Origin of the sequence: Pseudomonas sp. R1-7, assembly GCF_051132105.1 — a bacterium.
Lineage (GTDB): Bacteria > Pseudomonadota > Gammaproteobacteria > Pseudomonadales > Pseudomonadaceae > Aquipseudomonas.
Window position 1 is genome coordinate 5,744,978 of sequence record NZ_CP071661.1, and the last position, 113,159, is coordinate 5,858,136.

General features: G+C 61.9%; 106 protein-coding genes and 4 pseudogenes (2 of these 110 running past the window's edge). 50 read left to right on the forward strand and 60 right to left on the reverse strand.

All coding sequences use genetic code 11. The annotated features are described in order from the left end of the window. Nucleotides 1-688: the final stretch of an exopolyphosphatase gene (ppx, locus tag J3P79_RS26030; protein WP_434606811.1), read on the forward strand. The gene continues 815 nt to the left of window position 1, outside the view; 688 of the gene's 1,503 nt are visible here — the last part of the coding sequence; the start codon falls outside the window, past its left edge; its stop codon occupies nt 686-688. A gap of 90 nt (nt 689-778) precedes the next feature. Here the strand turns inward: ppx and ppk1 are convergent, their stop codons facing one another. Beyond that, on the reverse strand, nt 779-2,995 hold the full coding sequence (ppk1, locus tag J3P79_RS26035) for a polyphosphate kinase 1 (RefSeq protein WP_434606814.1): 2,217 nt from the start codon (nt 2,993-2,995) through the stop codon (nt 779-781). A gap of 17 nt (nt 2,996-3,012) precedes the next feature. Further along, nucleotides 3,013-4,026, reverse strand: coding sequence for a porphobilinogen synthase (hemB, locus tag J3P79_RS26040; RefSeq protein WP_434606817.1), 1,014 nt, complete (start codon nt 4,024-4,026; stop codon nt 3,013-3,015). 204 nt (nt 4,027-4,230) lie between these two features. On the opposite strand from hemB, the gene J3P79_RS26045 reads away from it, so the two are divergent. Continuing rightward, nucleotides 4,231-4,851 (forward strand): DedA family protein, encoded by a 621-nt coding sequence (locus tag J3P79_RS26045; protein WP_039590236.1) that lies wholly within the window; start codon nt 4,231-4,233, stop codon nt 4,849-4,851. Here the strand turns inward: J3P79_RS26045 and J3P79_RS26050 are convergent. Next, nucleotides 4,835-6,067, reverse strand: coding sequence for a sterol desaturase family protein (locus J3P79_RS26050; RefSeq protein WP_434606820.1), 1,233 nt, complete (start codon nt 6,065-6,067; stop codon nt 4,835-4,837). The genes J3P79_RS26045 and J3P79_RS26050 overlap by 17 nt on opposite strands. Nucleotides 6,068-6,191: 124 nt before the next feature. Between J3P79_RS26050 and elbB the strand changes: the two genes are divergently transcribed. Then, the gene (gene elbB, locus J3P79_RS26055) at nt 6,192-6,860 is read left to right on the forward strand and encodes an isoprenoid biosynthesis glyoxalase ElbB (RefSeq protein ID WP_434606822.1); all 669 of its coding nucleotides are present in this window, start codon (nt 6,192-6,194) and stop codon (nt 6,858-6,860) included. A gap of 55 nt (nt 6,861-6,915) precedes the next feature. Here the strand turns inward: elbB and J3P79_RS26060 are convergent, their stop codons facing one another. Together J3P79_RS26060 and J3P79_RS26065 are read right to left on the reverse strand one after the other, a co-directional pair. Continuing rightward, nucleotides 6,916-7,371, reverse strand: coding sequence for a YaiI/YqxD family protein (locus J3P79_RS26060; RefSeq protein ID WP_030138151.1), 456 nt, complete (start codon nt 7,369-7,371; stop codon nt 6,916-6,918). A gap of 114 nt (nt 7,372-7,485) precedes the next feature. Next, nucleotides 7,486-9,384: an FTR1 family protein gene (locus tag J3P79_RS26065; RefSeq protein WP_434606824.1), complete on the reverse strand. Its 1,899-nt coding sequence runs from the start codon at nt 9,382-9,384 to the stop codon at nt 7,486-7,488. 311 nt (nt 9,385-9,695) lie between these two features. On the opposite strand from J3P79_RS26065, the gene J3P79_RS26070 reads away from it, so the two are divergent. The 4 genes from J3P79_RS26070 to J3P79_RS26085 all read left to right on the forward strand — a co-directional run bounded on the left by J3P79_RS26070 (nt 9,696) and on the right by J3P79_RS26085 (nt 12,957). After that, entirely contained in the window at nt 9,696-11,090 is a 1,395-nt protein-coding gene (locus J3P79_RS26070) for a COG3014 family protein (protein WP_045157270.1), read from the forward strand. 18 nt (nt 11,091-11,108) lie between these two features. Continuing rightward, a complete protein-coding gene (locus J3P79_RS26075) occupies nt 11,109-11,480 on the forward strand; it encodes a DUF1425 domain-containing protein (RefSeq protein WP_434606828.1) in 372 nt (123 codons plus the stop codon). Nucleotides 11,481-11,622: 142 nt separating this feature from the next. Then, a complete protein-coding gene (gene lpoB / locus J3P79_RS26080; RefSeq protein WP_030138155.1) occupies nt 11,623-12,210 on the forward strand; it encodes a penicillin-binding protein activator LpoB in 588 nt (195 codons plus the stop codon). A gap of 3 nt (nt 12,211-12,213) precedes the next feature. Beyond that, complete coding sequence (locus J3P79_RS26085) at nt 12,214-12,957, forward strand: penicillin-binding protein activator LpoB (protein WP_434606831.1); 744 nt, start codon at nt 12,214-12,216, stop codon at nt 12,955-12,957. Between the two features lie 76 nt (nt 12,958-13,033). Here J3P79_RS26085 and rhtB read toward each other — a convergent pair whose 3' ends face one another. The 3 genes from rhtB to J3P79_RS26100 form a co-directional block, all read right to left on the reverse strand. Continuing rightward, on the reverse strand, nt 13,034-13,666 hold the full coding sequence (gene rhtB / locus J3P79_RS26090) for a homoserine/homoserine lactone efflux protein (protein WP_434606834.1): 633 nt from the start codon (nt 13,664-13,666) through the stop codon (nt 13,034-13,036). 91 nt (nt 13,667-13,757) lie between these two features. Beyond that, a complete protein-coding gene (locus J3P79_RS26095) occupies nt 13,758-14,339 on the reverse strand; it encodes a mechanosensitive ion channel family protein (protein ID WP_039590218.1) in 582 nt (193 codons plus the stop codon). Then, nucleotides 14,339-16,249: an ATP-binding cassette domain-containing protein gene (locus J3P79_RS26100; protein ID WP_434606837.1), complete on the reverse strand. Its 1,911-nt coding sequence runs from the start codon at nt 16,247-16,249 to the stop codon at nt 14,339-14,341. Before J3P79_RS26100 ends, J3P79_RS26095 begins: the two co-directional genes overlap by 1 nt. 50 nt (nt 16,250-16,299) lie before the next feature. Between J3P79_RS26100 and J3P79_RS26105 the strand changes: the two genes are divergently transcribed. Continuing rightward, on the forward strand, nt 16,300-16,755 hold the full coding sequence (locus J3P79_RS26105) for a TIGR02444 family protein (RefSeq protein ID WP_434606840.1): 456 nt from the start codon (nt 16,300-16,302) through the stop codon (nt 16,753-16,755). Here the strand turns inward: J3P79_RS26105 and J3P79_RS26110 are convergent. Then, nucleotides 16,752-17,876 carry an AlgP family protein gene (locus J3P79_RS26110; RefSeq protein WP_434606843.1) on the reverse strand — a complete coding sequence of 375 codons (1,125 nt, stop codon included), beginning with the start codon at nt 17,874-17,876 and terminating at the stop codon, nt 16,752-16,754. The two genes, J3P79_RS26105 and J3P79_RS26110, sit on opposite strands and share 4 nt — an antisense overlap. Before the next feature lie 193 nt (nt 17,877-18,069). Here J3P79_RS26110 and J3P79_RS26115 point away from each other — a divergent pair, with 193 nt between their 5' ends. Beyond that, nucleotides 18,070-18,735, forward strand: coding sequence for an FKBP-type peptidyl-prolyl cis-trans isomerase (locus tag J3P79_RS26115; RefSeq protein ID WP_434606846.1), 666 nt, complete (start codon nt 18,070-18,072; stop codon nt 18,733-18,735). Nucleotides 18,736-18,792: 57 nt separating this feature from the next. On the opposite strand, the gene J3P79_RS26120 is transcribed toward J3P79_RS26115, so the two are convergent. The 8 genes and pseudogenes from J3P79_RS26120 to J3P79_RS26155 all read right to left on the reverse strand — a co-directional run. After that, nucleotides 18,793-19,251, reverse strand: a complete 459-nt coding sequence (locus tag J3P79_RS26120) for an Rsd/AlgQ family anti-sigma factor (protein ID WP_039590209.1) — start codon at nt 19,249-19,251, stop codon at nt 18,793-18,795. Between the two features lie 178 nt (nt 19,252-19,429). After that, a complete protein-coding gene (locus J3P79_RS26125) occupies nt 19,430-19,972 on the reverse strand; it encodes a disulfide bond formation protein B (RefSeq protein ID WP_434606849.1) in 543 nt (180 codons plus the stop codon). A 263-nt stretch (nt 19,973-20,235) separates the two neighbouring features. After that, nucleotides 20,236-21,483, reverse strand: coding sequence for a heme biosynthesis protein HemY (locus J3P79_RS26130; RefSeq protein WP_434606851.1), 1,248 nt, complete (start codon nt 21,481-21,483; stop codon nt 20,236-20,238). Then, nucleotides 21,480-22,610, reverse strand: coding sequence for a uroporphyrinogen-III C-methyltransferase (locus J3P79_RS26135; RefSeq protein ID WP_434611619.1), 1,131 nt, complete (start codon nt 22,608-22,610; stop codon nt 21,480-21,482). Before J3P79_RS26135 ends, J3P79_RS26130 begins: the two co-directional genes overlap by 4 nt. A gap of 36 nt (nt 22,611-22,646) precedes the next feature. After that, nucleotides 22,647-23,393 (reverse strand): annotated as a pseudogene (locus J3P79_RS26140) (uroporphyrinogen-III synthase); the annotation flags it as partial. Continuing rightward, nucleotides 23,390-24,331 (reverse strand): hydroxymethylbilane synthase, encoded by a 942-nt coding sequence (hemC, locus tag J3P79_RS26145; RefSeq protein WP_434606853.1) that lies wholly within the window; start codon nt 24,329-24,331, stop codon nt 23,390-23,392. The gene hemC and the pseudogene J3P79_RS26140, both read right to left, overlap by 4 nt. Nucleotides 24,332-24,458: 127 nt before the next feature. Continuing rightward, entirely contained in the window at nt 24,459-25,205 is a 747-nt protein-coding gene (locus J3P79_RS26150) for a LytR/AlgR family response regulator transcription factor (protein WP_434606856.1), read from the reverse strand. Continuing rightward, nucleotides 25,202-25,351: pseudogene (locus J3P79_RS26155) on the reverse strand (sensor histidine kinase); the annotation flags it as partial. The pseudogene J3P79_RS26155 and the gene J3P79_RS26150, both read right to left, overlap by 4 nt. Before the next feature lie 315 nt (nt 25,352-25,666). On the opposite strand from J3P79_RS26155, the gene argH reads away from it, so the two are divergent. Continuing rightward, entirely contained in the window at nt 25,667-27,061 is a 1,395-nt protein-coding gene (gene argH / locus J3P79_RS26160; RefSeq protein WP_434606859.1) for an argininosuccinate lyase, read from the forward strand. A gap of 126 nt (nt 27,062-27,187) precedes the next feature. On the opposite strand, the gene J3P79_RS26165 is transcribed toward argH, so the two are convergent. Further along, a complete protein-coding gene (locus tag J3P79_RS26165; RefSeq protein WP_434606862.1) occupies nt 27,188-27,847 on the reverse strand; it encodes a glutathione S-transferase family protein in 660 nt (219 codons plus the stop codon). 124 nt (nt 27,848-27,971) lie between these two features. On the opposite strand from J3P79_RS26165, the gene J3P79_RS26170 reads away from it, so the two are divergent. From J3P79_RS26170 to J3P79_RS26180, 3 genes are all read left to right on the forward strand, one after another. Further along, a complete protein-coding gene (locus J3P79_RS26170; RefSeq protein ID WP_434606864.1) occupies nt 27,972-28,256 on the forward strand; it encodes a hypothetical protein in 285 nt (94 codons plus the stop codon). Between the two features lie 145 nt (nt 28,257-28,401). After that, nucleotides 28,402-28,647 carry a TIGR02647 family protein gene (locus J3P79_RS26175; protein WP_039590194.1) on the forward strand — a complete coding sequence of 82 codons (246 nt, stop codon included), beginning with the start codon at nt 28,402-28,404 and terminating at the stop codon, nt 28,645-28,647. A 176-nt stretch (nt 28,648-28,823) separates the two neighbouring features. Then, nucleotides 28,824-31,667, forward strand: coding sequence for a class I adenylate cyclase (locus J3P79_RS26180; RefSeq protein WP_434606867.1), 2,844 nt, complete (start codon nt 28,824-28,826; stop codon nt 31,665-31,667). A 6-nt stretch (nt 31,668-31,673) separates the two neighbouring features. Here the strand turns inward: J3P79_RS26180 and rnk are convergent, their stop codons facing one another. From rnk to cyaY, 3 genes are all read right to left on the reverse strand, one after another. Beyond that, the gene (gene rnk, locus J3P79_RS26185; RefSeq protein WP_434606869.1) at nt 31,674-32,084 is read right to left on the reverse strand and encodes a nucleoside diphosphate kinase regulator; all 411 of its coding nucleotides are present in this window, start codon (nt 32,082-32,084) and stop codon (nt 31,674-31,676) included. Between the two features lie 134 nt (nt 32,085-32,218). Beyond that, nucleotides 32,219-32,437: a DUF1289 domain-containing protein gene (locus J3P79_RS26190; RefSeq protein ID WP_434606872.1), complete on the reverse strand. Its 219-nt coding sequence runs from the start codon at nt 32,435-32,437 to the stop codon at nt 32,219-32,221. A 4-nt stretch (nt 32,438-32,441) separates the two neighbouring features. Then, nucleotides 32,442-32,774, reverse strand: coding sequence for an iron donor protein CyaY (gene cyaY / locus J3P79_RS26195; protein ID WP_434606874.1), 333 nt, complete (start codon nt 32,772-32,774; stop codon nt 32,442-32,444). A gap of 225 nt (nt 32,775-32,999) precedes the next feature. On the opposite strand from cyaY, the gene lptM reads away from it, so the two are divergent. The 6 genes from lptM to J3P79_RS26225 are packed head-to-tail and all read left to right on the forward strand — an operon-like array spanning nt 33,000 to nt 37,601. After that, a complete protein-coding gene (gene lptM / locus J3P79_RS26200; protein WP_039590185.1) occupies nt 33,000-33,170 on the forward strand; it encodes an LPS translocon maturation chaperone LptM in 171 nt (56 codons plus the stop codon). A 9-nt stretch (nt 33,171-33,179) separates the two neighbouring features. Next, nucleotides 33,180-34,427, forward strand: coding sequence for a diaminopimelate decarboxylase (gene lysA / locus J3P79_RS26205; RefSeq protein ID WP_039590183.1), 1,248 nt, complete (start codon nt 33,180-33,182; stop codon nt 34,425-34,427). A gap of 4 nt (nt 34,428-34,431) precedes the next feature. Continuing rightward, nucleotides 34,432-35,262 carry a diaminopimelate epimerase gene (gene dapF, locus J3P79_RS26210; RefSeq protein WP_434606877.1) on the forward strand — a complete coding sequence of 277 codons (831 nt, stop codon included), beginning with the start codon at nt 34,432-34,434 and terminating at the stop codon, nt 35,260-35,262. Between the two features lie 13 nt (nt 35,263-35,275). Continuing rightward, nucleotides 35,276-35,998 (forward strand): DUF484 family protein, encoded by a 723-nt coding sequence (locus J3P79_RS26215; protein ID WP_039590181.1) that lies wholly within the window; start codon nt 35,276-35,278, stop codon nt 35,996-35,998. Nucleotides 35,999-36,000: 2 nt separating this feature from the next. After that, on the forward strand, nt 36,001-36,900 hold the full coding sequence (xerC, locus tag J3P79_RS26220; RefSeq protein WP_434606880.1) for a tyrosine recombinase XerC: 900 nt from the start codon (nt 36,001-36,003) through the stop codon (nt 36,898-36,900). After that, the gene (locus tag J3P79_RS26225; protein ID WP_434606882.1) at nt 36,897-37,601 is read left to right on the forward strand and encodes an HAD family hydrolase; all 705 of its coding nucleotides are present in this window, start codon (nt 36,897-36,899) and stop codon (nt 37,599-37,601) included. Before xerC ends, J3P79_RS26225 begins: the two co-directional genes overlap by 4 nt. Nucleotides 37,602-37,732: 131 nt before the next feature. Here J3P79_RS26225 and sutA read toward each other — a convergent pair whose 3' ends face one another. The 4 genes from sutA to glnK form a co-directional block, all read right to left on the reverse strand. After that, complete coding sequence (gene sutA, locus J3P79_RS26230) at nt 37,733-38,056, reverse strand: transcriptional regulator SutA (RefSeq protein ID WP_003206813.1); 324 nt, start codon at nt 38,054-38,056, stop codon at nt 37,733-37,735. 101 nt (nt 38,057-38,157) lie between these two features. Then, entirely contained in the window at nt 38,158-38,583 is a 426-nt protein-coding gene (locus J3P79_RS26235) for a secondary thiamine-phosphate synthase enzyme YjbQ (protein ID WP_434606884.1), read from the reverse strand. Between the two features lie 213 nt (nt 38,584-38,796). After that, complete coding sequence (locus J3P79_RS26240; protein WP_039590177.1) at nt 38,797-40,131, reverse strand: ammonium transporter; 1,335 nt, start codon at nt 40,129-40,131, stop codon at nt 38,797-38,799. A 33-nt stretch (nt 40,132-40,164) separates the two neighbouring features. Continuing rightward, entirely contained in the window at nt 40,165-40,503 is a 339-nt protein-coding gene (glnK, locus tag J3P79_RS26245) for a P-II family nitrogen regulator (protein ID WP_002555808.1), read from the reverse strand. 413 nt (nt 40,504-40,916) lie between these two features. Between glnK and J3P79_RS26250 the strand changes: the two genes are divergently transcribed. The 3 genes from J3P79_RS26250 (at nt 40,917) to J3P79_RS26260 (ending at nt 43,074) form a co-directional block, all read left to right on the forward strand. Beyond that, entirely contained in the window at nt 40,917-41,177 is a 261-nt protein-coding gene (locus tag J3P79_RS26250) for an accessory factor UbiK family protein (RefSeq protein ID WP_434606886.1), read from the forward strand. 103 nt (nt 41,178-41,280) lie between these two features. Then, nucleotides 41,281-41,532, forward strand: coding sequence for a hypothetical protein (locus J3P79_RS26255; RefSeq protein WP_434606888.1), 252 nt, complete (start codon nt 41,281-41,283; stop codon nt 41,530-41,532). Nucleotides 41,533-41,580: 48 nt separating this feature from the next. Continuing rightward, nucleotides 41,581-43,074 (forward strand): YifB family Mg chelatase-like AAA ATPase, encoded by a 1,494-nt coding sequence (locus J3P79_RS26260; RefSeq protein ID WP_434606890.1) that lies wholly within the window; start codon nt 41,581-41,583, stop codon nt 43,072-43,074. 6 nt (nt 43,075-43,080) lie between these two features. On the opposite strand, the gene J3P79_RS26265 is transcribed toward J3P79_RS26260, so the two are convergent. From J3P79_RS26265 to J3P79_RS26275, 3 genes are all read right to left on the reverse strand, one after another. Then, a complete protein-coding gene (locus tag J3P79_RS26265; RefSeq protein ID WP_434606893.1) occupies nt 43,081-44,295 on the reverse strand; it encodes an aldose 1-epimerase family protein in 1,215 nt (404 codons plus the stop codon). A gap of 303 nt (nt 44,296-44,598) precedes the next feature. Continuing rightward, complete coding sequence (locus J3P79_RS26270; RefSeq protein ID WP_434606896.1) at nt 44,599-46,575, reverse strand: methyl-accepting chemotaxis protein; 1,977 nt, start codon at nt 46,573-46,575, stop codon at nt 44,599-44,601. A gap of 186 nt (nt 46,576-46,761) precedes the next feature. Beyond that, nucleotides 46,762-47,682, reverse strand: a complete 921-nt coding sequence (locus J3P79_RS26275) for a LysR substrate-binding domain-containing protein (protein ID WP_434606898.1) — start codon at nt 47,680-47,682, stop codon at nt 46,762-46,764. 158 nt (nt 47,683-47,840) lie between these two features. Here J3P79_RS26275 and J3P79_RS26280 point away from each other — a divergent pair, with 158 nt between their 5' ends. Then, nucleotides 47,841-49,235: a NorM family multidrug efflux MATE transporter gene (locus tag J3P79_RS26280; RefSeq protein WP_434606900.1), complete on the forward strand. Its 1,395-nt coding sequence runs from the start codon at nt 47,841-47,843 to the stop codon at nt 49,233-49,235. 22 nt (nt 49,236-49,257) lie between these two features. Here the strand turns inward: J3P79_RS26280 and J3P79_RS26285 are convergent, their stop codons facing one another. Next, nucleotides 49,258-50,928 (reverse strand): putative bifunctional diguanylate cyclase/phosphodiesterase, encoded by a 1,671-nt coding sequence (locus J3P79_RS26285; protein ID WP_434606903.1) that lies wholly within the window; start codon nt 50,926-50,928, stop codon nt 49,258-49,260. Nucleotides 50,929-51,201: 273 nt separating this feature from the next. Between J3P79_RS26285 and rep the strand changes: the two genes are divergently transcribed. Together rep and J3P79_RS26295 are read left to right on the forward strand one after the other, a co-directional pair. Beyond that, a complete protein-coding gene (gene rep, locus J3P79_RS26290) occupies nt 51,202-53,211 on the forward strand; it encodes a DNA helicase Rep (protein WP_434606904.1) in 2,010 nt (669 codons plus the stop codon). A 50-nt stretch (nt 53,212-53,261) separates the two neighbouring features. Further along, nucleotides 53,262-53,834, forward strand: coding sequence for a xanthine phosphoribosyltransferase (locus J3P79_RS26295; RefSeq protein WP_042728997.1), 573 nt, complete (start codon nt 53,262-53,264; stop codon nt 53,832-53,834). Nucleotides 53,835-53,894: 60 nt separating this feature from the next. On the opposite strand, the gene J3P79_RS26300 is transcribed toward J3P79_RS26295, so the two are convergent. The 6 genes from J3P79_RS26300 to dadA all read right to left on the reverse strand — a co-directional run bounded on the left by J3P79_RS26300 (nt 53,895) and on the right by dadA (nt 60,028). After that, nucleotides 53,895-55,817: an acetyl-CoA hydrolase/transferase C-terminal domain-containing protein gene (locus J3P79_RS26300; RefSeq protein WP_434606907.1), complete on the reverse strand. Its 1,923-nt coding sequence runs from the start codon at nt 55,815-55,817 to the stop codon at nt 53,895-53,897. A gap of 135 nt (nt 55,818-55,952) precedes the next feature. Next, nucleotides 55,953-56,366, reverse strand: a complete 414-nt coding sequence (locus tag J3P79_RS26305; RefSeq protein WP_039590161.1) for a c-type cytochrome — start codon at nt 56,364-56,366, stop codon at nt 55,953-55,955. 183 nt (nt 56,367-56,549) lie between these two features. Next, complete coding sequence (locus tag J3P79_RS26310) at nt 56,550-57,098, reverse strand: cupin domain-containing protein (RefSeq protein ID WP_047226150.1); 549 nt, start codon at nt 57,096-57,098, stop codon at nt 56,550-56,552. A gap of 129 nt (nt 57,099-57,227) precedes the next feature. After that, entirely contained in the window at nt 57,228-58,301 is a 1,074-nt protein-coding gene (alr, locus tag J3P79_RS26315; protein ID WP_434606910.1) for an alanine racemase, read from the reverse strand. Between the two features lie 97 nt (nt 58,302-58,398). After that, the gene (locus J3P79_RS26320) at nt 58,399-58,752 is read right to left on the reverse strand and encodes a RidA family protein (protein WP_434606912.1); all 354 of its coding nucleotides are present in this window, start codon (nt 58,750-58,752) and stop codon (nt 58,399-58,401) included. Continuing rightward, entirely contained in the window at nt 58,724-60,028 is a 1,305-nt protein-coding gene (dadA, locus tag J3P79_RS26325) for a D-amino acid dehydrogenase (RefSeq protein WP_039590153.1), read from the reverse strand. Before dadA ends, J3P79_RS26320 begins: the two co-directional genes overlap by 29 nt. A gap of 155 nt (nt 60,029-60,183) precedes the next feature. Between dadA and J3P79_RS26330 the strand changes: the two genes are divergently transcribed. Beyond that, entirely contained in the window at nt 60,184-60,672 is a 489-nt protein-coding gene (locus J3P79_RS26330; RefSeq protein WP_003206849.1) for an Lrp/AsnC ligand binding domain-containing protein, read from the forward strand. Nucleotides 60,673-60,688: 16 nt separating this feature from the next. Here the strand turns inward: J3P79_RS26330 and J3P79_RS26335 are convergent, their stop codons facing one another. After that, nucleotides 60,689-61,042, reverse strand: coding sequence for a YkgJ family cysteine cluster protein (locus tag J3P79_RS26335; RefSeq protein WP_434606915.1), 354 nt, complete (start codon nt 61,040-61,042; stop codon nt 60,689-60,691). A 147-nt stretch (nt 61,043-61,189) separates the two neighbouring features. Between J3P79_RS26335 and J3P79_RS26340 the strand changes: the two are divergent. After that, a pseudogene (locus J3P79_RS26340) lies at nt 61,190-62,503 on the forward strand (NAD(P)/FAD-dependent oxidoreductase). A gap of 44 nt (nt 62,504-62,547) precedes the next feature. Here the strand turns inward: J3P79_RS26340 and J3P79_RS26345 are convergent. After that, nucleotides 62,548-62,793, reverse strand: coding sequence for a DUF1127 domain-containing protein (locus J3P79_RS26345; protein ID WP_434606917.1), 246 nt, complete (start codon nt 62,791-62,793; stop codon nt 62,548-62,550). A gap of 180 nt (nt 62,794-62,973) precedes the next feature. Between J3P79_RS26345 and J3P79_RS26350 the strand changes: the two genes are divergently transcribed. Next, complete coding sequence (locus J3P79_RS26350; RefSeq protein WP_434606920.1) at nt 62,974-64,404, forward strand: PLP-dependent aminotransferase family protein; 1,431 nt, start codon at nt 62,974-62,976, stop codon at nt 64,402-64,404. 33 nt (nt 64,405-64,437) lie between these two features. Here J3P79_RS26350 and J3P79_RS26355 read toward each other — a convergent pair whose 3' ends face one another. After that, nucleotides 64,438-64,845, reverse strand: a complete 408-nt coding sequence (locus tag J3P79_RS26355; protein WP_434606922.1) for a FimD/PapC C-terminal domain-containing protein — start codon at nt 64,843-64,845, stop codon at nt 64,438-64,440. 334 nt (nt 64,846-65,179) lie between these two features. Between J3P79_RS26355 and J3P79_RS26360 the strand changes: the two genes are divergently transcribed. Then, complete coding sequence (locus J3P79_RS26360) at nt 65,180-66,745, forward strand: phospholipase D family protein (protein ID WP_434606923.1); 1,566 nt, start codon at nt 65,180-65,182, stop codon at nt 66,743-66,745. Here J3P79_RS26360 and J3P79_RS26365 read toward each other — a convergent pair. Beyond that, nucleotides 66,742-67,884: an MFS transporter gene (locus J3P79_RS26365; protein ID WP_434606925.1), complete on the reverse strand. Its 1,143-nt coding sequence runs from the start codon at nt 67,882-67,884 to the stop codon at nt 66,742-66,744. The genes J3P79_RS26360 and J3P79_RS26365 overlap by 4 nt on opposite strands. Before the next feature lie 173 nt (nt 67,885-68,057). Continuing rightward, nucleotides 68,058-69,551, reverse strand: a complete 1,494-nt coding sequence (locus tag J3P79_RS26370; protein WP_434606927.1) for an aldehyde dehydrogenase — start codon at nt 69,549-69,551, stop codon at nt 68,058-68,060. 231 nt (nt 69,552-69,782) lie between these two features. Between J3P79_RS26370 and J3P79_RS26375 the strand changes: the two genes are divergently transcribed. Then, nucleotides 69,783-70,145: a cupin domain-containing protein gene (locus tag J3P79_RS26375; protein WP_434606930.1), complete on the forward strand. Its 363-nt coding sequence runs from the start codon at nt 69,783-69,785 to the stop codon at nt 70,143-70,145. A gap of 170 nt (nt 70,146-70,315) precedes the next feature. Further along, nucleotides 70,316-70,561: a peptidase inhibitor gene (locus J3P79_RS26380; RefSeq protein ID WP_434606932.1), complete on the forward strand. Its 246-nt coding sequence runs from the start codon at nt 70,316-70,318 to the stop codon at nt 70,559-70,561. Nucleotides 70,562-70,630: 69 nt separating this feature from the next. Here J3P79_RS26380 and rpmG read toward each other — a convergent pair whose 3' ends face one another. Both rpmG and rpmB read right to left on the reverse strand, forming a co-directional pair. Further along, a complete protein-coding gene (gene rpmG / locus J3P79_RS26385; RefSeq protein ID WP_003177274.1) occupies nt 70,631-70,786 on the reverse strand; it encodes a 50S ribosomal protein L33 in 156 nt (51 codons plus the stop codon). Nucleotides 70,787-70,797: 11 nt separating this feature from the next. After that, a complete protein-coding gene (gene rpmB, locus J3P79_RS26390; RefSeq protein WP_003177273.1) occupies nt 70,798-71,031 on the reverse strand; it encodes a 50S ribosomal protein L28 in 234 nt (77 codons plus the stop codon). Nucleotides 71,032-71,478: 447 nt separating this feature from the next. Between rpmB and J3P79_RS26395 the strand changes: the two genes are divergently transcribed. Further along, nucleotides 71,479-73,065 carry an ABC transporter substrate-binding protein gene (locus J3P79_RS26395; RefSeq protein ID WP_434606935.1) on the forward strand — a complete coding sequence of 529 codons (1,587 nt, stop codon included), beginning with the start codon at nt 71,479-71,481 and terminating at the stop codon, nt 73,063-73,065. A gap of 47 nt (nt 73,066-73,112) precedes the next feature. Here the strand turns inward: J3P79_RS26395 and radC are convergent, their stop codons facing one another. After that, nucleotides 73,113-73,787: a RadC family protein gene (gene radC, locus J3P79_RS26400; protein ID WP_434606937.1), complete on the reverse strand. Its 675-nt coding sequence runs from the start codon at nt 73,785-73,787 to the stop codon at nt 73,113-73,115. Nucleotides 73,788-73,932: 145 nt separating this feature from the next. Here radC and coaBC point away from each other — a divergent pair, with 145 nt between their 5' ends. From coaBC to argB, 4 genes and pseudogenes are all read left to right on the forward strand, one after another. Further along, a complete protein-coding gene (gene coaBC, locus J3P79_RS26405) occupies nt 73,933-75,141 on the forward strand; it encodes a bifunctional phosphopantothenoylcysteine decarboxylase/phosphopantothenate--cysteine ligase CoaBC (protein WP_434606940.1) in 1,209 nt (402 codons plus the stop codon). 5 nt (nt 75,142-75,146) lie between these two features. Next, nucleotides 75,147-75,602, forward strand: a complete 456-nt coding sequence (gene dut, locus J3P79_RS26410; protein WP_039590112.1) for a dUTP diphosphatase — start codon at nt 75,147-75,149, stop codon at nt 75,600-75,602. A gap of 252 nt (nt 75,603-75,854) precedes the next feature. Then, nucleotides 75,855-77,258: pseudogene (locus J3P79_RS26415) on the forward strand (phosphomannomutase/phosphoglucomutase); the annotation flags it as partial. A gap of 26 nt (nt 77,259-77,284) precedes the next feature. Then, the gene (gene argB / locus J3P79_RS26420) at nt 77,285-78,190 is read left to right on the forward strand and encodes an acetylglutamate kinase (protein WP_025216133.1); all 906 of its coding nucleotides are present in this window, start codon (nt 77,285-77,287) and stop codon (nt 78,188-78,190) included. A gap of 129 nt (nt 78,191-78,319) precedes the next feature. On the opposite strand, the gene pyrE is transcribed toward argB, so the two are convergent. Further along, a complete protein-coding gene (gene pyrE / locus J3P79_RS26425) occupies nt 78,320-78,964 on the reverse strand; it encodes an orotate phosphoribosyltransferase (RefSeq protein WP_072406083.1) in 645 nt (214 codons plus the stop codon). An 82-nt stretch (nt 78,965-79,046) separates the two neighbouring features. Between pyrE and J3P79_RS26430 the strand changes: the two genes are divergently transcribed. After that, nucleotides 79,047-79,826 (forward strand): exodeoxyribonuclease III, encoded by a 780-nt coding sequence (locus J3P79_RS26430; protein ID WP_013694557.1) that lies wholly within the window; start codon nt 79,047-79,049, stop codon nt 79,824-79,826. 180 nt (nt 79,827-80,006) lie between these two features. Here the strand turns inward: J3P79_RS26430 and J3P79_RS26435 are convergent, their stop codons facing one another. Together J3P79_RS26435 and rph are read right to left on the reverse strand one after the other, a co-directional pair. Beyond that, nucleotides 80,007-80,375: a DUF4870 domain-containing protein gene (locus J3P79_RS26435; protein ID WP_434606945.1), complete on the reverse strand. Its 369-nt coding sequence runs from the start codon at nt 80,373-80,375 to the stop codon at nt 80,007-80,009. A 30-nt stretch (nt 80,376-80,405) separates the two neighbouring features. Continuing rightward, on the reverse strand, nt 80,406-81,128 hold the full coding sequence (gene rph, locus J3P79_RS26440) for a ribonuclease PH (protein WP_003177262.1): 723 nt from the start codon (nt 81,126-81,128) through the stop codon (nt 80,406-80,408). Nucleotides 81,129-81,394: 266 nt separating this feature from the next. On the opposite strand from rph, the gene J3P79_RS26445 reads away from it, so the two are divergent. The 6 genes from J3P79_RS26445 to J3P79_RS26470 all read left to right on the forward strand — a co-directional run bounded on the left by J3P79_RS26445 (nt 81,395) and on the right by J3P79_RS26470 (nt 86,698). After that, complete coding sequence (locus J3P79_RS26445) at nt 81,395-82,258, forward strand: YicC/YloC family endoribonuclease (RefSeq protein ID WP_434606948.1); 864 nt, start codon at nt 81,395-81,397, stop codon at nt 82,256-82,258. Between the two features lie 12 nt (nt 82,259-82,270). Further along, entirely contained in the window at nt 82,271-82,891 is a 621-nt protein-coding gene (gene gmk / locus J3P79_RS26450; RefSeq protein ID WP_030142175.1) for a guanylate kinase, read from the forward strand. Between the two features lie 167 nt (nt 82,892-83,058). Beyond that, on the forward strand, nt 83,059-83,322 hold the full coding sequence (gene rpoZ, locus J3P79_RS26455; RefSeq protein WP_003177259.1) for a DNA-directed RNA polymerase subunit omega: 264 nt from the start codon (nt 83,059-83,061) through the stop codon (nt 83,320-83,322). Nucleotides 83,323-83,382: 60 nt separating this feature from the next. Further along, nucleotides 83,383-85,488 (forward strand): bifunctional GTP diphosphokinase/guanosine-3',5'-bis pyrophosphate 3'-pyrophosphohydrolase, encoded by a 2,106-nt coding sequence (gene spoT, locus J3P79_RS26460; protein WP_039593634.1) that lies wholly within the window; start codon nt 83,383-83,385, stop codon nt 85,486-85,488. 33 nt (nt 85,489-85,521) lie between these two features. After that, nucleotides 85,522-85,902 (forward strand): RidA family protein, encoded by a 381-nt coding sequence (locus J3P79_RS26465; RefSeq protein ID WP_030142177.1) that lies wholly within the window; start codon nt 85,522-85,524, stop codon nt 85,900-85,902. 55 nt (nt 85,903-85,957) lie between these two features. Then, on the forward strand, nt 85,958-86,698 hold the full coding sequence (locus tag J3P79_RS26470; protein WP_434606951.1) for a hypothetical protein: 741 nt from the start codon (nt 85,958-85,960) through the stop codon (nt 86,696-86,698). Between the two features lie 133 nt (nt 86,699-86,831). Here the strand turns inward: J3P79_RS26470 and J3P79_RS26475 are convergent, their stop codons facing one another. Further along, nucleotides 86,832-87,689: an NAD-dependent epimerase/dehydratase family protein gene (locus J3P79_RS26475; RefSeq protein ID WP_434606953.1), complete on the reverse strand. Its 858-nt coding sequence runs from the start codon at nt 87,687-87,689 to the stop codon at nt 86,832-86,834. Nucleotides 87,690-87,877: 188 nt separating this feature from the next. Here J3P79_RS26475 and exbB point away from each other — a divergent pair, with 188 nt between their 5' ends. The 6 genes from exbB (at nt 87,878) to J3P79_RS26505 (ending at nt 94,695) form a co-directional block, all read left to right on the forward strand. Further along, nucleotides 87,878-88,849: a tonB-system energizer ExbB gene (exbB, locus tag J3P79_RS26480; RefSeq protein ID WP_434606956.1), complete on the forward strand. Its 972-nt coding sequence runs from the start codon at nt 87,878-87,880 to the stop codon at nt 88,847-88,849. A 6-nt stretch (nt 88,850-88,855) separates the two neighbouring features. After that, nucleotides 88,856-89,284 (forward strand): TonB system transport protein ExbD, encoded by a 429-nt coding sequence (exbD, locus tag J3P79_RS26485; protein ID WP_030142181.1) that lies wholly within the window; start codon nt 88,856-88,858, stop codon nt 89,282-89,284. Next, complete coding sequence (locus tag J3P79_RS26490) at nt 89,281-90,036, forward strand: energy transducer TonB family protein (RefSeq protein WP_434606958.1); 756 nt, start codon at nt 89,281-89,283, stop codon at nt 90,034-90,036. The genes exbD and J3P79_RS26490 overlap by 4 nt, the downstream gene beginning before the upstream one ends. 176 nt (nt 90,037-90,212) lie before the next feature. Continuing rightward, complete coding sequence (locus tag J3P79_RS26495) at nt 90,213-91,133, forward strand: hydrogen peroxide-inducible genes activator (RefSeq protein ID WP_039593629.1); 921 nt, start codon at nt 90,213-90,215, stop codon at nt 91,131-91,133. 9 nt (nt 91,134-91,142) lie between these two features. After that, on the forward strand, nt 91,143-93,218 hold the full coding sequence (gene recG / locus J3P79_RS26500; RefSeq protein ID WP_198724518.1) for an ATP-dependent DNA helicase RecG: 2,076 nt from the start codon (nt 91,143-91,145) through the stop codon (nt 93,216-93,218). A 79-nt stretch (nt 93,219-93,297) separates the two neighbouring features. Beyond that, entirely contained in the window at nt 93,298-94,695 is a 1,398-nt protein-coding gene (locus J3P79_RS26505; RefSeq protein WP_434606961.1) for an HDOD domain-containing protein, read from the forward strand. Nucleotides 94,696-94,760: 65 nt separating this feature from the next. Here J3P79_RS26505 and J3P79_RS26510 read toward each other — a convergent pair whose 3' ends face one another. Next, nucleotides 94,761-95,141 (reverse strand): helicase, encoded by a 381-nt coding sequence (locus J3P79_RS26510; RefSeq protein ID WP_186643380.1) that lies wholly within the window; start codon nt 95,139-95,141, stop codon nt 94,761-94,763. A gap of 454 nt (nt 95,142-95,595) precedes the next feature. On the opposite strand from J3P79_RS26510, the gene J3P79_RS26515 reads away from it, so the two are divergent. Then, a complete protein-coding gene (locus tag J3P79_RS26515; protein WP_434606963.1) occupies nt 95,596-95,979 on the forward strand; it encodes a DUF6124 family protein in 384 nt (127 codons plus the stop codon). 400 nt (nt 95,980-96,379) lie between these two features. On the opposite strand, the gene tagQ is transcribed toward J3P79_RS26515, so the two are convergent. The 12 genes from tagQ to tagH form a co-directional block, all read right to left on the reverse strand. Then, nucleotides 96,380-97,321 (reverse strand): type VI secretion system-associated lipoprotein TagQ, encoded by a 942-nt coding sequence (gene tagQ / locus J3P79_RS26520; protein WP_434606965.1) that lies wholly within the window; start codon nt 97,319-97,321, stop codon nt 96,380-96,382. A gap of 87 nt (nt 97,322-97,408) precedes the next feature. Further along, a complete protein-coding gene (locus tag J3P79_RS26525) occupies nt 97,409-99,136 on the reverse strand; it encodes a formylglycine-generating enzyme family protein (RefSeq protein WP_434606967.1) in 1,728 nt (575 codons plus the stop codon). Beyond that, nucleotides 99,129-100,325, reverse strand: coding sequence for an ABC transporter permease (locus J3P79_RS26530; protein ID WP_434606970.1), 1,197 nt, complete (start codon nt 100,323-100,325; stop codon nt 99,129-99,131). Before J3P79_RS26530 ends, J3P79_RS26525 begins: the two co-directional genes overlap by 8 nt. Continuing rightward, nucleotides 100,325-101,041, reverse strand: a complete 717-nt coding sequence (locus J3P79_RS26535; protein WP_434606972.1) for an ABC transporter ATP-binding protein — start codon at nt 101,039-101,041, stop codon at nt 100,325-100,327. Before J3P79_RS26535 ends, J3P79_RS26530 begins: the two co-directional genes overlap by 1 nt. After that, nucleotides 101,041-104,112: a serine/threonine-protein kinase gene (locus J3P79_RS26540; RefSeq protein ID WP_434606973.1), complete on the reverse strand. Its 3,072-nt coding sequence runs from the start codon at nt 104,110-104,112 to the stop codon at nt 101,041-101,043. Before J3P79_RS26540 ends, J3P79_RS26535 begins: the two co-directional genes overlap by 1 nt. Next, entirely contained in the window at nt 104,109-104,840 is a 732-nt protein-coding gene (locus J3P79_RS26545; protein ID WP_434606976.1) for a PP2C family protein-serine/threonine phosphatase, read from the reverse strand. The genes J3P79_RS26540 and J3P79_RS26545 overlap by 4 nt, the downstream gene beginning before the upstream one ends. Beyond that, the gene (gene tagF / locus J3P79_RS26550; RefSeq protein ID WP_434606978.1) at nt 104,841-105,494 is read right to left on the reverse strand and encodes a type VI secretion system-associated protein TagF; all 654 of its coding nucleotides are present in this window, start codon (nt 105,492-105,494) and stop codon (nt 104,841-104,843) included. Next, nucleotides 105,491-108,991 carry a type VI secretion system membrane subunit TssM gene (gene tssM, locus J3P79_RS26555; RefSeq protein ID WP_434606981.1) on the reverse strand — a complete coding sequence of 1,167 codons (3,501 nt, stop codon included), beginning with the start codon at nt 108,989-108,991 and terminating at the stop codon, nt 105,491-105,493. The genes tagF and tssM overlap by 4 nt, the downstream gene beginning before the upstream one ends. Then, nucleotides 108,988-110,298 (reverse strand): DotU family type VI secretion system protein, encoded by a 1,311-nt coding sequence (locus tag J3P79_RS26560; RefSeq protein WP_434606984.1) that lies wholly within the window; start codon nt 110,296-110,298, stop codon nt 108,988-108,990. Before J3P79_RS26560 ends, tssM begins: the two co-directional genes overlap by 4 nt. Nucleotides 110,299-110,304: 6 nt before the next feature. Next, a complete protein-coding gene (gene tssK / locus J3P79_RS26565) occupies nt 110,305-111,639 on the reverse strand; it encodes a type VI secretion system baseplate subunit TssK (protein ID WP_434606986.1) in 1,335 nt (444 codons plus the stop codon). Nucleotides 111,640-111,654: 15 nt separating this feature from the next. Beyond that, the gene (gene tssJ, locus J3P79_RS26570; RefSeq protein WP_434606989.1) at nt 111,655-112,161 is read right to left on the reverse strand and encodes a type VI secretion system lipoprotein TssJ; all 507 of its coding nucleotides are present in this window, start codon (nt 112,159-112,161) and stop codon (nt 111,655-111,657) included. Between the two features lie 69 nt (nt 112,162-112,230). Next, nucleotides 112,231-113,159, reverse strand: partial view of a type VI secretion system-associated FHA domain protein TagH gene (tagH, locus tag J3P79_RS26575; RefSeq protein WP_434606993.1) — the 3' portion only. Its footprint extends 532 nt past the window's final position; 929 of the gene's 1,461 nt are visible here — the last part of the coding sequence; its start codon lies off the right edge, out of view — the gene reads right to left on this strand; it ends in the stop codon at nt 112,231-112,233.

The following is a 113,159-nucleotide window of genomic DNA, read 5'->3' on the forward strand; positions in this document are numbered from 1 at the left end:
GGCGGGCCTGGCAATTCTCGAAGCCATCTTCGATGCCCTCGAACTGCAGCGCATGGACCATTGCGAAGGCGCCCTGCGCGAAGGCGTGCTCTATGACTTGCTCGGGCGTCATCATCACGAAGACGTGCGCGAGCGTACCCTGGGCTCGCTCATGGAGCGATACCATGTCGATCAGGAACAAGCGACGCGGGTCGAGCGCAAGGCGCTGCATGCCTTCGACCAGGTGGCCGACGATTGGGACCTGAACGACGGCGTCTGGCGCGAACTGCTCGGTTGGGCCGCCAAGGTGCACGAGGTGGGCCTGGACATCGCCCACTACCATTACCACAAGCACGGCGCCTACCTCATCGAGCATTCGGACCTGGCGGGTTTCTCCCGCGAAGACCAGCAAATGCTCGCGTTATTGGTACGCGGTCATCGCCGCAATATTCCGAAAGATAAATTCGCCGAGTTCGGCGACGACGGCATCAAGCTGATTCGCCTGTGCGTGCTGCTACGCTTCGCGATCCTGTTCCACCACATCCGCGGCACCCAGCAGATGCCCCAGGTGGCCCTGCATGCCGACGGCGATCAACTGGAAGTGATGTTTCCCGAAGGCTGGCTGGAAGAGAACCAACTGACCCAGGCTGACTTTGCCCAGGAAGCCGAATGGCTGACACGGGTGGGGATTTTGCTGAACATCCACTGATTGCTTGCTGAAGTCCCTTGTGGCCCAGCTGCAATCTCTTGTGGCGAGGGGATGTATCCCCTCGCCACAAGAGAAGCGATCACCCAGGCTTTAACTTACCGGGAACACCGGGCTGCCCAAGCGCTCCAGCAAGGTGGCCTGGGCGCTGCGCGGGTTCTGGTTGCCGGTCGGCGTGTTGCGGATGTAGCGACCATCCGACTGCAGGCTCCAGCTGTGGGTGTTGTCGGTGAGGTAGCTTTCCAGCTCCTTCTTGACCCGCAGGATCAGCTTCTTGCCCTCCACCGGGAAGCAAGTCTCGACACGCTTGTCGAGGTTGCGCTCCATCCAGTCGGCACTCGAAAGGAACATCTGCTCCTCGCCGCCATTGAGGAAATAGAACACCCGCGTGTGCTCCAGGAAACGCCCGATGATCGAGCGCACGTGGATGTTGTGGGACACACCCGGAATGCCCGGTCGCAAGCAGCACATGCCGCGCACCACCAGGTCGATGCGCACGCCCGACTGGCTGGCCTTGTACAACGCACGGATGATCTTCGGATCGGTCAACGAGTTGAACTTGGCGATGATGTGCGCGGGCTTGCCGTCCAAAGCGAACTGGGTTTCCCGGGCAATCATGTCGAGCATGCCTTTTTTCAGGGTGAACGGCGCATGCAGCAGTTTCTTCATGCGCAACGTCTTACCCATGCCGATCAACTGGCTGAACAATTTGCCGACGTCTTCACACAGGGCGTCATCGGACGTCAGCAAGCTGTAGTCGGTATACAGACGGGCGTTGGCCGCGTGGTAGTTACCGGTGCCCAAGTGGGCGTAGCGCACGATCTCGCCGGCCTCACGCCGCAGGATGAGCATCATCTTGGCGTGGGTCTTGAAGCCCACCACGCCGTAGATCACCACCGCACCGGCCGCTTGCAGACGGCTGGCCAGCTGCAAGTTGGATTCTTCATCGAAGCGTGCGCGCAATTCGATCACCGCCGTGACTTCCTTGCCGTTTCGCGCCGCGTCCACCAGTGCATCGACGATTTCCGAGTTGGCACCACTGCGGTACAGCGTCTGGCGCACCGCTAGCACGTGAGGGTCCTTGGCGGCCTGGCGCAGCAAATCGACCACCGGGGTGAACGACTCGAAGGGGTGCAGCAGCAAGATGTCCTGCTTGCTGACGACACTGAAAATGTTTTCGCTGTTTTGCAGCAGTTTCGGAATTTGCGGCGTAAACGGCGAGTATTGCAGCTCCGGATGGCTATCCAGGCCGGTGATGCTGAACAGACGCGTCAGGTTGACCGGGCCATTGACCTGGTACAACTCGGTCTCGTGCAGGTTGAACTGCTTGAGCAGATAGTCGGACAGGTGTTTCGGGCAGGTGTCGGCCACCTCCAGGCGCACCGCATCGCCGTAGCGACGGGAGAACAGCTCGCCGCGCAAGGCGCGGGCCAGGTCTTCGACGTCCTCGGTGTCCACCGACAGGTCGGCGTTACGCGTCAGGCGGAACTGATAGCAGCCCTTCACTTTCATGCCCTGGAAAAGGTCATCGGCGTGGGCGTGGATCATCGACGACAGGAACACATAGTTGTCGCCTGGGCCGCCGACGTCTTCCGGCACCCGGATGATCCGCGGCAGCAGGCGTGGCGCGGGAATGATCGCCAGGCCGGAATCACGACCGAACGCATCGATGCCTTCCAGCTCGACGATAAAGTTCAGGCTCTTGTTCACCAACAGCGGGAACGGGTGCGTCGGGTCAAGACCGATCGGGGTGATGATCGGGGCGATTTCGTCACGGAAGTAACGGCGGACCCAGGTCTTGAGCTTGGTGGTCCAGTAGCGGCGACGAATGAAGCGCACCTGGTGCTTTTCCAGCTCCGGCAACAGGATGTCGTTGAGGATCGCGTACTGACGGTCAACGTGACCGTGTACCAGTTCGCTGATGCGCGCCAGGGCCTGGTGCGGTTGCAGGCCATCGGCACCGGCCTGCTCGCGGGCGAAGGTGATCTGCTTCTTCAGGCCGGCGACGCGAATCTCGAAGAACTCATCCAGGTTGCTGGAAAAGATCAGCAGGAACTTCAGCCGCTCCAACAGTGGATAGGACTCGTCGAGCGCCTGCTCCAGTACGCGGATGTTGAACTGCAGTTGCGACAGCTCGCGATGGATGTACAGGCTGCTGTCATCCAGGTTGGGGATCGCAATCGCCGGTGCCGGCGCCGGCTCGGGCGCGGCCGCAGGGGCTGGCTCCAGCTCCGCTGGCGTTTCGGCGACTGGCTCGGCCACGGGCTGAGCGTCTTTTACGGCAACTTCTGTGAGTCCTTCGGTATTCATCGCAAGTTCCTGGGAGGCTATTTCTGCTCTCGTAACAATTGGGCGGCACGCACGGCAAAGTACGTCAGGATGCCATCAGCACCCGCGCGCTTGAAAGCGGTCAGGGACTCCAGAATCACCCCTTCGCTCAGCCAGCCGTTCTGGATCGCTGCCATGTGCATCGCATACTCGCCGCTGACCTGATACACAAAGGTCGGCACTTTGAATTCATCCTTTACCCGACAAAGAATGTCGAGGTAAGGCATCCCCGGCTTGACCATGACCATGTCTGCCCCTTCTGACAAGTCGGCAGCCACTTCGTGCAAGGCTTCATGGGTATTGGCCGGGTCCATCTGATAAGAGGCCTTGTTGGCCTTGCCCAGGTTCAGGGCCGAGCCGACCGCGTCGCGGAACGGACCGTAGTAGGCGCTGGCGTATTTGGCCGAGTAAGCCATGATGCGCACGTTGACGTGCCCGGCCACCTCCAAGGCTTCGCGGATCGCCTGGATCCGACCGTCCATCATGTCCGATGGCGCCACCACCTGCGCACCGGCCTCGGCGTGGGACAGCGCTTGCCTGACCAGCGCATCGACGGTGATGTCGTTCTGCACATAGCCTTCTTCGTCGAGAATGCCGTCCTGCCCGTGAGTGGTGAACGGGTCCAGCGCCACATCGGTGATCACCCCCAGCTCCGGGAAACGTGCACGAAGGGCACGGGTCGCGCGCTGGGCTATGCCTTCGGGGTTCCAGGCTTCGGCGGCGTCCAGGGACTTGAGGCCCGCAGGCGTGACCGGAAACAGCGCCAACGCCGGAATCCCCAGTTCGACCCACTCGGCCGCTGCTTCCAGCAGCAGGTCGATGGTCAGGCGCTCAACGCCCGGCATCGAGGCCACCGCTTCACGGCGATTCTCACCGTCCAAAACGAACACCGGCAGGATCAGGTCGTCGACGGTCAGCAGATTTTCGCGTACTAGCCGACGAGAGAACTCATCCCGGCGGTTGCGGCGCAGGCGGGTGGCGGGAAACAGACGATTGGCGGGGGTAAAGCTCACGGCAGACTCCTGAGCCCGCAGACGGGCGAGCGTGACAGTTATAAGCGGCCATTATGACGAACACATGACAGTTGTGCTAAAGCGCGACTGGTAGTCGCAGTCATTGTCTTCTGTAGGAAATGTTCACGTCGAGACACATTTCGATACTTTCCTGAATGTGCCTGAAGGGTTAGGCTGCGCGTTCATTTCGCCAGCACCCAGACAATGCTCCAACAATTTCTGCACGACTTCGGCTACCTGGCCCTGTTCATCGGCACGTTCTTCGAAGGCGAAACTATCCTCGTGCTCGCAGGGTTCCTGGCGTTCCGAGGCTACATGGACATCAACCTGGTGGTCGTCGTGGCATTTTGCGGCAGCTACGCCGGCGATCAGCTGTGGTATTTCCTCGGGCGCAAGCACGGTCGCAAACTCCTGGCACGCAAACCGCGCTGGCAGTTGATGGGTGACCGGGCACTGGAGCACATTCGCCGGCATCCGGACATCTGGGTCCTGAGCTTTCGTTTCGTCTACGGCCTGCGCACCGTAATGCCGGTGGCCATCGGCTTGTCAGGCTATCCGCCGGGCCGCTACCTGTTGCTCAACGGCATCGGCGCGGCGATCTGGGCCACGGCGCTGGCCGCCGCCGCGTATCACTTTGGCGCGGTGCTCGAAGGCATGCTGGGCAGTATCAAGAAATACGAATTGTGGGTCCTCGGCGCCCTGCTGGTGCTGGGTTTGGGCCTGTGGCTGCGCCGTCGCATCAAGAATGCGCGGCTGGCCAGGAAGACCCTCGAGGCCGAGCGACAGGAACAAGCCAGGGCCAGCGAATCTACGCCAGGCGAGTGAGCCGGGTGCGACAGCAGTAAAGCCCGATGCCACTGATCAGGCTGTAGCTCAGCAGCCCGACCCAAGCCATCGGGCTGGCCGGCCACAACCCGGCCAACGGTGCCAGCCATACCAACGGTACGTTAGCTGCCAGCCGCAACAACTCCATCTTCAGCGCCCACGGGCGATTCTCCAGGGCCACGCCCAAGCCAAACAACCCCAACGCAATAACCCCCCAGCCCAATACCAGGGCGGCGGCCGACAGGCTGTCTTCAAGGTTCATCAGGTAGCTGCCCAGGGCGATATAGACACAGAACTGCAGTGCGACATACCACTGCTGTCGTCCATCCAACGGCACTTCGAATTTGCGGAACTGACTCAGGTCTGGCTTGTTCAGCGGATAACTGGCTGCCACGTCAGCCGGGCGCCAACCGGTGGGCATGAACCAGATCCGCAGCTTGTCCCGCCAGCGCTCGGCCCGGCGGGCATCGGCCCAAAGCTGCCCATAGAACTGCAGATTCGCCCACAGCGGATTCCAACTGGCCAGCGGCGTAGTCACGCCAAAAACCACCGGCTCGTTCTCGTCCTCTTCCTGGAAAGTGCCAAACAGACGGTCCCAAATAATGAACACCCCGCCGTAGTTGCGATCCATGTAGAGAGGGTTCTGCGCATGGTGGGCACGATGATTGGACGGCGTGACGAAGCACCATTCCAGCCAGCCGAGCTTTGGAATGTGCTGGGTGTGCACCCAGAATTGGTACAGCAGGTTCAGCGCCGCGACGCTGACGAACACCAGCAGCGGCACACCCAGGACCGCCAGCGGCAGGTAGAAAATCCAGCTCAGCAAGAAGCCGGTGCTGGTCTGGCGCAACGCGGTGGAGAGGTTGTAGTCCTCGCTCTGGTGATGCGCCGAATGGGCGGCCCAGAGGATGTTGCGCTCATGGCCCATGCGGTGCAGCCAGTAATAACAGAAGTCATAGCACACAAAAGCAACCACCCATGCCCAGGCCTGGCCGGCCGGCAGCTGGAAGATCGCCAGGTGTTCCAAGGCAACGGCATAGGTGACCAGGCCGACGCCCTTGGTCAGCAGCCCGGTAGTGGTCGACAGCACGCCGGTACTCAGGCTGTTGATGGCGTCCGCCAGGCGATAGTGGCTCACGCCACGCCAGCGATCAGCCAGCAACTCGACGGCAATCAGCACGAAGAAAAACGGCACGGCATAAAGAATGAAATTCATGATGCGACCCGGGCAGCCAAGGCAGGGAAGATAGTCGGCAGGTTAGGTGTAGCTGCCCGATACCCCTATGGCAACGAGTGACAAATTAGTAGACATTTAACGCCATGAATCTGGAGAAAAGCCCATGAGCAAAAAAGTTGCAGTGATCCTTTCCGGCTGTGGCGTGTATGACGGCGCAGAGATCCACGAAAGCGTGATCACCTTGCTGCGTCTCGACCAGCGCGGTGCGCAGGTCCAATGTTTCGCCCCGAACATTGCCCAACTGCATGTCATCAACCATCTGACTGGCGAGGAAATGCCCGAAAGCCGCAACGTGCTGGTGGAATCGGCGCGCATTGCCCGAGGCGACGTGAAGGACCTGCGCGAAGCCAAGGCCGAGGACTTTGACGCGCTGATCGTGCCCGGCGGCTTCGGCTCGGCGAAAAACCTGTCCAACTTCGCGGTGGAGGGTGCCGGCTGCACTGTCCAGCCCGAAGTCCTGGCGTTGACCGAAGCCTTTGCCGAGGCTGGGAAACCGGTGGGGCTGATGTGCATCTCCCCCGCCCTGGCGGCGAAAATCTACGGCCCGGGCGTGAATTGCACCATCGGCACAGATGCCGACACCGCCGCGGCCGTGACCAAGATGGGCGGGAATCATGAAGAGTGCCTGGTCACCGATATCGTCGAGGACACGGCGCGTAAACTGGTTAGCACACCCGCCTACATGCTGGCCAAGAACATCAGCGAAGCGGCTTCGGGCATCAACAAGCTAGTGGACCGGGTGTTGGAACTGACGCACGAGAACGACGACTGACAGAATGTTCAAAACTGTGGGAGCGAGATTGCTCCCACACAAGGTCCGGACAAGATCAGGACAAGCGAGCCAACCGCGTCAATATCCGATCCAGCGCATTGGCAAACCCTTGCTTGTCCCGCTCGCTGTAAGCGGCCGGGCCGCCGCCCATATGGCCTTGCTCGCGCAAGTCGGTGAACAGGTTGCGCACCGCCAGGCGATCGCCCATGTTCTGCGCGTCGAATTCCTTGCCCCGGGGGTCCAGGGCGGCGACGCCCTTCTTGACGAGACGGTCCGCCAGCGGCACGTCGGAGCAAATGACCAACTCGCCCGGGACAGCGTGCTCCACCAGGTAGTCATCCGCCGCATCAGGACCGCTTGGGACCACGATCAGCTTGACCAAGGCAAGGCCCGGCTTGATTTGCGGTTGCCCCGCAACCAGCACCACTTCGAACTGGCGCTTCAAGGCGAACTTGACCACCAGTTCCTTCGCGGCCTTGGGGCAGGCGTCTGCATCGATCCATACGCGCATCGCGTGGTTTCCTCTATCTAAAAAGCATCGCGAACAAGCTCGCTTCCACAGGGGCAGCCTACATCCTGTGGGAGCGAGCTTGCTCGCGATTATGAGCGCAGCGAATGCCGCCGTTCAGGAAACCTGGACCCGACGTTTCTCTGCCACCCAACTGCGCCCGTACAGCACAACAATCGCGGTAATCGCCACCACTTGGGCCGCCAGCGAATAAGCATCGGCATGGATGCCCAGCCAGTCGAACTCGAAGAACGCCACCGGCCGCGTGCCAAAGATCCCGGCCTCTTGCAACGCTTTCACGCCGTGGCCGGCGAACACTACCGACAGCGCACAGAGCAACGCGGCATTGATGCTGAAGAACAACGCCAACGGCAGTTTGGCCGAACCACGCAAGATCACCCAGGCCAACCCGACGAGCAACACCAACGCCGTCGCGCCGCCGGCCAACACGGCGTCATGGCCGGCGGGACCCGCTTGCAGCCACAAGGTCTCGTAGAACAGGATCACTTCGAACAACTCGCGATAAACCGAGAAAAACGCCAGGATCGCGAATCCGAACCGGCCACCGCCGCCCACCAGGCTGCTCTTGATGTAGTCCTGCCAGGCCGCGGCGTGGCGCCGATCGTGCATCCAGACACCCAGCCACAACACCATCACGCTGGCGAACAGTGCCGTGGCGCCTTCAAGCAATTCACGCTGGGCGCCGCTGACATCGATCACATACGCCGCCAACCCCCACGTCGCGAGGCCGGCAAGCAATGCCAATCCCCAACCGATGTTGACGCTGCGAACCGCCGACTGTTGGCCGGTGTTGCGCAAGAACGCCAGGATCGCCGCCAGCACCAGGATCGCTTCCAGGCCTTCGCGCAGCAGAATCAGCAAGCCGGAAATGTAGCTCAACGACCAGCTCAAGCCATCGCCACCCAACAGGCCGGCGGACTCCTTCAACTTGGCCTTGGCCGTGTCCAGGCGCTGCTGGGCCTGGTCCACTGGCAAGCCGTCCTGCAAGGACTGACGGAAAGCCATCAAGGCCTTTTCGGTGTCTTTGCGCACCGTGGCGTCGACGTTATCGAGGGAGCTCTCCACCAGCTCGAAGCCTTCCAGATAAGCCGCGACGGACAGGTCGTAGGCCTGGTCATGATCGCCAGCACGATACGCCGCGATGCTTTTATCCAACGTCGTGGCGGTGTAGTCGAGCAACTGGGCCGGGCCGCGCTGTACTTGCGGCGGCTGGGCACGTTGGGCGCGGAACGTCGCCGCTGCCGCGGGCCCTTGGGCAGCGAGGACTTCGGCCGGGGTCTGGCGGGCAAGGTCGGCTAGGTTGTAGGTCAGCTCGCTTTTGGCCGCAGCCGGGTCGGCGCTGAAGCTGGCAATGTAGGTCGCCAGGTCCCAGCGTTGGCGATCGTCGAGCTGATCGGCGAAGGCCGGCATGTCCGTGCCTTCGACGCCCATGCCCAAGGTGTTGTAGATCGCATAGAGGCTCAGCCGATCCAGGCGCTGGCCGTCACGCAGGTTCGAGGGCGGCGGCTCCAGGCCGACGCCGGCCGGGCCATCGCCGGCACCGGTGTCTCCATGGCAAACCGAGCAATTCTGGGCATACAACGGCGCGCCGCGTGCCGGGTCCGGAGTAATGATCGGCGCTTGGGTGACTTCATACGCCACCGCCAGCCTCGCACCCAGTTGCCGTGCCAGCCGGGCGACGTCGTTGCCATCCCGGCGCTCGGTGATCGCACCGCGCAGAGTACCGATACCCTGGGTCAATTCAGCCTTCTCCGGCTTGGTCGGCAGCGCAGCGATAAGGCCTTCCAGTACCTGGGTGAACTCCAGTTGCTCGCGATATTCAGAGTCGTCGATGACCTTTCCCGCCTCGACAGTCGCCGGGTAATCCGCCCCGATGTAATCCAACAAATGCAGGGCCTGGGGGGCGCCTTCGGCAGTGTCAGCCAGCAGATCGGCGCTGCATAACGCCAGCAACGGCAGCGCTAGCCAGGCAAGGAAACGAAACGGGGCAGCCATGAATGACTCTCGATTGGAAATAAGAAGTAACACATTGTTCACTTCCAATGCGCTTGGCTCAAGCACCGATGTGTTTCCGCGGCACATTTTCATCGGATCTTCATCCTTTGCATGTGACATCACAAAAACATCATTTAGAGATTAAAAAGCCACTACCGCATCAAACCTCCTGTTTATAATGCGCCGCCCTCTTATTTGTTGAAGGCATAAGAGCTCCTCTGGTCATGAGGAACTGACGGCGCCAACGCCCCGTTCGTGGATCGCCCCAGCCCGACCCGCACAACAGGCTGATATTCAGGGAAGAAGTGTTCATGGCAACCCGTGCCTATTTCTCGGTCGCCCTCTGCGCGACCACTCTGCTGTCCGGCTGTTCGGCCTTTCGCAACTACGACAGCGAGCTGGCCCAGACCAATCAACAGTTGGCCTCTGGCAACGTCGACGCCGCATTGACCCTGCTCGAAAAGAACAACAGCAGCCAGGACAAAGACCTGCTCTATTTCTTCGAAAAGGGTGAGCTGCTGCGCGCCAAGGGCGACTTGTCCGGCAGCCAGACGGCTTGGACCAATGCCGATCAACAGGTCGGCCAGTGGGAAGACGCGGTCAAGCTCGACACCGCCAAGTACCTCGCGCAGTTCGGCAGCTTCCTGGTCAACGACAAGGTTCGGCGCTACGAGGGCTATGACTATGAAAAAGTCATGCTCACCACGCAGATGGCCCTGAACCTGCTGGCCGTGAATGACTTCGACGGCGCTCGGTTGCAGATCAAGAAGACCCACGAGCGCGAGGCGGTGATCGCCGACCTGCGGGACAAGGAATACCTCAAGCGCGAGGAAGATGCCGAGAAACAAGGGGTCAAGACCGAGTACAAGGACCTCAAGGGTTACCCGGTCGCCAGCCTGGACGCGCCGGAAGTGGTCAGCCTGAAGAACAGCTACCAGAGCGCGTTCAGCCATTACCTGGCGGGCTTCGTCTACGAGGCGCTGGGTGAAAAAGACCTGGCCGCGCCGGGTTACCGCAAAGCCGCCGAACTGCGGCCCAACACCCCGCTGCTGGAACAGGCACTGCTCAACCTCGACAAGCCTGCCGCCAAGGACGACGACAGCGACATCCTGATCGTGGTGCAGAGCGGTCTGGCGCCGTCCCGGGATTCGATCCGTATCCCGCTGCCCCTGCCCATCAGCGGCAACGTGGTCATCACACCGCTGTCGTTCCCGCTGATCAAGCCGGACACCTCCACCGCCACGTTCGCCCAGATCGGCGTCGACGGTCGGCAACTGGACCTGACCCAGCTCAACAGCACCACGGCCATGTCGCGCAGGGCGCTACGTGATGACATGCCGGGGATCATCCTGCGCACCACCGTGCGCGCGGTGACTCGTGGCGTGGCGCAAAAGCAGATCAACGAAACCAATCCCCTGGCCGGCCTGGCCGTGGGCATTACCTCGGCCGTGCTTGAAGGCGCGGACACCCGGACCTGGCGCACCCTGCCTGACTACACCCAGGTGGTGCGCCTGCGCCTGAAGAAAGGCGAGCACCAGGTCACCTTGCCAAGCGCGGTAGGCGGCTCGGTCGTCAAGGTCAAGGTCGATCAGCGATACCAGGTCATCAGCCTGCGGGCGGTGGGCAACCAGGTTTTCGCCGGCGGCCTGGCGGCCCAGGTCATCCCGAGCGCCAATCCCACCGCCATCGCACTCAAGCAACCTTAAGAACGGAGTCTTGTTCACATGCGTTTTAAACTGATCGCCGTTGGCGCGCTGGCCTTGCTGGCCGGTTGCGCCACCCCACCGCCACCGGAGCCGGGCAGCGCCGCCAGCAAGGTCGTGGCGATGGGCAAGACCAAGAACATCGTGGTCGGCGCCATGCGCGTCGCCCGGGAAAACGGCTACATGACCGTCAACGTGCAGCTGAGCAATACCAGTTTCAACAACAAGAACATGTACTACCGCTTCGCCTGGCTGGGGCCGGAAGGCTTCCCCATTGCGGAGGAGGAAAGCTGGAAAAGCCTGACGCTGTACGGCGAACAGACCCGCTTCCTGCCGGCCATCGCACCGACACCCAAGGCTGTGGATTTCCGCTTGGAAATCAATACCCCTTGAGATAGATGCACATTTCATGTGGCGAGGGGATTTATCCCCGCTGGGCTGCGCAGCAGCCCCAATTTTAAACGAGCGCTGCGCGCTCGAACGGGGATAAATCCCCTCGCCACAGACCTTTTATTCAGTTTTCGAGAGCCCACACATGTTCCTACGCATTTCCTCCCTAGCCCTCGCCGCCCTGCTCGTCAGCGGCTGCGCCAACAACTCGCCGGTGCTGGGCAACAAGAACATCAGCTATGGCGATACCAAGGCCGTGGAAACCGTCACCAACGAATTCGGCTCCACCGACCTGCAAATGATCGCCGAATCCATGACCCGCTCCCTCGCGCAGTCCGGCGTACTGCAGGGCCGTCCGGTGGTCCAGGTCTATGACGTAAAGAACAAGACCAGCGAGTACATCGATACGCGGGAAATCACCACCAGCATCAAGACCCAACTGATGAAGACCGGCGCGGCGCGCTTCGCCAGCGACAACAACGCCATGGACAGCCAGGTCGACCAACTGAAGTTGCAGAACCAGAGCGGCTTGTACAAAAAGAGCACCGTGGCCAAGACCGGCAACATGATCGCCGCCAAATATCGCATCGAGGGCTCCATCAGCTCGATCGTCAAGCGCAGCGAAGACTACAAGGACGTGTTCTACAAATTCAGCCTGCAACTGATCGACGTCGAAAGTGGCTTGGCCGAGTGGATGGACGAAAAAGAAATCCGCAAGACCACGGAGCGTTAAGCCATGCGCACATGGATCGGCATGATGGCCCTGGCTTGCGCATTCACTGCGCAAGCGGCCCCAAGAGTCGCGGTGACGGACCTGGCGTATCAAGAGCGCGTCGAGGAATACATCCACACCGTTTCGGCCCAGAGCAACTTCCAGGCGAGCCCGTACAGTGCCAGCGCTTCGTCGAGCTACGACGAAATGGAGGCCACCAGCAGTTACATCGAGCAGGGTGAGCTGCGCAAGTTCACCGGCGATATCAAGGGCGAAATCCTGCGCAGCGGAATGTTCCAGCTGGTGCAAGGCACACCTTATACGGCCTCGTCCAAGGGCGACGTGTACGACGTGATCAAGCGCATCAAGGCGGGGAATTTCAAGGGCGCCGACTACGTGCTGTTCGGCACCGTGTCGGACATCGACTTCACCCGCGACATCAATGAGCTGGGCACTGCCGATAGCTACTCGGCGGTGCTTGCCCTGACGTTGGTGGCGGATTTCAGCTTGATCAATACCAAGACCTTCGAAATCACCTCGGCCTTCACCGCCATGGGCGAAGGCCAGGACACCAAGCTGCTGAACCACCGGGACGTGCGCATCAGCCTCAATCGGCCACGGGTCGTACGTGAAGTGTCCAAGGCGCTGGGGGAAGATGTGGCGCGCCAGTTGAGCGAACAGCTCGGCGGGCCGGTCAATGAACAAGCCGGCGAACCTGTGCAGCGCAACAGCCTGCCGAGGGACACGGCGCCAGTGATCCTGCGCTGATCAACATCGGTGGGGGTGCTTTTTGTGGCGAGGGAGCCTGCTCCCTCGCCCCGAAAGCTCTTCTTCTCCCCTGGGCCTACACCGCAGCCTTGCGGATCGTCGCCAGCAACCCCGCCGCACCAATGAACAATCCGGCAAAGGTCCGGTTCATCCGCCGTTGCTGCTTAGGGGTACGCAACAAGCGCAGTACCTTGGACGCCAGTCCGGTATACCCGGCCATGACAATCAGATCGACACAAACCATGGTCACGCCGAGAATCAGGTATTGCTGGACCAGGGGCGCATGAGGATCGATGAACTGCGGCAGCACTGCGAGCATGAACACCAGGGCCTTGGGGTTGCTGATGTTCACCAGGAAACCGCGAAATACCAATGCCAGGGGCTTGCCGATTGGCCGAACGGCCGCGTCGTCGCTGAGGTCGCCGGGAATCGCCCGCCATTGCTTGACGCCCAGGTAGACCAGATAGGCCACGCCGAACCATTTGATGGCGTAGAACGCGGTGGACGATGCGGTAAGGATTGCGCCGACGCCTGCCGCGACGATCGCGATTTGCAGTGCCAGGCCCAATTGCAGGCCCAAGGCATTCCAGTAGCCACGCCAGAAGCCGTACTGAAGACCACTGGACATCGAGGCAATGGCACCGGCGCCCGGTGAGAGACTGATAACCCAACAAGCGGCAAAAAACGCCAGCCACGTTTCTAGCAACATTGCACACCTCGGCTCGGACCCGTCGAAACGAATAAGCTAATGCGCCGCCGGGCGGATAACCACTGTTTTCTTCATGCGCCGGCAAATAAGGCTATTCGACGAAACCGCCAACCGGGAACGCCTCGCTGCCGCGCCAGCGCCGCACCGACCGTTGGAAGAACAGGCTGTTGGGCACCTGCACCATGGAGCTGCCGGTGCCGAGTTCCTCGGGCTCGATCAATGTGGTGTAGAGCAGATTGATCGCCACCACCCGCCCCTTGATGCCAGGCTTGTCGGTCGCTTCCACCAGCTCGACCACGTCGCCGAGACGGAACGGTCCGACGGTGTAGATCAGAATGGCGCACAGCAGGTTCGACAACACGCTCCAGATGGCGAAGAACGCGACCGCCGCAACGGCAACGAAGCCCGACAGTGCGGTCCACAGCACCGTGGCCGAGACGCCCAGGCGCTCCAGCGCCACCAGCACGGCACTGCCCATGATCAACCAGCGCAGCACGCCACGCAGGATGATCACCAGTTGGGTCGGCAATGGATAGCGCTCGCCGAGCCCCGTGAGGAAACGCGCGACGAAACGCTGGGCAACATAACCCACCAACAGGATCAGCAGGATTTGCACACCGAGCCAGATCGGCTCGATCCACATGACAGGTATGGGCAAGGACAACGCTTCCATCAGGACAACGCCTCCAGCTCCGCTTGCAGGTTTTCCAGCAACTCCAGGGCTTGCATCCACGCCTCCTCAAGTTCCGCTTCCCGAACCTTCAGCTTGGCCTGTTCGGCCAGCAGATCACGCAGCTCATCCTTGCGTGCTGCCTCGTAGAGACCACTGTCACCGAGGCTGGTTTCGATTTTCTGCAGCTTTTCATGCAGCTTGCCCAGCTCGGCTTCTAGCTTGTCGGCCTCGCGCTTGTGCGGCGCCAGTTGCTGACGCAGCGCCGCAGCGGCCTGGCGCTGTGCTTTCTTGTCGGTCTTGTCCGGGTTTACCGGCGTGCTGCTCACCGGTGCGTTGCGTTGGCGATAATCCACCAGCCAGCGCGCATAGTCTTCCAGATCACCATCGAACTCTTCGACCTTGCCGTCCGCGACCAGATAGAAATTGTCCGTCGTGCTCTTGAGCAAGTGCCGGTCGTGGGAGACGACCAGCACCGCGCCACTGAACTCCTGCAAGGCCATGGTCAGGGCCAGGCGCATCTCCAGGTCCAGATGGTTGGTCGGTTCGTCGAGCAGCAGCAGGTTCGGCCGTCCCCAGGCAATCAACGCCAGCGCCAGACGCGCCTTCTCGCCACCGGAGAAATTCAACACCGGTTCGTCGATGCGCGCCCCACGAAAATCGAAACCGCCGAGGAAATCCCTGAGTGTCTGCTCGCGCTCGGTTGGCGCCAGGCGCTGCAAGTGCAGCAGTGGGCTGGCCTTGGCATCGAGGGAGTCCAACTGATGCTGGGCGAAGTAGCCAACGACAGTGTTTTCACCCCGCGTCAGGCGCCCGGCCAAAGGCTCGAGCTCACCGGACAGGTTTTTGATCAGGGTCGACTTACCAGCACCGTTAGGCCCCAACAGACCGATCCGCGCGCCTGGGGTCAGTTGCAGCTTGACCTTTTCCAACACGGCTTTATCGCCATAGCCCAGTCGCGCATCGGACAAGTCGATCAGTGGGCTGGAAATCTTCGACGACTCGCGGAAAACAAAATCGAATGGCGAATCGACGTGGGCCGCCGACAGCTCTTCCATCCGCTCCAGCGCCTTGATCCGGCTCTGCGCCTGGCGAGCCTTGGTGGCCTGGGCCTTGAAGCGGGCGATGTAGCTTTCCATGTGCGCCCGCTGGGCCTGCTGCTTCTCGTAGGCTTGCTGTTGCTGCGCCAGGCGTTCGGCCCGGGCACGCTCGAAGGCGCTGTAGCCGCCGCGGTACAAGGTGAGCTTGCGCTGGTCGACATGGGCGACGTGATCCACCACGGCATCGAGGAAATCCCGATCGTGGGAGATCAGCAGCAGCGTGCCGGGATAACTCTTGAGCCAGTCTTCGAGCCAGATGATCGCGTCGAGGTCCAAGTGGTTGGTCGGTTCGTCGAGCAACAACAGGTCCGACGGGCACATGAGGGCCTGCGCCAGGTTCAGGCGCATCCGCCATCCGCCGGAAAAATCACCGACCTGACGGTCCATCTGTTCATTGGTGAAGCCCAGGCCGGCGAGCAGTTTCCGGGCGCGGGCGTCGGCGGTGTAGCCATCGGCACTGTCGAGTTCCGAATGCAGGCGGGCCTGTGCGGCACCGTCGTGGGCCGCTTCGGCCGCCGCCAGGTCACTTTGCACCTGGCGCAGGCGCAGGTCGCCATCGAGCACGTAATCCACCGCCAGGCGTTCGAGGGTATCGACCTCCTGGCGCATGTGGGCGATGCGCCAGTCGGCGGGCAGGAAGCAGTCGCCGGAATCCGGGTGCAACTCGCCGCGCAACAAGGCGAACAGGCTCGATTTGCCGGCGCCGTTGGCACCGATGAGGCCAGCTTTGTGGCCGGCGTGCAGGGTCAGCTCGGCGTCTTCTAGCAGACGTTGCGGGCCACGCTGTAAAGTCAGGTTCTGAAGTCGAATCATAATGGCGGCGGAGTCTACCAGCTTCGCTCGCAACTGGCGCGAGTAGCACGATGCCCTCTGATCTGTGGAGCTTTTCAATCAACCTCTATGCCAAGCCTGGCGTGGAATCCGCGTGCCTGGCCTTGCAAGCAGATGGCGAGAATGTCTGCCTGGTGCTCTGTGGGTTGTGGTTGGAGCAACGCGGTGTGAGCTGTGATGAGCAAAAGCTCCAGCAGCTTCAACATCTGGCCGGCCCCTGGGACTCCAGCGTCGTGCAGCCATTGCGGGCATTGCGCACCCAATGGAAAAAAACCGCGCTTCAGGATTCGAGGCTGGGGGGATTGCGAGAACAGATCAAGAAACTGGAACTGGAAGCCGAACGGCTATTGCTTGAGCGGCTGGAGGCAACCTCCGAGGACTGGCCGACGGGACAAGCTGCGGATTCAGCGCAATGGTTGCGAAAGCTTGTCGACCCAGCCAACCGCGACGCGCTGCAGCAGCTGCGCGTCGCGGTCTCCGGCGCTTAGGAAGCGCGGGTTGGAGTGGTGCTCGGGGCAGTGGCTACGCTCGGGTTCAGCGCCGGTGCGGGTGTGCCGGTCGTTGGCGCCGGGGTCGCCGTTGGGGCTGGCGCGGCAGGCTTGGCAACCGGAGCAGTAGCCGGTTTTGCAGCGGCGGGCTTGGCAGCGGCGGGCTTTTTCACGGCTGGCTTCGCAGCGGGCTTGGCTGCAGGTTTGGCAGCGGCCGGCTTGGTCGCCGCAGGCTTGGCCGCAGCGGTGGTGGCTGGTTTGGCCGCAGCCGGTTTAGCGGCAGGCTTAGCCGCAACTTTGGCAGGCGCCTTGGCAGCAGCGGGTTTGGCTGGCGATTTCGCAGCAGGCTTGGCAGCGGCAGGTTTTGCAGCAGCGGCCTTGGTCGCCGCTGGCTTGGCAGCGGGTTTGGCGGCCGCTTTGACAGCCGGTTTGGCAGCGGTGGCTTTCGTTGCAGCGGGCTTGGCAGCGGCGGTTTTAGCGGCAGGCTTGGCGACCACTTTTGCGACAGGCTTGGCGGCGACAGGTTTGGCTGCAGCTTTTACGACAGGCTTGGCGGCAGCTTTGGCGGCTGGCTTTTTCGCAACAGGTTTCACTGTGCTGGCAGCGACCGGTTTTTTCACGACAGGTTTAGTGGCTGGCTTGGCCGCCACCTTGGTTGCGGTTTTTGCCGCGACAGGTTTAGCCGCCGGCTTCTTGGCCGATACAACGGCAGGTTTGGCCGCGCGAAGAGACAGCGCCTTGCCTGCGGCTTCCTGGACGCGGCCAACACCTTGGGCCAGCTTCAGGCTTTCCTGGGCGTCACGCTTGAGTTGCAGGATGTAGGCGCGGGTTTCGGACTGACGATCCTTCAGGGCATCGAGCAGGTCCTCGAGTTCTTTCATGGCGTCCTTGGCCTTGGCTTGTGCCTTGGCCTTGCCGGCAGTTGCTGCGTCTTGCAGCTTGGTGCGCGACTTGTGCAGTTTTTCCTGCGCCTTGCCGCGTTGTTTTTCCAGCTTGGCGAGCAATTTTTCAGCATCAGCCAGGGCTTGGGAGCAGGCATTTTCCAGATGCTCGAGCAAGCTGCCCGACAGTTGTTGGAGCAAGTGCAACGGAGTGTTTACAGGCTTCTTGGTGGCCGACATGGTTTACCTCCTGACTGACGTGAGTGCGGCTCATACTAGACCTCTGCTGCAACCGCCGCTAGGGCATGTTGACACTACACAAGGCGTTGCGTTGCACGGGACAAAAAATCTTCTGCTCCATCGCCTGGGCAAATCAATTTTACTGTCAGCGGCACTGGCATAATCCCTCGAATCGAGGCCGGAGTAAGCACACATGTCGCGTCACCTTTTTTTACTTCTTTGCATGGTTTTCCCCGTGGCCCAGGCCACCGAAAAAACCAACGCAAACGAAGCCCGGGACCTGGCCTACAGTCTTGGCGCAAGCCTGGGGGAACGCCTGCGCCAAGACGTACCCGACCTGCAGATCCAAGCCTTGGTCGAGGGCCTGCAACAGGCTTATCTGGGCAAGCCGCTGGCGTTGGAGGATGAACGAATCGAACGCATCCTGGCCGAACACCAGGCCCGGCTGACGGCGCAAGCGGCAACCCCCCAGGACGTAGCGGCGCTAAAGACCGAGCAAAAATTTCTCAGCGATGAAAAAGGCCGGCCTGGTGTTCAGCAGTTGCCGGACGGCATCCTGCTGACCGAACTCAAGCCAGGCAGTGGTGCGAAAGCCGGCCCCCACGGCAAAGTCCAAGTGTTGTATGTCGGTCGGTTACCGGACGGCACCGTGTTCGATTCCAACCACCAGGCGCAATGGTTCAACCTTGATAGCGTGATCGATGGCTGGCGCAGCGCACTGCCGCAGATGCCGGTAGGCGCAAAGTGGCGACTGGTGATTCCTTCAGCCCTGGCCTACGGCGCCGAAGGTGCCGGAGACGTGATCCCGCCTTTCACGCCCCTGGTCTTTGAAATCGAACTGCTGGGCGCGGCGACCTGACGCGCACAAACGAAAAACGGCGCGCAATGCGCACCGTTTTCTGTCAGGAACGTTGGCTCAGGCCTGGACCGCAGCTTCTTCCTTGTGAGCGTTGTGCAGCACTTCGATCAGGCAATCTTCCAGTTCGAAACGTTCGTGCAACAAGCCGCCCAACTCCTTGAATTTTTCCGCTACGCACTTGCCCTCATCGCACAGGTCATTGAAGGCCAGCAGCTTCTCGGTGATGACATCGATACGCGGATAGATCGTGTCGGCCAGCTCCAGGCCGCGCTTGTCGTTGAAGGCCTTGGCCTCGCCCGTCAGTTGCTCGTAGATCTCGAAATGACCGGCGGATACATAGTCCACCAGCACACCGCAAAACTCCTGCAGGGGCTTGCGGCTTTCACTCAGTGCCTCAGGCTTGTCGCCAAGCGCATCATAGGCTCGAACCAGTTCATGACGCTCCTGCAACCAGCGGTCGATCAGCAGATGCACCCCACCCCAGCGTTCCTGAGCATTCTGACAACTTTCGAGCATGGTGATTTCTTCCCTTCTGAGTCACGCCCCTCGCCGCCTGAAACACACGCCTGAATGATCAGGAGCAAGCCAGACACAACATGATCGAGTGGCATGATTCCAATGATACGTGCGGGCCAGATTATGCCCGCGCGACAACTGCTTCAAGGTACGCAGGAGATAAAGTTCATACAAGTGTTTAATCCAGCGCCCGGACAAACTGCGACGTCTTGCCGCTGAATGGCCGTACCAGGGCATCCCAGGCCAGGCGTAGCAGCAGGTAGGTCATCGAAACAGAGACGGCCAGGAAAAACAGCAGGCTCCATTCGGGAATGCTCAGGTCGAACAGGGTCCAGGTCACATTCGCGCAGTCGATCAAGCCATTGGCAACATGACGCATGGCGTGCCACCACGAGTCCGCTCCTCTCAGGTGAGTCATACAGTCAGGTAGAAGCTCGACCGAATCGGTTTGCGCCAGGACATTGCGCCATGCCAGCACCAACCCGCCCGAAGCGAAAGCCCCCCCCATCGCAGCGTAGATGACACTGCCTTTTTGACCAGGGCCATGCACGCAGGCCGCCAGGCAGTTCATAAAGAACAGCATCAGGCACAACCGCTGCAAGATGCACAGGCTGCAGGGGGAAAGGCCGACCACATATTCCAGGTAACTGGCAATGCCAATAGCCAGGGCTGCGGCGATGGAAGCCATGAGAAACAAGAAGCGTGAGCTGGCCAAAGACATGGCGAATCCGTAACAGAAGAGACAGGCTGTAACGGTAGAGGAAAGCCCTCGGGCCTTTCAAGGCAGCCCCACGCAGACACTTCACCTGGGATGTAGCGAATTCCCGACAGGCATAAGGGGATTTAGCTCAGCCCGCTGTAGGACTTTACTGAGGGAATAATCAAAACCCCAAACCGGGCCGGGATCCACAACCGTTTGCCTCAAAAATATCCGGCCGATGCGGCTAAGGACTCACACCGACCTCAAGACTCATGATCACTGTCTCAAGTCGTCAGGACCTGTGGCGAAACCGGTAAGGGCGCGGCCAGAAGACGTTCATCCAGCAACCCCAACCCCTCCTGGAACAGTTGGTTACTGCGCTCGGCATCCCCCAGTTGCGCCAGCAGCCGCGCCAGTTCGGCGCATGCCTCGGGGTTGCGCTGCATGCGCAAGCTGCTTTCCAGATAATCCCTCGCCTTGCCCCACAGACTGTTTTGCAGGCACAGGCGTCCCAGCGTCAAGAGCAGGCCCGGATCCTCCGGATGTTCCTTGAGCCAGCCCTCAGCCACTTGCAATTGCCGGATCGGATCAGCGCCGCGGACCAGGCCATACAAGCGCGCCAAGTGGCTATCGTAATTTCGCTTGAGCGCGGCGCGCAGCACTTCTTCCGCCTCGACTTGGGCGCCCAACTGCCGAAGCTGCTCGGCATAAGCCAATACCAGTGCCGGCTCCTGGCGCTGGGCGGAAGTCAATTGCTGCCATGCGCGGTTGAGCGATTGCAGACCGATGCTGCCATCGGCTTCGCGGTGGGCTGCCAGGGTGAGGTTTTCACCCCAGGCGCGACGCTCCAGCTCTGCCAGTTCAGCGGCAGGCAGAACCTTATCCTTGCGCAGCTCGGGCAACAGCCGGATCACCGCGGACCAATCCCCACGCTGCTGATGCAAACGTTGCAGCTGGCGCAAGGCCTGGGCGTTATGAGGGTAGCGTTCATGCATGGCTTGCAGCGTACTCAACGCACCGTCGGTATCGCCCCGGTCCACTTGCAACTGGGCATGCGTCAGCGCGATAGCCAGTTCGGCCTGGGGCTGACGCTCCAGGGCGCGCTCCAGCAAACTGTCGCTCTGGTCGTAAAGGCCCTGCTCATTGGCCGCGCGGGCGGCTCCGAGGTAGTACAGCAACGGCTGTCGTTCGGCCTCGGCGGCGCGATGCAAATGCCGCTGGGCGCTGGCCCACCGCCCTTCGGCCAGATCCAACTGGCCGTGCTCGATCGCTACCTGGACACGACGACTGCGGTTGCGCCGCGACCACGGGTTGACCACGCCGGTGGAGGTGGTCACCAGACCGATCAACGCGCTGATGCCTCGCCACAGCAGCCAGAGCACCGCGATCACTGCCAGCGTAACCCACAGCCCGGCCTCGTAGCGGAAGTTCTTGTACGCCACCAACACGTAACCCGAATGCTCGGCGATCGCCACGCCCAGCACGGCGGCGACGGCGATGACCACGAATAGAATCACGTAGAGGCGCTTCATGGCGTGGCCTCCTGCTCGCCTGCCTTGGGCATTGGCTTGACCGATTCTTCGGCGTTCACGTTGCGGCGCTCAAGGTAGGCCTGGACGGCGCTGAGACTGCCTGTCAGGTCGGGAGTGACTACGGTCACCGGCATCTTGCCCAGCTCAACGACTCGCTCCAGCATGATCTTGCTTTGCGGGTTGTCCTGGTTGAAGTTGTTCTTGAGGACATCCCGGGCTTCGGCCAGTGCCTGGGTATATACCGGAGCCTGGCCGTTGAGGGCAGCCCATTGCGCCTGCTCCAGTGCCAGGCTCAGCGCCAGGCGCACCTGCATCAAGCTTTGGCCGGCCAGGAGCGGACGGACATTTTCATCGGCATTGAAATCGATGCGGATGTAGCGCGAGATCTGATCCCACCACTGCGCCCATCGGCTGGCACCATCGCCATCGGCGGTCAGCCCGAGCAGGGATTCACCACGATCCTTGTATTCGGGAGCGATCTCCGACAACTGTAGGACCTGGTCACGCAGGGCGCCCAGCTGGAGGAACAGGCCGGTACGATCCGGCTGCTCCGTGCTGCGCAACGCAGCGAGAGTCTTGGCCAGTTGTTCGCGGGCAGCGAAGGAACCGGGATCGTTTTGCTCGCGCAGGATTTCATCCGCGCCCTGCACCAGTGCCTGGGCACTGCTGATGTCCTGCAGGGCAGACAGTCGCAGGCTGGCCAGGCGCAACAAGTGTTCGGCTTCGGCAAGGCGCCAGTCCTTGCGGCTGGCACCGAGCACGGTTTCCAGGCGCTGGTTCAGGCGCTGCTGGTCGCCTTGCAGTTGAGCGACCTGACGCCGCCGCTCTTCCAGCTCTTGAGCCGGAGGCAGTTGTTCCAGGCGTTCACTCAGGCGCTGCTCGTTGAGCTTGAGGTTCTGGGCCTGGTCATTGAGTGCCTGGACCTGGGCGACCTGCTGCTGGGTGTTGGCTTGCAGATGACGCATTTGCCAAACGCCCCACCCACCCACGGCCACACCGGCAGCGCCCAACAATAACGCGACAATCGCCAGTCCGTTTCCGCGACGCGGCGCGACCGGGGCCGACGCATCCACCGGAACATCGATCGCTGGCTGGTCTTGATCTTTTGGCAAGGCTGTTTCGCTCACGTATCCATCCTTTGCATTAGAAAACGGCACGGATTGTTCCCGTAAAGCCGCCAGCAAAGCCGCGGCACTGGCGCCACGACAATCCACAACTGTCCGGGCCCCGGCGGCACGCGCCATCTCGGCGACCCTGGGGCTTGGCACAAACAAGGGTAGCCGCGCCAAGGCGGGCCACGCATCACCGGCCAGCCGGTGCAGATGCTCGAAGCTCTGCCCACTGCTGACCACCAGCGCGTTCAAGCGTTCCGCTTCGACCTTCGCCGGTAATTCGCCTTCGGCATACTTCGGCAAGCCGCGGCGGTACAGCTCCAGGTAATCGACACTAGCACCTTGCTCACGCAAACGCTCTGCCAGCAAACCGCGCCCACCCTCTCCACGCACAATCAAGACACGCGGCTCAGGCCGGTCGATAGCCTGGCGCAACGTTGCCAGCTCAAGCAAGGCTTCGCTGTCATCGCCGTCACCAGGGTAAGAAACGCGGAGACCGGCGTCGGCAAGAATTTGCCCGGTCGCAGCGCCCACGCTGAACCATGGCTGGTCAGGAAGATGCGGCCAATATTGGCGCAGCAACTCCACGCACAAGCGTGCCGCAGGCTTGCTCACCACGATCACCGCGCAGTACTGATCCACTGCCTTGAGCTTGGCTCGCTCGGATTCAGACAGGGGGATCGGCGTGATATCCAACAGTGGCAGGCTGCTGCTGTATATCCCCGCCTCTGCCAGGACATCCGCCAGCGCAGACGACTCTTCCGTCGGCCGGGTCAGCAGCAGGCGCCACCCGGTCACGCGTGGCCAGCCTCGCCGTAGACTTTCTTGAGGATGTCGTCGGCACCTTGGCCCAGCAGATCCTCGGCGACGCGCACACCCAATGCCTCGGCATCGCGACGCGGCGCCCGCGCCTCGGCGCTGAGCAGTTTTCCACCACTCGGGTCGCCCACCAGGCCGCGCAACCAGACTTGCTCACCTTCAAGGACGGCGTAGCAGGCGATCGGCACCTGGCAGCCACCGTTCAAATGCTTGTTGAGGGCGCGCTCGGCGAAGACTCGAGTGGCCGTGTCTTCGTGGTGCAGCGGCGCCAGCAGGGCATGGATCTCGCTGTCGGCGCTACGGCACTCGATGCCCACCGCCCCCTGCCCGCCGGCTGGCAGGCTGTCGTCGACGCTGATGGCCGAGGTGATGCGATCTTCGAAACCCAGGCGGATCAGGCCCGCGGCGGCGAGGATAATGGCGTCGTATTCGCCAGCATCGAGCTTGGCCAGGCGCGTATTGACGTTACCGCGCAGGAAACGGATCTGCAGATCGGGACGACGAGTCAACAGCTGCGCCTGGCGGCGCAGGCTCGACGTGCCCACCACGCTCCCGGCAGGCAGCGCGTCAAGGCTGGAGAATGTATTGGAGACAAATGCATCGCGCGGGTCTTCCCGCTCACAGATGCAAAAAAGGCCCAGGCCTTCGGGGAAGTCCATGGGCACGTCTTTCATCGAATGCACGGCGATGTCGGCTTCGTTGTCCAGCAAGGCTGTCTCCAGTTCCTTGACGAACAAACCCTTGCCACCGATTTTCGACAGTGGCGAGTCCAGCAGCTTGTCGCCGCGACTGACCATGGGCACCAGCGTCACGACCAGGCCCGGATGGGCCGTTTCGAGGCGGGCTTTGACGTATTCGGCCTGCCAGAGGGCCAAGGCGCTTTTACGGGTGGCGATGCGGATCTCGCGAGGGGACATGGATCAATCCGTACTTAAAAGATACGGCAGATAATAACAGCTCAGCCAAATCCGCTTTGACTTGAATCACGACCCCGCGGCCTCCCTGGCCGCCAATCCTGGAAACGGAACGCTTGATGGCGGCGCGCTAAAGCTGCTGCATCATCTTGCGGACGCCCGCTACATGCCGTCGGCTGACGATCAGCGCGTCGCCATTGAGCCCCTTGAGGTACAGCTGGAAATGTCCAAGTGGAGTACGTTGCAAGCGCTCGATACGTTCGCGGGCCACCAAGGCGTTGCGGTGGATGCGCACGAATCGCTCGCCGAATTCGTCTTCCAGGGCCTTGAGTGGTTCGTCCAGCAACACTTCGCCACTTTCGTGGCGCAAGGTCACGTACTTGTGGTCGGCGATGAAATAGACGACTTGGTTCAGAGGGATCAGCTCGATGCCCTTGCGGGTCCGCGCGCTGATATGGCTGCGTGGGCCACTGCCGCTTTCGGCGGCCGGACGGGTGAGTGCAGCCAATTGCGTGCGGTTCGGCCGCTCTGCCTTGCGCAGCGCCTCTTCCAGTGCCTCGGCCGCAACGGGCTTGAGCAAATAACCCACGGCACCGGTCTGCAATACCTCGGGAGGAAACTCGTCCCGAGTGGTGCAAAACACCACCGCCGGAGGTGACTCGCGCTCACAGAGCTTCGCCGCGACCTGCAAGCCATCAAGGCCAGGCATGCTGATGTCGAGCAGCACGATATCCGGCTTGTGACTATCGATTAAGGCCAATGCCTCTTCGCCATTGGTGGCGCTCGGCTCCAGGACACTGTAACCCTCGAGTTCCCCGAGCAGTCGGCTCAGGCGCTCGCGGGCCAGTGGTTCGTCATCAACGATCAGGACATTCATATTGCGCTGGATTCCTGCGTGAGTCTCGCACAAGGATAGCGTAGACAGGGGAAGTGACATCCGTCACCGCGATCCACGCTAAGACTCGTCCGAGGGCCAAAAAGTGCCGCGAGGCGGTTGCCTATCTTTACCAGCGCTTGCCGACCGATGCTCGAGGCCTGTTGTCGCACAGCGTCGCCACAGAGTTCGTTAAGACTCGATCTGACCAATATGAGCACCCCCCTTTATTGGTGCGTCCGATGCGTCCAGGATGAAAAAGCAAAGCCCTACCGTCCACTGTAGACGGTTGCCACGACGATATTGCTCAATCGAAAAATATCGTTGCGCGAAAAAGCTTTTGGATCCGGGGTATTTGCGGCAAAAAACCTGCCGACCAGTGCCAGCGCCAGCCCCGGCAACCCTGTTATCATCCGGGGCAGCCTTTAACCGCTACCTTTTTCCAGCCGATCACGAGCGAATTCATGAGCACTGACAAGACCAATCAGTCCTGGGGCGGCCGCTTCAGTGAACCCGTCGACGCCTTTGTCGCCCGCTTCACCGCCTCCGTCAATTTCGACCAGCGCCTGTATCGCCACGACATCATGGGCTCGATCGCCCACGCCACCATGCTGGCCAAGGTCGGCGTGCTCACCGATGCCGAGCGCGACAGCATCATCGATGGCCTGAAGACCATCCAGGGCGAGATCGAGGCCGGCCAGTTCGACTGGCGTGTCGATCTCGAAGACGTGCACATGAACATCGAGGCGCGCCTGACCGACCGCATTGGCGTGACCGGCAAGAAACTGCACACCGGCCGCAGCCGCAACGACCAGGTCGCCACCGATATCCGCCTGTGGCTGCGCGATGAGATCGACCTGATCCTCGCCGAGATCACGCGCTTGCAAAAAGGCCTGCTGGAGCAAGCCGAACGCGAAGCCGAGAGCATCATGCCGGGCTTCACCCACCTGCAAACGGCTCAACCTGTAACGTTCGGGCATCACATGCTGGCCTGGTTCGAGATGCTCAGCCGCGACTACGAGCGCCTGGTGGATTGCCGCAAGCGCACCAACCGCATGCCCCTGGGCAGCGCCGCGCTGGCCGGCACCACCTACCCGATCGACCGTGAGTACACCGCCCGACTGCTGGGCTTCGACGCCGTGGGCGGCAACTCGCTGGATAATGTCTCGGACCGCGATTTCGCCATTGAATTCTGCGCCGCCGCGAGCATCGCGATGATGCATCTGTCGCGCTTCTCCGAAGAGCTGGTGCTGTGGACCAGCGCCCAATTCCAATTCATCGATTTGCCCGACCGCTTCTGCACCGGCAGCTCGATCATGCCGCAAAAGAAAAACCCCGACGTGCCGGAACTGGTACGGGGCAAGAGCGGCCGGGTATTCGGCGCCCTGATGGGCCTGCTGACCCTGATGAAAGGCCAACCGCTGGCCTACAACAAGGACAACCAGGAGGACAAGGAACCGCTGTTCGACGCCGCCGACACCTTGCGCGATTCGCTGCGGGCTTTCGCCGACATGATCCCGGCCATCAAGCCCAAGCATGCGGTCATGCGCGAAGCAGCCCTGCGCGGTTTCTCCACCGCCACTGACCTGGCGGACTACCTGGTGCGCCGTGGCCTGCCGTTCCGCGATTGCCACGAGATCGTCGGCCATGCCGTGAAGTACGGCGTGGACAGCGGCAAGGATCTCGCGGAAATGAGCCTGGACGAACTGCGCCGGTTCAGCGACCAGATCGACCAGGACGTGTTTGCCGTGCTGACCCTGGAAGGCTCGGTCAACGCCCGTGACCACATCGGCGGTACCGCGCCGGCGCAGGTCAAGGCCGCCGTGGTGCGTGGACAGGCGCTGATTGCAAGCCGCTAAAGCCTAAAGCGTCGTCAGCAAGCTCGCTCCCACAGGGATTTCAGTGAACACAAATTTTGTGAACATGGAGATCAAATGTGGGAGCGAGCTTGCTCGCGATAGCGGTCGTCAGGACAACGAAACCACTCACTTCCTGGCAGCAATCTTCGCCAAAAAAGCCGGCATCTCTGCGTCCCTATCCGCCGCGATCCGTTGCACATGCGGATTCTGCCCCAGCAGTTCCATCAAGGCCTTCGCCTTCGGCATATCAGCCAGCAAATCGATATCGAACACTTTCTTGCCCACCTGCAAGGCCAGCGAAAGGCTGTAGTAGAAATACAGGTCAGCGAGACTCAGGCTGTCGCCCGCCACATAAGGCGAAAATTTGCCATGCCGATCGAGCGAAGCGAACCCCAACAGCAATTCGGCCTTGGATTTTTCCTTGATGGCATCAGCCACAGGCATGCCGAAAAACGCTTCCGCGTAACAGGCACGCCCAGGCAGCTCGATGTACAACTCGATTTCCCGGCACAAGGCCAATACCTGGGCACGTTCGAACGGGTCCGCAGGCAACAGGGCCTTGCCCGGCTGGGTTTGCTCGATGTATTCGAGAATCACGCTGGTCTCGTTGATGAAACCCAGCTCGGTCTTCAGCACCGGCACCTTGCCGCGCGGGCTGATGGCCAGCGCTTCCGGAGTCTGGGCGCCGAAGAACTGGACCTCTTCGAAAGGCACCCCCTTCTCCAGCAGGGCCAGCTTGACCATGTTGTAATAATTGCTGACAGAAAAACCATAAAGCTTGAGCATTCCATAGCCTCCAGGCCGTGCGGGGTTGGCAGCCTTGGGTTATAGACCGCCAAGGTGTTTCGCGCCAGGCGCATCACGCCCCTGAATGCAGGTAAACTGGCGCCCTTTCCTACAGGAACGTGCCATGAGCGAGCCAATCGACATCGACAACGACGAAGAAGAATTCGTCGAGAACACGCTGATTCAGGCCATCGAGAACCAGATCGAAAGCGACAACCCGCCAGCGGCCAAGGCCACGTTCAACAAGCTGACCCTGGTGGGTTATGAGCGTGAAGAAATCCTCAACCTGATGGCCCACGTGCTGGCGGTGGAAATCGACGCAATCCTGGAAGAAGACCGCCCGTTCAATACCGAGTGGTACGAAACCGCATTGCGCGCCCTGCCCGAATTGCCGCCGGAAAGGAACTGAGTTGTTCTTGTGGCGAGGTAGCTCGCTCCCTCGCCACAAAAAAGGACCTCAACAAAAAAGCATGACTCAGACACTGGACAGCTCGGCCAAGTGCGCTCACCTTAGTGACGCTGTCGTCCAAATTCCTAGAAAGTCTGGAGTCCTTATGTCGCTTACCCCTGAGCTGGTTGCCGAACTGGAAATCCTTGCACTCTTCAACCTGGACAGTTCCCAGGAAGGCCTGAAAATCCATCAGACCGCTGCCCCCAAAGCTATCGCCGCTGCCCAACGCCTGTTTGACAAAGAACTCATCACCCAACCCGATGGCGGTTACCTGACCAGCCTGGGCCGTGATGCCGCACAGAATGTGCAAACCGTCCTGACGATCCTCAGCGTGCAAGAAGCCGCCTGATTCTCTCCTCGCCCACGGAAATCCCTGGCATCGGGATTTCCGCAGGCGCACAGGCTCTTTCGTAAAAAATCCTGACGTCACCATCATTTTCAGCTTAAGAATTCCACGACTCGGGCGCTAACCTGCCATCACTTGTGCTTTCCCACGTTCGACGCCGCGAGCCGGTTTGAGCTGACATGACCCGCAACCACGAAATACGCCCCGATCTGGACGAGGGAATCGACCGCAAGGTCCTGAGCCAGTTGCGCGCGCGTTTCCTCAAGCTCAATACCGGACGCATGGAGCGCGCCCTCGAAGGGTTGTCGACCCGCCAACAGTGCGTGTTGACGTTGCTTCCGCTGTTTTTCCACGTCAACCATCCGCTGCTGCCCGGCTATGTCTCGGGCAGCACGCCCGCCGGGTTGTCGAATTACGAGCCCGACACAAACGTTCTCGCCGAGGCCCAACGGCTGACCCGCTCGTTCTCCTATAAAGCACGACATGGCAGCAACCCACCGCGACCGATCCTCGGCCTGTTCCTGATGGGCAGCCTCGGCACGCTCGCCCAGGCCGACCAGAGCGACATGGACGTGTGGGTGTGCCATGGGCCGGACCTGAGCGACGATGAGCTGGCCGAGCTGCGGAAAAAATGCCAACTGTTGGAAATCTGGGCCGCGACCCAAGGCGCCGAAGCGCATTTTTTCCTCATCGACCCGGCGCGATTCGTCCGCGGCGAGCGGGACAACCAACTCAGTTCCGATGACTGCGGCACCACCCAGCATTATCTGCTGCTGGACGAGTTCTACCGCACCGCCATATGGCTGGCCGGGCGCACGCCAATCTGGTGGCTGGTGCCTGTGTATGAAGAAGAAAACTACGAGCAATACACCCATACGCTGATTTCCAAGCGTTTCATTCGTGCCGACGAAACCCTGGACCTGGGACATTTGGCCTATATCCCGCCGGGGGAGTTCGTCGGCGCCGGGCTCTGGCAGTTGTTCAAGGGCATCGAATCGCCTTACAAGTCGGTGCTCAAGCTATTGCTGACCGAGGTCTACGCCAGCGAACACCCGAACGTCCGCTGCCTGAGCCTGCGCTTCAAACAGGCGGTGTTCGCCAATCGCCTGGATCTGGATGAGCTGGACCCGTACATGGTCGTTTATCGCCGCCTCGAGGAATATCTGGTCGCCCGCGGCGAGCCGGAACGCCTGGAGCTGATCCGGCGCGCGTTGTACCTCAAGGTCAATCGCAAGCTCACTGGCCACGCTCGCAGCAGTGGCTGGCAGCGCAACTTGCTGGAGCGCCTGGCTCGGGAGTGGGCCTGGGACCAGCGCCAACTGGCCCTGCTCGATAGCCGTAGCCAGTGGAAAGTCCGCCAGGTGAGCAATGAGCGGCGGGCCCTGGTCAACGAGCTGACCTACAGCTACCGCTTCCTGACCGAGTTCGCCCGCACCGAGAAAACCGTCAGCCTGATCAACAAGCGCGACCTCAATGTCCTCGGTCGACGGTTGTATGCGGCCTTCGAGCGCAAGGCCGACAAAATCGAATTCATCAACCCTGGCATTGCTCCGGACTTGGCGGAGGACACCCTGACACTGGTCCAGTCGCCAAACAAGAAAGAGCCTGGGCAGAATCAGTGGGGCTTGTACAACGGCAGCCTGAATGCCTTGGAATGGGAAAACTTCGCGCCCATCAAACGCAGCCGCGAGCTGCTTGAATTGCTCACCTGGTGCCATCGCAACGGTGTGATCGACAGCAGCACGCGCTTGGCGCTGCACCCTGGTGAAAGCGACCTGAGCGAGTTCGAGCTGTTCAACCTGCTGGGCAGCCTGCAACAGGCCATCGCCTTGCCCCTGGCCACGGTCGATGAAGTCCAGTTGCTGCACGCCAGCGTACCCAGCGAAGTGCTGATCCTGGTAAACGTCGGCGTCGATCCACTCAAGCATCACCGCGACCTGAACATCCTCATGACCACCGAGCGCACGGACTCCCTGAGCTACGCCGGGGTTCGGGAAAACCTGGTGCTCACCCTCGACCAGGTCACGCTCAATAGCTGGAATGAAGTACTGGTCAACCGCTTCGATGGCGAGCACGCCCTGCTCGATTGCCTGCGCGACTACCTCAACGCCTTGCCCACGATACAACGCCAACCGCGCGTGCAGGTCCGGTGCTTCTGTCATAACCGCGCGCAATTCATTGCGCGCCGGGTCGAAGAAGTCATCGAGACCACCCAAGCCTTGCTACTGAGCAAACTCAACTACCGGTATCTGCTGCAAGTCCAGCAGCACTATCACGTACTGGAACTGGTGCCGGGCCAAGTCAACCATGTGGCGCTGGGCAGCCTGTCGGCGCTGATGGATTATCTCGCAGAAGAGCTGACCGCCTACAGCCCGCTGCACCTGGATTCAATGGCGCTCGAAGAACACGACGTGGCGCTGATCCTGCCCATGGGTCAACCCGAGTGCATCCAGGTGTTCTACAGGGTCTACGAAGACGAAGCCGAGCTGTATGTGCTCGATGAACTCAATGCCTTGTGGCAACAGCGATTGCCATATCACGATGAACAAAGCCTGCTGGTGCCGCTGCAACGTTTCCTGCAATCGGTGCTGTACCGCCGCGATGCGCTGCTGCCGATGGACGTTGCCCAGCCGCTGGCGCTGGAAATCCTGTATTACCAGCTCCTGCCTTCGGGGAACGGGCGGGCCCGGCGGGTCGAATCACGGCAGGCACCGCAGACGCCCGTTAATAAACCCTTTTACGACGTACAAGGGATCATCGGCAAAGCAGCGCACGGGCAGGTGCACGTCACCCTGTATTGCGACCAGCGGGAATTTTCGGAACTGGAGCATGGCGACCAACTGTTCCAGGTGGTCGCCAGGGAAATCGTCGGGCAGCGCCGCGAAGCCGAACGCTACCGCTGCTATATCACCGACCTTGACCTCTCCGGCCTGGTGGGCGACGGCGCGTGCTCAAGCATTCTGTACCTGCGCTACAAAGCCGACCTGGAACATGCGCTGAACGAGGCGCTGATCCAGGTCTGACGGGGCTCAGAAAGTGCAGTCGCCGCCATTGACCGGTTGGGACTCGACTTCCAGCAACGTCAATTTCAAAGTCTTCCCACCCGGGGCCGGCCAGTCGATGTGCTGGCCTACCTTCAAGCCCAGCAAGGCACTGCCAACCGGTGCCAGGATCGAAATCTTGCCCTCGTCGGCGTTGGCGTCCTGTGGATAAACCAGCGTCAGGTGGTAATCCTTGCCGCTGCTTTCCTCGCGGCAATGCACTCGCGAGTTCATGGTCACGACGTCGGCGGGCACTTCATCGTGGCCCACCAGGGTCTCGGCGCGATCCAGTTCGGTTTGCAAGGCGATCACACCAGGGAGTGTTTCATCCAGGCTGTCGATCAGGCGCTCCAGACGCTGCACGTCCAGGCGAGTAAGGGTGATGGAAGGTGCGGTCATGATCCAGGCAGACTCCTTTCTTCTGCACGAAAAAAGCAAAACCCCGCCACATAAAGGCGGGGTTTTCACTCGCCTCGATGAGTTGAGGCGTTGCTGGACACTACCACAGCTCAAAAAATATACAACCCAAGGGGTCAAGCCGGCGATTTTCGCCTGGCCGCCTCGGCACAAATAACCCGCCGACGCTCATCATCAGCCGAGCGCCATTCGCGGATATCTTCCACATGACGGAAACAACCCAGACAGACCTTGTGCTCATCCAGCTTGCACACACTGGTGCAAGGCGACGGCACGGCCGGGCTGACGTTGCTGTAGAGCGGCTTGGGCGGCCGCGCCGGGACGTTCTGGGTCACGGAATCACAAGCCTTCGAAATCGATTTCAGCGTCGGCCTGCTGCTTGACGATGCGCTCGAGCATCTCGCCCAACTGCTCTTCGCTCTTGTCGCACATCCAGCGTTCGCTTTCCTCGTCATAGTCGAAGTGGAAGCCACCGGACACCGCCGCCAGCCACAATTGCCGCAACGGCTCCTGGCGGCTGAAAATCAACTGGGTGCCGTTCTCGAACTTGACGGTGAGTACACCGGCGGAAATTTCCAGGTCGATGTCCAGGTCGCTTTCGTCGAAGATATCCTCCAGCGTTTGCTGGGTCGCATCGACCAGATCGTGGAAACGGGCTTCGGACAAACTCATTGCGGCAACCTCAAAATTGTCTGACGGGCTCAAGCGCCGCAAGATACGGACGCGCCCGGCTGAATGCAAAGGATAACGACCAAGGGCCCGTGGGCGCTGAACATTGTCCACCGAACGCGAGCCCTTGGAGTACAAGGCCCGCCGGACGGGCGCCCCGTTGCATAGGCAAGCTGTCGGGTGGCCGGTATACTCCGGCGCAATTAACGCATTTTCAAGGATTTCGCCATGAAGCGCCTGATCTCTTCCCTTGCTGCGCTCGTCGCGGTTGCCTGCCTTGTGACAGCCTGTGGTCAAAAAGGTCCGCTGTACCTGCCTGATGACAGCAAGTCCCCTGAAGAGCAGGCCAAGTCGTCGCAATCCAAATCCCACGCGCACGACACCCAGACCACTTACTAAGGGACCGCCATGGACGCTTTTAACTACCGTGGCGGGGAGCTGTTCGCGGAAGGGGTTGCCCTGTCCGCGATCGCCGAACGTTTCGGCACGCCGACCTACGTTTATTCCCGTGCCCACATCGAAGCCCAATACCGGACATTCGCCGATGCCCTCGAAGGCATGCCGCACCTGGTGTGCTTCGCTGTAAAAGCCAACTCGAACCTGGGCGTGCTCAACGTCCTCGCACGCCTGGGCGCCGGCTTCGACATCGTGTCCGGTGGCGAGCTTGAGCGTGTGCTGGCCGCTGGCGGCAGCCCCGACAAAATCGTGTTCTCCGGCGTCGGCAAGACCCGCGAAGACATGCGCCGCGCCCTGGAAGTCGGCGTGCATTGCTTCAACATCGAATCCACCGACGAGCTGGAGCGCCTGCAAGTCGTCGCCGCCGAGCTGGGCGTTCGTGCGCCGGTCTCGCTGCGCGTGAACCCGGACGTCGACGCCGGCACCCACCCGTACATTTCCACCGGCCTCAAGGAAAACAAGTTCGGCATCGCCATTGCCGACGCCGAGGATGTGTACGTTCGCGCCGCCCAACTGCCGAACCTGGAAGTGCTGGGTGTCGATTGCCACATCGGCTCGCAACTGACCACCCTCGAACCGTTCATCGACGCCCTCGACCGCCTGCTGGCGCTGGTGGATCGCCTCGGCGATTGCGGCATCTACCTGCGTCACATCGACCTGGGTGGCGGTGTCGGCGTGCGTTATCGCGATGAGGAGCCGCCATTGGTGGCCGACTACATCAAGACCGTGCGCGAACGCCTTGAAGGCCGTGACCTGGCCCTGATGTTCGAGCCAGGCCGCTATATCGTCGCCAACGCCGGCGTGCTGCTGACCCAGGTCGAATACCTCAAGCACACCGAGCACAAGGACTTTGCCATCGTCGACGCGGCCATGAACGACCTGATCCGCCCGGCGCTGTACCAGGCCTGGATGGACGTCACCGCCGTACGCCCGCGCGACACCGCGGCCCGCGACTACGACATCGTCGGGCCAATCTGCGAAACCGGCGATTTCCTTGCCAAAGGCCGTGCGCTGGCGCTGGAAGAAGGCGATCTGCTGGCCGTGCATTCGGCGGGCGCCTACGGGTTTGTCATGAGTTCCAACTACAACACCCGCGGCCGCTGCGCCGAGGTGCTGGTGGACGGTGATCAGGCATTCGAAGTACGCCGCCGCGAGACGGTAGCCGAACTGTTTGCCGGCGAAAGCCTGCTGCCGGAGTAATACCATGCTGCTGCGTTTTACCAAGATGCACGGCCTGGGCAATGATTTCATGGTCCTCGACCTGGTCAGCCAGCACGCGCACATCCTGCCCAAGCACGCCAAGCAATGGGGCGACCGGCACACCGGTATCGGTTTCGACCAGTTGCTGATTGTCGAGGCACCGAACAACCCGGACGTGGATTTCCGCTACCGGATCTTCAACGCCGACGGTTCGGAGGTAGAGCAGTGCGGCAACGGCGCGCGCTGCTTCGCCCGTTTCGTGCTGGACAAGCGCCTGACCGCCAAGCGACAGATTCGCGTCGAGACCAAAAGCGGCATCATCGAACTGGATGTGCGCAGCGACGGCCAGATCGGCGTCAACATGGGCGCCCCGCGCCTGGTGCCGGCGGATATCCCATTCCAGGCACCGGCTCAGGCCCTGAGCTATACCGTGGACGTCGACGGCACCCCGGTGGAACTGGCGGCAGTCTCCATGGGCAACCCCCATGCGGTGCTGCGCGTGGACGACATCAACAGCGCACCGGTGCACACGCTGGGGCCGAAGATCGAAAATCATCCGCGCTTTCCGGCACGGGTAAACGTGGGCTTCCTGCAGGTCGTCGATCGCCACCGCGCCCAACTGCGCGTCTGGGAACGCGGCGCTGGGGAAACCCAGGCCTGCGGCACCGGCGCCTGCGCCGCCGCCGTCGCCGCGATCAGCCAGGGCTGGATGGATTCGCCATTGCTGATCGACCTGCCCGGCGGACGCCTGTCCATCGAATGGGCAGGCCCAGGCCAACCGGTGATGATGACCGGCCCGGCCGTACGTGTATACGAAGGACAAGTTCGTCTTTGAGTGAGCCAAAGCCATGACCGACAAGCCAAAGGTTCCAGCACCGCAGCCCGACGAATCCCCGAGCCTTCCGGACGCTGCGGCCGTGGCCGCGTATCTGGAGGCGCATCCGGACTTCTTCGTCGAGCACGAAGACCTGCTTGCAACGATGCGGATCCCCCATCGGCGCGGCGATACCGTGTCGCTGGTCGAGCACCAGATGAAAATCCTGCGTGAGCGCAACATCGAAATGCGCCATCGCCTCTCGCACCTGATGGACGTCGCCCGGGACAACGACCGGCTCTTCGACAAGACCCGTCGACTGATTCTTGCCTTGATGGACGCGAGTACCCTGGAAGACCTGGTGATGAGCGTCGAAGACAGCCTGCGCCAAGACTTCCAGGTGCCCTTCGTCAGCCTGATCCTGTTTGGCGATAACGCCATGCCAGTGGGGCGCTGGGTCACCCACGCCGACGCGCAGACAGCCATAGGCGGCCTGCTCACGGAAAACAAAAGCGTCAGCGGCAGCCTGCGCGAGCATGAGCTGGACTTCCTGTTCGGTGAAGAACAGCGCAAGCAGATCGGCTCCACCGCCGTCGTCGCCATTGCCCATCAGGGCGTGCATGGCGTGCTGGCCATCGCCAGTCGCGATCCGCAGCACTACAAGAGCTCGGTGGGCACACTGTTCCTGAGCTACATCGCCGAAGTCACCGGCCGGGTCCTGCCACGGGTTGCCGGTTCGCTGCGTTCGGTACGCTGAGGATGGAGCGGCAACTGGACGCCTACTGCGAACACCTGCGCAGTGAGCGCCAGGTGTCGCCTCACACCTTGTCGGCCTATCGCCGCGACCTCGAAAAAGTACTGGGCTGGTGCCAGAAGCAGAACATCGACAGCTGGGCGGCCCTGGACATCCAGCGCCTGCGCAGCCTCGTTGCCCGCCTGCACCAACAGGGACAATCCTCCCGCAGCCTCGCGCGATTGTTATCGGCGGTGCGTGGCCTGTATCACTACCTGAACCGCGAAGGCCTGTGCGATCACGACCCGGCCACCGGCCTGGCACCGCCGAAAGGCGAACGCCGGTTGCCCAAGACCCTCGACACCGACCGTGCCTTGCAATTGCTCGATGGCGCCGTCGAGGATGACTTCATGGCGCGCCGGGACCAGGCGATCCTTGAGCTCTTCTATTCCTCCGGCCTGCGGCTTTCCGAGCTGACGGGGCTGGACCTGGACCAACTGGACCTGGCCGATGGCATGGTCCAGGTACTCGGCAAAGGCAGCAAGACCCGCCTGTTGCCCATCGGCCGCAAGGCCCGGGAAGCCCTGGAACTGTGGTTGCCGCTGCGAGCGATGACCAATCCGGTCGATGACGCGGTATTCGTCAGCCTGCAAGGCCGCCGGCTGGGCCCGCGGACCATCCAATTGCGGGTCAAGGCCGCTGGCGAACGTGAACTGGGGCAGAACCTGCACCCGCACATGCTCAGGCATTCGTTCGCCAGCCATCTGCTGGAGTCTTCCCAAGACCTGCGCGCCGTCCAGGAACTGCTCGGCCACTCGGACATCAAGACCACCCAGATCTATACCCACCTGGATTTCCAACACCTGGCGACGGTCTATGACAGTGCCCACCCCAGGGCCAAACGCATCAAGGGCGACGAATCATGACCATCGAGCTCATCACTTTCGACCTGGACGACACGCTATGGGACACCGCCCCGGTGATCGCCAGCGCTGAAGCCGTTTTACGCCAATGGCTGGCCGACAACGCACCCGACCTGGGTGATTTTCCGGTGGAGCGCCTGTGGACGATCCGCACCCAAGTGCTCAGCGAAGAACCCAACCTCAAGCACCGCATCAGTGCACTGCGCCGGCGCGTGCTGTTCCGGGCGCTGCAAGATGCCGGCTACGACCAGTGGCGGGCCTCGGAACTGGCGGACCAAGGATTCGAGGCGTTCCTGCATGCGCGTCATCAACTGGACATTTTTCCCGATGTCGAGCCGACCCTGGAAATCCTCGCCAATCATTTCGCCCTTGGCGTCGTCACCAACGGCAATGCCGATGTGAGTCGCCTGGGGCTGGCGGACTACTTCAAGTTCGCCTTGTGCGCCGAAGACATCGGTATTGCCAAGCCTGATGCAAGATTGTTCCAGGAAGCCCTGCAAAGGGGCGGCGCCACGGCGCAAACCGCCGTGCACGTGGGCGATCACCCTGGCGACGACATCGCCGGCGCCCAGCAGGCCGGCCTGCGCGCGGTTTGGTTCAACCCGGCGGGCAAGACATGGGATGCCGATCATGCGCCGGACGCGGAAATCCGCAGCCTGACCGAACTGCCCGGATTATTGGCAGGGTGGCATAGCCATCGCTGAGCCCTGGAGGAACGGTGCACTTCGGCGCTATGCCGGCACAAATCCCACAAGGAATGCGCCAGGCTTAAAAACCGCATCCATGAAAAAGCCCGCAGCGACGGCGGGCTTTTTCAGCAAGCAAGGGCAGATACTCAGATAGGGCGGCTGCCGTACTTGTTGTCAGGCTTCTTGGGCGGATCGGCGACCACGTTGGCCTCCACTTCCTGCACCTTTCCGCCCCTGGCCAGGAATTCCTCCATGGCCTTGGCGAGCGCATCACGCTCCTTGTTCTTGGCCTCTACGCTTGGCAGCTCGTCGACCGATACCGCGGCCTTGGCCTTGCCTTTGGCAGTCGGGACCGGAACATCGGCACCGTCGTCGTCAGCAACATCTTCAGCCGCCGCTTCCAGGCCTTCTTCGGTCTCGTCCTCGTCACCTACTTCGAGGTCGTCGTTTTCCAGATCATCGTCGCTCATGTTCTACCTCATGACTTGCGAAAAGCAGATTAGTTATAGCCCAGCTTCGCCATCTGTCGAAGGCTGCCAGAAAAAATTCAAGATCCGCCGACAATCAGCGGTCATGCCCCTTCACCGTGCAAGGTGACGAGGACTTTGCGAGCACCGCCATGATCTCGGTGCTCGCCCAGATAAACGCCTTGCCAGGTACCCAACGCCAACTGTCCCGCCGTTACCGGAAGGCTGAGCTGACATCCCAGCACACTGGCCTTGAAGTGCGCCGGGAGGTCGTCCAGGCCTTCGTCGTTGTGCTCATAGCCGGCGGTTCCTTGTGGGATCAGCCGATTGAAAAATCGTTCGAAGTCTCGACGTACCGCCGGATCGGCGTTCTCGTTGATGGTCAACGAGGCCGAGGTGTGCTGCAGCCACAGATGCAACAGACCGACACGACAGGCCTTGAGTTCAGGCAGGCCGGCGAGCAACTCGTCCGTCACCAGATGAAAGCCCCGGGGCCTCGCCCGCAGGGTTATCAGCGTCTGTTGCCACATACAGATCTCCGCACGTTCGGCGCGCATTCTAGCGCGCTCTGGAAAAAAACAAAGGGCCTAATATTCCTGCCTCGATGTAAGTCTTTGGCGGTAGAAAAACCCATGTCGCATACACAACAAATGGCGTCGGAAAAAACCGGCCCGTCTTGTGAGCAATGACAAATTCCAGGCAAAAAAATGCCCGGCGAACCGGGCATTTTTTTTGCGCGTTGCTTACAGGTTGTAGCCACGCTCGTTGTGCTGGGCCAAGTCCAGGCCTACAGCTTCTTCTTCCTCGGAGACACGCAGGCCCATGACGGCGTCCAGTACCTTGAGGATGATGAAGGTCACGACCGCGGTATAGATCACGGTGAAACCGACACCTTTGAACTGAATCCACACTTGCGCGCCGATATCGGTCACGGTGCCGAAGCCACCCAGCGCCGGAGCAGCGAACACGCCGGTCAGGATCGCGCCGAGGATACCGCCGATGCCGTGCACGCCAAAGGCATCCAGGGAGTCGTCATAACCGAGTTTGCGCTTGAGGGTGGTGGCGCAGAAGAAGCACACCACACCGGCTGCCAGTCCGATGACCAAGGCGCCCATCGGGCCCACGGTGCCGGCAGCGGGGGTGATGGCGACCAGGCCGGCCACGACACCCGAGGCGATGCCCAGTGCGCTTGGCTTGCCGTGGGTGATCCACTCGGCAAACATCCAGCCCAGCGCCGCCGCAGCGGTAGCGATCTGGGTCACCAGCATCGCCATGCCGGCGGTGCCGTTGGCGGCGACAGCGGAACCCGCATTGAAACCGAACCAGCCCACCCACAGCATGGCCGCGCCCATCAGGGTGTAGCCGAGGTTATGTGGCGCCATCGGAGTGGTCGGGAAGCCTTTGCGCTTACCCAGCACCAGGCAGGCTACCAGGCCCGCGATACCGGCGTTGATATGCACCACGGTGCCGCCAGCGAAGTCCAACACGCCCCAATCCCACATCAGGCCGCCGTTACCGGACCAGACCATGTGCGCAATCGGCGCATACACCAGGGTGAACCACACGCCCATGAAGATCAGCATGGCGGAGAACTTCATCCGCTCGGCGAACGCACCGACGATGAGCGCCGGGGTGATGATGGCGAAGGTCATCTGGAAGGTGATGAACACTGCTTCAGGGAACAGCGCCGCCGGGCCGGTCAGGCTGGCTGGCGTGACGCCCGCGAGGAACGCCTTGCCCAGGCCGCCCACGAAGGAATTGAAATTGACGACGCCCTGCTCCATGCCGGTGGTGTCGAACGCGATGCTGTAGCCGTAGATGACCCACAGGACGCTGATCAGACCAGTAATGGCGAAGCACTGCATCATCACCGAAAGAATGTTTTTCGACCGAACCATGCCGCCGTAGAACAGCGCAAGGCCAGGGATGGTCATGAACAGGACAAGAATCGTGGCAGTCAACATCCAGGCGGTGTCGCCGGAGTTGAGGACTGGGGCTGCCGCTTCTTCCGCCATGGCCAGGCCAGGCATTACGAAGGACAACAGGGCTCCTAGCCCTGCGAATTTACGCAGAGTCATATTGTTTTCTCCTGGGGCGTTGGGTTTGACGGCTTAGATAGCGTCGGTATCGGTTTCGCCGGTACGGATGCGAATGGCCTGTTCCAGATTGACCACGAAGATCTTTCCGTCACCAATCTTGCCGGTGTTGGCGGCCTTGGTAATCGCTTCGATGACCCGATCAAGATCCTTGTCGTCGATGGCGACATCGATCTTCACCTTGGGCAGGAAATCGACCACGTATTCCGCGCCGCGATACAGCTCGGTGTGACCTTTCTGCCGCCCGAAGCCTTTGACTTCAGTAACGGTAATGCCCTGCACGCCGATTTCGGACAGCGACTCGCGTACGTCGTCCAGCTTGAACGGCTTGATGATGGCAGTGACTAGCTTCATGAAACTCTCTCCCGAATTGGTGGACTTGCCCCAGGAAAACAAACCCGACTCAAGTCTAAGCGCAGTGCCTGGCTTTGTAACGCGTCGTCGGCCCAAGTTGCCCGACCGGTGCCAGCTGACTACTCCTGACGAAACTCCCCGCTCCGCCTGCTGCACTGCATTCGTCACAGCGACTGCATCAGTGCATGGGTCATCAGCCACTAAGCAGAAAGCTTGCCATCTGCACCCAACCCCCCTGATTTCAACCCTTTACCCGTTGCGCCGGCCTGCGCCGCGCCACGAACCGGAGCGATACGCACAACAACGGTGCGACGGTGCCCGGAGCTGTGCGCGAAAAGCGTGCAACCCGACCCGCGAATTGACTATAGACACTGCGTGATACACTGCCCGCCATTGTTTCCAGGACACCTGACATGCTCGCGCCCAAAGATCTACTCGACGCCCTGAGCGGCCACGCCTCCCGCCTGCTGAGCGGCGACACGCCACTCCCCAGGAATGAAATCGAAAGCCAGTTCAAGGCCTTGTTGCAAAGCGGGTTCAGCAAGCTGGACCTGGTCAGCCGGGAAGAATTCGACAGCCAGATGGTCGTGCTGGCCCGCACTCGGGCGCGGCTCGAGAGCCTGGAAGCGAAGGTGGCCGAGCTGGAAGAGCGCCTGGCTTCGACGCCACGATAAACAGCTCAACCACTCGCGGCTTTTTGCGACTGCCCCGAGGCAAGCATGACCGGCCCTGTTTGGCGTTGTTGATCAGGTTGACCAATATCCGCAGGGTCTGTGCATGTCCAGCGACATCATCGGGATATCGTTGAGCTCCTGCACCAGCGTCATCTTATGCCGCGCCAGCGACATTGCTGATGCGCACCACCTCCTCGATCAGCTCCCTCAGCAGGCCCGGCTCCAGCACACTGGAATTGCCGGAGCAGGACTGCTGGGTCGCAACGTTATCCTTAAAGATGAAGCCATCGCCCCGGTAATATCCTGCGAAGATTTCGCCGCAAATCTACCTGCCGGCTCAGTTTCGCCGGACTAATCTTCAAGGGCCGCAGGACGCGGCTCTCCAACAGTCAAGGAACGCTACATGTCGCTCGCCATCGTCCACAGCCGCGCCCAAGTGGGGGTCGAAGCCCCTGCCGTTACCGTTGAAGTTCATCTGGCAAATGGCTTGCCGTCGCTGACGATGGTCGGCTTGCCGGAAGCGGCGGTGAAGGAAAGCAAGGACCGGGTGCGCAGCGCGATCATCAATTCGGGGCTCAATTTCCCAGCGCGGCGCATCACCCTGAACCTGGCGCCGGCAGATCTTCCCAAGGACGGCGGCCGGTTCGACCTGGCGATTGCCCTGGGGATCCTGTCGGCCAGCGTGCAGGTGCCGACCTTGATGCTGGACGACGTGGAGTGCCTCGGCGAACTGGCATTGTCCGGCGCCGTACGACCGGTGCGCGGCGTGCTCCCCGCAGCGTTGGCGGCACGCAAGGCTGGACGCATGCTGGTGGTGCCCCGGGCCAACGCCGAGGAAGCGTGCCTGGCGTCGGGGCTGAAAGTGATTGCCGTGGACCACCTGCTCGAAGCGGTGGCGCACTTCAACGGCCACACCCCCGTCGAGCCCTTCGTGTCCAACGGGCTGCTCTCGGCCAGCAAACCCTATCCCGACCTCAGCGAAGTGCAAGGCCAGGCCGGGGCCAAGCGCGCATTGCTGATCGCCGCGGCGGGGGCTCACAACTTGTTGTTCAGTGGCCCGCCGGGCACAGGCAAGACATTGCTGGCGAGCCGTTTACCGGGGTTGTTGCCGCCGCTGATCGAAAGCGAAGCCCTGGAAGTCGCGGCAATACAGTCCGTCGCCAGCGGTGTACCGTTGAGTCATTGGCCGCAACGGCCGTTTCGCCAGCCACATCATTCGGCGTCCGGTCCGGCGCTGGTGGGTGGCGGGTCGAAGCCGCAACCGGGGGAAATCACCCTCGCCCACCACGGCGTGCTGTTCCTGGATGAGCTACCGGAGTTCGACCGAAAGGTCTTGGAAGTCTTGAGGGAGCCCCTCGAGTCGGGACACATCGTGGTTTCGCGTGCCCGGGATCGCGTGCGCTTTCCAGCGCGCTTCCAGTTGGTCGCGGCCATGAACCCGTGCCCCTGTGGATATCTCGGCGAGCCCAGCGGGCGCTGCTGCTGCACGCCGGACATGGTGCAGCGGTATCGCAACAAGCTGTCCGGTCCGTTGCTCGACCGTATCGACCTGCACCTGACCGTGGCGCGGGAAGCCACGGCGCTCAATCCCAAGGGCGTACCCGGTGACGATACCGCCACAGCAGCCGAGCGCGTGGCCGAAGCCCGCGAGCGCCAGCAAACCCGTCAAGGCTGCGCCAACGCCTTTCTCGACCTTCCGGGGTTGCGCCGCCATTGCAAACTGTCCCCGACCGACGAAGCCTGGCTGGAAACCGCTTGCGAACGATTGACCCTGTCGCTGCGGGCCGCCCACCGCTTGCTGAAGGTCGCCCGCACCTTGGCCGACCTTCAACAATTGGAACGGATCAGCCGTGAGCACCTGGCCGAAGCCCTCCAATACCGACCCGCAACGCCATGAAAAGGGTCACGGCTTGCTCAGGTCCACCAACGGCGTGTCGCGCACCTCGGTTTTCCGATCGCCCTGGATGTCATCGATGCGCTTCAGGGCCTTGTCCACCGCCCCCTTGTCAGCCAGAAGGCTGTAGTGGATCTGGAACTGCTTGCGCTCTTTCGGTGCGATGCTGGGCACCAGGCCCAGCGGACGCTGGTAGCGACGGTTATAGGAAAAGCTGGTGCCAGGCTCCAGGCCGGTCACATAGCCCTGGCCTTGGGTGTCGGTGTTCTTCCACAGGGAAAACACTGGAAGCGTACCGGTGTTGAAGCCCACCGACACGCCGAGACTTCCGGCCTTGTTGTGCAGCACAGTCAGCGTATCGCCCTTGGCGTCGGCGTAAGGCACGACGTTGTAGACCGTCTCATCGTAGTCCTTGGTGGGCGCGCGATAGGTGGTCCAATCCTTCAGGTCACCCTTGGCCTTGTCATTGAACGGCGAGACCTGTTTGACCGGCGCTGCGAAGCGAGCCCCCTGTTCCAGGAACGGCGTGCTGAAATTGCTGTGGTAGAGCGCCTGGTATTCCTTTGGATAATCGCCATTATTGGTCAGCGTATCGTTGAGGGCAAAGGTCACGCTACCGGGTTCGGTGACCAGTTCGGTCTGGACCGAGAAGTCGACCTTCTTGAATGCCTGCTCCTTCAACTCGCCGCGCAGCGTGATGGCGTAAGGTGGTTTTTCATCGATGTGCAACGTTACTTTGTTCGCCGGGATGTTTGCGGCGCGCCCGTGCAGGGTCAGCAGCTCACCGTTGTCCATGCCCGGATGGCCGACCCATTCGTAGCCGCAGCGAGTCACCAGCTCATTGAAGCCTTCGAGCCAGCCCAGGCCACCTCGGCCGTTAAGCTCGATGAATGCTGGATTGACCACTTCCTTGACCGGCGAATCCCAGCCCATGCGTACATCGCCGACCGAGGCCTGCAACACGTTCATGCCGCGGGTAGGGACGACTGAGAGCTTCAGAGTGCCGTTGTCGATGTCGACGATGCTGACGCCCTCCTGGCGACCGCCATGGAGGGTACGCATCGTCACGGAAAACGGCTTGTCGGTTTTCACGCCGAGTTGCTGGCTGGTGATTTGCCAGGGTTGGGCGGCCTTATCGGTGTCAAGCAGGACGTAATCCCACGCCATCGCATGGGAAGCTGCGCCCAAGGCGCCGAGGGCAACGAAGAGTCTGAGGGAATTCATGGAAACGGCCTTTTCTTGGAGTTGTGCGGATTTTATAGACTTGGAGAAACGTTTCAGCAAGCCAAAAAACAGCAAATTCCTTAAAAACTCAAGGCTGGAGGCTTAAGTGGGAGGCGCTTTTATGGGAGCGAGCTTGCTCGCGAAAGCGGTGGGTCAGGCAATAGAGATGTGGCTGGGAAGCCGCCATCGCGAGCAAGCTCGCTCCCACAAAGGCTATGGGAAGCTTCTAATGTTGATCGTTCCCACGCAGAGCGTGGGAACGATCAACATAGCGGGATTGGGGAAGCTCGCTATTGATGGAATTCAGCGGAACCGATCGACTTCCTTGCGCAGGTCCTGCGCCAGTTTTTCCAGTTCCTTGGCGGTGATCGCCAGGTTCGACACCACTTCGCGCTGTTCGCTGTTAGCCATCGCAATGCTCTGCAAGTTGCTGCTCAGCAGCGTCGCGGTGCTGCTTTGTTCCTGGGTTGCGGTGGTGATCGCAGCGAATTGCTGACCGGCGGAGCGGCTTTGCTCATCGATGCGCGCCAGGGCCGAGGCCACGTTGGCGTTACGCGACAAGCCTTCCTGCATGAGCAGATTGCCCTTCTCCATCGTGCTGATGGCGTTGCCGGTTTCTTGCTGGATGCTGTTGATCATCCCGGAAATTTCATCGGTGGCCTGGCGAGTGCGCGAGGCCAGGCTACGAACCTCGTCGGCCACGACGGCAAAACCACGACCTTGTTCGCCGGCTCGGGCGGCTTCGATGGCGGCGTTCAGCGCCAGCAGGTTGGTTTGCTCGGCAATCGAGGTGATCACCCCGACGATGCCACCGATTTCCTGGGAGCGCTGGCCCAGCGTGTTGATGACCGTGGCAGTGCTGTTCAAGGCACCCGCGATCTGCTCCAGGGACGACGATGCTTCGTCCATCGAGGTACGACCGATCCGGGTTTGCTGGGCATTGTCCTGGGCCAGGCGTTCGGTATTGCCCATGTTGTCGGCGATGTTCAGCGAGGTGGCGCTGAACTCTTCCACTGCTCCGGCCATGCTGGTGATTTCGCCGGACTGCTGCTCCATCCCTTCGTATGCGCCGCTGGACAAGCCGGACAGCGCCTGGGCACGGCTGTTGACCTCTTGCGAGGCTTTGCGGATGTGCTCGACCATGGTCGACAAGGCCTGGCTCATCTGGTTGAACGCACGGGCCAGTTGGCCGATTTCATCGTGGCTCGATACATTCAGGCGCACGCTCAGGTCGCCGGCACCCAATGCTTCGGCCTGACGCACCAAGTCACCAAGCGGAGCCAGTTTGCTGCGCAACAGCCACACCGCCGCGCCTACCGCCAGCAACATGGCCAGCAGGCTGCCGATCGCCAGTTGTGTGCCGACGCTCCAGGTCACTGCGTTGATCTCGGTTTTCGGCATGCTCGCCACGACGGCCCAAGGCCCGTCCTCGAACGGCACGGCGACGCTGTAGAACTCTTCAGCGGTGTCGGCCCAGAACGCACCTTTGCCGGGCTTCGTAATCAACGTTTTGATGGCCGCGGTAGCGTTGTCCTGTGCCTGCACGCCAGCCGGCAGCACCAGCCATTTGTTTTGTTCGTCCAACAACGCCAGCGAACCGGTCTGGCCGATGCGGAAGCGCTTGAGGTTCTCGAATTGCGCATTCTGCGCATCGGTGTAATCGAATCCTACATACAACACCGCAATGATCTTGCCGCTGCTGTCGCGTACGGGGGTGTACTGCGACATGTAGAAACGTCCGAAAAGCAAGGCTCGGCCGATGTAGCTCTGGCCGCCGATCACCGGGCCATAAGCCGGGCCGGCGCGGTCGAGCACAGTGCCAATGGCCCTTGTCCCGTCCTGCTTGCTGACCGATGTACTGACGCGAATGAAATCGTCGCCGCTGCGCACGAATATCGTGGCCACCCCGGCGGTCATCGCCTTGAACTCATCAACTTCCTTGAAGTTGTTGTTCAGCACTTCACTGCCCAGGCTCAAGCCAGGAGTCTGCACGCCCGCCACCGTCACCGGCTGGTCCGGGTGCACGCTCAAGCCCGCGCTGAAACGCTTCTCGAACAGCCCCGCCAGCCGCTGCGTGCTTTCGCGCAACGTACTGTGGAACGTGTTGAGCTGGTCGGCCATCAGGCGCGCTTCGCTGGCCAAGTGCTCTTCACGGGTGGAAAGGTTTGCGGCGTCCAGCGAGCGCAAGGCAAAGATGGTACTGCCGGAGATCACGATCGCCAATATCACGGCGAGGGCAAGGCCTAGCTGCGAGGCGATCCGGGCACGGGGTTGAGACATGACGGCTCCTGGCCGAGAGACCGGATCGTCCTGATCACGTCGCACGCTCGGCATTTTGATTCGATGAGGAATGAATGGGCCCTTTCTGAACGAAGGTTCTATGTTCACGGAGTCGGCCAGAATGCCGAATACTTGAGCGCCTTGGAGGGAATAATACCAAGTGGCTAGCACGGCACCTTCAACGTTTCAGCCCAGGCGCTCGACCTCGGGTAGCTGCATGGCCTTGACCTCGCCCTGAAGAAAGTCGCTGAGCCTGCGCAAACGTTCACCTCCGGGCCGGGTTTTCGGCCAGACCAGATAATAATGCTCGCCGCTGGCGACGGCCGTCGGCCACGGCAGGCTCAAGCGCCCCTGGGCCACATCCTCGGCGACCATCAATAGATCCCCCATGGACACGCCGTAGCCACGCGCGGCCGCGATCATGCCCAGCTCCAACGTATCGAACACCTGCCCGCCCTTGAGCGAGACCTTGTCCGACAAGCCCATGCGTTGCAACCAATTGCGCCAGTCCCGGCGATCCGGAGTGGGGTGCAACAGCTCGGCCCTGGCCAATCGCGCTGCATCCCAAGGCTGATCATTGAGCAAATTCGGAGCGCCAACCGGAATCAACTCCTCGGGGAACAGCAAGCTGGCCTCCCAATCCGCAGGAAAATGCCCATTGCCCAGCAGTACCGCGCAGTCGAAGGGCTCGGTGTTGAAATCCACCGAGTCGACGTCCATCCAGGCGCTCGTCAGCTGCACTTCGTTGCCGGGTTGCAAATGACGGAAGCGGCTCAGGCGCGCCAGCAGCCAGCGCATGGTCAGGGTCGACGGCGCCTTCATCCGCAGGATGCCGTCCTCGCCATGCAACGTGTGGCAGGCCCGCTCCAGCGCCATGAACCCTTCCCGCACGCCCGGCAATAGCAGGCGCGCCGCCTCGGTCAGTTGCAGGTTGCGCCCGCTGCGCTGGAACAGCCGACAGGCAAAGTGATCTTCCAACGTGCGGATGTGCCGGCTGACGGCGCTCTGGGTAATCGACAACTCCTCGGCGGCGCGAGTGAACGAGCTGTAGCGCGCGGCGGCCTCGAATGCCCGTAGCGCATAAAGCGGAGGAAGACGACGAGACATTGCAAAAGCTCCATGGCGCGGTTTGCAAACCCTACCAGAAAGCCGCCACGCATGAGTTTTAATCATGCCAGCGATCTTTTTTATCCTTTTGTGCAATCTGCCGGGAGCGCCGAGAATCGTCGCTCTACTGCCTTGTTTGAACATGGAGCGTGATGATCATGCAGCATCCTGCGCGTACCGAACTCTGGGCCATCCTGCGGCTGGCGGGGCCGTTGATTGCTTCGCAGTTGGCGCACATGCTGATGGTGCTGACCGACACCCTGATGATGGCTCGCCTGAGCCCCGAGGCCTTGGCCGGCGGCGGGCTTGGGGCGGCGACCTACTCGTTCGTGTCGATTTTCTGCATCGGCGTGATCGCGGCGGTGGGCACCCTGGTTGCGATCCGCCAGGGCGCGGGCGACATCGAAGGCGCCACCCGGCTGACCCAGGCCGGGTTATGGCTGGCCTGGTTGATGGCGCTGATGGCCGGCCTGCTGCTGTGGAATCTCAAGCCGGTGCTGCTGATGTTCGGCCAGACCGAACCCAACGTGCTTTCCGCCGGGCAGTTTCTGCTGGCACTGCCGTTTGCCCTGCCCGGTTATTTGAGCTTCATGGCGCTGCGTGGCTTTACCAGCGCCATCGGGCGGGCCACGCCGGTGATGGTGATCAGCCTCGGCGGCACGGTGGCCAACTTCTTGCTCAACTATGCGCTCATCACCGGCATGTTCGGCCTGCCAAAGCTCGGCCTGATGGGAATCGGCCTGGTCACGGCGATCGTCGCCAACTGCATGGCCCTGGCGCTGGCCTGGCACATTCATCGGCACCCGGCCTATCGTGCCTACCCCTTGCTTGCCGGCCTGTCGCGGCCCAACCGCCAATACCTCAAGGAGCTGTGGCGCCTGGGCCTGCCGATTGGTGGCACTTACGCAGTGGAAGTCGGCCTGTTCGCGTTCGCTGCCCTGTGCATGGGCACCATGGGCAGCACGCCGCTGGCGGCACACCAGATCGCCCTGCAAATCGTCTCGGTGGCCTTCATGGTTCCGGCGGGCATGTCCTACGCCATCACCATGCGCATCGGACAGCATTACGGTGCCGGGCAATTGCTCATGGCGCGCCTGGCCGGGAGGGTCGGGATTGGCTTTGGCGCGGCCGCCATGCTGGCGTTTGCCATGGTGTTCTGGCTACTGCCGAATCAGTTGATCGGTCTGTTCCTGGACCACGAAGACCCGGCGTTCCGCGCGGTCATCGACCTGGCGGTGAGCCTGTTGGCCGTGGCGGCGTGGTTCGAGCTGTTCGACGGCACGCAAACCATTGCCATGGGCTGCATCCGCGGACTGAAGGACGCCAAGACCACCTTCCTGGTCGGCCTGGGCTGCTACTGGCTGATCGGCGCGCCGGCGGCGTGGTGGATGGCCTTCCATTTGCACTGGGGCCCGACCGGCGTCTGGTGGGGCCTGGCGCTGGGGCTGGCCTGCGCGGCGGTGAGCCTGACGTTGGCGTTTGAGTGGAAGATGAAGCGGATGATTCGCAGCGAGCCGGGGCAGCGCAGTTTCGAAGCGATCCAGGCCAAATGAACTCGCTCCCACCGGGTCTGTGTCAGCTGATTTCCAGCATCGACTGCTGGTCACCCTCGAACATCAGGTACTCAACCAACTCCACCAGCGGCAACGGCTTGCTGATCAGGAACCCCTGCACCTGATCGCATCCGAAACCGCGCAACAGGTCCAATTGCTCGCGGGTCTCGACGCCTTCGGCCACCACCTCGAGGTTGAGGTTATGGGCCAGGTTGATCATCGCGTGCACCAGCTTGCGGTTCTCCTCGCGCTGTTCCATGCCGCCGACGAAGCTCTTGTCGATCTTTAGCAGCGCAATCGGCAGGCTGTTGAGGTGCACGAACGAAGAGAACCCGGTGCCGAAATCGTCCAGGGAAAACCGCACCCCCAGGCGCCCCAAGGCATCCATGGTCTGCTTGACCAGTTCGCTGCGACGCATGACGGCGGTTTCGGTGAGTTCGAATTCCAGCCACTGGGCCTCGACGCCGCGCTCGGCAATCAGTCGACTCAGGGTCGGCAGCAGTTGGCTGTCCTGGAACTGCCGGAACGACAGGTTGATCGCCATGTGCAGCGGCGCCAGCCCGCGTTCGCGCAGGGCCTGCATGTCGCGCAGGGCACGGGAGATCACCCAGTAGCCCAACGGCACGATCAGGCCACTTTGCTCGGCCAGCGGCACGAACTCACTCGGCGGCAACAACCCGCGCTCGCCATGACGCCAGCGCACCAGGGCTTCGAGACCGACAATCGTGCCATCGGCCAGGTTCAGCCGAGGCTGGTAATGCAATTCCAGTTCATCACGACGCAACGCCCGTCGCAGCTCGCTTTCCAGGTCGGCGAGGCTGCGGGCATTGCGGTTGATGCGCTCATTGAAGATATGAAAGGTGCAGCCTTGGGTGCTCTTGGCCTGTTGCATGGCGATATGGGCATGCCACATCAAGGGGTCCGCGCCGGCCTGCGCCCGGGCGTGGGCAATGCCCAGGCTGCAACCGATCAACAGGCTTTCACCGTCCACCCAGTAGGGTTCGGCCATGGCTTCGGTGATGCGTTCAGCCATCCACTCCGCTCGCTGGGGCGCCCGGCGGGTGTCGATCAACAGGGCGAATTCGTCGCTCCCCAGCCGGGCCAGCTGATCACCGGCCTCCAGCGCGCCCTTGAGGCGCGAAACCACCTGAAGAATCAAACGATCGCCGGCCTGGTGGCCGAGGGCGTCATTGGCGTGGCGGAAATTGTCGAGATCCAGGTGACCGAGGGCCAGGCCACGGCCTTCGTTTTCAGCCAGGCGCGCCGCCAGCAACGTCTGGAAGCCCTGGCGGTTGGCGATGCCGGTCAAAGGGTCCTGCTCGGCGAGCCGTTGCAGGGTGTTTTCCAGCACCCCTCGCTCGCGCACGTGACGCAGGCAACGGCGCAGCGTCGCCTCGTCGAGGGTGTCGCGCACCAGCCAGTCGCTGACGCCATCCGGGGACGCCGCAGGTTCGTGCTCAAGCAACAGAACCGTCGGCAGACGACAACGTCCCGGCCCCGGCTGCAGGGTAGCAACGGTCAGCAGCACCGCGTTGCGGTTGTCCTCGAACAGGCTGCTGACCGAGTCCCAGCTCGGGGCGCTGATCAACACGACCGAGGGCCCCATGGGCGCCAGGCACTCGCGCAGTATCGCTGACCACTCAGGCGTTTCGGCCAACAACAGCAAACGCAAGGGTTCGACAGGCGTAGACAAGCTGACTCCCTAGACTCTGCAAGGTGGTAGGCGCGGGGCATTATGACGCGCCGATGGGCAATCACCAATGCCAATGGTTCTCAAACACCCACTTTTGAGGGTTTATTCACTCAAAAACGAACGTTAGACCTAAATTCTGTCCGCATCCTGAGGGAAAGTCACAAAAGCGGCAATTGCAATGATGTGCCGCGTCACAAGTCGGACAGGGCAGCACAATTCTCAGAGCCTGTTAAAATGCCGGCCCATTTCGCAAACGACTCCCTGAACCCTGTCATGTCCCGACTCAATCCCCGGCAGCAAGAAGCCGTGAACTATGTCGGCGGCCCTCTTTTGGTGCTCGCCGGTGCAGGCTCCGGCAAGACCAGCGTGATCACCCGCAAGATCGCGCATTTGATCCAGAACTGCGGCATCCGCGCCCAGTACATCGTTGCAATGACGTTCACCAACAAGGCCGCCCGGGAAATGAAAGAGCGGGTCGGCGGCCTGTTGCGCGCCGGCGAAGGCCGCGGCCTGACGGTCTGTACCTTCCACAACCTGGGCCTGAACATCATCCGCAAGGAGCACGCGCGGCTGGGCTATAAACCGGGCTTCTCGATTTTCGACGAGACCGACGTCAAGGCCCTGATGACCGACATCATGCAGAAGGAATACTCGGGCGACGACGGCGTGGATGAGATCAAGAACATGATCGGCGCCTGGAAAAACGACCTCATCCTGCCGCCCGAGGCCCTGGAAAACGCCCGCAACCCCAAGGAGCAGACGGCCGCCATCGTCTACACCCACTACCAGCGAACGCTCAAGGCGTTCAACGCGGTGGACTTCGACGACCTGATCCTGCTGCCGGTCAAGCTGTTCCAGGAACACGCCGACATCCTTGAGAAATGGCAGAACAAGGTCCGCTACCTGCTGGTGGACGAATACCAGGACACCAACGCCAGCCAGTATCTGCTGGTGAAGTTGCTGATCGGCAAACGCAACCAGTTCACCGTGGTGGGCGACGATGACCAGTCGATCTACGCCTGGCGCGGCGCACGGCCGGAAAACCTGATGTTGCTCAAGGAAGACTATCCGTCGCTCAAAGTGGTGATGCTGGAGCAGAACTACCGCTCCACCAGTCGCATCCTGCGCTGCGCCAACGTGCTGATTTCCAACAACCCCCACGAGTTCGAAAAGCAACTGTGGAGCGAGATGGGGCACGGCGATGAAATCCGCGTGATCCGTTGCCGCAACGAAGACGCCGAAGCCGAGCGCGTGGCCATGGAAATCCTCAGCCTGCACCTGCGCACCGACCGACCGTACAGTGACTTTGCGATCCTGTACCGCGGCAACTACCAGGCCAAGCTGATCGAGCTGAAATTGCAGCATCACCAGGTTCCCTATCGCCTGTCGGGGGGCAACAGCTTTTTCGGTCGCCAGGAAGTGAAGGACCTGATGGCCTACTTCCGCCTGATCGTGAACCCGGACGACGACAATGCCTTCCTGCGGGTGATCAACGTGCCGCGCCGGGAAATCGGTTCGACCACGCTTGAAAAACTCGGCAACTACGCCACCGAGCGCAAGATCTCGATGTACGCCGCCACCGACGAAATCGGCCTGGGCGAGCATCTGGACAGCCGCTTCACCGACCGCCTGGCACGCTTCAAGCGCTTCATGGACAAGGTCCGCGAGCAGTGCGCCGGGGAAGATCCGATCTCGGCGCTGCGCAGCATGGTCATGGACATCGACTATGAGAATTGGCTGCGCACCAACAGCTCCAGCGACAAGGCAGCCGACTACCGCATGAGCAACGTCTGGTTCCTGATCGAGGCGTTGAAGAACACCCTGGAAAAAGACGAAGACGGCGACATGACCGTCGAGGACGCCATCGGAAAGCTCGTCCTGCGGGACATGCTCGAACGCCAACAGGAAGAGGAAGAAGGCGCCGAGGGCGTGCAGATGATGACGCTGCATGCCTCCAAGGGCCTGGAATTTCCCTACGTGTTCATCATGGGCATGGAAGAAGAAATCCTGCCGCACCGCTCCAGCATCGAGGCCGACACCATCGAAGAAGAAAGGCGCCTGGCCTATGTCGGCATTACCCGGGCACGCCAGACGCTGGCCTTCACCTTCGCCGCCAAGCGCAAGCAATACGGCGAGGTGATCGACTGCGCCCCGAGCCGGTTCCTCGATGAGCTGCCGCCGGACGACCTGGCGTGGGAAGGCAACGACGACACGCCGACGGAAGTCAAAGCCGTTCGCGGCAACAATGCCCTGGCGGATATACGCGCGATGTTGAAGCGTTAGACTATTTTTCACCTATTTCAGGCGCTGAACGCGTCATCAGAGGAGGCTTCATGGAAGCCCTGCACCAGAAAATCCGCGAGCTAGGCATCGTGCTGTCCGACCAGGTCCTGAAGGTTGATGCGTTTCTCAACCACCAGATCGACCCGCAGTTGATGAAGCTGATCGGCGACGAATTCGCCGCGCTGTTCAAGGATTCGGGCATTACCAAGATCGTCACCATCGAAGCCTCGGGCATCGCACCGGCGATCATGACCGGGCTGAATTTGGGCGTACCGGTGATCTTCGCCCGCAAGCAACAGTCCCTGACCCTGACGGAAAACCTGCTGTCGGCCACCGTGTATTCGTTCACCAAAAAGACCGAGAGCACCGTCGCCATCAGCCCGCGCCACCTGACCAGCAGTGACCGCGTGCTGATCATCGATGACTTCCTGGCCAACGGCAAAGCTTCCCAGGCGCTGATTTCAATCATCAAGCAGGCCGGAGCCACCGTCGCCGGGCTGGGAATCGTGATCGAGAAGTCGTTCCAGGGTGGCCGCGCGGAACTGGATGCCCAGGGTTATCGCGTCGAGTCGCTGGCCCGGGTGAAGTCGTTGGCGGGTGGGGTTGTGACGTTCATCGACTGATCCAATGCCCCCCCCTGTGGGAGCGAGCTTGCTCGCTCCCACAGTGGAAGGTTCACGCCGTTATGGCGCAGTCGCCTTGAGTCCCGCCAGCAACAGCCGCTGATACAACTCCTCCTTCAGCCCTTCCGGGGTCGTCAACTGCATCCGCTCCAGATGCCCGGCAAACTCCCAGGGCTCCGGCGCATCCAGCGCGGCTTTGCCCAGTTCCAGAATCTCGGTGAGCTTGAACTTGCTCTTGAGCCAGTTCAGCGCCCGCAACAAGTCCCGCTCGACCCCATCGAAATCGCAGCCCAGCGGGTACTCCGGAAAAAGATTGGGGTGCCGCGCCTGGATCCCCTGCAAACGTTCCGACGTGTTGTCGGCGAACCGTGGATCGAGGCGAAAGTCCTTCGGCAACTTGCCGGCATTTTGCGCTTGCTCGATCAACCCGGGCTGGAAGCGCGAGTCGCTGATGTTCAGCAACGCCTCGATCACCGCAGCGTCGGTCTTGCCCCGCAGGTCGGCGATGCCGTACTCGGTTACCACGATGTCCCGCAGGTGCCGGGGAATCGTGCAGTGCCCGTAGTCCCAGACAATATTGGAACTGACCACCCCACCTGACTCTCGCCAACTGCGCAACAGCAGGATCGAGCGCGCGCCTTCCAGCGCATGCCCCTGGGCAACAAAGTTGTACTGCCCGCCCACGCCGCTGAGTACCCGCCCGTCTTCCAGTTGATCGGCCACCCCGGCGCCCATCAGGGTCATGGTGAAGACCGTGTTGACGAACCGCGCATCGAGGCGCTGCAAGCGCTTGAGCTGCTCCTGGCCGTACAGCTCGTTGATGTAGCTGATGCGCGTCATGTTGAATTCGAGCAGACGGCTTTGCGGCAGCTCCCGCAGGCGCTCGTAGAAACTGCTCGGACCGAGGAAGAACCCACCGTGTATGCAAATGCCGTCGGGTTGTGCCGCTTCGTCGAGCGTCCCGGCGTTGGCCTGCGCCTGGGTCGGCTCGTCCGGATAGACCTTGCGCCGGATGATCCCGGCCTCCGCCAGCACCAGCAAACCGTTGACGAACATCTCACTGCAACCATACAGCCCCTTGGCGAATGGCTCGACGCCGCCCTCACGCTCGATCAACTGCGCCCACTGGCTGAGGTTCACATCTGCCAGCAGGGCCTGGTAACCGGCGTTATCGGCTTGGCGCGCCAGCAGTGCCGCCGTCAATGCGTCGCCCATGGAGCCGATGCCGATCTGCAACGTACCGCCGTCGCGCACCAAGGTACTGGCGTGCAGGCCGATCAGGTGGTCCTGGAAACCCACCGGCATGTTCGGTGTGGAGAACAACGTGTGGCTGTCCTTTTCGTCGATCAGCAAGTCGAAGGCGTCGATGCCTATTTCCGCGTCCCCAGGCATATAGGGCAAATCGCTATGGACCTGGCCCACCATGAGAATGGTTTCCCCCGCCTCGCGCCGCCTGGCAATCATCGGCAACAGATCCAGGGTAATGTCCGGGTTGCAGCTCAGGCTCAAGCGATCCGGATGCTCGGGGTCGCTCGCCACCAGTTGTGCGATCAGGTTCAGGCCGGCCCCGTTGATGTCCCGGGCCGCGTGGCTGTAGTTGCTGCTGACATAGTCCTGCTGGGCGGACGCGCTGTGCAGAAGGCTGCCGGGCTGCATGAAGAATTGTTGGACGCGAATATTGGCCGGCAGGCTGTCACGCTGCAGATCGGCGAGGTAATCAAGTTCGGGATAATCGCCGAAGACCCGTTCGACGAAGGGTTCGAGGAAGCGCTTCTGCAACCCATCGCCCAGGCTCGGTCGGCCCAGGCTCAGCGCCGTGTAGATGGTCAGTTGTCGCTCGGGCAGTTGCGCGATGCGCCGGTACAGCGCGTTGGCGAACAGGTTGGGCTTGCCAAGCCCCAGGGGCATGCCGAGGTGGATATGCATTGGCAGGCGCTCGAGCACGTCATCCACCGCCTGTTCGATTGAACACAACTGCACCATCCGACCCTCCGGGACATTCCATGAATGTGGGTTGGACCGAGCTTGCCGGGTCTTGGTTGCGATGAACAGCCCTGAAAAATCCCAGGCGCAAAAAAGCCGCTCGCAAGCGGCTTTTTTGTGGGCGATGCGGGCGTATTACAGGCCAGACATCTCTTTGATGGCGCCTTTGAGCTCTTCATCGGAGCAATCGGCGCAGGTGCCTTTCGGCGGCATGGCGTTAACACCGGTGATGGCCTTGGCCAGGATGCCGTCGAGACCACCTTGGTGGTCGGCGCGTTCTTTCCAGGCGGCCTTGTCGCCGATTTTTGGAGCGCCCAGCAAGCCCGTGCCGTGGCAAGCATTGCAATGCTTGGCAATCACGTCTTTTGGCGCCTTGGCACCGCCAGCGCCGCCAGCCGCAGTGGCCACTTCCATTCCCTTGCATTCCTTGCCCTGGACGCAAACCTGGCCTACGGGTTCAAGGCGCTTGGCGATTTCATCGTTGGGCGCCGCTTGAGCGCTCGCAGCCCATAGGGCCAATACGGTTGCTGGTGCAGCCAGCATTTTCATAATTAGGTTCACGCGTACACCCTCAATGGTGGCTAGTCACGCCTGCGGCCACGGTTTGCAGGCGGGCGCAAGTATAGCGGTAAGCCTGTCACTCCGAAACAACCCTAAAGTCACAAGGGTCTTGTTTGTCATGACAGCCCAACAGTTGGGCGCCTTTGCCACGCGGGCCTGGCGCCTCTCGGTCTAGAAATTGGCCGGTGTGGCTGCGCTGATCAGTCGCGCCGGCGCGTCGAACGGATTACGGAAACGGTGCGGCTTGGTGCTTTCGAAATAGTAGCTGTCGCCAGCCTCGAGCACGAAGGTTTCGGCACCGACGACCAATTCCAGCCGCCCTTCCACCAGAATTCCGGTTTCCTCGCCTTCGTGGGTGAGCATCTCGTCACCGGTGTCGGCGCCAGGCGGATAGATTTCGTTCAAAAACGCAATTGCCCGACTCGGGTGCGCCCTGCCTACAAGCTTCATGGTCACGGCGCCGTCGGAGATGTCGATCAGTTCGTTGGCTTTGTAGACGATCTGAGTCGGTTTTTCCTGAAGGATCTCTTCGGAGAAAAACTCGACCATGGACATGGGAATCCCGCCAAGGACCTTACGCAGCGAGCTGATCGAGGGGCTGACGCTGTTCTTCTCGATCATCGAAATAGTGCTGTTGGTGACGCCCGCGCGCTTGGCGAGTTCACGCTGGGAAAGGCCTTTGAGTTTACGAATGGATTGCAGTCGTTCACCGACGTCCAATGCTGGAGCCTCCAGGGAATCAGGTTGTGTGTAAAGTGAGCGTTATCATGGCGACAGCGTTCAGTATTTACAACACCTTGCCCCGAATCCTGTGCGGTGAAACCGACTTTCGGTAGGTCACGCTGGGTGTCAGCCTTCGGAATAGAGCCTTGGCACCCGTCGCAGGTTGCAGAAAATCTGGTAGGGAATCATGTCGGCAGCCTTCGCCACGTCACTGGCGAGGACATTCTTGCCCCACAGCTCCACGGTTGAGCCAAGCCCGGCTTGAGGAATATGGGTCAAGTCAACGGCCAGCATGTCCATCGATACCCGCCCGACCAGTTGGCTGAGTTGTCCGTCCACCATCACCGGCGTGCCGTTGGGCGCCTGGCGTGGATAGCCGTCGGCGTATCCCATGGCGACCACACCGACTCGGGTCGGTTGCGCCGTGACAAAGCGCGCGCCATAACCCACGGGCTCGCCGGCGGGGAGTTCACGGACGCTGATGATTTTCGATTCCAGCGTCATCACCGGTTGCAGGCGCGAAGCAACGGCATTGGACTCCTCGAAAGGTGTTGCGCCGTACAGCATGATGCCGGGCCGCACCCAGTCGCTGGGAATCTGCGGCCAGCCCAGCACAGCCGGCGAGTTGCGCAGGCTGACCTCAGCCATCAAGCCCTGGCGGGTCTGCTCGAAGACCGCCAGTTGCTGAAGGCTGCTGGTGTCGTGCAGTTCATCGGCACGGGCGAAGTGGCTCATCAATACAATCTTCGCCACCTTGCCACTGGCCAACAGGCGACGATACGCCGGCTGGAAATCATTCGGGTGCAGTCCAACTCGATGCATGCCCGAATCGAGCTTGAGCCAGACGGTGATCGGCTTGCTTAGCGTCGCGCGTTCGATCGCTTCGAGTTGCCATAATGCATGCACCACGCACCACAAATCATGCTCGACGATCAAGGCAAGCTCATCGGCCTCGAAAAACCCTTCCAGCAGCAGGATCGGCCCGCGAATCCCGCCGGCCCGAAGCTCCAGGGCCTCTTCGATGCACGCCACCGCGAAGCCGTCCGCCCTATCTTGCAAGGCTTCGGCGCAGCGCACCGCGCCGTGCCCATAGGCGTCGGCCTTGATGACCGCAAGGGCCTTGGCCCCCGTTACTTCGCGGGCCAATTGATAATTGTGACGCAGGGCTTGGAGATCGATCAGGGCACGGGCAGGACGCATGGCGGCAGGCTTCTAGGCAGTCATGGGTAAAAAAACCGGCGCGGGCTGACGGCTTCAACCATCAACAGCGCCGGGAGAGGGAGAGTTTCGCCCGCTATCAGGGCAGCGCAGCCACGACGGACAGTTCCACCAGGATCTGCGGGTCGCACAACTTGGCCTCCACCGTGGCGCGCGCCGGCGCGACGCCCTTGGGCAGCCACTTGTCCCAGATTGCGTTCATGCCCGCGAAATGGGCATCGATGTCTTTCAGGTAGATGGTCACCGACAGCAAGTGTTGCTTGTCGGTCCCAGCCAGGTCCAGCAGGCGCTCGACATTGGCCAGAGCCTCGCGAGTCTGCTGCTCGACCCCGGCGCTCATGTCGTCGCCGACCTGTCCGGCCAGGTAAACGGTGCCGTTGTACACGACAACCTGACTCATGCGGTCATTGGTGAGCTGGCGCTGGATTGCCATGTTTAGCGGACTCCTGGGGTTTGCTGCCATAACGGGAAATATCGAGGCCTTCGGCGCTGATCTGCGGCTTTTTCTTCGCCATCAAGTCCGCCAGCAGGCGACCGGAACCACAAGCCATGGTCCAACCGAGGGTGCCGTGGCCGGTGTTCAGGAACAGATTCTTGAACGGGGTAGCACCCACGATGGGTGTGCCGTCCGGGGTGGTCGGGCGCAGGCCTGTCCAGAAACTGGCCTGGGCCAGGTCGCCGCCCCGAGGATAAAGGTCGTTGACGATCATCTCCAGGGTTTCGCGCCGACGCGGGTTCAGCGAGAGGTCAAAACCGGCAATTTCCGCCATGCCACCGACGCGAATACGGTTGTCGAAGCGGGTGATCGCCACCTTGTAGGTCTCGTCGAGAATGGTCGAGGTCGGCGCCATTGCCGGATCTGTGATCGGCACGGTCAGCGAGTAGCCCTTGAGCGGGTAAACCGGCGCACGGATACCGAGGGGCTTGAGCAGCTGGGGCGAATAGCTGCCCAGGGCCAGGACATAACGGTCGGCCGTTTCCAGCTTGCCGTCGATCCACACGCCGTTGATACGGTCACCGGCGAAATCCAGGCGCTCGATGTTCTGGTCAAAGCGGAATTGCACGCCGAGCTTCACGGCCATTTCCGCCAGGCGAGTGGTGAACATCTGGCAGTCGCCGGTCTGGTCATTGGGCAGGCGCAGCGCACCGGCGAGGATGTCGGTGACATTGGCCAGGGCCGGCTCGACGCGGGCGATGCCTTCGCGATCGAGGACTTCAAAGGGTACGCCGGACTCCTTCAGCACGGCGATGTCCTTGGCCGCGCCATCGAGCTGGGCCTGGGTGCGGAACAGTTGGGTTGTGCCGAGGCTGCGGCCTTCGTAGGCAATGCCGGTTTCGGCGCGCAACTCGTCGAGGCAGTCACGGCTGTACTCGGACAGACGAACCATGCGCTCCTTGTTGATCGCATAGCGGCTGGCCGTGCAATTGCGCAGCATCTGCGCCATCCACAGATATTGGTCGATGTCGGCAGTGGCCTTGATCGCCAGCGGCGCGTGACGCTGCAGCAACCACTTGATGGCCTTGAGCGGCACACCCGGCGCGGCCCACGGAGAGGCGTAACCTGGCGACACTTGCCCGGCGTTGGCGAAGCTGGTTTCCATGGCAGGCGCCGGCTGACGGTCGACCACCACCACTTCAAACCCGGCACGGGCCAGATAGTAAGCACTGACGGTACCGATGACGCCGCTACCCAAGACCAGAACGCGCATGTTGAAACCCTCATCGCGGATAACCGCTGACGTTTGTTATACAAAGCTTAGATGCGCGCAGTGTAAAAAAGATCAGCCAGTGCTTTTCACTATATAAACGCCTATATTTGGCGAGAATTCTCGGCAATAACCCTTTTCGTGGAGGCGCATCACCTGTGCGTACCAATACCCAGACCAAACGCGAGCTGGACAAGATCGACCGCAACATCTTGCGCATCCTCCAGGCTGACGGGCGAATTTCCTTCACCGAACTGGGGGAAAAGGTTGGTCTTTCCACGACGCCGTGCACCGAGCGGGTCCGACGCCTGGAGCGCGAAGGCATCATCATGGGCTACAACGCCCGGCTCAATCCGCAACACTTGAAGGGTAGCCTGCTGGTGTTCGTCGAGATCAGCCTCGACTACAAGTCAGGTGACACCTTCGAAGAATTCCGACGCGCAGTGCTGAAATTGCCTCATGTGCTGGAGTGTCACCTGGTTTCGGGGGATTTCGATTATCTGGTTAAGGCGCGGATTTCCGAGATGGCCTCGTACCGCAAGCTGCTGGGCGACATCCTGCTCAAATTGCCCCACGTGCGCGAGTCCAAGAGCTATATCGTGATGGAAGAAGTGAAGGAGAGCCTGAACCTGCCGATTCCGGATTGAGCCCGGCTCCAGACCGCTAGACCAATACCTGCCGGGTGCTGGCCATGTATTCATGAATCTGCTTCTCGACACGCGGATGGATCAACTCCACCGGACGTCGATCATTGGGGCACGGCAGGGTCGCCGTCGTACCAAACAACCTACAGATCAGCGGCCGCTCGTCATACACCGTGCAACCGTTCGGCCCCAAGTGCACACAGTCGAGCGCCTCCATGGCGGCATCTTGTTCGGCGCGGGTCTTGCGCGGCAGGCGAGCCATTTCCTCCGGCGAGGTGGTCACCGGACCGCAGCAGTCGTGACAGCCCGGTACGCACTCAAACGTAGGAATCTGCTGACGCAGCGTGCGGATTTTTTGACTGTTGCAGCTCATCGAGGCGGTTACCGGGGTCGGGACAGGCTTGGATTCTGCCTTAAAAGCCGCAGGCCAGACAGCGCCAGCCGACCAGTGTTGCCGACGGAGGAAAGCACGGCTTATGCTCCGTAAAATTTCTCAAACACAACAATCAGGATTACGCACATGAACGCCCGTGTTCAGCAACCTGTCCCTAGCCACGCGCACGCCGCCTCTTATTACGCCGCCAGCAGCCTGCCGCAGCCGGACCATCCGGTGCTGCAAGGCGAACTGGTCGCGGACGTCTGCGTGGTGGGCGGCGGGTTCTCCGGGTTGAACACGGCCATCGAACTGGCCGAGCGCGGGATGAGCGTGGTACTGCTGGAAGCGCACAGGATCGGCTGGGGCGCCAGCGGGCGCAACGGCGGCCAGTTGATTCGCGGCGTTGGCCACGGCCTTGACCAGTTCGCCTCTGTAATCGGCACCGACGGCGTCCGCCAGATGAAACTGATGGGGCTCGAGGCGGTGGAAATCGTCCGGCAGCGAGTCGAGCGTTTTCAGATTTCCTGCGACCTGAGCTGGGGTTAATGCGACCTCGCCAACAAACCCGGTGATCTACAGGGCTTCGCCGAAGACGCCGAAGAATTGCGCAGCCTGGGCTATCGCTACGAAACCCGACTGTTGCAAGCCGAAGAAATGCACAGCGTGGTGGGTTCGGATCGCTACGTTGGTGGCCTGATCGACATGGGCTCGGGCCATCTGCATCCGCTCAACCTGGCGCTGGGAGAAGCGGCGGCGGCCCAGCAACTGGGGGTTCGGTTGTTCGAGCAATCGGCAGTCACCCGTATCGACTACGGCCCTGAAGTGAAGGTGCACACCCAGCACGGCTCGGTCCGGGCCAAGACGCTGGTACTGGGCTGCAACGCCTACCTCAACGGCTTGAACCAGGAATTAAGCGGCAAAGTGCTGCCGGCCGGCAGCTACATCATTGCTACCGAGCCGTTGAGCGACACTCAGGCACGTGCGCTATTGCCGCAGAACATGGCGGTTTGTGATCAGCGGGTGGCGCTGGATTACTACCGGCTTTCAGCGGATCGCCGCCTGTTGTTCGGTGGGGCTTGTCATTATTCCGGGCGCGATCCGCAGGACATCGGCACCTACATGCGTCCGAAAATGCTCAAGGTTTTCCCTCAGCTAGCGAACGTGAAGATCGATTATCAATGGGGCGGGATGATCGGCATCGGCGCCAATCGCCTGCCACAGATCGGTCGCCTCAAAGACCAGCCGAACGTGTATTACGCCCAGGCCTATTCCGGCCATGGCGTAAACGCCACGCACCTGGCGGGCAAACTGTTGGCCGAAGCGATCAGTGGCCAGCAGGGAGGTGGCTTCGATTTGTTTGCCCAGGTCCCGCACATGACGTTCCCGGGCGGCAAGCATTTGCGCTCGCCGCTGCTGGCGTTGGGGATGTTGTGGCATCGGTTGAAAGAACTGGTGTAACCGTGGCGAGGGAGCTTGCTCCCTCGTCACGGGCTTCTATCGATTCAAAGCCGCCAGAACGGCTTCAGGCCTTCCGCCCGGGCCTCTTCCCGGCTCAGCCCGATGTCACGCAACTGTTCGGTCGAAAGGTCGAGCAATGCTTTGCGTGTATGCAAACGATGCCAGAACAGTCCCCAGCGACTCAGGCCGGCTGGAGCATTGCGCAAGACCCCGCTGCGCAGCTCCTTTACCTGCCCAGCCGCCAGTTCCTGACTGTGTAACGTCAGCCGTACATCGCTCAAGCCGTTCATTTTGATCGCTCCTGTTTACTTGGGTAGCCAGAGCTTTCATGATGCGCGGACAGCCACAAGCAATACAGATTCAACCAGTACCTTTTATAAGCATACAGATTGGGCATTTTCGACACTGAATCGAAGTTTTGCGCCACAACTGTATGGGTTGTCGCTTTCCCACTTCATCGAGAATGCACCATGACTCTGTACGTGAATCTCGCCGAACTGCTCGGCACCCGTATCGAACAAGGCTTCTACCGCCCCGGTGACCGGCTGCCGTCGGTGCGCGCCTTGAGCACCGAACACGGGGTCAGCCTGAGCACGGTCCAGCAGGCGTATCGCATGCTGGAAGACAGCGGGCTGGCGATGCCGAAACCCAAGTCCGGCTATTTCGTCCCGGTCAGCCGGGAACTGCCGGACCTGCCAGCGGTGGGCCGTCCAGCCCAGCGCCCGGTAGACATTTCCCAATGGGACCAGGTGCTCGAACTGATACGCGCCATACCGCGCAAGGACGTCGTGCAACTGGGCCGCGGCATGCCGGATATCCACTCGCCGACGATGAAGCCCTTGCTGCGTAGCCTGGCGCAGATCAGCCGGCGGCAAGACATGCCCGGCCTGTATTACGACAATATCTACGGCAACCTGGAACTGCGGGAACAGATCGCCCGGCTGTCGCTGGATTCCGGCTGCCAACTGGGCGCCAACGACCTGATCGTCACCACCGGGTGCCATGAAGCATTGTCCGTCAGCGTTCGCGCCACGTGCGAGCAAGGGGACATCGTCGCGGTGGACTCTCCCAGCTTCCACGGCGCCATGCAGACGCTCAAAGGCCTGGGCATGAAAGCCTTGGAAATACCCACCGACCCACTCACCGGCATCAGCCTGGAAGCTTTGGAACTGGCGTTGGAACAATGGCCAATCAAGGCCATACAGTTGACGCCAAGCTGCAACAACCCGCTGGGCTACATCATGCCCGAGGCCAACAAACGCGCCTTGTTGACCTTGGCACAGCGTTTCGATGTGGCGATTATCGAAGACGATGTGTATGGCGAACTGGCTTACACCTACCCACGCCCACGCACGATAAAGTCCTTCGACGAAGACGGTCGCGTCCTGCTTTGCAGTTCTTTTTCCAAGACCCTGGCGCCGGGCTTGCGCGTGGGCTGGGTTGCACCCGGCCGCTATCTGGAACGGGTGCTGCACATGAAATACATCAGCACCGGGTCCACCGCGCCGCAGCCCCAGATCGCCATTGCAGAATTTCTCAAGGCTGGCCATTTCGAGCCCCATTTGCGGAGGATGCGCGCGCAGTACCAGCGAAATCGCGACGTAATGATCGACTGGGTGAGCCGCTACTTTCCCCAGGGCACCCGCGCCAGTCGCCCCCGGGGCAGCTTCATGCTCTGGGTCGAACTGCCGGAAGGTTTCGATACGCTGAAGCTCAACCGCATGCTTCATGATCAAGGAGTACAGATCGCCGTCGGCAGTATTTTTTCGGCGTCAGGCAAGTACCGCAATTGCCTGCGCATGAACTACGCTGCCAAGCCAACGGCACAGATCGAGGACGCCGTGCGCAAGGTCGGCACAGCAGCCGGCAGACTACTGGCGGACGTGCCCGATGGCCATTGAGCGTGCGTGCCCACACCCAAGGCACCGCTGAGCTCAGCCTTCCTGGCAAGCCACCTCAAGACGGTCGTAGGGTTCGGTTGAAGCGGGCAATTGGCGGGTGTCGAATTCCAGACGGCAGATTCGCTCATCGGCACGCGTCACGTTGAGACGAACCACGTCGGGGGCGTCCTCCAGGTAGATCAGGCCAGCGTCGACTACCGTCGTCAGGTACTGCCCTTGATGATCATAGACGCCCAGGCCTTTCGCCACGGGCGCGCCTTCTTCGTTGCGCACGTACAGCATCAGACGGCGAACCATGCCGGCCTGAAAGTCGAGCCGCGGGACCGCGCCACGCGCCGCGCGCACTTCTTGGAACCCGTTAGGCACCTCGACGTTGCGCGGCAAGCTGACCGTGTCGATCTCAATGCGGCTCGCCTGGTAGGCCGGCAACGCGGCCGCCACAGCACGCCCCTCAATGAAAACGTCGCCCAATCGAATGCCCGTGACCATGTCGTATTGATGCGCGAGTTGCCGTTCCCGCCCGCGCTTTTGTAGCGAGTCAGCGAACCGCTGACTGCACCCCACGACGAATCTGCCCGCCTCAGCGATTCATACATTGCCGATGAAAGTCGCCGCGATCAGGAAAAGACTTTGCGAGGAACCGGCTTTTTCAGCATGGCTTGTGGCTTTTCAACTTCCGAGGCGGGTTCCCACAGCCTGAAGCGTCGTATCCCTCAAACAGGATGAATCACAAAGCCATGCCATACTTCCTCGCAACGATCCGGGACGACTTGATTTGAGACCACATCTGACGCTGCCTTTTGCTCTGCTGCTTGCTACGCTTCTCTGCGGCTGTACGAGCCTGGACATTAATCGCGAGCCCAGCCAGGCGTTGCCGGCGGAGCAATCGACATTCGGTCGCTCAGTCCAGGCCCAGGCCGCGCTTCACGAGGGTCGCTCGGGTTTTCGCCTGCTATCGGACAGCACCGAGGCCTTCACCGCCCGTGCCGAATTGATCCGCAACGCCCAGAGCAGCCTGGATTTGCAGTACTACATCGTCCACGACGGGATCAGCACGCGAATGCTGGTGGACGAGTTGCTCAAGGCCGCCGACCGGGGCGTGCGCGTGCGCATCCTGCTGGACGACACCACCAGCGACGGGCAAGAGCAGACCATCGCGACGCTCGCTGCCCACCCCAACATCCAGATCCGCCTGTTCAACCCTTTGCACCTTGGGCGCGCCACTGGCGTGACCCGCAGCCTCGGACGGCTGTTCAACCTTTCACTGCAACACCGCCGCATGCACAACAAGCTTTGGCTGGCGGACAACAGCATGGCGATCGTCGGGGGCCGAAACCTCGGGGATGAGTACTTCGATGCCGAACCCAATCTGAACTTCACCGACATCGACCTGCTCGGCGTCGGACCGGTGGCCGAACAGCTGGGACACAGCTTCGACCAATACTGGAACAGTGCCCTGAGCAAGCCTATCGAACAGTTCATGTCCCGTCGGCCCGCCGCCCAAGACCTGGCCGAAAGCCGCTTGCGCCTGCAGGCGTCCCTGGAGCAGACGCACAAGGAAAACCAGGCGCTGTATCAACAGCTGACCACCTACAAGACCCAGCCACGCCTGGATACCTGGCGCAGTCAATTGATCTGGGCCTGGAACCAGGCGTTGTGGGATGCGCCGAGCAAAGTACTCGCAAGGGATGAACCTGATCCCCAATTGCTGCTGACGACGCAACTGGGGCCGGAGCTGACCGGAGTGAGCAAGGAATTGATCATGATCTCGGCCTACTTCGTTCCCGGCCAGCCGGGCCTGGTGTACCTGACCAGTCGCGCCGATGCCGGCGTGTCGGTGAGCCTGCTGACCAACTCGCTCGAAGCTACTGACGTGCCCGCGGTGCACGGCGGCTATGCGCCGTATCGCAAGGCCCTGTTGCAGCACGGCGTGCGCCTGTTCGAACTTCGACGACAGCCGGGCGATGATGGCAGCAGCCCACATCTGTTCTATAGCAAGTCCTACGGCGAGTCGGACTCCAGCCTGCACAGCAAAGCGATTATTTTCGACCGGCAAAAGTCCTTCATCGGCTCGTTCAATTTCGACCCGCGCTCGGTTCTGTGGAATACCGAGGTCGGCGTACTGGTGGACAGCCCGGAGCTTGCCGGCCAGGTGCGCGAGCTGGCCTTGCAGGGCATGGCGCCGACTCTGAGTTATCAGGCCCGGCTCGAAGACGGAAGGTTGGTATGGACCACTGAAGACAACGGCCAGCTACACGATCTGGACCGTGAGCCTGGTAGCTGGTGGCGCCGGTTCAATGCCTGGTTCGCCACCACCATCGGGCTTGAGAGGATGCTTTAGACGGGCTGTGTCGCCCCGAAAGCCCCTTGTCGCAACAACAGAATCACCAACCCGAACGCCCCTGCCGCCATGAACAAGGGCAGCGCATGCCCGCTGATCCATTGGCTGCCCGCCCCCGCCAGCAAAGGACCGACCAGGCATCCAATCCCCCAAAGCTGAGCGATATGAGCATTGGCCCGTACCAGCGCATCGTCGCGATAACGCTCGCCGATCAGAATCAGCGACAAGGTGAACAGCCCTCCCGCGCTGGCGCCAAACAGTACCCACAGCGGCCAGATGAAGAGCGTGTCGATCAACAGCGGCACCGCCAGGCTGGACACCATCAAGACCACCGCGCAGCCAGTGAACAACGACCGACGCGAAAGGCGATCGGCCAAGGCACCGATGGGCAGTTGCAGCAAGGCATCGCCGACCACCACCGTGCTGACCATCGCCAGCGCGACATCAGCGCTGAAACCCTGGCGCAAGCAATAGACCGGCAGCAGTGTCAGGATCATGGCTTCAAATGCGGCGAACAACGACACGGCCCAGCCAATCGCCGGCAAACCACGGCAAAATTCCCATAAATTCTTGAAAGTGACCGCGCTGGCTTCGCTGGTGGGCGCCCCGCTGCGGCCAAGCAGCAGCAACGGCGAGACCAGCAGCAGGCCGACACCCACCCAGAAGCCATAGTCGTGATCGGTCCCCAATGCGCCCAGCAGCAACGGGCCGGACAATTGACTCAGGGCATAGCTGCTGCCATACAGCGCCACTAACCGACCGCGCCACTGTTCGATGACCAGTTGATTGATCCAGCTCTCGCCAAGGATGAACACCAACGTCAGGACGACGCCAATCACCAACCGCAGCAGCAACCACACCGGATAGCTGGGCAACAGCGCCAACAACCCGATGGACAGCGCCCCACCCCAGAGGCACAGGCGCATCAACGCCGCCGTGCCGAAGTACGCCGCCAGCCGGCTCGACACCTTGGCCCCGACCAGCACCCCGACAGCCGGCATGGCAGCCATCACGCCGATGGCGAACGAGCCGTAACCCCAGCCCTCCAGGCGCAGCGACACCAGCGGCATGCTCACGCCCAGCGCCAGGCCGACACTCAGGACAGACGCCAACACGGCGAAATAAGTCGCCCAACGCATTTCGACGCTCCTGCGACAATCACTCAAAACAAGGTGGGAGCGAGCTTGCTCGCGATGGCGGCGCAACATTCAACGACGTCGTCGATTGTCATACCGCTGATCGCGAGCAAGCCCGCTCCCACAGGGGACTTGCGCTACTTGAGACCCCGAGCGAATCCGGAGCTGTCATTTCGTCAAAGCTTGATCCAGGTGGCCTTCAGCTCGGTGTATTTGTCGAATGCATGCAGCGACTTGTCCCGGCCGTTACCTGACTGCTTGAAGCCACCGAACGGCGCGGTCATGTCGCCGCCGTCGTACTGGTTGACCCAGACGCTGCCGGCGCGCAGCGCCTTGGCGGTCAGGTGGGCCTTGGAGATATCCTTGGTCCACACAGCGGCCGCCAGGCCATAAGGTGTGTCATTGGCGATCTGGATGGCCTCTTCGGCGCTGTCGAAGGCGATGACGGACAATACCGGGCCAAAAATCTCCTCCTGGGCAATTTTCATCGCGTTGCTCACGCCGTCGAAAATCGTCGGTTCGACATACGTACCGCCGGTTTCCTCGAGGATCCGCTTACCGCCTGCCACCAGCTTGGCGCCATCGCTGTGACCGGCCTCGATATAGGACAGTACGGTATTCATCTGCTGGGTATCGACCAGAGCGCCGACATTGGTGGCTGGGTCCAGCGGGTTGCCGGGCTTCCAGCTCTTGAGCGCCTCGATCACCAGCGGCAGGAAGGTGTCCTTGATGGAACGCTCCACCAGCAGGCGTGAACCGGCGGTGCAGACTTCGCCTTGGTTGAAAGCGATGGCGCTGGCGGCGGATTCGGCGGCGGCTTGCAGGTCCGGGGCGTCGGCGAACACAATGTTCGGGCTCTTGCCGCCGGCTTCCAGCCAGACGCGCTTCATGTTGGATTCACCGGAATAGACCATCAGTTGCTTGGCGATCCGCGTAGAGCCGGTGAACACCAGCGTATCGACATCCATGTGCAAGGCCAGGGCCTTGCCAACGGTGTGGCCGTAGCCCGGCAGGACGTTCAGCACGCCTTTGGGAATGCCGGCTTCAATCGCCAGGGCAGCGATGCGGATCGCGGTCAGCGGGGATTTTTCCGAAGGTTTCAGCACCACGGAGTTGCCCGTGGACAAAGCCGGGCCGAGCTTCCAGCAAGCCATCATCAGCGGGAAGTTCCACGGCACGATGGCGCCGACCACACCGACGGGTTCACGGGTCACCAAGCCCAACTGATCGTGCGGCGTAGCGGCCACTTCGTCGTAGATTTTGTCGATGGCTTCACCGCTCCAGCTCAGTGCCTGGGCGGCCCCGGGCACGTCGATATTCAGCGAGTCGCTGATTGGCTTGCCCATGTCGAGGGTTTCCAGCAGGGCCAGCTCCTCGGCGTTCTGCTTGAGCAGGCCGGCAAAGCGAATCATCGCGGCTTTGCGCTTGCTCGGCGCCAGGCGCGACCAGACGCCGGAATCGAAAATGGTGCGGGCATTTTCGACGGCGCGCTGGGCGTCGGCCACGTCACAACTGGCAATCTTGCCCAGCAGGCGTCCATCGACCGGGCTGAGGCAATCAAAGGTTTCGCCGGACACCGCATCGGTATATTCGCCGTTGATGAACGCGCGGCCTTCGATCTTCAGGTCGCGGGCACGCTGTTCCCAGTCGGCACGAGTCAGGGTGGTCATGCGAGTGTCCTCCTCTTATTGGGTAGGAACGCCGCGGCACCCGCAGCGCTCAAGAATTCTGCCCGGCCAGCCTGTTTTCGGCGCTGTTTTCGGCACGGAACACCCGCCACCCTAAACCAGCCGCCGGGGATGTTTCAATATATTTGACACAACGCTGGCAAACGACCTTGCGATGTTCGTTTTAATAAACATAGACTCGACGCTTCCAAGCCATCACCGGAGATCAAGCGCATGAGCATCCAGGACATCGTCGATTTCGGCCAGGCCAACACCCCCGCCGATCGTTACCGCCCGGACCCGGCCAAGGTGCTCAAGGGGGATCCCGAACAAGCGGTGTTCAATCATTACAACAGCCCTTGCGGCCAGATGAATGCCGGGGTCTGGGAAGGCGCCGTCGGCCAGTGGACGGTCAACTATACGGAGCACGAATACTGCGAAATCGTCCAGGGCGTCTCCGTGCTGCGCGACAGCGATGGCAATGCCAAGACGCTTCGGGCCGGCGATCGCTTTGTGATTCCCGCGGGATTCAAGGGCACCTGGGAGGTGCTGGAACCGTGCCGCAAGATCTACGTGGTGTTTGAAGCGAAAGTCTGAATTGCACCGTAAAAGTCAGTGACACTTAATCAATGGTCATCTGGCGCAGCGACAACTAAAACGTTCCACAGGCACCACGCAAATTATCGTCGCAACAGCACGCGCAGGACGCGCGAGCTACCCGAACGGTGAGTGCCTTAACTTTTCAATTATTAGCAAGGAGGCTAGAAATGCCTGATCAAATCGACGTCATTGTCACGCCCACACCTAACGATCAATGCGACATCGCCATCGCCCAGTACACCATTGGCCAAAAATGCACCCCTGAATTACTTGAAGAGGTTCGAGCTCTGGCCAACGGGGCCCCTGTTCGGGCTACTGGGCCCAAATACCCTACAAGCTGGGATCTTCGCCCGCGACGTATCAACCTTCAGACCGATGCCAACAGGATCATCATCGGCATCAAATGTGGTTGATCTCTAAACCAACAAAAAAGGGCCCGTATCTCACGATACGGGCCCTTTTTTGCAAGAGGGAAAAATCAATTACTTGATTTTGCCTTCCTTGTAGATCACGTGCTTGCGAACAACCGGATCATATTTCTTGATCTCGATTTTGTCCGGGGTAGTACGCTTGTTCTTGTCGGTAGTGTAGAAGTGACCAGTACCGGCGCTCGAGATCAAACGAATCAATTCACGCATGATTAGCTCCCTTAAACCTTGCCATCGCGACGAAGTTCGGCCAGCACGACACTGATGCCACGCTTGTCGATGATGCGCATGCCCTTGGCAGATACGCGCAGACGTACGAAACGTTTCTCTTCTTCAACCCAGAAGCGGTGATGCTGCAGGTTCGGCAGGAAACGACGACGGGTTTTGTTGTTTGCGTGGGAAATGTTATTCCCAGTCACCGGACCCTTACCGGTAACTTGACAGACTCTAGACATGCCTCAGCCCTCTAAACCTCATGCCCAACCCGGCATGGGTTGGCCGCTTAATCTCTCAGTCATTTGGCGCCAGGCGCCGCGTTTCTTTAAGGGTCTTACCGGCTACACCTACAGTGAAGGAACCGGGCCCCTAGAAAAGAGCGCTGCTTTATACCAGAAAGACCCAGGCACAACAACAGCCGGTGTGATTTGTCTTCATTGTAAATCGTCGCCCAACAGCCCCAGGCGGCTAGGGCAAGGGTCGGCGATGCCCTTACCGCTCGTCGTGGCACGCAGGTTTTTTTCGGTCGATGACGAGTTGGCACCCAGGACACCTCCTGCGAAGCGCAGGAAAGAGTGCCGGAAAATGCAAAAAGGGGATAGTCATTTGCAGGCGAGGCCACTAGGGTAGACCTTTTCCAGACTGCACTCGCAGATGGGCCTCCGACCTGCACAGGAAATCAAATCATGCGCCTCGCTGCCCTACCACTGTTGCTCGCCCCTCTGCTGATCGGCCCGGTGGCCCAGGCCGCCGCCCTGAGCGTATGTACCGAGGCCAGCCCGGAAGGGTTCGATGTCGTTCAATACAATTCACTGACCACCACCAATGCTTCGGCCGACGTGCTCATGAACCGCCTGGTGGACTTCGACACGGCCAGCGGCAAGGTGGTGCCGAGCCTGGCCGACAGTTGGGAAGTCTCGCCCGATGGCCTGACCTATGTCTTCAAGCTGCGTCCACGGGTCAAGTTCCATCGCACCGACTATTTCACACCGCGCCGCGACCTGACCGCCGAAGACGTCAAGTTCAGCTTCGATCGCATGCTGGATCCGGCCAACCCTTGGCACAAGGTTGCGCAAAGTGGCTTCCCTCACGCCCAGTCCATGCAACTGCCGGCGCTGATTACCAAAATCGACGCGCTGGACCCACTGACCGTGCGATTCACGCTGGACCACGCCGATTCGACTTTCCTGGCCACATTGAGCATGGGTTTTGCGTCCATTTATTCAGCCGAGTACGCCGACCAATTGATGAAGGCCGGCAAGCCGGAACAACTCAACAACCAGCCCATCGGCACCGGCCCGTTCATTTTCAACCGCTTCCAGAAAGACGCCTCGATTCGCTACAAGGCCAACGGTGAATATTTCGGCGGCAAGCCCCAGGTGGATCCGCTGATCTTCGCCATCACCCCGGACGCCAACGTTCGCCTGCAGAAACTGCGACGTAATGAATGCCAGATCGCATTGTCGCCCAAGCCGCTGGACGTACAGGCTGCCAAGCAGGAGCCCACGCTGAAAGTGGAACAGACTGACGCGTTCATGACCGCTTTCCTGGCGATCAACAGCCAACACCCGCCCTTGGATAAACCGGAAGTCCGCCAAGCCATCAATCTTGCCTTCGACAAGGCCAGCTATCTCAAGACTGTTTTCGAAGGCACGGCCGAAGCGGCCAACGGTCCTTACCCACCGAACACATGGAGCTACGCCAAAAACCTGCCCGGCTATGCCCATGATCCGGCCAAGGCCCGGGACTTGCTGGCCAAGGCCGGTTTGAAGGAAGGCTTCAAGACCACAATCTGGACCCGCCCTTCCGGCAGCCTGCTCAACCCCAATCCGAGCCTGGGGGCACAGTTGCTGCAATCGGATCTGGCGGAGATCGGCATCCAGGCGGAAATCCGCGTGATCGAATGGGGCGAACTGATCCGCCGCGCCAAGGCCGGCGAGCATGACCTGCTGTTCATGGGCTGGGCTGGGGACAACGGTGACCCGGACAACTTCCTCACGCCGCAGTTTTCCTGCGCGGCGGTCAAGTCCGGCACCAACTTCGCCCGTTATTGCAACCCGGACCTGGACAAGCTGATCAGTGCCGGCAAGACGACCAGTGAACAAGGCGTGCGCACCAAGCTCTACGAACAGGCCCAGGCGCAGATCCAGCAGCAAGCCCTCTGGCTGCCGTTGGCGCACCCGACTGCGTTCGCATTGACCCGCAAGGATGTGCAGGGTTATTCGGTGAGCCCGTTTGGGCGCCAGGATTATTCCAAGGTCAGTCTCAAATAACCCTGCCTGAAGCGCTCCCACAAGGATTCATATCGTCAGGTCGCGCCTCACATCCATCCATACTCCGCCATGGACAGCGGGTCCCCATCGCCGATGATGAAATGGTCGAGCACCCGCACATCGATCAGCTCCAGCGCCTCCTGGAGCCGTCCGGTGAGCACACGGTCGGCCTGGCTGGGCTCGGTGTTGCCGGAAGGGTGGTTGTGGCACAGGATCACAGCGGCGGCGTTGTGAGCCAAGGCTCTCTTGACTACTTGGCGAGGATGGACGCTGGCGCTGTCGATCGAGCCGCGAAACAGCGCCTCGAAGGTCAGCACCTGGTGCTTGGCATTGAGAAACAGGCAACCAAACACTTCGTGAGGCTCGTGGCGCAACATCGATTTCAAATATTCACGAACCGCGAACGGGCTTTCCAGGGTGGTTTTTTCCCGTGCCCGTTCAGCCAAATGCCGACGACTCATTTCCTGAGCGGCTTGAAGCTGGGCAAACTTTGCGGGGCCAAGTCCCATATGGTTGCTGAAGGTGATCTGATCCGCTTCAAGCAGCGCACGCAGGCTGCCAAACTGGATCAATAGCTCTCGCGCCAGGTCCACTGCGCTCCTGCCCGCAACGCCCGTGCGCAAAAAAATCGCCAGCAACTCGGCGTCTGAAAGGCTTCCCGCCCCGGACGCCAACAACCTTTCCCGCGGCCGCTCGGCCACGGGCCAATCCCGAATACTCATGGTATCTCCCTGATAGTGGGCGCCGCTGTTCCGTAGCGGACGCTGTGATATCTTAGCCCATCTTTTTTGCAGGCGATTTTCACCCAGGCAGGCTCATGCCGAGGGTTTCGCCCTGCACTGACCACTGAAATCGAAAGGCAGGCCTATGCAGCGGCTGTATCGGAAACGCATCGTTCTGGGCGTCGGCGGCGGCATTGCCGCCTACAAGAGCGCCGAGCTGGTTCGCAGGCTTATCGACCAGGGCGCGGAAGTGCGGGTCGTCATGACCCGTGGCGGCAGTGAGTTCATCACCCCGCTGACCATGCAAGCCCTGTCCGGACACCCGGTCCACCTGGATTTACTCGACCCCGCGGCTGAAGCAGCCATGGGCCACATTGAACTGGCCAAGTGGGCCGACCTGGTGTTGATCGCCCCGGCCACGGCCGACCTGATAGCCCGCCTGGCCCAGGGCATCGCCGACGACCTGCTAACCACCCTGGTGCTCGCCACCGACGCAGTGGTTGCCGTCGCGCCGGCCATGAACCAGGCCATGTGGCGCGACCCGGCTACCCAGGACAACCTGCACCTGCTCGAAAGCCGCGACTTGAAAGTCTTCGGCCCGGCCTCCGGCAGCCAGGCCTGCGGCGATGTCGGCATGGGGCGCATGCTTGAGGCCACCGACCTGGCCCAGTGCGCCGCCGATTGCTTCAAGCGCGAGGCCCTGACGGGCAAGCACGTGCTGATCACCGCCGGACCGACCCAGGAAAACATCGACCCGGTGCGCTACATCACCAACCACAGCTCCGGAAAAATGGGCTTCGCCCTCGCCGAAGCGGCCGTTGAGGCTGGCGCCCGAGTGACGCTGATCACCGGTCCGGTGCACCTGCCGACCCCGGACCGGGTCACGCGCATCGACGTGGTCAGCGCGCGGGACATGCTCGCGGCTTGCGAAGCGGCGATCCCTTGCGACCTGTTCATCGCCTCGGCTGCGGTAGCGGACTACCGACCTGAAGTCGTCGCCCCGCAAAAATTGAAGAAAGACCCTACAAGCGGCGACGGCCTGCTCCTGCAAATGGTGCGCAACCCGGACATCCTGGCCACCATCGCCACTCGTACCGATCGTCCGTTCAGCGTGGGTTTTGCCGCCGAAACCGAACACCTGCTCGATTACGCCGCGCGCAAGCTCAAGGACAAGAACCTCGACTTGATCGTCGCCAACGACGTCGCCAACCCGAGCATCGGCTTCAACAGCGAAGAAAACGCCTGCAGCGTGATCGACCGCCAGTTGCACGCCACGCTTTTCGCCCAGACCAGCAAGGGCAAGATCGCCCGCCAACTGATCACTTTCATCGCCGAACGGCTGAACCAGGTTTAATTCCAATGCACGCGCTACAAGCCAAGATCCTCGACCCTCGCATCGGCAACGAATTTCCACTGCCGCAATACGCTACACCGGGCTCCGCCGGTCTCGACCTACGGGCGATGCTCAAGCAGGACACGGTGCTGGAACCGGGCCAGACCCTACTGATTCCTACCGGCCTGTCGGTGTACATCGGCGACCCGGGCCTGGCCGCACTGATCCTGCCGCGCTCGGGCCTGGGCCACAAGCACGGCATCGTGCTGGGCAACCTGGTGGGTCTGATCGATTCCGACTACCAGGGCGAACTGATGGTGTCGTGCTGGAACCGCGGCCAGACCGCTTTCAACATTGCCATCGGCGAGCGCATTGCCCAACTGGTGCTGGTGCCGGTGGTCCAGGCTCACTTCGAGCTGGTCCAGGAGTTCGACGAAAGCCAGCGTGGCGCCGGTGGTTTCGGGCACTCCGGTAGCCATTGATGCGGCGTTTGCGGCCGGGCGCCCTGCCCGGCTGCTTTATTAAGCTTCTGTTTCAGGACTAAATATGCGCAACGGCTGCCGACGAGGTTTCCCACCCGGAATCAAGGTTTTAGACCGCTCAGACCGGGATAACGCTGTCTCATGGCACTTTCCCACCGCGAACTCTCTGCCAAAAACGTCGTCATACCCTTCAGCTTGAGCCTGCCGACGCCAAATGTCGGCGTGTCCAGTCACCTTCCTGAGTAGAGCGCCCCGCCCATGAACACCCCAGCCGCAATTGCCCCGATCTTTCCTGACAGCATCTTCCGCGCCTACGACATCCGTGGCGTCGTGCCGGAAACCCTGACGGCTGAAACGGCCTACTGGATTGGCCGCGCCATCGGCTCCCAAAGCCTGGCCCAGGGCGAACCGAACGTGAACGTTGGCCGCGATGGCCGCTTGTCCGGCCCGGAACTGGTCGAGCAACTGATCAAGGGCATCGCCGACAGCGGCTGCCACGTCAGCGATGTCGGCCTGGTTCCAACGCCGGCGCTGTACTACGCCGCCAACGTGCTGGCAGGCAAATCTGGTGTGATGCTCACCGGCAGCCACAACCCGTCGAACTACAACGGTTTCAAAATTGTCATCGCCGGCGACACCCTCGCCAACGAGCAGATCCAGGCACTGCACACCCGCCTCAAGACCAATGACTTGAGCAGCGGCAAGGGCAGCGTCACCAAGGTCGACATCCTCCCGCGCTACAACGATGAGATCGTCAAGGACGTGAAACTCGCCCGCCGCTTGAAAGTGGTGGTCGATTGCGGCAACGGCGCGGCTGGCGTGATCGCACCGCAATTGATCGAAGCCTTGAACTGCGAAGTTATCCCGCTGTTCTGCGAGGTCGACGGCAACTTCCCGAACCACCACCCGGATCCGGGCAAGCTGGAAAACCTGCAAGACCTGATCGCCAAGGTCAAGGAAACCAACGCCGACCTGGGCCTGGCCTTCGACGGCGACGGCGACCGCGTGGGCGTGGTGACCGAGACCGGCAGCGTCGTGTTCCCGGACCGCCTGTTGATGCTGTTCGCCAAAGACGTAGTGGCACGCAACCCTGACGCGGAAATCATCTTCGACGTGAAATGCACCCGTCGCCTGGTGCCGTTGATCAAGGAATACGGCGGTCGTCCACTGATGTGGAAAACCGGCCACTCCCTGATCAAGAAAAAAATGAAACAGAGCGGCGCCCTGCTGGCCGGCGAAATGAGCGGCCACATCTTCTTCAAGGAACGCTGGTTCGGTTTTGATGACGGCATCTACAGCGCGGCACGCCTGCTGGAGATCCTCAGCAAGGAGCAATCTACCGCGGAAGAGCTGTTCGCAACCTTCCCGAACGATATTTCTACGCCAGAAATCAATATCCATGTGACCGAAGAGAGCAAATTCAGCATCATTGATGCACTGCACGACGCCCAGTGGGGCGAAGGCGCCGAACTGACCACCATCGACGGTGTGCGGGTCGACTACCCACAAGGCTGGGGCCTGGTTCGCGCCTCCAACACCACACCGGTGCTGGTGCTGCGTTTCGAGGCCGACAACGAGGCCGAGCTGCAGCGCATCAAGGATGTTTTCCACACCCAACTCAAACGTGTTGCACCTGATCTCAAACTACCGTTCTGATTTTTGAATCACCACCGGAGCCCTGAATGACCCTCGAACGCGAAGCCGCCGCCAACACCGCCAAGGTCCTGTCCGAAGCGTTGCCTTATATCCGACGCTATGTCGGCAAGACCCTGGTGATCAAGTACGGCGGCAACGCGATGGAAAGCGAGGAGCTGAAAACCGGCTTCGCCCGCGACATCGTTCTCATGAAAGCCGTGGGCATCAACCCGGTAGTGGTGCACGGTGGCGGCCCGCAGATCGGCGACCTGCTCAAGCGGTTGTCGATCGAGAGCCACTTCATTGATGGCATGCGCGTCACCGACGCGCAGACCATGGACGTGGTGGAAATGGTCCTCGGCGGCCAGGTCAACAAGGACATCGTCAACCTGATCAACCGCCACGGCGGCAGCGCCATCGGCCTGACCGGCAAGGACGCCGAGCTCATCCGGGCGAAGAAGCTCACCGTCACCCGCCAGACCCCGGAGATGACCCAGCCGGAAATCATCGACATCGGTCACGTGGGTGAAGTGGTCGGCATCAACACCGACCTGCTGAACCTGCTGGTCAAGGGCGACTTCATTCCAGTCATCGCGCCCATTGGCGTGGGGGCCAACGGTGAGTCGTACAACATCAACGCCGACCTGGTGGCCGGCAAGGTCGCCGAGGCGCTGAAGGCCGAAAAGCTGATGCTGCTGACCAACATCGCCGGCCTGATGGACAAGACCGGCAAGGTCCTGACCGGGTTGTCGACCCAGCAGGTCGATGACCTGATCGCCGACGGCACGATCTACGGCGGCATGCTGCCGAAGATCCGTTGTGCGCTGGAAGCGGTCCAGGGCGGTGTCGGCAGTTCGCTGATCATCGATGGTCGCGTGCCGAACGCGATCCTGCTGGAGATCTTCACCGATACTGGCGTGGGTACGTTGATCAGCAATCGCAAGCGTCCTTAAGCGACACCGTAAAAAAAGACCCCGCTCAACCTGGTTGAACGGGGTCTTTTTTTGCACCACTTTTTCAGATGATGCTTTTGTGGCGAGGGAGCAAGCTCCCTCGCCACAAGATCAGAAGCACGAGCCATTTCAGACGCCGAACTGCGCCCGATAGGCCTCGACCGCCGGCAAATGCTGCTTGAGCTGCGGATCGTCGGCCAAAAACTCCAGCACCTGGTTCAGCGAGACAATGCTGATCACCGGAATGCCGAAGTCGCGCTCCACTTCCTGGATCGCCGACAGCTCACCGTTGCCGCGCTCCTGGCGGTTCAGGGCGATCAGCACGCCGGCCGCCTTGGCGCCTTCTTGCGAGGCGATGATTTGCATCACTTCGCGGATGGCGGTGCCGGCAGTGATCACGTCATCGATGATCAACACATCGCCGGTCAGCGGCGCGCCGACCAGGCTGCCGCCTTCGCCGTGGGCCTTGGCTTCCTTGCGGTTGAAGCACCAGGGCAGGTCCCGGTCGTGGTGTTCGGCCAGCGCGACGGCGGTGGTGGCGGCCAGCGGGATGCCTTTATAGGCCGGGCCAAACAGCACGTCGAACGGGATGCCGCTCTCGACGATGGCCGCGGCATAGAACCGGCCCAACTGCGCCAGGGCGGTTCCGCTGTTGAACAGGCCGGCGTTGAAGAAGTACGGACTGGTGCGCCCGGACTTGAGGGTGAACTCACCGAAGCGCAAAACGCCGCGATCGATGGCAAAGCGAATGAAATCGCGCTGATACGCCTGCATGAAAAAAGCCTCAAATACCGCGGATTTAGCTAAATAGGTACACGGCGTGTATCATACACGCACGTGATTTTTGGGGCCATTTATGCGGATCATCAGTGTGAACGTCAATGGTATTCAGGCTGCAGTCGAGCGTGGTTTGCTCAGTTGGCTGCAAGCACAGAATGCCGACGTCATCTGCCTGCAGGACACCCGCGCCTCCGCCTTTGAACTGGACGATGCAGCCTTCCAACTGGATGGTTACTTCCTTTATGCCTGCGATGCCGAAGTCCCCGCCCAGGGTGGCGTGGCTCTGTACTCGCGGCTGCAACCGAAGGCTGTCATCAACGGTCTCGGTTTCGAGACGGCGGACCGCTACGGGCGCTACCTGCAAGCCGATTTCGACAAGGTCAGCATCGCGACCTTGCTGCTCCCTTCGGGGCAGAACGGCGATGAAGATTTGAATCAGAAATTCAAGTTGATGGACGACTTCGCCCGTTACCTTGATAAGCAGCGGCGCAAACGTCGCGAGTACATTTATTGTGGCTCGCTGTACGTGGCGCAACAGAAGCTGGATATCAAGAACTGGCGCGACAGCCAACAATCTCCTGGCTTCCTGGCGCCGGAACGGGCCTGGATGGACGAGATCATTGGCAACATGGGCTATGTCGACGCGCTGCGTGAAGTCAGCCGTGAAGGCGACCAATACAGCTGGTGGCCGGACAACGAGCAGGCCGAGATGCTCAACCTGGGCTGGCGTTTCGACTACCAGTTGCTGACGCCTGGGCTGCGCCGCTTCGTACGCAGCGCCCGCCTGCCCCGCCAGCCACGGTTCTCGCAGCATGCGCCGCTGATCGTGGACTACGACTGGACGCTGACGATCTAAGCGTCATTCGCACCCATCACAAAAAAACCGACAGCAATGTCGGTTTTTTTGTGGGCGTTGAAGACCCATTGTGGGAGCGAGCTTGCTCGCGATGGCGGTGGATCATTCAACATCGATGCTGAATGAAAAATCGCTATCGCGAGCAAGCTCGCTCCCACAGGGACAGGCGTTTACTGATCGTTATTTAACCAACCGCCAGGTAAACGGATACCGATACGGCTGCCCTTCATTGGCCTTCACGCCAGCGATAATGGTCAGCACCAGCGCACCGATGGCCACCAGGCCAAACAGGAAGAAGCCGATGACCACAATCATCAGCAGCAGGCTGATGGCCGCGGCGATCGCCACAGTGATTTGGAAGTTCAGCGCTTCCTTGCCCTGGGCATCGATGAACGGGTCGGATTCACGCTTGATCTGCCAGATGACCAGCGGCCCGATCAGTGAACCGAACGGAATGAAAATCCCCACCAGTGCGGACAGGTGACAAAACATCGCCCATTGCCGCACTTCTCTGCTCGGCTGGGGCAACAGGACTTGCTCATCACTCATGACATTCTCCTTGTCTGAAGCGCACAACGATCAGTCGGCCAATGCGGCCTTTTGCAATTCGAAGATTTCGTTCATGCCTTTCTTCGCCAGCTCCAGCATAGCGTTCAATTCTTCCGGCTGGAACGGCGCGCCTTCGGCGGTGCCCTGCACTTCGATAAAGCCACCGGCACTGGTCATGACCACGTTCAGGTCGGTCTCGGCGGCGGAATCTTCCAGGTAGTCCAGGTCCAGCACCGGCTCGCCCTGGTACATGCCCACGGACACGGCGGCGATCATTTGCTTGAGCGGGTCGCCGCCCTTCAGGCCGCCGCGCTTCTTGATCACTTTCAAGGCATCGACCAGCGCAACCATCGCACCAGTGATGGACGCGGTGCGAGTGCCGCCGTCAGCCTGGATCACATCGCAGTCGACATACAGCGTCACGTCACCGAGCTTGGACATGTCCAGTGCGGCGCGCAGCGAACGGCCGATCAGACGCTGGATTTCCAGGGTCCGGCCGCCCTGCTTGCCACGGCTGGCCTCACGCTGGTTCCGTTCGCCGGTTGCGCGCGGCAGCATGCCGTATTCGGCGGTCAACCAGCCCTGCCCCTGGCCCTTGAGGAAGCGAGGCACGCCGTTTTCGACGCTGACGGTGCAGATGACCTTGGTATCACCGAATTCGACCAGTACAGATCCCTCGGCGTGTTTGGTGTAGTTGCGGGTAATGCGGATCGAGCGAAGCTGATCGGCAGCGCGACCACTTGGACGTTTCATAGGGAACACCTGTACAGGGGACGGAAAACTGCCGGACATTATAGAGCCGTGAGCCGCCAGAGGGCAGTTCTAAAAAACCAATGCGACAGGTGAGCACGCCCAAAGCCCGGACCGACGGGCTGCAGCGCTTTTGTAACCGGAGCTGTTTGGGCGCATGCGTCCCACTGCGCTACAATCCTGCGCCTTTGCTGTCCTTCAGCATCAATCCACAGATCCCAGGCCCCACGACCCACGGTTGTGGCCGGCTTGCATAGCGAGGAATCCCCATGGTGCACAGCATGACCGCCTTCGCCCGTGTCGAAAAGGCCGGCGCCCAAGGCACGCTGAGCTGGGAATTGCGCTCGGTCAATAGCCGCTACCTGGAGCCGCACCTGCGCCTGCCCGAGTCCTTCCGTGACCTTGAAGGCGGTGTGCGCGAAGCGCTGCGCCAGGGCCTGTCCCGGGGCAAACTGGAATGCACCCTGCGCTTTACCGAAGAAAGCAGCGGCAAGACGCTGCAAATTGACCGCGAGCGCGCGGCGCAACTGGTCGCCGCTGCCGAAACCGTCGCCAGCCTGATCAAGAACCCTGCCGCCTTGAATCCATTGGAGGTCCTTGCCTGGCCAGGCGTCCTGGCAGGTGACGCCAGCGATCCGCAGGCGTTGAACGCGCAGGCGCTGGCGCTGTTCAACCAAGGCCTGAAAGAGCTCAAGGCCGGTCGCGAACGCGAAGGCGCGGAGCTGGCTCGGCTGATCAACGAGCGCCTGACGTCCATTGAAGAGGACGTCGTCACACTGCGCGAGCTGGTCCCGCAGATGCTCGCCACCCAGCGCCAGAAAGTCCTCGACCGCTTCGCCGACATGAAGGCCGAGCTGGACCCGCAGCGCCTGGAACAGGAAATGGTCATGCTCGCGCAAAAAAGCGACGTGGCCGAAGAACTCGATCGCCTGAGTACCCACATCATCGAAGTCCGCCGGGTGCTCAAGTCCGGCGGCGCGGCCGGTCGCCGCCTCGACTTCCTGATGCAGGAGCTCAACCGCGAAGCCAATACACTGGGCTCCAAAGCCTTCGACCCGCGCAGCACGCAGGCGGCGGTCAACCTCAAGGTGTTGATCGAGCAAATGCGCGAACAAGTGCAGAACATTGAGTAAGGCTAACCCGACATGACCCACAGCACCGGCACTCTCTACATCATTTCCGCGCCTTCGGGCGCCGGCAAGACCAGCCTGGTCAAGGCCCTGATCGACGCCGAGCCGCAGATCCGCGTCTCGGTCTCGCACACAACCCGCGCCATGCGCCCGGGTGAAGTCAACGGCGTGAACTATCACTTCGTCGACCGCGAAGAGTTCGTGAAGATGGCCGAGCACGGCGACTTCCTCGAGCGCGCCGAGGTCTTCGGCAACCTCTACGGCACGTCGCAAAGCTACCTGCAACAGACTCTCGACGAAGGCCACGACCTGATCCTGGAAATCGACTGGCAAGGCGCCGAACAGGTGCGCAAGTTGATGCCCCACGCCCGTTCGATCTTCATCTTGCCGCCGAGCCAGCAAGCCTTGCGCCAGCGCCTGACCAACCGCGGCCAGGACAGCGACGAAATCATCGAGGGCCGGATGCGCGAAGCGGTCAGCGAGATGAGCCACTACGTCGATTACGATTACCTGATCATCAACGACGATTTCGCCCATGCACTGGACGACCTGAAGGCGATTTTCCGCGCCAGCCAGCTGCAACAGAAACGCCAACAGCAACGTTTCGGTAAATTATTGGCCGAACTGCTGGGCTGAACAGCTCTTCCCAAAACCGCTGCGACGGCTTTACATTGGTACTCGCAGCGCGCCGAGGGGTTTGGTTAAAAAATCAGCGCTTCCCTAAACGCTGGTGTTTTTTTAAACTGTCGAGTCCGCTCGCCCAACCGGGCAGCGCGCATATTGCATTCGCTCCGAGGAATACCATGGCCCGCGTAACCGTTGAAGACTGCCTAGAACACGTGGAAAACCGCTTTGAGCTGGTCATGCTCTCTACCAAGCGTGCCCGTCAACTGGCCACCGGCGGCAAAGAGCCATTGGTCCAGTGGGAAAACGACAAGCCTACCGTGGTAGCGCTGCGTGAAATCGCCGAAGGCCTGATGAGCTACGAGTTCATCGCCAACGCTGAAATCGTTGAAGACGAACCGCTGTTCGCAGCGTTCGAGGACGAGTCCAACGAGGCGGTCTAAGCCTATGCCTGGTCGACGTAGCACGGCGCGGGGTCACAGCAGACGGCAGGAGTCATCATCATGCCGAGCATAGACGCCCTCGCCGATCGCTTATCGGCCTACCTCGGCACGGACCAGGTCAACCTGGTCCGCCGAGCCTATTTCTACGCCGAACAAGCCCATGACGGCCAGCGCCGCCGCAGCGGCGAGGCGTACGTCACGCACCCGCTTGCGGTGGCGAATATTCTTGCCGACATGCACATGGACCATCAGAGCCTGATGGCGGCCATGTTGCACGACGTGATCGAAGACACCGGCATTGCCAAGGAAGCGCTACAAGCGCAGTTCGGCGAAACCGTGGCCGAACTGGTCGACGGGGTCAGCAAACTGACCCAGATGAATTTCGAGACCAAGGCCGAGGCCCAGGCCGAGAACTTCCAGAAAATGGCCATGGCCATGGCCCGCGACATCCGCGTGATCCTGGTCAAGCTCGCCGACCGTTTGCACAACATGCGCACCCTGGAAGTGCTGTCCGGCGAAAAACGCCGGCGCATCGCCAAGGAAACCCTGGAAATCTATGCACCCATCGCCAACCGCCTGGGCATGCATGCGATCCGCATCGAGTTCGAGGACCTGGGCTTCAAGGCGATGCACCCGATGCGTTCGGCGCGCATCAACCAGGCCGTCAAGCGCGCCCGGGGCAACCGCAAGGAAATCGTCAACAAAATCGAAGAGTCCCTGAGCCATTGCCTAGCGATCGACGGCATCGAAGGCGAAGTCAGCGGGCGACAGAAGCACCTCTACGGCATCTACAAGAAAATGCGCGGCAAGCGCCGGGCCTTCAACGAGATCATGGACGTCTACGCGTTCCGGATCATCGTCGACAAGGTCGATACCTGCTACCGCGTGCTGGGGGCTGTACATAATTTGTACAAACCGTTGCCGGGGCGCTTCAAGGACTACATCGCGATCCCCAAGGCCAACGGCTACCAGTCGCTGCACACCACGCTGTTCGGCATGCACGGCGTACCGATCGAGATCCAGATCCGCACCCGCGAAATGGAAGAGATGGCCAACAACGGCATCGCTGCCCACTGGCTGTACAAATCCAGCGGCGACGAACAACCCAAGAGCACCCACGCCCGCGCGCGGCAGTGGGTCAAGGGTGTGCTGGAAATGCAGCAGAGGGCTGGCAATTCCCTGGAATTCATCGAGAGCGTCAAGATCGACCTGTTCCCCGACGAGGTCTATGTCTTCACGCCCAAGGGCCGGATCATGGAGCTGCCCAAAGGCTCCACGGCCGTGGACTTTGCCTATGCCGTGCACACCGACGTCGGCAACAGCTGCATCGCCTGCCGCATCAATCGCCGCCTGGCACCGTTGTCCGAGCCATTGCAAAGCGGCTCCACGGTGGAAATCGTCAGCGCCCCCGGCGCGCGACCCAACCCGGCGTGGCTCAACTTCGTGGTCACCGGCAAGGCCCGCACGCACATCCGTCACGCACTGAAGCTGCAACGCCGCTCCGAATCCATCAGCCTTGGCGAACGCCTGCTGAACAAGGTCCTCAACGGTTTCGACAGTTCGCTGGACAAGATCCCGACGGAACGCGTGCAGGTCATGCTCAACGAATACCGTCTCGAATTGATCGAAGACCTGCTCGAAGACATTGGCCTGGGCAATCGCATGGCCTATGTCGTCGCCCGCCGCCTGCTTGGCGAAGGCGAACAGCTGCCAAGCCCTGAGGGCCCGCTGGCGATTCGTGGCACCGAAGGCCTGGTGCTCAGCTATGCCAAGTGCTGCACACCGATTCCGGGCGACCCGATTGTCGGCCACCTGTCTGCCGGCAAGGGGATGGTGGTGCACCTGGACAACTGCCGCAACATCAGCGAAATCCGCCACAACCCGGAAAAATGCATCCAGCTTTCGTGGGCCAAGGATGTCACCGGCGAATTCAACGTCGAACTGCGCGTCGAGCTGGAGCACCAGCGCGGCCTGATTGCCCTGCTGGCCAGCAGCGTCAACGCCGCCGACGGCAACATCGAGAAAATCAGCATGGACGAACGCGACGGTCGTATCAGCGTCGTCCAACTGGTGGTCAGCGTGCACGACCGTGTGCACCTGGCCCGCGTGATCAAGAAACTGCGCGCCCTGACAGGGGTCATCCGCATCACCCGGATGCGCGCGTAGCGCCTCACCCGCCCTCATTACAAGGAGTCATGAATGACCAAGACCGTTATCTCCAGCGACAAGGCCCCGGCCGCCATCGGCACTTATTCCCAGGCGATCAAGGCGGGTAATACCGTGTACATGTCCGGCCAGATCCCACTGGACCCGAAAACCATGGAGCTGGTCGAGGGCTTCGAAGCCCAGACCGTTCAGGTCTTCGAGAACCTGAAAGCCGTGGCCGAAGCTGCCGGCGGCTCGTTCAAGGACATCGTCAAGCTCAACATCTTCCTCACCGACCTGAGCCACTTCGCCAAGGTCAACGAGATCATGGGCAAGTATTTCGACCAGCCTTACCCTGCCCGCGCCGCCATTGGCGTGGCCGCCTTGCCAAAAGGCGCCCAAGTCGAGATGGACGCCATCCTGGTCATCGAATAAACAGCCCGGCGCAGCCTCACCCGCTGCGCCGTTTTCGTTCTGAAAGGATTCCTTCATGCGCAAAGCGCTTGCCTTCTCACTGCTTGGCCTCCTCCTGAGCGGCTGCGCCAGCGACCCTGCCGACCGTGACATCAGCGGCACCTGGATCAACCAGGCCGCCATCGACGCTGCAGCCAAGGGCGGCCCGCTTCGCGAAGCACTGCAGGCCTACGGGCCAAACCTGGAATGGGACGTCAACACCCGGGCCGGCCAGGCGCGCTACACCAATGGCTTTGAAAACGTTGAAGGCAAGTTGCTGGGCGAAGAAGACGGCGCCTGGAAAGTCGATTTCTATGGCAGCTCCGCCAGCGAACTCAAGCGCGACGGCGACCAACTGAGCCAGACCGCTACCGAGAACGAACCACAGCAGGTGTTCGACCGTGCGCAAGTACAGGTACCGGAAGGCGCACCCATCGGCGCCAGTTTCGAGCGAGCCCTGTATTCCGCTTATCTCGGCGGTACCTGGAACATTGCCGAAGGTCCCGGCCAGGGCGCCACCGTGCAATTCCAGCCTGACGGCCAGGTCAGCGGCTTGCCGGGCGCCGATCGTTACGCCTTGTGCCTGGCTGGCGGCTGCGCCTCCATGAGCAACGGCAACGACAATATCTGGCTACAGCAGAACGGCCTGGGCAACACCTGGATCTTTGCCCGCGACGGCAAGACGCTGGAAATCTTCGAGACCGTCAACGCGTCTCTCGCCGATGAAATTCCATCGTTCACGCCGGGTACTCGCAAGTGGGTGCTTGAAAAACAATAGGAGCCCCGACGGGGTCCCCCTGTGGGCGAGCTTGCTCGCGATGAGGCCATAACGCTCAACATCGAGTTGACTGTTATACCCTCATCGCGAGCAAGCTCGCTCCCACAGTCGTTTTTTCGGCTGGCAGAAAAAATCAGCAGCGCCCTTCCAGAATCGCCGCATACCCCTCGCGATAACTCGGATAACGGGGCACCCAACCCAACGCCTTCGCCCGCGCATTGCTGCAACGCTTGCTACCCGTGCGGCGCACGCTGGCGTCATCAGCCCACTCGGTCACGCCCAGATATTCGCGCAGCCAACCCACCACTTCGGCCAACGGCGCGGGCGCATCGTCGACACCGATGTAGAAATCCTCCAGCTGTACGCCCTGCCGATCCTTTTCCAATAGAAACGCCAGCAATCCAGCAGCATCGTCCGCATGAATCCGGTTGCCATAGAGCGGCGGCTCCGTCGCCACGCGATAACCCCGACGCACTTGCGTCAGCAGCCATTCGCGGCCCGGGCCATAAATGCCCGTCAGGCGAAGGACACTTGCGCGAATACCGCTATTGAGTGCTACCTGCTCGGCTTCAAGCATCAAGCGTCCGGAATACCCGGCAGCGACAGTCTTGGAGGTCTCATCGACCCACGCACCGTCCTGCTGGCCATACACGCTGCTGCTGGATACAAAAATCAGTCGGTCGGGCACCTGCCCGTAGTCACCCAACCAACCCAGCACGTTCTGCAGTCCCTGGACGTATGCCTTCCGATAGCCATCCTCATCGTGGTCGGTGGCGGCGGCGCAATAAACCACACAATCGATAGCGCCTACCGGCCAAGTCATGGGGCAGTCCTCATTGAATAGGTCGCCGGCAACGCCAGTCACACCGTCCGGCAACCGCGAGACATCACGGCGCAGGCCATAAACATGCCAGCCAGCCGCCAGCAGTTTCGTCGCCAGACGACCGCCGACATCACCACAACCGGCGATCAAAACAGAAGGCGCGGACATCATGAACTCCTCTGGAAAAGCCGCAGACTAGCTTCCGCAGGGGATAAGCGGCTAGCCATGCGACAAAAAAAGTAACTGTATTACTTTTGTTAACAAGAATTACTTGCAATAATGCTCGCCACTTTTGTTCTCGGCCTCACGAGGCCTGGAAGAACATCAACCTTCTTTTCCTCTCAGGTCCGGCCAGCATGACACGCTCTCTCTCTTCCGCTTCGCCAACCAACCGACCTCGCGCCTGGGGCGCCGTGGCAGCCATGCTGCTCAGCCTGATGCTGGCGCCAAGCGCCGCCTTCGCTGATGCCCAGGCGCCCGCCACCACACCGGCCACCACGCCTACGGCCGCCCAGGCGCCCGTCGACCCGGCCGCACCCGTTGCGACGCCCGTGGCCACCGATCCGGCCCAGGCCGTCGAGGCCGATACCCCTCAAGTGCTCGAAGCCGACAATACGCTGGGCATGGCCCACGACCTGTCGCCCTGGGGCATGTACAAGAACGCCGACGTGGTCGTCAAAGCCGTGATGATCGGCCTGGCCATCGCCTCGATCATCACCTGGACCATCTGGATCGCCAAGGGCTTCGAATTGTTGGGGGCCAAGCGTCGCCTGCGCGGTGAAATCGCCGCGCTGAAGAAAGCCGCCACCCTCAAGGAAGCCAGCGCCGCCGCCGCGAAGGAAGGCACCCTCGCCAATCTGCTGGTACATGACGCGCTCGAAGAGATGCGCCTGTCGGCCAACAGCCGCGAGAAGGAAGGCATCAAGGAACGCGTCAGCTTCCGCCTCGAGCGCCTGGTTGCCGCCTGCGGTCGCAACATGAGCAGCGGCACCGGCGTGCTCGCCACCATCGGTTCCACCGCGCCGTTCGTCGGCCTGTTCGGTACCGTGTGGGGGATCATGAACAGCTTCATCGGCATCGCCAAGACCCAGACCACCAACCTCGCCGTCGTCGCCCCCGGCATCGCCGAAGCCTTGCTGGCGACCGCGCTGGGCCTGGTTGCGGCCATCCCGGCGGTGGTCATCTACAACGTCTTTGCTCGCTCTATCGCCGGCTACAAGGCCCAGGTTTCCGATGCTTCGGCCGAAGTCCTGCTGCTGGTCAGCCGCGATCTCGATCACCTGCCGCCCGAGCGTGGCTCGCAACCGCACATGGTGAAAGTGGGGTAATCGGCCATGGGCCTGCATTTGAAAGAAGGCGCAGACGACGATCTGGCCGAGAACCACGAAATCAACGTCACGCCGTTCATCGACGTGATGCTGGTGTTGCTGATCATCTTCATGGTGGCCGCCCCGCTCGCCACCGTGGACATCAAGGTTGACCTTCCGGCGTCGACGGCCAAGCCATCGCCACGGCCGGAAAAGCCGGTGTTCCTGAGCGTCAAGGCGGACCAGCGCCTGTTCCTGGGCGAAGAGGAAATCAAGGTCGAGAGCCTCGGCCCGACCCTCGACGCCAAGACCCAGGGCAAGAAAGATACGACGATCTTCTTCCAGGCCGACAAAGGCGTGGACTACGGCGACCTGATGAGCGTGATGGACGCCCTGCGCGGCGCCGGTTATCTGAAGGTCGGCCTGGTCGGACTCGAGACGGCGCCGAAGAAATGATCACGACGCGCCAAAAGCTGACGCGTTACAGCGGTAGCCTGGCCGTGGTGCTGGGCGTGCACGCGCTCGCCATCGCACTGACGCTGAACTGGACGTCGCGCCCGCCCATCGAATTGCCGCCCCAGGCAATGATGGTCGAACTGGCCCCGGTTCCAGCGCCGCCACCGCCTGCCCCGCCGAAAGTCGTCGCACCGCCGCAACCGCCCGAGCCGGTGGAAGAGCTGCCGCTACCAAAACTGGCCGAAGCGCCGAAGGCGGAAATCGCCGTACCCAAGCCGGTCAAGCCCAAGCCGAAGCCTCAACCGCCCAAGCCCAAGCCGGTGGAAAAGAAGCCGGAGCCGCCGAAGGAAACGCCATCGGAGCAAAAACCCGCCGACACGCAGCCTACCCAGGCGCCGACCGAAAAGTCCGCGCAGCCGGCCCCCGGCCCTTCGCCCGCGCAACTGGCGGCCAAGGCCAGCTGGCAAGGCACGCTGCTGGCGCACCTGGGCAAATACAAGAAGTACCCGGCCAGCGCCCAGGCACGCGGCAAGGAAGGCATGAACCGCTTGCGGTTCGTGGTGGATGCCGAGGGCAACGTCGTGTCCTTCGAACTGGTGGGCAAGTCAGGCAACGCCGATCTGGACCGGGCCACCCTGGAAATGATCCGTCGCGCCCAACCGCTGCCCAAGCCACCGGCCGACCTGTTGACCAACGGCACGGTCGAACTGACGGCGCCGTTCCTTTATTCCATCGACAAGCGTCGGCGCTGACTCCAACGTGAAAACCTCGCCACAATGAAAACCAAAGGCATCGAAAGATGCCTTTTTCATATCCGGCAACGACCACACAGACATTCGCCAGTGTCGCACCGCGCCTCCAGTCTGATAACGTGCGTCTATCGATTGCAGCCGGTATGCTTGGCTCGCAACTTCACGGACGTTTCGCCATGACCCTCACAGAATTACGCTACATCGTGACCCTCGCCCAAGAGCAGCATTTCGGCCACGCGGCCGAGCGTTGCCATGTCAGCCAGCCGACACTGTCGGTGGGCGTGAAAAAGCTTGAAGACGAACTCGGTGTGCTTATTTTCGAGCGCAGCAAGAGCGCGGTGCGCCTGACCCCGGTGGGTGAAGGCATCGTGGCACAGGCGCAAAAAGTGCTGGAACAGGCACAGGGCATTCGCGAGCTGGCCCAGGCCGGCAAGAACCAGCTGACCGCCCCGTTGAAAGTCGGCGCGATCTACACCGTCGGGCCGTACCTGTTTCCGCACCTGATTCCACAACTGCACCGGGTCGCCCCGCAGATGCCGTTGTACATCGAAGAAAATTTCACCCACGTGCTGCGCGACAAGCTGCGCAACGGCGAGCTGGACGCGATCATCATCGCCCTGCCGTTCAACGAAGCCGACGTGCTGACCCTGCCCCTCTACGACGAACCCTTCTACGTCCTGATGCCGGCCCAGCACCCCTGGACCCAGAAAAAAACCATCGACGCCGGTCTGCTCAACGACAAGAGCCTGTTGTTGCTTGGCGAAGGCCACTGCTTCCGCGACCAGGTGCTCGAAGCCTGCCCGACGCTGACCAAGGGCAGCGAAGGCGCCAAGCACACCACCGTGGAATCCAGCTCCCTGGAAACCATTCGCCACATGGTCGCTTCAGGCCTGGGCATTTCGATCCTGCCGTTGTCGGCGGTGGACAGCCACCATTACTCCCCCGGCGTGATCGAAGTCCGCCCGCTGACGGCACCCGTGCCGTTCCGCACCGTTGCCATCGCCTGGCGCGCCAGCTTCCCGCGACCCAAGGCCATCGAGATCCTCGCCGACTCGATCCGCCTGTGCTCCGTGGCCAAGCCGCCCGCCGCCAAGTAAGCCGTTGCCATGACTGAGCTGTCGAAAGTGCCGGTGACGACACTCAAGGGTGTCGGTGAAGCCATGGCCGAGAAACTGGCCAAGGTCGGCCTGGAAAACCTCCAGGACGTGCTTTTTCACCTGCCGCTGCGTTATCAGGATCGCACCCGAGTCGTGCCCATTGGCCATCTGCGGCCAGGACAGGACGCGGTCGTCGAAGGCACCGTCAGCGGCGCCGACGTGGTCATGGGCCGGCGTCGCAGCCTGGTAGTGCGCCTGCAGGACGGCACCGGCGGGCTGAGTCTGCGCTTCTATCATTTCAGCAATGCGCAAAAGGAAGGCCTCAAGCGTGGCACCCGTGTGCGCTGCTACGGCGAGGCCCGGCCCGGCGCCTCGGGGCTTGAGATCTATCACCCGGAATACCGCGCCATCACCGGCGACGAACCGCCGCCCGTGGCGGAAACCCTGACACCGGTCTACCCGCTCACCGAAGGCCTGACCCAACAGCGCCTGCGCCAGCTCTGCCAGCAGACCCTGACGATGCTGGGCCCCACCAGCCTGCCGGACTGGTTGCCCAAGGAGCTGGCCCGGGACTATCAGCTTGCGCCCCTGGCCGACGCGATTCGTTACCTGCATCACCCACCCGCCGACGCGGATGTGGAAGAGCTCGCCCTCGGCCACCACTGGGCCCAGCATCGCCTCGCCTTCGAAGAGCTGCTGACTCATCAACTGTCCCAGCAGCGCTTGCGCGAGAGCCTGCGCTCATTGCGCGCTCCGGCCATGCCCAAGGCAACAAAATTGCCGGCGCGGTACCTGGCCAATCTCGGTTTCACCCCCACCGGCGCCCAGCAGCGGGTCGGCAACGAGATCGCCTACGACCTGAGCCAGCCCGAGCCTATGCTGCGCTTGATCCAGGGCGACGTGGGTGCAGGCAAGACCGTGGTCGCCGCCCTCGCCGCGCTGCAAGCCCTGGAAGCGGGCTACCAAGTGGCGTTGATGGCGCCCACCGAGATCCTGGCCGAACAACACTTCATCACCTTCCAGCGCTGGCTCGAGCCCCTGGGCATCGAAGTCGCCTGGCTGGCCGGCAAGCTCAAGGGCAAGAACCGCGTCGCCGCCCTCGCGCAGATCGCCGAAGGCGCGCCGATGGTGGTCGGCACCCATGCGCTGTTCCAGGACGAAGTGCAGTTCAAGAACCTGGCCCTGGTGATCATCGACGAACAGCACCGCTTCGGCGTCCAACAGCGCCTGGCCTTGCGGCAGAAAGGCGTCGGCGGGCGGATGTGCCCGCACCAGTTGATCATGACCGCCACGCCGATCCCGCGGACCCTGGCGATGAGCGCCTACGCCGACCTCGACACCTCGATCCTCGACGAACTGCCTCCGGGCCGCACGCCGGTCAATACCGTGCTGGTCACCGATACCCGACGAGTGGAAGTGATCGAGCGCGTGCGCAGTGCCTGCGCCGAAGGCCGGCAGGCCTATTGGGTGTGCACCTTGATCGAAGAGTCGGAAGAGCTGACCTGCCAGGCAGCCGAGACCACCTTCGAGGACCTTACCGCCGCCCTCGGCGAGCTGAAGGTCGGGCTGATTCACGGTCGCATGAAGCCCGCCGAGAAAGCCGCGGTGATGGCCGAATTCAAGGCCGGCGCCCTGCAACTGCTGGTCGCCACCACCGTGATTGAGGTCGGCGTCGACGTCCCCAATGCCAGCCTGATGATCATCGAGAACCCCGAACGCCTGGGCCTGGCGCAGCTGCATCAGTTGCGTGGCCGGGTCGGTCGGGGCAGCGCCGCCAGCCATTGCGTGCTGCTTTACCACCCACCGCTGTCACAGATTGGCCGCCAGCGCCTGGGCATCATGCGCGAAACCAACGATGGTTTTGTCATCGCCGAAAAAGACCTCGAACTGCGCGGCCCGGGTGAAATGCTCGGCACGCGCCAGACCGGTCTGCTTCAATTCAAGGTGGCCGACCTGATGCGCGACGCCGACCTGCTCCCGGCAGTACGCGACGCCGCCCAGGCATTGCTGGAGCGCTGGCCCGACCATGTCAGCCCGCTGCTGGACCGCTGGCTGCGCCACGGGCAGCAATACGGCCAAGTGTGAGCACGCGCTCAGTTTTCTGAACGCGCCTGTTGGACAAGCTGGTTATACTGACCCACTTGTAGGAAAACGGATACAGACCATGACTGAAGCTGCCCTCGTCCCCGAAACCCCGCACGCTCCGTCTGTTATTCGGCAGTTGCTCGAGAAACTGGGCATCGCCTTTGACGAAGTCATCGAGCGACCGGACCTCAACCCCGCTCGCAAAGTGCAGGCCGTGCTGCTGCACGATGCCGTCGGCGCGCTCATGGTCCTGTTTCCGCAAAACCAGTTGCTGGACCTCAACCGCCTGGCCGAACTCACTGGCCGCAAACTCACGGCGGTGCCGACCGAGCGCCTCGAGCGCATGCTCGGCAAACACAGCCTCAGCCTGCTGCCCGGCCTGCCGGCGCTGACCAGTTCGCCATGCCTGTACGAAGAAGGCTTGCTGCGCGAACCCAAGCTGCTGATCAACTCGGGCGAACCGGGGTTGCTGCTGGAAGTCACCAGCGAAGCGTTCAAGAGCATGCTCACCAAGGCCAGCGCCGCGACGTTCGGCGAGCCCTTGAGCAATATCACACCCAACCTGGACCGCCCGGACGACGACCGCAAGGAAATCACCCTGGCCGTGCAGGCGTTCACCGCGCGGCGCATCCAGCAACGGCTGGAAGAGACCATCGAGATCCCGCCGCTGGCCGAAACCGCGCAAAAAATCATCAAGCTGCGGGTCGACCCCGACGCCACCATCGACGACATCACCGGCGTCGTCGAAACCGACCCGGCACTGGCCGCGCAAGTGGTGAGCTGGGCCGCATCGCCGTACTACGCGTCGCCGGGCAAGATTCGCTCGGTAGAAGACGCCATCGTCCGCGTGCTGGGCTTCGACCTGGTGATCAACCTGGCGCTGGGCCTGGCCCTGGGCAAGACCTTGAGCCTGCCCAAGGACCACCCGCAACACACCACGCCGTACTGGCAGCAGTCGATCTACACCGCCGCCGTCATCGAAGGCCTGACCCGCGCCATGCCCCGCGCCCAACGCCCGGAAGGCGGCCTGACCTACCTGTCGGGCCTGCTGCACAACTTCGGCTACCTGCTGCTGGCCCACGTCTTCCCGCCGCACTTCTCGCTGATCTGCCGACACCTGGAGGTCAACCCACACCTGTGCCACAGCTACGTGGAGCAACACCTGCTGGGCATCAGCCGCGAGCAGATCGGCGCCTGGCTGATGCGCTACTGGGACATGCCCGACGAACTGGCTACCGCCCTGCGCTTCCAGCACGACCCCCACTACGACGGTGAATACGCCGCCTATCCGAACCTGGTGTGCCTGGCCGTACGCCTGCTGCGCTCACGCAGCATCGGCTCCGGCCCGGACGAAGACATCCCCGATGCGCTGCTCGAACGCGTGGGACTGACTCGGGAAAAGGCCAATGATGTGGTGAGCAAGGTGCTTGAGGCTGAAGTGCTGCTGCGGGAATTGGCTTCGCAGTTCAGTCATTGATTGCCGACGCAGACAGCTGAGCTTTTGTGGCCAGGGAGCTTGCTCCCTCGCCACGGGGTTCTCGACTAGACCTTCTTGGCCTTCCTCGGCTTCAAATACTTCATCAACCCCTGAAACCAGATCACCAGCGCCGGGTTGCCCTTGATCTGGATCGACTTGTCCTGGATCCCGGTCATGAACGCCAGTTGCTTGTTCTTCGCCTGCATCGTGGCGAAGCCATAGCCTGCATCCTTGAACGCGATGGCGAAGGCCGGCGTTGGATAAACACCCGACTGGCTGGTGATGCGCTGGTTCTTCACGGTGAAGTGCCGGGCAACCTTGCCGTCGAGGGTTTGCAGCTGGAACACCAGCTCCTTGTCGCCCAGCTGCTGTTGGAAAGCCGGATTGGTGCGGCTGGCCTTGCCCATCAACCACCCCAGCATCCACAACAAGAAACGAAATTTCATCGGCACAGCCTCGTGAGAAAAATGAACGGCTGGCGCAGTTTAGCGATTCTTCAGCGGAACGCTATCATCGAATCCGGTTTGCTGAAGATCGCCTACGTTTTGCGCACGATGACTGCCAAGTCATGTTTAGAAACGGCATTCCATGGCCTTCAGACTCGTCGGACATTTCCTTCAAAACGCCGGGCTGTCCATGAACTAGGCAGCAGTACCGAGGGCCGCTAACCTCTGTTCGTCATCGCAAAAACGGTGACACGGACGTGCAAGTCCGGATTGGTACGCAATTGGTTATGGCTATTGATCGAGCATTTTTTTATGCTCGCGTCCGTTATGGCAATTGTGCGTGGGAGACCTTCGGGTCTGCCGGGAGTACCAGCCGGTCTTGCACACCTACGTACAGTTGCCACCTCTTCGAATGCAAGCGAAAGGATGTCGACCCCAACTCTGGTACATAGATATGGTCAAGCATTCACCGAATCCACCGAAAAACGAACACAAATCGCGCGTCGAAAAAATCGAAGAACAACGGCTCGAAGACGCCACCAACCGCGCTCTCGACTACTACCTAAAACCCCAACCCGCCCCGCCGCCGGAACCCGATAAAGACCAGCTCTTCATCGTCTCCCCGCACATCGACACCGAAACCCTGCTCGCCAACGCCTCCGAAGACCTGCTCTCCATCAGCACCATCGCCGCCGACCTGGCCGACGACATCGACGAATCACGCCGTTGCGTCGCCCTGGCGATCAGCCGCATGGCCGATGGGGTTCAGTTGCTGGTTGAGCGAGCGTTGGATCATTTGGAAACGAAGGGGGTGGCAGCGTCAGCAGCCAAGGGATAGGCCCGACATCGAGGCAAGCCGAGCCGACGCCATCGTCGGATCGCCGCCCGGAGCAAGCTCGCACCCACAGAGGAAACGCGGTCTCACTAAAAGCCAGATCGGCCCTAAGGCCGCCTCGGCTTGGCTTTTGATCTGGAGGCCCCGTTAACCACGATGGCCGAACGCAGGTATTGCGCAGTGGGCAACCCGGCATGGATGCCGGGTTAGCCGCGCTGGGTCATGGATGACCCTTCGCGGCGGCCCACGGAGCAATGCCTGCGTTCGGGCACACCGAGCCTAGGCGAGGTGCCGAGTGGTGGGGCAAGACCTTTTGGTTACTTTTGGGGCGTTTGCCAAAAGTGACACGCCGTACGGGCGTAACCGCCAGCCGCCATCACCGCAGCAACGGATATGCCCCCGATCAAACATTCGGGCAAGGCACCGGAGCCCAGTCACCCAAGTCCGGATTCTTGCACATGCTGTTCACCTGAGTAGTACCCGCACTGGCAACCTGCTTGCTTTCATCCTGCTTGGCCTTGGCGGTCTGCAGGGTCTTCTCGGTAGCGACCGCTTCTTTCGGCACCACTGGAAGCTCTTTCTTCTTAGCCGGCGTCACTTTCTTCTTGGTCTTGGTGCTGGTCTGCGCCGCCACAACCTGCGTGGTGTCAGCAGTGGCCACGGTCACCACGTCAGTACGCTGCACACCCACCTGCTGCAGGTCTTTCTCGTAAGCCTGGGTGTAATTATTCAGGTCTTCGGACGCCTTGCCGTTCACCGCAACGATCAGGTCATTGGACTCTTTCAGGCCAGCGACGATTTCCGCCAGGCGCTTGCGTCCTTCGGTGTCGTTGACAGTCTTGGCCTTGCGGTCGGCAACCAGTTTGCTGAAAGCGTTCTGGTAGCACTGCTGGGAAGCCTTGGCGTACGCGGTGCTGCGGTCGATGTCCGAAGCGCTCTTGCTGACATCGGCGGCGTAAGAGGCGATGCGCATGTTGTCGTCGGCGATCTGCTTCTGGCGCTCGGTGTAGTAACCGGCAGCACCACCGGCGAAGGCGCCGCCCGCGGCACCGATGGCCGCGTTGCGACCGCGGTCTTCCTTATCGGCGGTCAGGGCGCCCAGCAGCGCACCGCCGACGGCACCGACGGCTGCGCCAGTGACGACCGATTTGGTCATGTTGCCTTCGGTGGAACGCAGATGTTGCACCGGCTCGTAGCAGTTCGGGTAGTACTCGACCTTGGTGCTCGACGCGACCTTGGAGGTCGGCGACGTGGCGCAACCGGTCAGTACGGTGCTGAAGCCGACAGCGACCATCAGCAAATGACGCTTGGAAACCGAAGCAAAAGGTTTACGGGAGAAAAGCATAGTTGTGTTCTCGTTTTTAAGTTTTGACCAGCTCAGCACAGCCCCATCGCCGCCTGAGTCCCTTCCAAGCTCGCTGACAACGAACACTCAAGACCGCTGAGCACTCGATGCGAGCAATTCCTTCAATATCGCCGCCGGGTCGGCTCGTTTCTGCTGACGATAATCCCCGACATGACGAACGAATAACGTTGCACGCGCCACCAGGCTCTTGCCCAGTACCGGTTTGCGCTCAAGCTCTTCCTTGATGCGCTGGAACTGCGCCTGGATCACAGCATCGGTGTAGCGCGTGCCGGTTGCCAGGTTGTCGATGTAGATCGCCACCGCACCGTCCAGCGCACTGCGGCCGTTGTCGATGGCCGTGGCGAACAGCGTGGCGCTGGCCTCATCCTTGGCATCCAAGGCCGCCTGCCGGCTGTTCTGCAGGTTGGTCAGGCGAATGTTGTAGTTGTTGATGGTCTCGGCCACCAGGGCCGAAGACTGGATCAGATTGCCCGCCGCTTCCTCGCGCTGCTGGGCGATGAGCGAGACGTTGCGCTTGAGCTCTTCGTTGACCAGGCCCAACTCGGCTTGCAAGCGCGGATCGGCGCTGGCGGCGATGATGCTGTCCAGTCGCTTGGTCGGGTCGTCGGCGTCATCGATGGCATCGGTCAGGGACGCGAGCCGGCCTTCCTTCTGCCATTGGGCGAACAATTCCTTGTAGCGCGAACGCGGCGCCGACAACGCGCCGACGGCCACGCGGAAACCGGTGGTCTCGTTGCTTTGCTCGGTACCGTCGGCGGCGAACAGCGGGTACTCGCGGCGCATGCCGGTGAACAGCGTGCCCTCGCCTTCCAGGTAATTACCGCCCTTGACCACGAAGCCGCCATAGGCGCCTTGGCGGCGACCGGCATGCACCAACTGAAAGGATTCCTGGACCATCTCGGCTGCGTTACCCACCACGTCGAACAAACCAATTGGGTTCGACAATTTGGTGCCGATGGGCATCAGCCGCGCTGCCTGGCCGGTGCCGCCAGCGACCTGGTTGAACACCGCCCAATCGGCCAGCGGCCCGTCGCTTTCGCTGCCTTCCAGACGCCGGGGGAACAGGCGTCCTTCCAGGTCTTGGCGGCTGACGGCGTGGCCGCCCCGGGCGGCGAACTCCCATTCCACTTCGGTAGGCAGGCGCACGAAGCCCAACCCGCCGTCTTCCGCGGAGCTGCCGCGCCCGCTCACTGGCAGCAAGTCCTTGTGGTATTTCATCAGCCAGGCGCTGTACACCGCCGAGAAACGCTCGGCCTCGAACTTCGACAGTTTCACCTTGGGCAACCGCCCAGCCATGCCTTGGGGCAGCTCGGCCAGCAGCGCCTCGCAGGCCGGCGCGGGCTCACCGCTCGCCAGGGATTGGGCCTGGGCCATGACCTGGGCGTACTGGCGGGCGGTGACTTCGTATTTGCCGATGAAGTACAGCATCGGCTTGAGCGGCGTCTTGGCGTCGGTCTTGGGCATCAACGGCGTGATGGTCTTGTTCCAGTCCTTGGGCAGGTCCTTGAGGGTGAACTGGCCGTTGATGAAGTCCCGGCGATAACCGGAGATGAACGACTGTTGATAGCCCGCCTCGCCCTCGCTGAACGGATAACCGAGGCTGATCTCGCGATCGTCCAGCGTGCCTTGGGCGAGAATGTAGACGTAGCGGAACACCATTTGCCCTTCACATGGCAGCGGCAGGCTGACGTCGTCGGGCAACGGCTTGGGGTTGTCCAGCTTGTCCGTGCTCTCATCGGCCCAGGCCAGGCTGGCCAGGCTCAGCGCCACGGCGGCGCCCAGTAATTTATACATCGCGAATTCCTTCACACGCCTGGATGCGCGCCACCCGCCAGCCACCGCAAGCCGCCGCGACGGCGCTGACGCCGAGCACGGCCACCAGGGCCAAGGTGTAGTGACGCACCAACAGATGGCTGGCGTACTCGCCGGGCATCTGCGCAAATAAATGATTCAGGCCCGACTGCGCCAGCCCATACAGGCCGGCACTCAGCAGGGCCGCAAACGTGGCGCTGTAGAGCGCCTGCAACACCACGAACAACAACAGCGCCGCCGTGGACACGCCCAACAGGCGCAACACCGACAGTTCCCGGCGCTTGCGCTCGACCGCCGCCAGGGCACCGGCAAAGATCGCCGCGAACGCGCCGGCCAAGGCCAGCCCGGCGATGATCCAGAACACGATCGACAGGTTGCGGCTCAACGATTGCACTTGTGCGATGGTCTGCGCCTGGGTCGACACCAACAGGTTCTCTGCGGCGAAGTACTGGCGCAGCGGCTCGACATCGCCGAGGTTGCGCGCGTACAGGCGAAACGCCGGATAGACCCGCTGCCCGGCCTCGCCCACCGCATCGCCCGGCCAACCGAACGCGGGCACGGCACGACCGTCGCGGTAATCCTCGGCGGCCTCCAGCAACGCCAATGGGGCAAACAAGCCATCCCGGGCGAAGGCCTCCAGTGGCAGCACATGTAACACCTGCACGCGAGTGCGCTGCGCCTCGCTGCGACCGGCCACTTGCCGACCGAAACTGGCCTGCAACCAATCACCGGCCTTGGCCCCGAGCTTTTCAGCGGCGGTCTGGCTGAGCACCACTTGATCCACGCCTTGCGGCACCGGCAGATGCTCGAGCAACGGATCGCCAGCGGCCGTGGGAATCATCTCGACCGTGACCACCGATGCCTCGCTGCTCAAATCCGCCGTCGCGGCGATCTGCCGGGTGCGCGGCAAGGCGAAGGCAACGTCGCTGCGCTGACCCAGTTGTTCGACGAATCCGGCACTGAAACGACCACCACCCAAAGGGATGATTTCCCGCGTGGCCGGGTCACGCTCCAAGCGCTCGGTCAGGCTGCTGACCAAGCCGAACTTCAGGCCGAACAACACCAGCAACGGCGCCACCACGGCCACCAACGCCAGCACCGAACACGCCGACAGCCAGGCGTCGTTGCGGTAATCCTGCCAGGCCAGGGAAGCCACCAGCGCGCCGCGCATCAGCAAGCCTCCCCGAGCGTGGCAGTGACGCCGCCGTCGACGTCGCGACGGCAACTGATGCGCCGCACCTGCAGACCACTGGCGCGGGCCAGCGCCTCGTCATGGGTCGCGACCACACAGCAGACGCCGTGCTCGCGGGCCTGGGCGACCAGCAACTGCATGACGCGCTCGGCGTTCAGCGGGTCGAGGGCGGCGGTTGGTTCATCGGCCAACAGCAGGCGCGGGCCGTGGGCCAAGGCCCGGGCGCAACTGACCCGCTGGCGTTGGCCGACAGAAAGGTCCGCCGGTTTTTTATCCAGTTGATCGGCAATGTCCAATTGTCCGGCCAGGCGCTTCACGCTGCCGTCATCCTTCAAGCCCAGCAGTTTGCGCGACAACTCGATGTTGCCGCGTACGTCCAGGAAGCCCAGCAGGCCACCGGTTTGCAGAACATAGCCCAGGTGACGGCTGCGCAGCTCCGCCAAGGTGCCTTGTTGCGACGCACGCCACAATTTGGCGATGTCGAGCGGCGCGTTGGCCGGCGTGAAGTCGAATTGCCCGGCCTGATCCGGCGCGAGCACCAGCGCCAGCAAGTCCAGCAATGTGCTCTTGCCGCAGCCGCTGGGGCCGACCACCGCCAGTTGTTCACCGGCGCGCAATTGCAGCCGTGGTATCACCAGGCTGTAGCGTTGGCCACCGGCACCCCGGCTTTTGTGCACCGCGCTCAGGTTCAGCATCACGGCAGCGTCGACAACGGAACGCGGTACAACGCATCGCCCGGCTCGGCATCGCCGAAGCGCACCCAGTTGGCGAGGTCGTTGTGAAAGGTTTCGTAGAGGCGGATCTTCGATTCGAGTTCGTCGATGAAATCCTCCTGCTCGGCCACGCTCAACGACAGCCACAAATCCTGGGTCATGTTCAGCGATTTGCTGCGGTACGGCAGCCCTTCCAGGTACTCGCCGAGAATCCCGCCCGTGGCAAGGTTGCCCCCCTTGCGCAGGGCCGAAGGATCGCGGCTCATGTAGGCGCTGGCGCTGGCGATTTCCTGGAAGAAATCCTTGGGCGAACTCTGGGTCTTGCGCGCCGCGTCGACGATCAGTTTCAGCGATTGCTGCAGGTCGTTGAGCTGCAGCTTGGTCAGCATCACGCAAACCTGGAACGCCGGCAGCGCCGGGTTGGTCAGGTCGCGGTCGGCGGTCCAGGCACTGACCAGTTGCGGCGCCTGGCTGGCGGATTTGCGGCCCAAAAAGTCCATGTGCATTGCATAGCCGACCGCAGCCGATTTGTCGGCCAGGCTTGGCGCGGCGCTGAGCAACGGTACGCTCTGCGGCTTGTTGCTGCGCACTTGATGGACAAGGTCGGCGAACACCGAGCCGATCTCATCGACGCGCTCGCCGAACTTGCGCACGTCGGCGCCCGGCACCGGGATGTAGAGGTCGCCGATCTGCGGGTTGGCGTCGGCGGTCAAGGTGCGGTACTGGACCTGCGCGCCGGCGTGGGTTTTCTTGCCGGCGTCGCTGAGCAGGTGCAGGGCGTAGATCTTGATCTGCTTGCCCAGTGCCGCCTGGCGCACCTCGGCTTCGTTCATTTGCGTGGCGGCAAACGGGTCGTTCTTGCGCAGCGCACCGGCATCGGTGACCAGCAGGATCAGGCGCCCGCCGTAGCCGGACCAGTCCATGCCTTCCACCGCCTCCATGACACCGGCAAACGCGTCTTCGTTGAACGAATGACTCGACACAGTGGAGGCCTTGACCTGCCGCGCCATGTCCAGGAAGCGTTGCGGGTCGCGCCCCTGTTCCAAGGTGATCAAGGTCTTGGCGGTGTACTCCAGGCCCGGGGTCTTCTTGGTGCTGCTGCGGAAACCGACCATGCCGAAACTGACGCTGTCGAGTTCGCCACGTTCGCCGATGCGGGTCTGCAATTGGTGCACCACGTCGCGGACCTGATCGATGTAGGGCTGCATGGAGACGGTGGTGTCCACCACCAGCACCACGGCGGTACGGAACGCGTCGGCGTTGGCAGTGGTGATCGGCGTGTTGGTCGCAGCCTTTTGCGCGGTGCCGGGGTCGATGGACGCTACGTTCAACAACTGCACCGGCTGGCCGTTATCGTCGAAGCTTTCGCGGGAATCGAAAATCGGCAAAAGATAAAACTGGTTCTGTGGCACGGCGCTGGCGGCCGGTTCCAGGGCCAGCACTTGCTGATTGTCCTGGGGATTTTGCTGGGCCTTGAGCAGCGCGTTCTTGGCGGCTGACGGGTTAGCCAACAGCTTCTCCACTTCGCCGGGCTGACGCAGGAACATCACCGGCGCGCGGCCGGAGCGTTCGGTGAACTTGAGCACCAGGCTCTGTTTCCAATCGCTGAGCTGGGCGGCGGGCAACCAGCCGTCGCTGCGCCCGTCGGTGGCCGCGCCGACACGCACCCACGCATTGCCGTCCACGTCCTTGCGCTGGTAGACGTACAGCACGGAAAACGCTGGCAATGCCTTGCCCGGCGCGGCGCCCGGCTCGGCGGCCAATTTGGCGCCCGGCTTGCTGAGCACGCGCTGGAACAGGGTTTTCTTGCCGGCCATCAGCAGCGGACGCTGGCCGCCATCGGCCTCGGTCGCCAAGGGCGGCTGAGCCGCAGGCACGTCGGGGGTCTTCGGTGGCGACACTTGCGGCGGCTTGACCGAGGTGGTCGTGGCCACTGGCGTCTTCACCTCTTTGCCGTCGTCACCGGCGAACCACCAATAACCCGCGCCGCCCAACGCCAGCGCCACGGCCACCGCAACGGCAGCCAGGGCGAACACCGGCCCCTTGCGCTGCTCAGACACCGTTGACTGAGGCGTCGGCTTGACCGTCGGTGAAACCGGCTCGGACTGCGATTGTGGCTGCGGTTGTGAGTAAGCCGGGCCGCTGGGAATGTCGATGGACATGGGCGTCAGGCCCGCCAAGTCATCCACCGGAGGCGTGACTGGCAGTTCAAACGACAACGGCCGGATCAGCGTTGCTTCCACCGAAGCATCTGGCAGGTTATCCAACGCCTTCAGCAGCGCCGCCGCATCCGGGAAACGCTCCGCCGGATCCTTCGCCAGCAGCTTGCGCAACACGTCCTGGTAACGGCCGTGATGCACCGGCAGCTCCGGCAACGGTTCGGTCAGGTGCGCCAGGGCCGTGGAGAGTGCGTCATTGCCGGTGTATGGCAGCTTGCCGACGAGGATTTCATAGAGCACCACGCCCAGGGCGTAAAGGTCGGCCCGGCCATCGATGTCTTGTCCACGGGCCTGTTCCGGGCTCATGTAGCTGGGCGTGCCGACGGCAAAACCGGCCTGGGTGAATTGGGTGCGGTCGTCCAGGGACTTGGCGATGCCGAAGTCCGACAGCACCGCCGTGCCATCGGCGCGAAAGAGGATGTTGGCCGGCTTGACGTCACGGTGGACCAATCCCAGCCCGTGGGCATAACCCAGGGCCGAGGCGATCTGGCGAATGTAGGTCAGGCCCTGCTCCGGCGTCAGGCCCGCGGCGATGCGTTCCTTGAGCGTGCCGTTGGGCAGGTATTCCATCGCCATGTAATACAGCTCACCGACATTGCCGATGTCATGGATGGTGACGGTGTGCGGGTGCGACAAGCGCGCCAGGGTCTTGCCTTCGCGCAGGAAACGTTCACAGAACGTCGGGTCGGCGGCCAAGGCTGCCGCCATGACTTTCAACGCCACCTTGCGCTCCAGCGAACGCTGGGTCGCCAGGTACACGCTGGCCATCGCGCCTTCGCCGATCTCGCCGTCGATGTCGTAGCCGGGGATGACAATGTTCAGGGTCAAGCTCATGACGGCACCTTCACGACGACCACGGTGATGTTGTCCGGCGCGCCGCGCATCAGGCCCAGGGACACCAGGCTGCTGGCGATTTCGCCGGGCTCGTCGTGGCCCAATACTTCACGGATTTCCTCGTCCTCGACGGTCTTGGTCAGGCCGTCGCTGCACAACAGGTAACTGTCGCCGGGCACCAACAGCAGTTCGGTCAGCGCCAGGTTCAGTTGCGCCTCGACACCGATGGCGCGGGTGACGATGTTGGCGCGCGGATGCACGCGGGCCTCGGCCTCGCTGAGCAGGCCGCTGTCCTGCAAGTCCTGGACGTAGCTGTGATCCCGGGAGATGCTTTCGAGCGCGCCGTCGCGCAGGCGATACAAACGGCTGTCACCCGCCCACAGGCACATGCCACGCAGGTCGCGGGCGGCCAGCACCACCACGGTGCTGCCCATCATGATCACACCACGGTTGGCGGTTTCTTCCCGCACGGCGGCGTTGACCCGCAGCAGGTCGCTCTGCAGCGCCGCGACGTATTCATCCAGCGAACGCCCCACGGCAATGCCGCGCAGGCTGTCGACGATCAAGCTGCTGACGTAGTCGCCCGCCGCGTGTCCGCCCATGCCGTCGGCCACCACCCAGAGGCCGTTTTCCGGCAGGTCCAGGCAGGCGTCTTCGTTGACTTGGCGGACCATGCCGACGTGGCTCTTGCTTGCAGACTTGATTGCTTTTCCGGCACTTGGACGCATCTACACAACACCTTCTTGGCCGAGCAAAAATTGCGCAAAATCAGCCGCCGCCGGCAATCCCTGGCAGCGCATCAAACCGGGCGCGATGCGCTCCGAACCCTGGCCCCACCACAGGCTCCCGCCTTCGCAGGACGACTCGGCCAGGGCACTCATGCGCCGCTGCGGGTCGGTGGCGTCGAAGCGATGCAGGCTGGCGAAGCGACTGCTCGGGGTGCGCGGCAGGTACATCGGGCCGCCCAAGGTTTCCAGCTGCTCGTTGAAGGCTTCGAAGCTGGCCTCGACGCTCAGCGTGCTCAGCAACAGGTTCTCGACCCGCTCGAACCACTCGTCCGCGCCACCGACCACCGAGGCCGGGTCGGCATCCGGGTCCAGCAGCACCGCGATGGTCAGCGGAAAATAGCGCCCGACACGGTCGATGCTCGGCATCACCACGCCCACTGCGGCATCCGGCCCGCACACACCGGGCGCGACCATGAAGCGCCACAGCGGGCTGACCAGATAGGCGTCCAGCCAACGCTCGCCGAGGCTGGCCTGGCTGGCGAGCAAACCCGCCGCCAACCACGAATCCCACGGCCCGATAAAACTCTGGGGCAAGCCACGGCTGACAAAATCCCCGCGGCTGGCCAACTTTCCATAGAAGCCCGGTTTACTCATAGCCGCTCCGGCAGGCTGAAGCCGCTGAGCACTCGGCTCTTGAACGGATTGAAGGCGCTGTTGGCCCGCAGCTCATAAGAGGCGCTGGCGCCATCGACCCGCAGCCGCAGGTTGAAGCGATCCGGTGAGTTGCCGGCGGTCAGGTCCGATTGCTCCAGCAGACGGAACCAGGCCCACGGCCCGTCCAGGGTGATGCCGGAACGACCGCTGGACGACGGCGGCATGATCGAGATCCGCACCACGCCGATGCTGCCAGGGTTCGGCCACTGCATGGCGGTCGGACGGCTCGGGCCGTGGTCGTAGCTCAACTGCTGGCCGTCGAGGTCAAGCAGGAACTGGGTGATGGTCGAGTCCATCGCCACCGGTTTCAGCTCGAAGCGCACCATCGGCTGGGTCCCGCCGGAACGGAAGAACGCATCGCGGATGGTCGCCGCACGCTGGAAGGTCTGCAGCACGCCCGGCGAAATGCCGAGCTTCTGCGCCGCGCCCGGCTGCCAGCGCCAGGTCTGCGTCGAAGTATCCACGTACGGTTGCAGGTACTTGCGGAAGTAGTTGTCCATCACCCCGCCGACGCCGAAGAACTGGCCGAAGTCATCCAGGGTCGCGTCCCGCGCACTGCCCGGTGACATCGGATAACGCCCGGCCAGGGATTGGCGATAGATGTTCACCACTTCACTGGCCCAGGCGGCGTTCAGTTGATTGCGCACCCCGCCCATCATGGTATTGGTGGTGGAATTAACCACCGACTTGACCAGGCCTTGCACCAGCGGCGGCTGGCGCTCGGCATTGAGACTGACGCGGGTAGCGGCGGCCGACGCCTGGTTCTTGGCCTCGCCGAGCAAGGCATCGCCACTGGCACCGACCATGGCGCTGACTTGCACGTACAGCGCATTCATATCGGACAGCAGGCCATCGATGGCCGCGGGTTCGCCTTCGTTCTTGTTGACGATGCTGTTGAGCTCGGCGAAATGCGCAGTGATCGGATCATCGTTCGCGGCCGGCGCGTTTGACGTTGCTTGCTCTTGGCCAAGCAGACTGCCGAGGCGTTCCTTGAGCTTGTCCACGCCGTCTCCCGCCGGCACGCCTTGAGCGGCCAACAGTCGTTCGTCCTGTTGCAGGTCGGTTTCCTTCGCCACCGCCACCAGCAGTTTTTTCAACGGCGAGGTCGGGCCGGAAATCACCCGCAGCACATCGGCGGCCTGGGCCACGCTGGTGATCGGCACGAAGTCTATGTCAGCCAGCAAGGCGTCCCACTGGCGCATGTAGTCCTGGAAATACAGGCGACGCACATCGGCGGCCAGGCTGGCGACGTTCTGCTGGTCGGCCTCTTCGTGGCCCAGCACCCATTGTTCTTCGGCCAGGGTGCCGGTCTGGCTCAGGCTGCTGAGCAGGAAGCCCTGGCGGTAGCCCTTGACGGTGAAGAACCCGCTCAAGGGTTCGCCCAATGGCTTGCCGCTCTTGCGGCTGAACACCAGCGCGGCGTCGCGCCCGGCGGCTTCGTTGATGCGAAAGTCCGGGATGCCTTCCGGCAGTTTCTGGCGCTTGATGCGGTCATAGACGCGCTGGGCCACCGGCAGTTGTTGCAACTGGCGGCGCAGGTCTTCGATCAGGCGTGGGTCGAGGCGCGCGGTCGGTGGACGGCGCTCGAACAGTGCCTGCAAATGCCCGGTCAGGGCCTGGCGCTGCTCGGCCGGCAGATCGCGTGGCAGGCTGCGATCCCAGTCCAGGGCGATCCAGGCCTTGATGAAGTCGGCATCGTAATGCTCGTTATCAGCGAGCATCAGGTACGCCTTCAAACCTTCGTAGAGGAAATCCGAATTGCCGCCACTGTGCAGTTGCTCTTCGATGCGCGTCAGCAGGCGCGGCGCGAACACCGCGATCAACAGCTTGCGATAGACGCTGCCGGACTCGGCTTCGAGCATGTCGCCCTGGTACAGGCCCAGGCCCTCGGCCCAGTCGGGCGCATCGTCGGCCAAATGCTTGACGGAATTGAGCAGCGGCAGCACCGCGAGGACGTCGCGCTGGGCCGGGCTGAGGTTCTGCACGGTCTGGCCCAGTGGGGCAACTTTTTGATCGACCTGGGCAATGTAGGCCTGGTTGGCGCGGTAGCTGACCCACCACAACGTGCTGACCACCAATACCAACACCACGGTGGAGGCAAGCACGCCACGGGCGATCCATTTGCGCCGCCGCTCGACCTTAGGATCGACACCCACCAACCCGCGCTCGGCAAACGCCACTGCGGTGAAGAGTTTTTCGATGAAGTAGCTGCGCCCGGTGCCGGTCTGGCGCGCCAGGTGCTGGCGGTCCAGGTTCATGCTCTGGGCCATGGAGCCGATCAAGCGGTCGATCGGGCTGCCTTCCTGGGTGCCGCTGGTGAAATACACGCCGCGCAGCAACACGCGTTCTTCAAAGGCATTGGGTTTGAACACGCCGTCAAGGAAGCTTTGCAGGCAGTCCTTCAACGCGCCGAACTGCTGCGCGAAGCCGTAGATCAAATCGCGCCGCGCCGGGTCGCGCTCTTGTTGCAGGCGCTCGACCAGGCGGTCGTTGAGACGCTGCTCCAACAGGGCGAATTCGCTTTGCAGGTGCGCCAGCGGGCTGTCGTTGCTCTTGCCGTCGTCCAGGGCAAACGTCATGCCCCAGACCTGGGCGCGCTCTTCCTTGCTCAGGCTGTCGAAGTACTCCATGAAGCCCGGCACCAAGTCGAGCTTGGTCAGCATCAGATAGACCGGGAAACGCACGCCCAGTTGGGTGTACAACTCCTGGATCCGCAAGCGAATCGCCGCGGCGTGGGCGGCGCGTTCGGCGTCGCTGCCCAACAGCAAGTCCGAGAGGCTGATGGCGATGAACGCGCCATCGATCGGCCGACGCGCCCGCTGTTTTTTCAACAGGCCGAGGAAGCCCAGCCACGCCGCTTTATCGACGGCCGCATCGCTGTCCTGGGTGGTGTAGCGGCCAGCGGTGTCGAGCAGTACGGCCTCGTCGGTGAACCACCAATCGCAATTGCGCGTGCCGCCTACGCCGCGCACGGCACCGGCGCCGAGCTGCGCGGCCAACGGGAAATGCAACCCGGAGTTGACCAGCGCGGTGGTCTTGCCCGAGCCCGGCGGGCCGATGATCACGTACCACGGCAGCTCATAAAGGTTACGGCGCTCGTCACCGCCGAGCTTGGCTTTCTTGAGCAAGGCCAAGGCTTCGTCCATGCGCTGGCGCAGGGTTTCGAGCTCTTCGGCAGTGGCGATGCTGGTGGGGTCCGGCGGGGTCTGCGCGGCCAGGCTGCGCATCACTTCGGCCGCCTGGCGGCGGGCCTGGATAATGCGGAACACCCGGTAGGCGATCCACACCGCGAACACCAGGATGATCAACGCCCAGCGCCGGCCTTCGGGCACCAGCCAATCGAGCAGCGGGCCGACGAACCAGATGATCAGACTCAGGGCGATCAGCCCCAGCAATGGAATGACCCAGCGGGTCATGAAACTGAAAAACGCCTTCACTCGACCCCCTCCGCCAACACTGTGATTTCAACCCGACGATTGCGCGCACGTCCCTCCGTGGTGGCGTTGGACGCCAGCGGCTCGGTGTCGCTGCGGCCTTCGGCGCTGAAGCGCTCGGGTTGGCCGGTCTTGGCCGAAAGAATGTCCAGCACCGAACGGGCCCGGGCCTCGGACAACGCCCAGTTGGATGGGAACCTGAGCGTGGCGATCGGGCGATTGTCGCTGTGTCCGGTCACCAGCACCTGGCCCTTGACCTTGCGCACCGCGTCGGCGATGCGCAGCATCAACGGCTGGAAATCGTCCTTGATGCTGGCGCTGCCGGAGGCGAACAGTTCATCGCCACGGATGGTCACCACCGAACGATCGACGGCGTCTTCCACCGCCACCTTGCCGGAGCGGATTTCATCCGCGAGGAAACCCGCCAGGCGTGGGCGCTCGATCACTTTCGGCTGCACCACGGGGCGATCGATGGTCTGCACCGGGATCTCACCGAGGAAGTGGATGTTCTTGAACACCGGCTCGGCATCGGAGGCCAGCTTCATGCGCAGGCCGAACAACAACGCCAACAGCAACGCCACGCCGATGGCCACGGCGATCCACGGCGGCATGAATTGCGCCAGTCGATCACGGGCCACGGTGACACCGCGCCAGTGCGGCGACAGCTCGCGCTCGTACTCGCCACGGGCGCTGCGGATGACGCCAGCGGTACGTTCGCGCAACGCTTCGAGTTGGCTGCGACCGTCATTCATCACCCGGTAGCGGCCCTCAAAGCCGAGGCACATGCACAGGTACAAAAGCTCCAGCAGATACAGACGCTCGCGCGGGCTTTGCAGGCAATGCTCCAGCAGTTGGAACACCTTCTCGCCGCCCCAGGCTTCGTTGTGCACGGTGATCAGCAGGCTTTGCTTGCCCCAGTCACTGGTGCCGCCCCACGGCGTGCTCAACACCGCCTCATCGAGCGCGGTGCACAAGGCGTAGCGGGCCAGCAACACATCGTTGCGCACCACGCCGGCGGCCTCGGCGCGCTCTTCGAACTGGCGCAGGTATGCCAACAGTTGGGCGCGCAAACTGGCCGGTGCCGGGTGGGCGATGGTGCTTCGCAGGCGCGTCAACAAGGCCAGCAGCGGGCCGGCGGCGCTTTCCAGCGGATTGAGGCCCTGGGCCTTGCCCGTCAGGACCGGCGCGGCAGGCATCGACAGCGGCGCCGGTGCGGGTGCCGGTTGCTGGCGTGCCGGGTCCGGACGAAACGGATCCGCGCCACGGCCACCGGGCGTCGGCATGAACTGGGTACGATCGTCGTTGCTCATCGCGGTTTATCCTCGGATCGCCCAGAACGCCAGGTTCAGCCCTGGGAACTGACCGGCGATATGGAACGCAAAGCCACCGGAGTTGCTGAGTTGCTGCCAGTGGTCGCTGCCCCGGTCCAATTCGTAATAGGTGGAGCCGGCGTGGTACGGCAACTGGCGGGGCGCCACCGGCAGCGGCAGCAGGCCGATGCCCGGCAGTTGCAGGTTGACCAGGTCGCGGATGTGTTCCACCGAACCGACCTTGCTCTGCTGGCCGAAACGGCCACGCAGGGTTTCGGCGGGCACGTCGGCGCGCACCACCAGGATGAAGCTGGCGCTGTCGAGCAGGGTCTTGTCGGCGAGCATCGCCACGTGGATGCCGTAGGCTTTCTCGACAATCGGGATCGGCGTCGCCTTGCTGTCGATCAGCATCGACAAGGCTTCGCGCAGGGCCTGCATCACCGGCGCGTAGCTGAGCGCCAGGTCATCGTGCTGGTAAGGCGGGTACTGCTGCGGCCGGCGGCCGGAGGCGGTGAACGTGGAGAACTCGCCGGCCAGGCTTACCAGCTCGCTGTAGAAGCGCTCGGGATGCAGCGGGCTCAACTGGCTCAGGTGCTGGATCAGCGGCTGGGCACGGTTGACCAGTTGCAACAGCATGAAGTCGGCGATTTCCGAGGCGCCACCGGCACCCGAGGCCACCACCCGCCCAGCCAGGGCTTCGCCGCGTTGATGCAGCAGGCCCAGCAGTTCGCTGCGGAACGCCGCCAATGGCTTGGAGGCGATGACATCCAGCAGTGGCGGGATGTAGGCCTCATCGAGCACCAACGCGCGATCGGCGCGTTTTTCCTTGATGCGCACTACGCCAATCGCGGCGTAGTCACCGATGCCGTCCTGTTCAGTCAGCAAGCGCAACGCCCGGGAACCGAGGGCCACCGGCGCGCGGTTTTCGAACGGCGCGTTGTCGTCGCGCACTTCGCACACCTGGCTGACATAACGCGCAGCACCGAGGTCTTCGCCTTCGTCCACGGTGTCGCGGGAACCGGCGCGCTTGAGCGGCAAGGCCAGGTACACCACGCCGTTGCGCAGGTTGTCATCGACGTTCAGCGGCGTCGGCGCCAGGTCATCCTGGGGAATATTGAACGGCGTGCCGTCCGGCAGCAGGCCCCGGGCCGAGATGATCGCCAGCTTGCCCTGGGCCAGCAGGCCCTGGTCGATCAGCAATTCGGAAAAACCCCAGGCGCCGGCCGACAAGGGGCGACTGCGTGCGTCGATGAGGTTTTCCAGGTAACGGTCGTGCTGTTGGAAGTGCTGCGTTCCAATGAACATGCCTTCCGACCAGACCACGCGATTGTTCCAGGACATGGGGGCTCCGATTGCTTATTGGGCAGGGCTGGATGGGGGAACGACGACGGCGCTGCGCACGGCACGCACATCGAGGCTGATCTGGTATTCGGTGTATTCGCGCGGCGGGACATTCATCACCGTGCGCCACAGCGATTGGTCCAGCTCGCGATAGCCCACCAGGATTCCGATATGACGGGTGGCCGGGTCGAGGTCGCGTTGCAGGCTCAGTTGTTGGCCGGGCTGGACCAGCACCTCGTCCTGGTCGATCAGGTCGGCGCCGAGGGTTGCCTGGGCCCGCTCGGCCAAGGCGAAATAATCGGAACGGCCAAAGGTCGCGGCATTTTTCAATTCGAAAATGCGCACCCGAACCGGGGCCGGCTGGCCGGTGGCGCCGGGGTTGAGACCGGCAATGGCGTGGAAATGCAGCTCGATGGCGGCAGTGTCGGCCTCAGCTTCTTCGGGCTGGGGGTTGGCCGCATCCTTGGCGCACGCCGTCAGCAGAAGCGCGGTGGCAACTGCGAGTAAAAACCTGGGAATCATCCTGCGTCCTCAATGACGTTTGAGCTATCCGTTGTTGTCTTGGTCAGTCTTGTTATAAGGCGGCGGCGCTCAACGGCGTCGCTGTCGTGTGCTGTGCTCTTCGTAGGCGCGGCTGAATTCGCGACCGAACAGGTCCTGGAAATCCTCCTGGGCTTCCCGGGAAATGTTGCTATAGAGCTCGGTAAATTGCTGCCAGTACTGGGCCTGTCGCGAGCCGCTGAAAATGCCTGACAGCCCACCGGGCTTGCCCATGCGCTCTTCCAGTTGTGCCGGCTCGAAACGCGCCAGCAAATGTTTGATCGCCGCTTCCACGCCGGCCATCACCGCCAGTTGGTGGGCGCGCAGATCATCGAAGCTGTCGCGCACCGCCGCATCCGGCGCCATGAACGCCTGGTTGCCATGGCGCAGCAGCAACAGCAGCGCTTCATCGACATTGGGCGCGAACTTCAGCGGGTTGTTTTCCACTGGCTGGATCATTGTCTGCTGGATGCGGAACTCACCCTTGAGGCTGCTGCGGGCGCGCAGTACATCGATCAGGCCTTCGACCATCAACCGATAGCTGCGCCCGATGCTTTCCATCTGGGCTTCGGCGTTGGCCTTGTCCAGGCGCAGTTGATCCAGGCCGGCGCCGCGCAGGAAAGCCTGGAGCAGATCGGGTTGAGCGGTCTGCACCGGAGTGGCCGTCGGTTCGACACGGCTGACCGGCGCTTCTGGCTGCGGCGCGGATTCAACCGGTGCGACGACCTCAACCATCGGGATTGGCGGAGCAGGTACAGGCTCAAGCACAGGCAGCGGTGGCACGGAAACCAATTCAGGCAGCGGCGCGACAGGAATCGGGGCCACCGGCGCAGGCTTGTCACTGAACAAATCCCAGTCTTCCGGAATGACGGGCGCCGATGTCACCGCCACCGGCTCGAACACTGGCTCAACCACAGGCGGCGGGCTCGGGGGCGGAATCGGCGTCGGCGCACGGAAGTCGTGTTGCTCGGCCGGCACAT

Coding starts and splice junctions, on each gene's coding strand:
- J3P79_RS26510 (WP_186643380.1), bottom strand. CDS start 95,141: ATGAAATTTCGTTTCTTGTTGTGGATGCTGGGGTGGTTGATGGGCAAG.
- J3P79_RS26070 (WP_045157270.1), top strand. CDS start 9,696: ATGGCAACCCGTGCCTATTTCTCGGTCGCCCTCTGCGCGACCACTCTG.
- J3P79_RS26530 (WP_434606970.1), bottom strand. CDS start 100,325: ATGCGCGGCGCGCTGGTGGCTTCCCTGGCCTGGCAGGATTACCGCAAC.
- J3P79_RS26395 (WP_434606935.1), top strand. CDS start 71,479: ATGCGCCTCGCTGCCCTACCACTGTTGCTCGCCCCTCTGCTGATCGGC.
- J3P79_RS26540 (WP_434606973.1), bottom strand. CDS start 104,112: ATGAGCTTGACCCTGAACATTGTCATCCCCGGCTACGACATCGACGGC.
- rpmB (WP_003177273.1), bottom strand. CDS start 71,031: ATGTCTAGAGTCTGTCAAGTTACCGGTAAGGGTCCGGTGACTGGGAAT.
- J3P79_RS26270 (WP_434606896.1), bottom strand. CDS start 46,575: ATGTCTCAACCCCGTGCCCGGATCGCCTCGCAGCTAGGCCTTGCCCTC.
- exbB (WP_434606956.1), top strand. CDS start 87,878: ATGACACGCTCTCTCTCTTCCGCTTCGCCAACCAACCGACCTCGCGCC.
- argB (WP_025216133.1), top strand. CDS start 77,285: ATGACCCTCGAACGCGAAGCCGCCGCCAACACCGCCAAGGTCCTGTCC.
- J3P79_RS26100 (WP_434606837.1), bottom strand. CDS start 16,249: ATGATTCGACTTCAGAACCTGACTTTACAGCGTGGCCCGCAACGTCTG.
- J3P79_RS26275 (WP_434606898.1), bottom strand. CDS start 47,682: ATGTCTCGTCGTCTTCCTCCGCTTTATGCGCTACGGGCATTCGAGGCC.
- J3P79_RS26515 (WP_434606963.1), top strand. CDS start 95,596: ATGGTCAAGCATTCACCGAATCCACCGAAAAACGAACACAAATCGCGC.
- J3P79_RS26335 (WP_434606915.1), bottom strand. CDS start 61,042: ATGAGCTGCAACAGTCAAAAAATCCGCACGCTGCGTCAGCAGATTCCT.
- J3P79_RS26110 (WP_434606843.1), bottom strand. CDS start 17,876: ATGTCGGCCACCAAGAAGCCTGTAAACACTCCGTTGCACTTGCTCCAA.
- J3P79_RS26445 (WP_434606948.1), top strand. CDS start 81,395: ATGGTGCACAGCATGACCGCCTTCGCCCGTGTCGAAAAGGCCGGCGCC.
- J3P79_RS26225 (WP_434606882.1), top strand. CDS start 36,897: ATGACCATCGAGCTCATCACTTTCGACCTGGACGACACGCTATGGGAC.
- glnK (WP_002555808.1), bottom strand. CDS start 40,503: ATGAAGCTAGTCACTGCCATCATCAAGCCGTTCAAGCTGGACGACGTA.
- rnk (WP_434606869.1), bottom strand. CDS start 32,084: ATGACCGCACCTTCCATCACCCTTACTCGCCTGGACGTGCAGCGTCTG.
- J3P79_RS26495 (WP_039593629.1), top strand. CDS start 90,213: ATGACCCTCACAGAATTACGCTACATCGTGACCCTCGCCCAAGAGCAG.
- lptM (WP_039590185.1), top strand. CDS start 33,000: ATGAAGCGCCTGATCTCTTCCCTTGCTGCGCTCGTCGCGGTTGCCTGC.
- J3P79_RS26180 (WP_434606867.1), top strand. CDS start 28,824: ATGACCCGCAACCACGAAATACGCCCCGATCTGGACGAGGGAATCGAC.
- tssK (WP_434606986.1), bottom strand. CDS start 111,639: ATGTCCTGGAACAATCGCGTGGTCTGGTCGGAAGGCATGTTCATTGGA.
- J3P79_RS26215 (WP_039590181.1), top strand. CDS start 35,276: ATGACCGACAAGCCAAAGGTTCCAGCACCGCAGCCCGACGAATCCCCG.
- dut (WP_039590112.1), top strand. CDS start 75,147: ATGCACGCGCTACAAGCCAAGATCCTCGACCCTCGCATCGGCAACGAA.
- elbB (WP_434606822.1), top strand. CDS start 6,192: ATGAGCAAAAAAGTTGCAGTGATCCTTTCCGGCTGTGGCGTGTATGAC.
- rph (WP_003177262.1), bottom strand. CDS start 81,128: ATGAAACGTCCAAGTGGTCGCGCTGCCGATCAGCTTCGCTCGATCCGC.
- J3P79_RS26280 (WP_434606900.1), top strand. CDS start 47,841: ATGCAGCATCCTGCGCGTACCGAACTCTGGGCCATCCTGCGGCTGGCG.
- rhtB (WP_434606834.1), bottom strand. CDS start 13,666: ATGTTGCTAGAAACGTGGCTGGCGTTTTTTGCCGCTTGTTGGGTTATC.
- J3P79_RS26150 (WP_434606856.1), bottom strand. CDS start 25,205: ATGAATGTCCTGATCGTTGATGACGAACCACTGGCCCGCGAGCGCCTG.
- J3P79_RS26305 (WP_039590161.1), bottom strand. CDS start 56,366: ATGAAAATGCTGGCTGCACCAGCAACCGTATTGGCCCTATGGGCTGCG.
- dapF (WP_434606877.1), top strand. CDS start 34,432: ATGCTGCTGCGTTTTACCAAGATGCACGGCCTGGGCAATGATTTCATG.
- J3P79_RS26060 (WP_030138151.1), bottom strand. CDS start 7,371: ATGCGCGTATGGATCGATGCAGACGCCTGCCCCAAGGCCGCGAAGGAA.
- recG (WP_198724518.1), top strand. CDS start 91,143: ATGACTGAGCTGTCGAAAGTGCCGGTGACGACACTCAAGGGTGTCGGT.
- J3P79_RS26105 (WP_434606840.1), top strand. CDS start 16,300: ATGCCCTCTGATCTGTGGAGCTTTTCAATCAACCTCTATGCCAAGCCT.
- J3P79_RS26250 (WP_434606886.1), top strand. CDS start 40,917: ATGCTCGCGCCCAAAGATCTACTCGACGCCCTGAGCGGCCACGCCTCC.
- J3P79_RS26240 (WP_039590177.1), bottom strand. CDS start 40,131: ATGACTCTGCGTAAATTCGCAGGGCTAGGAGCCCTGTTGTCCTTCGTA.
- J3P79_RS26535 (WP_434606972.1), bottom strand. CDS start 101,041: ATGCTGAACCTGAGCGCGGTGCACAAAAGCCGGGGTGCCGGTGGCCAA.
- J3P79_RS26120 (WP_039590209.1), bottom strand. CDS start 19,251: ATGCTCGAAAGTTGTCAGAATGCTCAGGAACGCTGGGGTGGGGTGCAT.
- J3P79_RS26470 (WP_434606951.1), top strand. CDS start 85,958: ATGCGCAAAGCGCTTGCCTTCTCACTGCTTGGCCTCCTCCTGAGCGGC.
- cyaY (WP_434606874.1), bottom strand. CDS start 32,774: ATGAGTTTGTCCGAAGCCCGTTTCCACGATCTGGTCGATGCGACCCAG.
- J3P79_RS26525 (WP_434606967.1), bottom strand. CDS start 99,136: ATGTATAAATTACTGGGCGCCGCCGTGGCGCTGAGCCTGGCCAGCCTG.
- rpoZ (WP_003177259.1), top strand. CDS start 83,059: ATGGCCCGCGTAACCGTTGAAGACTGCCTAGAACACGTGGAAAACCGC.
- tagQ (WP_434606965.1), bottom strand. CDS start 97,321: ATGCTTTTCTCCCGTAAACCTTTTGCTTCGGTTTCCAAGCGTCATTTG.
- exbD (WP_030142181.1), top strand. CDS start 88,856: ATGGGCCTGCATTTGAAAGAAGGCGCAGACGACGATCTGGCCGAGAAC.
- spoT (WP_039593634.1), top strand. CDS start 83,383: ATGCCGAGCATAGACGCCCTCGCCGATCGCTTATCGGCCTACCTCGGC.
- J3P79_RS26075 (WP_434606828.1), top strand. CDS start 11,109: ATGCGTTTTAAACTGATCGCCGTTGGCGCGCTGGCCTTGCTGGCCGGT.
- J3P79_RS26380 (WP_434606932.1), top strand. CDS start 70,316: ATGCCTGATCAAATCGACGTCATTGTCACGCCCACACCTAACGATCAA.
- argH (WP_434606859.1), top strand. CDS start 25,667: ATGAGCACTGACAAGACCAATCAGTCCTGGGGCGGCCGCTTCAGTGAA.
- rpmG (WP_003177274.1), bottom strand. CDS start 70,786: ATGCGTGAATTGATTCGTTTGATCTCGAGCGCCGGTACTGGTCACTTC.
- tagF (WP_434606978.1), bottom strand. CDS start 105,494: ATGAGTAAACCGGGCTTCTATGGAAAGTTGGCCAGCCGCGGGGATTTT.
- J3P79_RS26560 (WP_434606984.1), bottom strand. CDS start 110,298: ATGAGCAACGACGATCGTACCCAGTTCATGCCGACGCCCGGTGGCCGT.
- J3P79_RS26165 (WP_434606862.1), bottom strand. CDS start 27,847: ATGCTCAAGCTTTATGGTTTTTCTGTCAGCAATTATTACAACATGGTC.
- J3P79_RS26085 (WP_434606831.1), top strand. CDS start 12,214: ATGCGCACATGGATCGGCATGATGGCCCTGGCTTGCGCATTCACTGCG.
- J3P79_RS26235 (WP_434606884.1), bottom strand. CDS start 38,583: ATGTGGCAACAGACGCTGATAACCCTGCGGGCGAGGCCCCGGGGCTTT.
- J3P79_RS26265 (WP_434606893.1), bottom strand. CDS start 44,295: ATGAATTCCCTCAGACTCTTCGTTGCCCTCGGCGCCTTGGGCGCAGCT.
- J3P79_RS26320 (WP_434606912.1), bottom strand. CDS start 58,752: ATGGCAATCCAGCGCCAGCTCACCAATGACCGCATGAGTCAGGTTGTC.
- rep (WP_434606904.1), top strand. CDS start 51,202: ATGTCCCGACTCAATCCCCGGCAGCAAGAAGCCGTGAACTATGTCGGC.
- J3P79_RS26465 (WP_030142177.1), top strand. CDS start 85,522: ATGACCAAGACCGTTATCTCCAGCGACAAGGCCCCGGCCGCCATCGGC.
- J3P79_RS26130 (WP_434606851.1), bottom strand. CDS start 21,483: ATGAAGCGCCTCTACGTGATTCTATTCGTGGTCATCGCCGTCGCCGCC.
- coaBC (WP_434606940.1), top strand. CDS start 73,933: ATGCAGCGGCTGTATCGGAAACGCATCGTTCTGGGCGTCGGCGGCGGC.
- J3P79_RS26475 (WP_434606953.1), bottom strand. CDS start 87,689: ATGTCCGCGCCTTCTGTTTTGATCGCCGGTTGTGGTGATGTCGGCGGT.
- dadA (WP_039590153.1), bottom strand. CDS start 60,028: ATGCGCGTTCTGGTCTTGGGTAGCGGCGTCATCGGTACCGTCAGTGCT.
- J3P79_RS26095 (WP_039590218.1), bottom strand. CDS start 14,339: ATGGAAGCGTTGTCCTTGCCCATACCTGTCATGTGGATCGAGCCGATC.
- xerC (WP_434606880.1), top strand. CDS start 36,001: ATGGAGCGGCAACTGGACGCCTACTGCGAACACCTGCGCAGTGAGCGC.
- J3P79_RS26345 (WP_434606917.1), bottom strand. CDS start 62,793: ATGAACGGCTTGAGCGATGTACGGCTGACGTTACACAGTCAGGAACTG.
- lysA (WP_039590183.1), top strand. CDS start 33,180: ATGGACGCTTTTAACTACCGTGGCGGGGAGCTGTTCGCGGAAGGGGTT.
- J3P79_RS26350 (WP_434606920.1), top strand. CDS start 62,974: ATGACTCTGTACGTGAATCTCGCCGAACTGCTCGGCACCCGTATCGAA.
- J3P79_RS26125 (WP_434606849.1), bottom strand. CDS start 19,972: ATGTCTTTGGCCAGCTCACGCTTCTTGTTTCTCATGGCTTCCATCGCC.
- tssJ (WP_434606989.1), bottom strand. CDS start 112,161: ATGATTCCCAGGTTTTTACTCGCAGTTGCCACCGCGCTTCTGCTGACG.
- J3P79_RS26295 (WP_042728997.1), top strand. CDS start 53,262: ATGGAAGCCCTGCACCAGAAAATCCGCGAGCTAGGCATCGTGCTGTCC.
- J3P79_RS26430 (WP_013694557.1), top strand. CDS start 79,047: ATGCGGATCATCAGTGTGAACGTCAATGGTATTCAGGCTGCAGTCGAG.
- J3P79_RS26255 (WP_434606888.1), top strand. CDS start 41,281: ATGTCCAGCGACATCATCGGGATATCGTTGAGCTCCTGCACCAGCGTC.
- J3P79_RS26505 (WP_434606961.1), top strand. CDS start 93,298: ATGACTGAAGCTGCCCTCGTCCCCGAAACCCCGCACGCTCCGTCTGTT.
- gmk (WP_030142175.1), top strand. CDS start 82,271: ATGACCCACAGCACCGGCACTCTCTACATCATTTCCGCGCCTTCGGGC.
- J3P79_RS26170 (WP_434606864.1), top strand. CDS start 27,972: ATGAGCGAGCCAATCGACATCGACAACGACGAAGAAGAATTCGTCGAG.
- J3P79_RS26045 (WP_039590236.1), top strand. CDS start 4,231: ATGCTCCAACAATTTCTGCACGACTTCGGCTACCTGGCCCTGTTCATC.
- J3P79_RS26260 (WP_434606890.1), top strand. CDS start 41,581: ATGTCGCTCGCCATCGTCCACAGCCGCGCCCAAGTGGGGGTCGAAGCC.
- ppk1 (WP_434606814.1), bottom strand. CDS start 2,995: ATGAATACCGAAGGACTCACAGAAGTTGCCGTAAAAGACGCTCAGCCC.
- sutA (WP_003206813.1), bottom strand. CDS start 38,056: ATGAGCGACGATGATCTGGAAAACGACGACCTCGAAGTAGGTGACGAG.
- J3P79_RS26435 (WP_434606945.1), bottom strand. CDS start 80,375: ATGAGTGATGAGCAAGTCCTGTTGCCCCAGCCGAGCAGAGAAGTGCGG.
- radC (WP_434606937.1), bottom strand. CDS start 73,787: ATGAGTATTCGGGATTGGCCCGTGGCCGAGCGGCCGCGGGAAAGGTTG.
- J3P79_RS26545 (WP_434606976.1), bottom strand. CDS start 104,840: ATGCGTCCAAGTGCCGGAAAAGCAATCAAGTCTGCAAGCAAGAGCCAC.
- J3P79_RS26115 (WP_434606846.1), top strand. CDS start 18,070: ATGTCGCGTCACCTTTTTTTACTTCTTTGCATGGTTTTCCCCGTGGCC.
- alr (WP_434606910.1), bottom strand. CDS start 58,301: ATGCGTCCTGCCCGTGCCCTGATCGATCTCCAAGCCCTGCGTCACAAT.
- lpoB (WP_030138155.1), top strand. CDS start 11,623: ATGTTCCTACGCATTTCCTCCCTAGCCCTCGCCGCCCTGCTCGTCAGC.
- J3P79_RS26300 (WP_434606907.1), bottom strand. CDS start 55,817: ATGGTGCAGTTGTGTTCAATCGAACAGGCGGTGGATGACGTGCTCGAG.
- J3P79_RS26175 (WP_039590194.1), top strand. CDS start 28,402: ATGTCGCTTACCCCTGAGCTGGTTGCCGAACTGGAAATCCTTGCACTC.
- J3P79_RS26375 (WP_434606930.1), top strand. CDS start 69,783: ATGAGCATCCAGGACATCGTCGATTTCGGCCAGGCCAACACCCCCGCC.
- J3P79_RS26365 (WP_434606925.1), bottom strand. CDS start 67,884: ATGCGTTGGGCGACTTATTTCGCCGTGTTGGCGTCTGTCCTGAGTGTC.
- J3P79_RS26490 (WP_434606958.1), top strand. CDS start 89,281: ATGATCACGACGCGCCAAAAGCTGACGCGTTACAGCGGTAGCCTGGCC.
- J3P79_RS26370 (WP_434606927.1), bottom strand. CDS start 69,551: ATGACCACCCTGACTCGTGCCGACTGGGAACAGCGTGCCCGCGACCTG.
- hemC (WP_434606853.1), bottom strand. CDS start 24,331: ATGTCCCCTCGCGAGATCCGCATCGCCACCCGTAAAAGCGCCTTGGCC.
- pyrE (WP_072406083.1), bottom strand. CDS start 78,964: ATGCAGGCGTATCAGCGCGATTTCATTCGCTTTGCCATCGATCGCGGC.
- J3P79_RS26065 (WP_434606824.1), bottom strand. CDS start 9,384: ATGGCTGCCCCGTTTCGTTTCCTTGCCTGGCTAGCGCTGCCGTTGCTG.
- J3P79_RS26050 (WP_434606820.1), bottom strand. CDS start 6,067: ATGAATTTCATTCTTTATGCCGTGCCGTTTTTCTTCGTGCTGATTGCC.